Below are 113,482 nucleotides of genomic sequence, written 5' to 3' on the forward strand. Positions count from 1 at the left end.
CCTTGAGCTGCTGCCCCACGGCGGACGCGGTGATGCCCAGTCGCGCCGCGGCGGCGGCGTGGGTCCCCGCGCGGCTGACTTCCCACAGCGTCCAGAGGGCTTCACGATTGCCAAGCATTGCTTGAGCTTATGTGAAGAAGCCCTCGGTTTTCTGGGCGGACCTCCAGGCGTATCCCTTTCGCCGTGGGGCCCCTCCTCGTGGGCCCGCGAGGGAGCCGTGTCATGGAAGAGATGCTGACCGCCGTGAAGATTTTGCTGATTGTCACCAGCCACTCGCAGTTCGGGGACACGGGAGAGAAGACCGGCTTCTGGCTGGAGGAGCTGGCCGCGCCCTACGAGGCGCTCGTCGACGCGGGGGCGCAGGTGGACATCGCGTCCCCGGAGGGTGGCGCCGCGCCGGTGGACCCTCGCAGCGAGAAGGAGCAGACCGAGTCCACGAAGGCGTTCCTGTCGGACGCGCAGGCGAAGAAGAAGCTGGCGAACACGCTCAAGCTCGCGAAGGTGAAGGACTCGTACGACGCGTACTTCGTCGTGGGCGGGCACGGCGTGATGTGGGACCTGTCGAAGCACGCGCCCACGCACAAGCTGTTGTCCGCCGGGTACGCGCGGGGCGCGGTGGTGGCGGCGGTCTGCCACGGGCCCGCGGCGCTGGTGGGGGTGAAGGGGCCGGACGGGCAGCCGCTGGTGAAGGGCAAGCGCGTGGCGGGCTTCAGCAACGCGGAGGAGAAGGCGGCGAAGTTCGACGCCATCGTCCCGTTCGCGCTGGAGACGCGGCTGAAGGAGCTGGGAGCCCGCTACGAGTCGGGCCCGCTGTGGGAGAGCTTCGTCGTGGCCGACGGCCGGCTCGTCACCGGGCAGAACCCGGCGTCGTCCGCCGCCACCGCGCGCGAGGTGCTCCGCCAACTGCGCGAGAAGAAGCAGCCCTGACGGAGGCTCGAGGCGGCTCCACCTGAACGATGTGCCGTCATGGGGGCGGAGGTGCGCTCGTAACCTCCGGACCGAACGGGTGTTGAATGGGCGGACCTCGCCGCCTCGCGGGGCCGACCACCCTGGAGTCCCAGCCGCATGCCCCAGTCCCTCTCTCGACGCCGTCTGCTGCATGCGCTGGGTCTGTCCGGAGTGGGGCTCCTGTTCACGCCAGGTCTCCTGCGTGGCGTCCAGGCGGGCACACCTCCTTCACGGCGCACGTTGGTGACGGTGTTCCTCCGGGGCGGAGTGGACGGACTCTCGCTCGTCCCGCCTGTCGAGGACGCGGCCTACCACCGCGCGCGCCCCTCGCTCGCGCTGAAGTCCACGGGCGAGGGCGCCGCGCTGCCCCTGTCCTCACCCTTCGGCCTGCACCCACGTTTGGAGCCCCTGCTCCCGCTGTGGAAGGAAGGACAGCTCGCGGTGCTGCACGGCGTGGGACTGCCCACCCCGGTCCGCTCGCACTTCGATGCCCAGGACTTCGTGGAGTCCGGAACGCCGGGCCGCAAGTCGACGCCGGATGGTTGGCTCAACCGCGCGCTGGGCTCCGAGGCGCAGGTCCCCTCCGCGCCGCTGCGCGCCGTGGCGCTGCAGTCCACGCTGCCCCGAGCACTCTTTGGTGACGCGGGCGCGCTGGCCATGGGGCGACTGGAGGAGTTCCGGCTGCGCGTGGGCAACCGAGGAGCACGGGCCACTCGCGGCTTCGAGGCGCTCTATGCCGGCGCCGTGGACGACGCGCTGCGGACCACGGGGCAGGGCGCCTTCGAGGCCCTCTCGCACCTGGACGAAGAGCAGCTCGCCCGGCTGCCGCCCACCTCCGGCGCCGAGTACCCACGCGCGCCCCTGGGCCAGCGACTGGCGGACATCGCCCGGCTCATCAAGGGCGACGTGGGCCTGGAGGTCGCCGCCACGGAGATGGGCGGCTGGGACACCCACGCGGCGCAGGGCGCGGCCACGGGCACCTTCGCCAATCGCTGCGCGGAGCTGTCCGGCGCGCTGTCCGCCTTCGCGCGCGACCTGGGCCCACGGCTCGAGCACGTGACGGTGGTGGTCCTGACGGAGTTCGGCCGCACCGTGCGGGAGAACGGCAGTCGAGGCACGGACCACGGCGTCGGGAGCGCGATGCTCGTGCTCGGCGGCGGTGTGCGCGGAGGTCGGGTGTACGGGCGCTTCGAGCCCCTGACCGCGGACCGGCTCCAGGATGGCCGGGACGTGCCCGCGTGGACCGACGTGCGCGCCCCGCTGTCGGAGGCCCTGCGCGCCTGCCGCCCCGGCGTGGACCTGACCCGGGTGTTCCCGGGGTACACACCCGGCACCGCGCTGGGCCTGTTCACATAGCGCGGTCCGGAATCGGGCAGACTGGGCGGGGCCATGGTCCGCCTCCGCCGCATGCTCACCCTCCTCCTCTCCGTCTTCGCGGTCCTCTACGTCGCGCTGTGCGTCGCGGCCTTCGTCTTCCAGCGCTCGCTGCTCTTCCCCGCGCCGAAGGCCGCCACCCTGCTCCCCGCGGCGCACGGCTTCAGCCGTCTGCCGTTGGGCGCAGGGGCCTACGTGGACCTGCTCCAGTTGCCAGGGCCCGAGGGCGCGCCGACCGTGGTGCACTTCCACGGCAACGGGGAGCAGCTCCTCGACCAGCTCGACCTGGGCCTGTTCCTCCAGGCGAACGGCCTGGGCTTCCTGGCCGTCGAGTACCCGGGCTACGGCGCCTCCCCCGGAGCACCCTCCGAGCAGGGCATCTACGCGGCGGCGGAGGCCGCGCTCGCGCTGCTGCGCACCCAGGGGGTCCCGCCGGAGCGCACGGTGCTCAGCGGCCGCAGCCTGGGCACGGGCGTCGCGGTGGAGATGGCGCGCCGGGGCCATGGCGCGCGCATCATGCTGGTGGCGCCCTACACCTCCATCCCCGACATGGCGGCGACGATGCTGCCCTTCCTCCCCACCTCGCTGCTCGTGAGGGACCGCTTCGACACCCTGTCGAAGGCGCGGGGGCTCGACCTGCCGGTGCTCATCATCCACGGTGAGCAGGACACCCTCATCCCGGTGGAGATGGGGCGCCAGCTGGGCACCCGCTTCCCTCGCGCCACGGTGGTGACGGTGCCGGACGCGGGGCACAACGACGTGCTGGAGCGCTCGGGGCCGGACCGCGTGCAACGCATGGCCGCGTTCGCGCTCGGCGGCGACTGAGGCTCCAGCGCACGCCGTCGTCAGTGCACCTGCGACGCGGACTGCGTGTCGATGGAGACCTCGCGCATCAGCTCGGCGGTCTCCTCCGCGCCCAGACGCTTCACCAGGTCCGCCTGCGCCACCATGCCGCAGACGGTGTTGTCGTCGTCGAGCACCACCATTCGCCGCACCTGGTTCTGCTCCATCAACGCCAGGCAGTCCTCCAAGGGGGTGTCGCGGTACACGGTGGCCGCGGGCGCGCTCATCGCCGCCGTCACGTCCAGCATGTAGGGGTCCTTCCCCTTGGCGATGATGCGGCAGGTGATGTCCCGGTCCGTGATGATGCCCAGCGGCCGGTTGTCGGCGTCGATGACGGGCAGGGCCCCGCAGTCACACTCGACCATCCATCGCGCCGCCTGTTCGATGCCCGTGTCGGGCAGACAGGTGACGGGATTGGCGGTCATGGCTTCTCCGACCTTCATGGCGACCTCCCAGGGAGAATGAGTCTCCCCAGGAAGGTGCGCCTCGAGGTCCCAAGTCGCGGCGGGCAACAAGGCGAGGGCCCGTCACGCGCCGAGGACTTCAATCCCGAGGGAAGCGCTCCTCGTACTCGGCCTCCAGGCGTGCGTGGGTGGACCAGAAGCCGCGAGGCGTCTGTCCGCGCAGCTGGTCCTCGAGGATGCCCAGGTGGGTGTCCCAGCCGCTCGCGACGCTGACGCGGTCCTCGCGCGTGACGAGGCGCCGGTGCGTGACGACGAGCAGCACGTCCGAGCCCCGAGCGCTCAGCTCGAAGGTGACCTCGGAGGGGGCGCCCGTCTGCTCGGCCCAGGTGTAGCTCAGCACGTGTGGCGGCTCGCAGCGGAGCACGCGCCCCGTGTGGCGATGGCCATCGCGCATCACCTGATAGCGCTGGGGCACCGGCTCGTGGGAGAGGTGGGCGTGCTGGAAGCGCAGCTCGATGCTTCCACCTTCGCGCAGCTCCATGTCCCCGGCGGCGAGCCACTTCCCGCGCAGCTCCGGGTCCGTGAGGAACGCCCACACGCGCTCCAGCGGCCCCGGCAGCACGCGCTCCAGGCGCACCGTCTGGGGCTCGGTGACGACGCCGTGTTCAGCCATGGCGCGGGGTCTCCACGGCCAGCTCGCGCGCCAGGGTGGTGAGCATGGTGGCCCAGCCCGCCTGCGTGCGGTCCGCATACTCCGCCCACGTGTCCGACATGACGTGCGTCAACGTCAGCTCACAGCCCGCGTCCCTCGGCCGGAAGTCCAGGGTGACGCGGCTGATGTTCTCCTCGCTCATCGGCTCCTCGCGGATGGCCCACGTGAAGACCAGTCGCTGGGGACGGGCTATCTCCAGATAGGTCCCGATGTGGTCGATGTCCTGACCCTGCCTGCGCACGAGGAAGGAGAAGCCGCCGCCCACGCGCGCGTCGAGCCGCAGGTGCACCACCTCCTCGTCGCGCACACCCGGGCCCCACATCCACCGGCCGAGCGTCTCGGGGCTCAGCCACGCGTCGAAGACGCGCTCGGCGCTGGCGGGGAAGAAGCGGGTGAGCTGGACCTGGACCGTCTTCGAGGCATTCACCGGGTGCGTCCTTTCTTGGGGGAAGGGGGCGTGGGAGCCTCGCCGCGCAGCAGGCTCTCCAGCATGTCGAGCCGCTCGCTCCAGAAGCGCTCGTAGTAGCGAATCCAGTCCTGCGCGTCCGACAGCGGCCGGGCGTTGAGCCGGCAGACGTGCGTGCGGCCCTTCACCTCGCGGTGCACCAGCCCCGCACGCTCCAGCACCTTGATGTGCTTGGACGCAGCGGCCAGGGACATCTGGAAGGGCGCCGCCAGCTCTCCGACGCTGCGCTCGTGCACCGACAGGTTGCGCAGCATCGCCCGACGTGTCGGGTCGGACAGCGCATGGAACGTGTGGTCGAGCTGGCTCGTGTTTTGTTCAACCATGAGGTTGAATATAGAGTCGCGCGTGACGCTGTCAACCCACGTGGGCCGCGGGGAGGCTGGTACGCTGGTGGTGTCCCTCGACCCCGGAGAAGACCCATGTCCCGAGCCCCCGCGCCCGTCATCGGCATCATCGGTGGCAGTGGCCTGTACCAGATGGATGGCCTGAAGGACGTCGCGTGGAGGAAGGTGTCGTCGCCCTTCGGCGAGCCCTCCGACGAGCTGTGCTTCGGCACGCTCGAGGGCACGCAAGTGGTGTTCCTGCCCCGCCATGGCCGCGGGCACCGCATCGCCCCGAGCGACATCGACTTCCGGGCGAACATCGACGCGCTCAAGCGCAGCGGGGTGACGGACCTCTTGTCGCTGTCCGCGGTGGGCAGCCTGCGCGAGGACCTGCCGCCGGGCACCTTCGTGGTGGTGGACCAGTTCGTGGACCGCACCTTCGCGCGGGAGAAGAGCTTCTTCGGCACGGGGCTGGTGGCGCACGTGTCCATGGCGAAGCCCACGTGCTCGCGCTTGGGGGAGGCGGTGGTGGCCGCGTGCGAAGCGCTGGGCGTGGCCGCGCACCGGGGCGGCACCTATCTGGCGATGGAGGGGCCGCAGTTCTCCTCGCTCGCGGAGAGCCGGCTGTATCGGACGTGGGGCTGTGACGTCATCGGCATGACGAACATGCCGGAGGCCAAGCTCGCCCGAGAGGCGGAGCTCTGTTACGCGACGGTGGCCATGGTGACGGACTTCGACTGCTGGCACCCCGAGCACGACGCCGTCACGGTGGACCAGGTCGTCTCGGTGCTCGTGGGCAACGCGGGCAAGGCGCGCTCGCTGGTGAAGCAGGTGGTGCCGCTGCTCGGAGGACACGAGGGGCCCTGTCGGCAGGGGTGTCAGCGCGCGCTGGAGCACGCGCTCATCACCGCGCCGGACGCCCGCGACGCGGCGATGGTGGAGAAGCTGTCGTCGGTGGCCGGACGGGTGCTCGGGCGATGAAGGTCCACGGCAAGCCCACCCGCGCCGTCTGGCTGGAGCCGGATGCCCGCGCGGTGGGCATCATCGACCAGACGCGGCTGCCCCACGCCTTCGTCACCGCGCGACTGGAGACGCTGGACGAGGCCGCGCACGCCATCCGCGCGATGCGGGTGCGGGGCGCTCCGCTCATCGGCGCGACGGCCGCCTACGGGGTCTGGCTGGCCTTGCGCGCGGATGCCTCCGACGCGGCGCTGACGCGGGCCCTCGCGGTGCTGGGTGAGACGCGGCCCACCGCCGTGAACCTGCACTGGGCGCTGGAGGAGATGCGCCGTGTGCTGACCCCGCTGCCGCCCGCCGAGCGCGTGGAGGCGGCGAAGCGGCGCGCGGCCGAGCTGTGCGACGAGGACGTGGCCATCAACCGGGCGCTGGGCGAGCACGGCCTGAGGCTCCTGGAGGCCGCGTGGGAGAAGAAGGGGAGGAAGGGCCGGCTGGAGGTGCTCACCCACTGCAACGCGGGGTGGCTCGCGACGGTGGACTTCGGCACGGCGCTCTCGCCCATCTACCTGGCGCACGACGCGGGCCTGCCCGTGCATGTCTGGGTGGACGAGACGCGCCCGCGCAACCAGGGCTCGCAGCTGACGGCGTGGGAGCTGGGGCAGCATGGTGTCCCGCACACCGTCATCGCCGACAACGTGGGCGGCCACCTCATGCAGCACGGGCAGGTGGACCTGTGCATCGTCGGCACGGACCGCACCACGGCCCACGGTGATGTGGCGAACAAGATTGGCACCTACCTCAAGGCGCTCGCGGCGAAGGACAACGGCGTGCCTTTCTATGTGGCCCTGCCCTCGCCCACCATCGACTGGAGTCTGCGCGACGGCGTGCGGGAGATTCCCATCGAGCAGCGCGATGGCTCCGAATTGAGCGACGTCACGGGCCGGCTCGCCTCGGGGGAGGTGGCCACGGTGCGGGTGACACCGGAGGGCAGCCCCTCCGCCAACTACGCCTTCGACGTGACGCCCGCGCGATTGGTGACAGCGCTCATCACCGAGCGGGGCGTGTGTCCGGCGAGTGAGGCGGGCCTGCGCTCGCTGTTCCCGGAGCGCGCGGAGGTGGGCCCGTGAAGGACGAGCGCGTCGTGCGAGAGGCGATGATCGCCACCTGTCGCAAGATGAACGCGGCGGGGCTCAACCAGGGCACGAGCGGCAACTTGAGCGTGCGCGTGGACGGGGGCTTCCTGCTGACGCCCACCGGCATGGACTACGAAGTGCTGGTGCCCGAGGACATGGTCCTCATGCGCATGGATGGAAGCCACGAGGGCCCCCGGCGTCCGTCGTCCGAGTGGCAGCTCCACCGGGACATCCTGGAGGCCCGTCCGGAGGTGGGCGCGGTGCTGCACGCGCACTCCATGTTCAGCACCACGTTGGCGTGTCTGCGCCGGGGCATCCCGGCCTTCCACTACATGGTCTGCGCGGCGGGCGGCGTCGACGTGCGGTGCGCGCCGTACGCCACCTTCGGCACCGCGGAGCTGGCGCGAAACGTCCTGGACGCGCTGGAGGGCCGCAAGGCGTGCCTGATGGCGAACCACGGCATGCTGGCGCTGGGGCGGGACCTGCCCTCGGCCTTCAAGCTGGCGGTGGAGGTGGAGACGCTCGCGGCCATGTACTGGCGAGCGCTCCAGGTGGGCGAGCCCGTGCTGCTCGACGACGCGGAGATGGCGCGCGTGCTGGAGAAGTTCAAGACCTACGGCCAGCAGTCCGCGCCCACGCCGAGCGGAGCGTGAGCACCGTCACGCCTGGCGAGCTGTCCAGCCAGAAGGGCCGTCCATCATGGGTGCCGCCAGCCACGAAGGGCCGGCAGCCCGCGCCCATTCGCATGCAGCGCGGAGTGTGAGCACCGGGACCGCCCTGGTCAGGGCCGCGCGTAGCCGGTGCCGCGAGCCCCGAAGGGCCGACAGCCCGCACGCAGGCTCACGCCGAGCGGAGCGTGAGCACCGTCACCTCGGGCGGGACGCCCAGGCGGAAGGGCAGCCAGTGTCCGGTGCCGCCGGACACGTAGAGCTGGTGGTCGCCCCGGCGGTAGCGGCCGAGCATGTACTGGAAGGCGAAGAAGAAGAACGGCATCCCGAAGAAGGCCACCTGGCCACCGTGGGTGTGGCCCGCCAGCGTCAGCCGCGCCCCGCGCTCGGCGGCGTGGTCGAAGAAGTCCGGGTGGTGCGTGAGGCACAGCACCACCTCGTCGGGAGAGACGCCCTGGAAGGCCTGCTCGGCGGACTGCTTCATGCGCGCGGCCTTCACGCGGTGGCTGCGGCCGGACATGGGGTAGTCCACGCCCACCACGCGCACGCGCTGACCGCCGTGCTCGAAGGTGTGGGACTCGTCCACGAGCAGGCGCACCGGGCCGCCGCGTGACTGGGACTTCGCGTAGGCCCCGACGACCTCGTCCAGCCCGCGCCAGTGCTCGTGATTGCCGAGCACCGCGAGCATGCCGTGCGGCGCGCGGCACTCCTCCAGCGCGGCCATGGTGGCGTCGAGCTGGTCCAGGTCATCGATGAGGTCCCCCGTCATCACCTGGAGGTCCACCTTGGCCTCGTTCATCGCGGCCACCGTGTCGCGCAGGTACTGGGTGTCGATGAAGGTGCCCACATGCACGTCGGTAATCTGGCCGATGCGGAACCCATCCAGCGCGGCGGGCAGGCCCGGCAGGCGCACCTCCACCGACTCCACCTTGAAGCCCATGGAGCCGCTGGCCAGGCCCGCCGTGCTCGTCCCCACCGCGAGCAGCGGCACCGCGCGCCCCGCGTTCGTCAGGAGGTTGCGCCGGCTCATCCGCGCGGACGTCAGCGACTCCAGGGCGCTGGCCTGCGTGGAGTGGGTGGCGGGTGTTCCGCTGGGGACGGACTCGGGGGCCTCGGGGACCGGGGCCTGGGTCGTCATGACGTCAGGGGAGGCCTTCGCCCGGGCGCGGCGGTCCATCCACCGGCGCAGCAGGGCCAGGGGGCCACCGACGAGGAAGATGATGATGGCGGAGATGGACCAGCCCGTGGCGAGGATGCGCAGCAGGGCGGGGACCTCGGCGGTGCGTCCGGCGATGGCGGGCACCAGCCAGACGGCCAGGGACAGCGCCGAGCCGCCGAGCAGCACCCACCGGCGCCACCCTCGCGCCATCGCGGGCCAGAACGACTTCAGGACGGTCCAGGCGACCACGTAGACCAGGAGGAGAAGCAACGGCCTGACCATCAACACGCTCCCAAGCGCACGAGAACCGCAGTCATAGCGCCGGGCCGCATGCCCCGCCGCACGAAGTGGCTGAATGTAGGTGATTCCCCTGTCACCGAGGCTCGCCCGGGCGCCAGGGCGTCCTCCCTACGTCCGCGCGGCCCGGGACATTCCCCAGGGCGTGTGGGCGTCAGCCCCGGGCGCTGGGGCTGGCCATGCGCAGGTGCGCGTGCAGCGTCTCGGTGCGCAGGTAGAGGAACTGGGCATCGCCGAAACCCAGCGCGTCGCCATCCGTGAGCAGCACGTCCTGCTCGGGCGTCAGCGCGGCGGTGTTGACCCACGTCCCGTTCATCGAGCCCACGTCCCGGACCGAGCAGTCCCCCGCCGAGGCGTGCCACTTGAGCGTGGCGTGGTGCTTGGACACGGACGGGTCCGGGACGATGAGCGTGCAGCCCTCCATCCGTCCCACGGTGAGCTCCTGCCCGTCCGCGGCCGGACGCAGGAAGTGGACCTCCAGCGCGTCGAAGCCGCGCAGCATGACGAAGAGCCGGTCCACCAGCCGGGTGCGGTGCGCCATGCCCACCGTGCGCGCCTCGCCCAGCCGCATCGCCACCTGTTGGAAGACGGGCTCGGGCGGCTGTTGGACGAGGACCACGGGCCCGGAGGCGTCGAGGAAGGCTTCCAGGGTTGCCAGGGCGAACGGGCGCAGTTGCTTCACGGACGGCATGGTGGCCGCAACCTACCCCGAAGCCGCGGGCCCTGGCGCGCACCCGCACGCACCCGGCCGCCGCCGTCCACCAGCGAACGCTCCCACGTGAGCACATGGAGCGGGTTGGGTCCGGGTTCTTCGGAAGGTTTCATGGAGGCACGCGCGAGGCTCAATCCATGCGCAGTGATTGCGAGTGGCTGTAATCCCAGACCCGAGACGAGGCTGAAAACATTTCAGCTAGTGGCTATCAACGATGGAGAAGGCTCGACAATCATTGCATATCCCCCCACGGAGCTCGGGTCGGTGGGCTCCATCACCAGGAGAAGCGCATGAAGGCACTGTCATTCGTGATGGTCGCGGCTGTTTCCATGGGCGTGCTCGCCGGTTGTGGCGAGGGCACCACGCCGGAGGCGACAGTCGACGACAAGGGGCCCCGGTACGAGGCCACGCTGAACGATGGGAGGTCCGTGATCGTGCGGGACGCCTCGGGCGAGAGCAACGTGAGCGCCCAGGCCATCGAAGGTGAGCGCACCGTCACCCAGGCCGCGTGTTGGGTGACGTTGCAGTGGTGCAGCGAGCCGGGCACCGGCGACATCGTCTGCACCCAGAACGGCGGCTGCACGACGGCGCAGTTCATCGCCGCGTGCATCTCGCTCGCCGAGGATATCTGCGGAATCTGATACATCCGTGGAAGCTCAGCGTCAGCCCCAGGTGAGGGCTGACGCTGCATGGTGGTGCGTGGCGCGGTGTGTCGTGAGATGAGGCTTTGCGCTCGCGGCGTGTCCGGTGACACTCGTGTGACACAGACATTTGTGTTCGCGCGAGGAGCGTCCAAGCCATGTGGAAGCGGATGAGGAAGCACGGCGGCTGGGTGTTGGCGGCGTCGTTGTTGGCGTTGAGCGGGTGCTCGGACTCGGACGATGACCAGCCGACGCCGGACGCCGGGGCGCAGCCCGACTCGGGGACACCGGACGCGGGGGCCCCGGACTCGGGCTCGGAGCTGCCGCCGCTGCAGGTGCCGGAGGGCTGCAACCCGCTGGCGTCCGAGCATGACTGCCTGTTGCCGTATCCCTCGGACTACTTCCTGAAGGAGGACGCGGCGCTGCCGTCGGGGCATCGGGTGACGCTGAGCGCGGCCGCGAAGCTGAAGACGCGGGATGGGACGCCGTTCGACTTCACGGACCTGCATCCGGCGGATGGGTATTCGCATGGCACGCAGATGCTGGCGCTGTTCCCGGGCGGGGTGGATGACACGGGGCTGCCCCCGGTGACGCGGCCCACGGCGGCGACGTCGGGGAGCACGGTGTTGCTGGAGGCGGAAGCCGGCACGGGCGTGCTGCACTTCGCGGAGCTGGACCCTCGGGCGGCGGCGGACGCGCGGCGGGCGCTGCTGGTGCGGCCGGCGGTGCGGCTGAAGGGTGGGACGCGCTACATCGTGGCGCTGCGCGGGCTGAAGGCGAAGGACGGCGCGCCGGTGCCGGTGCCGGAGGGCTTCCGCCGCATCCGGGATGGACAGACGGCGGGGGATGCGCTGCTGGCGCCGCTGGCCCAGCGCTACGAGGCGGACATCTTCCCGGCGCTGGAGGCGGCGGGAGTGCCGCGCGCGGAGCTGCAGCTGGCGTGGGACTTCACGACGGAGACCGAGGAGAACGTCACGCGGGACATGTTGGACGTGCGTCGGCTGGCGATGGAGGCGATGGAGGCCACGCCGCCGGTGGTGACGGTGACGGAGGTGACGAACGACGTGGACGCGAACATCGCGCGTCGCATCAAGGGGACGCTGCGGGTGCCGCTGTTCATGGAGACGGCGCAGCCCGGAGTGCTGCTGGCGCGGGATGCGCAGGGGCGGGTGCGGCGCAATGGCGAGGCGGAGGTGCCCTTCACGCTGCAGATTCCCCGGAGTGTCTGGGGGCAGGGCGTGGCGCCGGTGCGGCTGCTCCAGTACGGGCACGGCTTCTTCGGCGGGCAGGGGGAGGCGGACGGTTCGTTCGTGCGGCCGTTCGTGCAGGCGACGCGGATGGTGGTGATGACGGTGGACTGGTGGGGCATGTCGCAGGCGGACGCGCCGGGGGTGGTGGGGGCGATGGCGCAGCAGCCGGGGCAGACGATGCGCTTCTCGGACCGGGTGCATCAGGGGATGGTGAACCAGATGGCGGTGACGTACGCGGCGCGCACGACGCTCCGGGACGTGCCGGAGCTGAGCGACAACGGGGTGCTCGTGTACGAGCCGGGGCAGACGTACTTCTACGGCATCAGCCAGGGGCACATCCTGGGCGGGACGTACGTGGCGCTCTCGCCGCATCTCGAGCGCGCGGTGTTCAGCGTGGGTGGGGCGGACTTCTCGCTGATGATGTTCCGGGCGAAGCCCTTCGCGCCGTTCCTGCAGGCGATCGCCGCGGCGGTGCCGGACGCGCTGGACCAGCAGAAGTTCGCTGCGATGACGCAGACGGGGTTCGACCGCATCGACCCGCTGACGTACGCGCCGCACGTGTTGAAGACGCCGTACGAAGGTGGCCCCGCGTCGCGCAAGGTGTTGGTGCAGTACGGCCTGGGCGATGCGCAGGTGCCCAACGTGGCGACGGAGCTGCATGCGCGGGCGATGGGGCTGACGCAGCAGCTGCCGGCGACGTGGCGCGTGCCGGAGCTGCCGGCGGTGGAGGGGGTCCTCGACGGCGCGGCGCTGGTGCAGTTCGACTTCGGGTTGCCCTCGCCGCTGCCGGGCACGGTGGCGAACCTGCCGGCGGACGACAACCCGGTGCATGAAGGGGTGCGTCGCAACACGAAGGGCCGTGAGCAGGTGGACCTGTTCCTCAGGCCCGACGGCAAGGTGGAGGCCACCTGCGGCGGCGTCTGCCTCGGCGCGAACTGACGCGGTGGGCTGAACGTGTAAGCCGTAGTTGCAAGTTCGTGGATGGCTCCGCGTTGGTTCGGAAATCGTGCGCCGTGAGGCGTGTGGCTTGCAGCGGAGACGGTCCGCGCTCGTGAAGGGGCGCGGACCGTCCAACCTGTGAGACTGCATGCATCGTCTGAGTGAATCGCCGGGCCATACGGCCCCTGTCGTGATGGGGCCGCGAAGGAGGGTAGGGAGTAGACAGCACGACCTGGGGGGTGAGACACCCGGGATGGACCTCGCGCCCCTTCGGGCCGAAGTCCGTCGAGGCGAGAGTGCTCGGGCTCGACAGGGAGGGCTCATGACGCGGTACTGGCTTTCGTTCGACTTGGGGCTCCGGGGCAACTACGACGACCTCTACCGGTGGTTGGCGAAGCTGGACGCGCGCGAGTGTGGTGACGGCATGGCGACGTTCACCACGGAGCAGACGCCCGTGCAGCTCAAGCGGGCCCTCAAGCCCTTCGTGGGCAAGAAGGGGCGGGCCTACCTGATTGGCTCCGACAAGGAAGGGAAGTGGAGCGGCAAGTGGCTCTTCGGCAACCGGCGTCCCGCCCCGTGGGTCGGCTACGTCGAGCTCGCCGGTGAGGAGCAGGACGACGCATGAAGGTCTGTGTCGATGTCTGCTTCCTGCTCGCGCTCTATGACCCGAGGGATGGTCTCCACGGCGTCGCCAAGGCGCTGTTCGAGAAGCTGTTCGACTCGACTGCCCACGAACTGGTGGTGCCCTGGCCCATCCTCTACGAGACGGTGTCGACGCGCATGGCTCGCAGGAGCGCGTCGATGGGGCTGCTGGAGCGGGACTTGAAGCGCCTGCGGCAGCGCAACCGGCTGTCGATGTTGTTCGACCGGAAGATGCGCGAGCAGGCGCTCGCGGAGTGCTTCGAGGAGCTGACGAAGGACGGTGGTTACCGCGCCCTGAGTCTGGTGGACCGGGTGGTGCGGCTGATGCTGCTCAGTCGGAGCCACCGGCTCCACGCCCTCGTCACCTTCAACCGGGGCGACTTCGAGGACGTGTGCCGGCAGCGGGAGATCCAGCTCATCGACCAGCAGGGCTGACGAGCTTGGGGCCCACCGTCCTTCCACGGACGGCGGGCCCACCGTGCCTCACCCCGCGGCGGTGCTCGGGTTCTTGATGAGGTGGTCGCCGTAGTCCTCACGGAGCTTCGTCTTGAGGAACTTCCCGGTGGACGTGCGCGGAATCTGCTCGATGAAGAGGTAGTCGTCCGGCAGCCAGAACTTGGCGAACTGCTTCGCCAGGTGCTCCGTCAGCGCCTCCTTGCTCACCGCCTGCCCCGGCTTGAGCACCACCGCCGCCAGCGGGCGCTCGTCCCACCGCGCATGCCGCCCGGCGAACACCGCCGCCTCCAGCACCGCCGGGTGGCTCATCAGCGCGTTCTCGAGCGCCACCGACGAAATCCACTCTCCGCCTGACTTGATGACGTCCTTGCTCCGGTCGCAGATGCGCACATACCCATCCGCGTCCAACGTGACGACATCCCCCGTCCTGAACCAGCCATCCGCCGTGAAGCGGTCCGCGCCCTCGCCGCCGTAGTAAGAGCCCGCCACCCACGGCCCGCGCACCTCCAGCTCGCCCATCGTCGCGCCGTCCCACGGCAACGCCTTCCCGTCCTCCCCCATCACCCGCGTCTCCACGAACGGCAGCGCGAAGCCCTGCGAGCTCTGCGCCCCCAGCTGCGCCTTCGCGTCCGCGTGGCGAAGCGCCTGCTTCACCTTCGCCATCGTCCCCACCGGGTTCATCTCCGTCATGCCCCAGGCGTGCGTCACCTCCAGCCCGTGCCGCTGCCGGAAGCCGTCAATCATCGCCGGCGGCGCCGCCGAGCCTCCAATCAACATCGTCCGCATCGCGCTCAGGTCCCACTTCTTCGGGTCCTGGTCCAACAACGCGAGGATGCCCAGCCAGATGGTCGGCACTCCGCCCGCCACCGTCACCTTCTCCGCCGACATCAACTCCAGGAGCGACGGCGGGTCCAGGTGCGGCCCCGGCATCACCATCCGCGCCCCCGTGAGCAGCGCGTCGAACGGCAACCCCCACGCCGCCGCGTGGAACATGGGCACCACCGGCAACACCGAGTCCGCCTCGCCGATGCCCGTCAAATCCTTCATGCAGCACACCAGCGTGTGCAACGTGATGGACCGATGGCTGAACAGCACCCCCTTGGGGTTGCCCGTCGTGCCCGACGTGTAGCAGAGCATCGCCGCGCTGTTCTCCTCCAGCGTGGGGAAGTCGAACGTCTCCGGCTCCGCCGCGAGCAGCTGCTCGTAGTCCAGCGTCCCCTCCGGCGCGGGCCCCGCGTCCGGGATGACGATGACATGGCGGATGCTCGGCACCTGCGCCGCGAACTTCTCGAACAGGGGCCACAGCGAGCGGTCCACCAGCACCACCGTGTCCTCCGCGTGCCGTGCGATGTAGGCCAAATCATTCGGATGCAGTCGCAGGTTGAGCGTGTGCACCACCGCGCCCATCGCCGGAATCCCGAAGTACGCCTCCAGGTGCCGGTAGTGGTTCCAGCTCAGCGTCGCCACCCTGTCGCCGGCCTTCACCCCCAGCCGCTTCAGCGCGTTCATCAGCCGGCACGTGCGCTTGTAGAAGTCCGCGTACGTGTAGCGGTGCATCGACTTGTCCGGATTGCGGCTGACGATTTCGGAGCGCGGGTAGTACGTCCGCGCGCGCTCCAGGAAGTGCGTCAACGTCAGCGGGAAGTCCATCATGCGGCCTGGCAGCATCGGCACGTCCCTTCGAGGCGAGGGTGGGGCGCCGATGCTACCGGATGCGCGCTCGGGCCAGCGTCCCGCGTCACTCGCGGCCCGAGTGTTGCTGCGTTGCGTCAGCCGAAGAACACCTGGGCGACCTCGAAGAACTCCGTCGGGACGCGCTTGAGCTCCTTGGTGGCGGCGGCCAGCTCCACGCTGACGATTTCGTTGCCCTTGAGCGCGGCCATCTTCCCGAACTCGCCCCGGGCGACCATGTCGCACGCGTGCACGCCGTAGCGCGTGGCCAGCACGCGGTCATGCGCGGTGGGCGCGCCGCCGCGCTGGATGTGGCCCAGCACGGACACGCGCGTCTCGAAGCCCGTGCGGCGCTCGATTTCCTGCGCGACGATGTTGCCCACGCCGCCCAGCCGGGGCCGTCCCGCCTCGTCCAGCGCGCCGCTCGTCACCAGCTGCTCGCCCTGGTCCGCGGACAGCTTGATGCGCGTGCCCTCGGCCACCACGACGATGGAGAAGCTGCGCCCGCCCGCGTGGCGGCTGCGGATGTGCTCGGCCACGCGCTCCAGGTCCGCGGGAATCTCCGGCACCAGGATGACGTCCGCGCCGCCGGCGATGCCCGCGTAGGTGGCAATCCAGCCCACGTGCCGGCCCATCACCTCGCAGACGATGACGCGCTTGTGCGACTCGGCCGTCGAGTGCAGCCGGTCCACCGCCTCCGTCGCAATCGCCACCGCGGTGTCGAAGCCGAAGGTGAAGTCGGTGCCGTTCAGGTCGTTGTCGATGGTCTTCGGCACGCCCACGATTCGCAGCCCCTCCTGGGACATGCGCGTGGCGGCGGACAGCGTGCCCTCGCCGCCGATGGCGATGACGGCGTGGATGCCGTTGCGCTCGATGGCGCGCTTCACCTTCTCCAGGCCGTTCTCCACCTTGAACGGGTTGACGCGCGAGGTGCCCAGGATGGTGCCGCCCCGGTGGAGGATGCCGGAGGTCGTCTCGCGGGTGAGGCGGAAGTGGTTGTCCTCGAGCAGGCCCTTCCACCCGTCGCGGAGGCCCATCATCTCGAAACCGTGGGCGGAGGCGCGGCGGACGAGGGCGCGGATGACGGCGTTCAGGCCGGGGCAGTCACCCCCGCCGGTAAGCACGGCGACTTTCATGAAGAATGTTTTATCGCGCCTTGCACCCGACGTGCTGATGAAGTTTGCCCGAGCGCCCTGCGACGGGAGGAGCGGCCCCTAGCCGAACACCGACGGCCGCCGGTGCGTCCACGGGTGCGCGGCCTCCAGCTGCGACGCCAGCCGCAAGAGCGTGGCTTCATCCCCGAAGCGGGCGATGAACTGCACGCCCACCGGCAGTCCCTCGGGACTCCAGTGGAGGGGCACGCTCATCGCCGGGTTGCCCGCCATGTTGGCCATGGGGCAGTAGGGCGTGAAGCCCGCCGCGCGGAACAGGGGAGCGAGCGGCGCGTCGGGCAGGGACGCGAACGTCCCCAGCACGGGCGCGGGCTCGGTGACGGTGGGCAAGAGCCACACGTCCACGTCCTCGAAGTGCCGGGCGAAGACGCGGCCGAAGCGCAGGATTTCCGTCTGCGCGTGCAGGTAGGCCGACAGGCCCTGGCTCAGCCCGTGTTGATACAGCGCCCAGGTGAAGGGCTCGAAGTCCTCGGCCGAGGGCGCGCGGCCCAGGCGGCGCGAGAGCCCCTCCACGGTGTTCACCACGCCACAGGCCCAGGCCGTCATGAAGTGCTGGCCGAGCGTGTCGTCGCCGGAAATCTGGAGGTTGCCCTCGAGGACGGAGTGGCCCAGGCCCTCGAGCCGCTTCGCGGTGGCGACGACGGCGCTGAGGCACTCGGGGTGGACGGGGGCGCCCACCGCGTTGCGCAGCGTCAGGCCGATGCGCAGCCGCCCCGGGGGTGCGCCGACCTCCAGGCCGTAGGGACGGGCCTTGGGCGGGGCGTGGTAGGGCGCGCCGAGGTCGGGCCCCTCGGTGGCGTCGAGCAGCGCCGCGCTGTCTCTCACCGTGCGGGTGAGGGCATGCTCGCCTATCAGCCAGTGGACACTGTCGGCCAGCTCCGGCCCGGTGGGGTTCCTGCCCCGGCTGGGCTTGAGGCCGAACAGGCCACACGCGGACGCGGGGATGCGGATGGAGCCGCCGCCGTCGGAGGCGTGCGCGAAGGGCACCATGCCGCTGGCCACCGCCGCCGCCGCGCCGCCGCTGGAGCCTCCCGGCGTGCGCGTCACGTCCCACGGGTTGCGACACGGTCCGTGCAGCGAGCCCTCCGTCGTGGGGAGCAGCCCCAGCTCCGACGTGTTGGTCTTTCCCAGGACCACGAGCCCCGCGCGCAGGTAGCGCTTCACCAGCTCGCTGTCATGGCCCGGCGCGAAGTCCTTCGCGAAGCGCGAGCCGAAGGTGAGCGGGTAGCCCTCCTGCGCGGCGAGCAAATCCTTGAGCAGGAAGGGCACGCCGGTGAAGGGGCCTTCGGGCAGCGGAGCCTTCGCCCTGAGGCGCGCGGTCTCGAACTGCGTCTGCACCACGGCGTTGAGCCGGGGGTTGCAGCGCTCGATGCGGGAGATGGCCGCGTCCACGAGCTCCAGCGGAGTCACCTCCCGGCGCCGCACGAGCTCGGCCTGGGCGGTGGCGTCGAGGCTGATGAAGGGGTCCATGGGCGGGCACTCTACCCGTGCGTGCGCCACGCGCGGTATGACGCGTCGCGTCCGCGCGGTGTCGGCGATGACAGCAGTTGCTGCAACAGTCACGGACATGCCTCTGGGTGAACGGCTTCGTGACTCCCGGGTGGTGTTGAGGGGGCAAAGAACATGTTCGTGTGCGCGGCTCTTTTCGAGCGAGGAGCCTCCATGAACATCCGGGTCTTCGAGTCCGAGCAGGAAGCGGCCGCCGCGTGCGCCGCGCGCATCGCCGAGGCGGTGACGGCGCACCCGTCGTTGGTGTTGGGGTTGCCCACGGGGCGCACGCCGCTGAATGTCTACCGGGAGCTGGTGTCGCTGCAGGCCCGGCGGCGGCTGGACTGGTCGATGGCGCGGACGTTCAACCTGGAGGAGTGGGTGGGGTTGTCGCCGGAGGAGGGCGGCAGCTTCCACGCGTACATGGAGCGGCACCTGTTCCGACATGTGAACCTGTCGAAGGAGCGCATCCACTTCCTCGACGGCGCGGCGCCGGACCTCGCCCAGGAGTGCGAGCGCTACGAGGCGGAGCTGATGGCGGAGGGAGGGCTGGGATTGGTGTTGGTGGGCGTGGGCGCGGACGGGCACCTGGCGTTCAACGCGCCGTCGGACAGCCTGCGCGCGCGCTGTCACCGGGCGAAGCTGAGCCGGGGGGCGCGCGAGGCGAACGCGATGTTCTTCGGGGATGACGCGAGCCGCGTGCCGCTGGAGGTGCTGACGCTGGGCATGGGCGCGCTCATCCAGTCGCGCCGGGCGATGCTGCTGGCGTTCGGCGCGCAGAAGGCGGAGGCGGTGAAGGCGCTGGTGGAGGGGCCGCTGACGCCTTCGTGTCCCGCGTCGTTCCTGCAACTGCACCGCGACGTGGAGGTGTGGCTGGACGTGCCCGCCGCGAGCGCGCTGGCGGGCCGCGTCCAGTAGGGCCTCAGCGCGAGCTGCTCGCCAGGCGCGGGGCGAGCAGCTGGCGCAGCTTGCCGAGCAGCGTGAGGAACTCCACGCGGTCCTCCTGCCCGTGGGTGGCGTCCGCCGCGAGCGAGTGGATGCGCGAGAAGTTGCGCTCGTCGGTGGTCAGGGTGCCGCGCAGCAGGTCCGCGGTGCTGGCGACGGCCGCGGCGAAGCGCAGGTCATCCGAGGCGCGGTCCAGCGACGCCTTCACCTGCTCGCGGTTCAGCACGAAGCGCTGCTCGGCGGCCTCGGAGTCACCCGGCTTCTTGGCGCGCACGCGCACGGTGGCCACCGTGTCCCCCTCGCCCGTCAAGTCCAGCTCGTAGAGCGCGGTGACGGTGTGGCCCGCGCCCACCTCGCCCGCGTCGACGTCGTCCTTGCGGAAGTCCGCGTCGGCGATGGCGCGGTTCTCGTAGCCGAGCAGCCGGTAGGCGCGCACCGCCGCGCGGTCGAACTCGACCTGGATCTTCACGTCCTGGGCGATGACCTCCAGCGTGCCACCCAGCTGGTCGCGGAACACGCGCTGCGCCTCGCGCTCCGAGTCGATGTAGTAGCAGTTGCCGTTGCCCTGGTTGGCCAGCTTCTCCATCAGCTCGTCACGATAGTTGCCCATGCCGAAGCCAATCGTGGACAGGGTGACGCCCTCCTTCACGTACTGACGGATGCTGCCGAGCATCGTCTCCACCGTCTGGTTGCGGCCCAGGTTGGTGTCGCCGTCCGTCAGCACGATGACGCGCGAGACGCGCTGTGAGCCCGCCATGCGCACCGCCTGACGGTAGGCGAGCTCCAGCCCGTCCCCCATGGCCGTGCCACCACCCGCGGAGAGCGAGTCGATGGCGGCGTTGATGCGCTGGCGCTGCCTTGCGGGCGTGGGCTCGAGCACGGTGGACACGCCGCCGGCGTAGGTGGTGATGGCCACGGTGTCGTGGGGGTTGAGCCCCTCCACCGCGAGCTTCACCGACTTCTGGACGAGCGCCAGCCGGTCGGGCCCCTGCATGGAGCCGCTGGTGTCCACCAGGAAGACCAGGTGCGTGGGCTTGCGCTCGGCCTTGGCGACGTGGCGTCCCTGGAGGCTCACCCTGAGCAGGTGCTGGCGCTCCGCGAAGGGCGACGGCGCGGCCTCGAGCGCGACGTGGAAGGGGCCCTGGCCCGGGGGCGGCGCGGGGATGGCGTAGCGGAAGTAGTTGACCCACTCCTCCACGCGAACGTTGGCGGGGTGGGGGAGCTGGTGCTCCGTCACGGAGCGGCGGAACTGGGTGTAGGAGGCGGTGTCCACGTCCACCGCGAAGGTGGAGAGGGCGTCCTCGCGCACGTCGGTGCGCGGATTGATGGCCTGGGGCGCGCCGCTGGGGGCCGGGGCCTGTGCGACGGGGACGCTGGCCCGCTGCTCGGTGTCGGAGTCGCCATAGGCGTCGTTGTTGCCGAAGCTCCTCATGCTCTTGCGCTGCAGGTGCTCCGAGCCCGAGGCGACGGCCTCGTGGTTCCCCGCGAGTGACGAGGCGCTGGCGCCGAAGATCTTGCGGATGTTGTCGCCGTACAGCGTGACGGCTCCGCCGAGCAGCGCGAGCGTGACGAACAGCGTGACGAGGATGCGGGTGAATCGCTTGCTCATGGGGCCTCGGGGCGTGGCGGAGGAAGTCATTGCGTGGAGGGACTCGTCTCATGGGGGCCCCACCGCGCGCGTCCGTCATCCGCCCGAGGTCGGTCATCGGGAGGAGGTCGGTCATCCGGCTGATGCCCTCATGCACGAGGACCCGGAGGTGTCGCGCCGGTCTGGACGTCTGGGATTGCCGCTCCGGCCCTGTCATCCAGTGAACAGCCTTGGAAAGAGGCTTGTTGACGGTCTGCCAATAAGAAGGCATCCTTTCTGGCGAAGCAGTCACGAGTGGCCCCCATGCGCTCCTTCCCCTGGTCCTCGATTGCCGAGCAGGTCTCGCTCCTCGCGCGCTCGAGTGGAGTGACGACCGTGCGTGGGACGAGGGCTGTCGGGTGCGCTCGGCGAGGCGCCCGACGATGTCCCTCCGCGCGCACTTCCGCCTCGCTGTCAGGGATGCCCGCCCTGGAGTCCGCCGTGGTGGCGGGGCTCCGGACGGGCCTGGCCTGCTTCCCTCCGTGTCTTGGCGGCCGGGAAGCGGGAACACGCAGCGAAGGAGCGTTTCATGCGCGTCGTCAGGAAGTCACTCACAGGAAGCAGTCACGCCGTGTCATTCATTCGCACGTGGGTTGCCGTGACGACGCTGGCGGTACCCGGCGTCGGCGCCGCGAATGACTTGTTGAAGAGCAGTCGAGGCGGTTCGGTGCAGTGGGACTTCTGCTACGGCAAGGCGGACAGCACGCTGTTGCCCGTGGACCCGCGCACGCTGGTGCAGCCGGGCATCAGCAACGGCAAGGCGGTGCACTTCAACGCCTATTGGAAGAACTGCCACGTCGACCCGGTGGCGGTGAAGGAGGTCGGCGCGGCGAAGACGTGCGGCGAGCTGCGCGCGCGCTTCGACCACGGCGAGGGCCTGTTGACCAACGGCCACCCCGGCGTGGGCGCGCTGTTCACCGGCACCGACTACACCGTGCCCGAGGCCGCGTTCGGCATCGCGACGTTCTCCGCCGCGCAGTACAACGAGCTGTGGCGGGTCTGGGGCTTTCCCTTCCGTCCCGACAACTTCGACACCCTGGTCTCGCAACGCTACGGCTCGGGGTTGAGTCCCAAGCGCAACCCCTATCCGCTGCCGGGGCAGTTCCCCAACCTCTCCAACGGTGGCAGCGGACAGCTGCCGGAGATGCTCACGCAGCTGCGCAATCCGGATGGCAGCTGGAGCGGACGCATCGGCGTGACCTGCCACGCCTGCCACAGCGGCATGGTGGGAAAGCCCTCGGATGGTCCGGGGATGGGCGTCCAGGTGGGCGGTGGCAGCAGCCTGGCGGACCTGGACCTGTTCCTGAGTGATTTGCTGCCGCTGGGGTATCCCGCGTCGCTGGCCACGTTCCTGAACCTCAACCGCACGCGCGGCACGAACAACGCCAGTGACATCAACCTGGCCTTCCTGTTCCCGGACGAGAAGCTGCTGCGCCCCTCGGAGGTGATTGGGCTCATCAACTCCGGCTCCACCGCCGGCATGGACACGCCGGCGTGGTGGAACATGGGGCACCGTCCGGTGAAGTTCGTCGACGGGGTGTTCCCGATGGATGCGCCGCGCGTGGACATGGTGTTCTACACGCCGTTCATCGGTCTGTTCGGAAGTGCCGGCGGGCCGCTGAGCGAGGCGGGACAGGACTGGATGCGGGAGAACGGCCCGTCGCTCAACACCTGGGTGGACGCGCTGAAGTCCCCGCCGTATCCGCTGCCCATCAACCCGACGTTGGCGGAGCAGGGGGCGGTGCTGTTCCACACGCTCGACATGTGGGCGCCCTCGCGCAACAACACGGTGCCCCGGCCGCAGGGCAACGGCTCGTGCGCGAGCTGCCACGGCGCGTACGCGCCCCGGTACGTCAACGACCCGTCCTTCCTCGCGTCCCCGACGCTGGAGGGCATGGCGAGCTACATCGTCCCGCTGAACATCATCGGCACGGACCCCGTGCGCGTGAACACGAACAACGCGGCGGTGCAGTCGGCGGGGGCGAAGAACTTCTTCGGCTATCCGACGACGGCGGGGACGGACCAGGACTGCGGTCCGCAGAACCAGCCGCACATCCGGGGCAACCGGCCGCTAGGCTATCTGGCGCCGCCGCTCTACGGCGTCTGGGCCACGGCGCCGTACTTCCACAACGGCTCGGTGCCGAACGTGTGGGAGGTGCTCAAGCCGTCGGACCGCAAGCCCATCTGGCGCCGGGTCTCCACGCCGCCGCGGTGGGACCAGCCGCTGGTGGTGATGGGGTTCGACACGGACCTGCAGCGCGCGTTCGACTCGACGAGGCTGGGGTGGAAGTACGACACGATTGCCTGCAAGTGGCGCGGGCCGTTGAACCCGGCGGTGTCGCCGTACATCAACTGCCAGCCGGGGGATGAGTTCACCACGCCGCTGGCTCAGGAGTTGATGAACGTGCTGTTCAGCAACCTGATTGTCTCCTGGAACATCCTCTTCCCGCCCACGCGCACGCGGCAGCAGTTGGAGGACCGGAAGATCTACAACACGAACGCCTTCGGCCAGGACAACGGCGGGCACGAGTTCAACTCCGTGCTCACCGACCCGGAGCGTCTGGCGCTCATCGAGTACATGAAGACGCTGTAGGCGGCAGGTCGAGCGCTGATGGCATGCGGGCCCGCTGCTTCCTCTCGGGAGGTGGCGGTGTCCCGCGTGCGCACCGAACGCCTCCTCCGGGTCCTCTGCAACTGAGGGCATCCACCCTCGCTGGATGACCTCCGCATGGGGGCCGCGGCGCTCAGTCGGAGTGTCGCGCTTCTCCGCGCGCCCGGCCCCTGTATGGCAGCACGAACAGGTACAGGCCGGTGAGCAGGAGCAGGAGGAGGGGAGGCAGTGCCAGATACGCGACCCAGACGGGCGGCGATTCCTGGCCCATGACGACGATGTTGGCGATGACCGCCACCGTGAAGGCCACGGACAGCCAACGGTGGGTCTGACGGATTCCTCGGCTCCAGCTCATGGGTTGCTCCTGGGATGAATCCCCACTGTGGAGTCGCGTGCGGGGGATTGCTTCTCGAAACCTGCTCGATCGGCCTGCGCTACGTGCCGGCGGACAGGGTGGAACCAAGGGCTACACGACCGTCAGCGGTGCGGTGTCCACGAAGACACAGGCCGCGAACACGGGGGCTCGCGGATCCGGTCCTCTTCCGAGAAGCCCTGCCTGGGACGTACTGTCTTCATCCCAGGCCTGGCGCACGGATAGGGTCGCGTCCGTGCCACGGGGCAGTCTGGGGTTGCGCCGTGTGCTAGCTTCGGGCCTCGACTCCAACGCCTGCTCAACGGAAGAGACGAGACCCTCATGTGCTACAGCGGCTGCCCGTTCGAACCCGGAGAGTTCGCCGAAGGCCTCATCCGGAATGAAGGCTATCCCGTGCTGGATTTGTGCGCGAAGTGCCGCAAGATGTTGCCCCAGGCGCGTGGATACTGTTCGGGCTGTGGTGAGACCATCGAGTCTTCCACGGAAGAGGGCGGGACGCTGGTGAAGTGTTGTAGCGCCGAGATGATGCGAAAGGTCCGCGAAGGGAACCTCTTCGCTCAGACGTGGAATGCCGAGCCGATGAAAGGCTCGACGCTCGGGGCGTATGTCAACATGAGCATCCAGTTGGCCAGGCTGTCGCACGAGCACGACATCGGCTTGATGTTGTACCTGGGCGAGAGCCTGACGCTGGTGAAGCGCTGCATGGGATGGTTCGTGAACGAGCGCCTGGAGGAGACGGGCGTCCTGCGCAAGCTGCCCGGCGTGAAGGTGACCGGCTCGCTCACGACCGGAGGGGAAAGCGCCATGCCCTCCTTGTCCTGGCAGGAGTACTTCGCCCAGAAGCTGGCGAAGGGCGTCGAGCTGGCCAGGACCTGGAACCCTTCCGGGCCGACGAACCTGACGGTAGGGATTGCGGACTATGGCGTCAGTGGCGGGAGCTTCAAGGCGCTCTGCAAGTACCTGAGCACCCGCACCTTCCCGGGCGTGGAGAAGTTCCAGGTCGTGATGTTCTGCTCCGAGTCCTCACGGGAGAAGCTCCTGACCGCCGTCCAGGCCTACAACAACCAGGGCAAGTTCGCCGAGGCCCTGGTCCTCCCCTTCGAGGCCTTCCTCCCGAACCCCAAGCTCGGAGGAGACACGCCGAAGAACTTCCAGGGGCGCGGCTCCATCAAGCGCGCCTGGGATGACTTTGGTGAGAAGCGCCGGTACCGCGACCTCGAGGACTCGGGAGTCGTCTCCGAGGAGGACGCCTACTTCGAGCGGATGAAGACGGAGATCCACGACCTGCTGAGGTCGGGCAACTTCGACCGCGGATGAGGGCCGTGGCGGACCGGCTCCCTCGGTTCGCGCGGCTCAGCCCTGGCGCGTGCCGGGCGTCACAGCGGGCTTCGCCTGGGTCGCGCGGGTCGGGGCCTTCGCGGGCGCGCTCTGTGACTTTGCCGGAGTCTTGGCCGAGGGCGTGGGCCTCGCCGCGACAGGCTTCGCGGCCTGCGGCTTCGGTCGAGGCGCCGTGGCTCCCGTCTTCACAGCCGTCGTCGAAGAGGGGCGCCTGGGTTCCGCCTTCGCCGCCGCGGGAGGCGAGGACGCCACCTTCGTCGTCTCGGGCTGGGGCCGAGCGGGGGCCACGGCCTTGCGCGCCCCCGTCTGCGCCGGCCTCATCGCCGGAGCCGGCTTCACCACCACCGCCGCGCGCACGGGCGTCTCCACGGCCACCACGGGCACGGGCCGCGCGCGCGCCGCCACCACGGGCCGCGCAGGCGGCTCCGGCCGCGTCCGAGCCCACGCCGTGAGCACCTTCGGCACGTAGTACTCCGTCTCCCCGTTCCTCGGCACGCGCCCGTTCACCGCGCCGGGCCCCGCGTTGTACGCGGCCACCGCGAGCCGCACGTCACGGAAGCGCCGCAGCTGCTCGGCCAGGTACCGCGCGCTCCCATCCAGCGCCGGCTCCGGGTCGAACGGGTCCTCCACGCCGAGCATCTTCGCCGTCGTCGGCATCAGCTGCCCCGGGCCCATCGCACCCGCCGGGGAGATGCGGTGCACCCGCCCCTCCGACTCCACCAGCACCAGCGCGTGCAGCAACCCCTCGGGCAGCCCGTGCCGCCGCTCCGCTCGCGTGATGAGCGGCTCCAGCGGCTCATGCCCATCCCACAGACACGAGGGCCGATGCGCCGCGTACGAGCGCAGCGCGTTCACCTTCATCTCCAGGAACGAGGGCGACAGGGGCGAGATGTGCGTGTCCCCCAGCCACGCGACGGCCGTGTTGATGAGCACCAGCGGCGCCACCGCCGCCAGCCCCACCCACGCCCACCACGGAATGCTGAAGCCACCCAGGGCCCGCTTGCGTCCCACCTCCCCACCCTTAAGGGCGCTTTCCCCCTCCGTCCAACTTCCGGCGCCCCCCAGGTCCACCCGGCGGCACCCTCAGTCCATCCAGCACCAACGTGGTGAGCGCGTCCGGCAGCTCCAGCGGGTTGCCGATGTCCTCCTCGCTCAACACCGCGAGCAACAGCCGCTCCACCGCCCCCACCACCGCGAGCCCGCTCACCGCCGGGCGGATGGGCCGCAAGAGCCCGTGCGTGTGCGCCTTCTGGGTGATGGCCACCGCGTGCCGGGACACCTCGCGCGACAGCTGCGCCACCTTCGTGCGCGCCCCCACCGCCGGCCCCCGGCTCTCCTGCAGGTACAGCCGCACCACGCCCGGGTACTGCAAGAGCGCGCTGGCGATGACCGCCGCCATCGCCCGGTACGCCTCGAACATCGCCTCCACGCCGCGCGCCCCCGCGAGCGCCCGGCCACACGCCTCCAGCCCCGACAACAGCTCCGCGCGCACGGGCGAAAGCAGCGCCTCCACCAGCGCCGGTTTGTCGGCGAAGTACCGGTAGAACGTCCCCTTGGCCACCCCCGCCGCCTGGGTGATGTCGTCGATGGTGACCGCGTCCAGCCCCCGCTCCACGAAGAGCGTCAGCGCCGCGTCCTCCAGCGCCTTCGTCCGCTCCCGCCGCGCCGTCTCCCGCACGCCCCCCGGACGCCCCGGACGCTTGTCCGCCTCCCTGGCCCCTCGCTTCGGACTCACCATCGTGCGCTCCGACGCATCGCGTGATACATAAAGAGTGACCAAATAGTCATGATATCGAGGGCGGGGCGTCGACCGGGCGCTCCGTGGGAGAGCGACGATGATTGGCATCCCTCTGGGCTGGGCGTACTCCAATTTCGGCGAATGGGCGCTGCACAAGTACGTGCTGCACGGCCTGGGGCGCCGCCGCGGGAGCTTCTGGGGCTTCCACTGGCACGAGCACCACCAGGCCTCGCGCCGGCACGACATGCTGGACGACCAGTACCTGCGCTCCTTGTGGACGTGGTCCGCGCAGACCAAGGAGCTCTTGGGGCTGGCGCTGCTGGCGCTCGCGCACGCTCCCCTGTTGCCGGTGGCGCCGTTCTTCGTGGGCACCGTCTGGGCCTGCGCGGCCAACTACTACCGCGTCCACCGCCGCGCCCACCTGGACCCGAAGTGGGCCCGGGAGCACCTGCCGTGGCACTGCGACCACCACCTGGGCACGGACCAGAACGCCAACTGGTGCGTCACCCATCCGTTCTTCGACAACGTCCTGGGCACCCGCCGCGAGTACCTGGGCGTGCAGCCCGTGCACGCGGGAGAGCGCCATTCCGTGGCCTCTCCCGCGCACCCGTGAGGCGGACCTAGAACACCAGGTCGAAGTAGTTCGCCTTGGCGCGCACGCCCGCGCACGCCTCCAGCCGGGCGCTCCAGTCGCGCGTGGGCAGCGAGCCGCGCGCGGTGAAGACCAGCTGCAGCGAGTCCTCGCGCGCCATGTCCAGCAGGTTCACGGCGCCGCTGCCCGTCAGCCGGATGGACTGGGTGGGCGTGGTGCTGGCGCGGCGGTACTCACCGATGAGGATGCTCTCGGAGGTGCCAGGCTTCACCACGGACACGCTGGCGCGCTCGATGCCGCTCAGGTCCGTGCTGGACGTCACCTCGAAGCCGCGGAGCCTGAGCTCCGTCTCCACGTCGGTGTCCTCGGGGAGCACGTCGTCGAAGTCGCCCAGCGGGAAGTCGAGCGCGTACTCGATGTCGGCGGAGCCGGGGAAGGCGGCGGGGAAGTCCACGTTCGGCTCGGCCTTGCAGATCTCCTCGGCCTCCGCCTCGATGAAGAACAATGAGTCGCAACCGGTGGCGACGAGCGCGCAGGTGGAGAGCACCAGGGCGCGGAAGGAAGTCGTTCGCATGGTGGGGGCTCCTGGCCTTAGAAGAAGTAGAAGAGGAACCCCACCTTGACGGAGGGGATGGTGGCGCGAACGGTGAGGTTGCGGGCGGTGATGTCCGACTCGTCGGTGGCGTCCTCGATGAGGGCGGTGGCGTCCTTCACCCCCATCCGCACGTAGCTCAGGCCCAGGTGCAGGAAGAAGTTGAAGCGGCTGGCCGCGCCAATCTCCAGGCCCACGCTGCCGGCCACGTAGTTGTAGCTGATGTCCTGGATGGCGGACGTCGCCCGCGAGGGCTCGGCGCCCAGCCAGTCCACCACGTCGTTGTAGTCCGAGCCGAAGTAGTACCCGGCCTCGGCGTTGATGGACGGCGCGATGAAGGTCTGCAGGGGCAGGATGCTCAACCCGCCGCGCAGGCCCAGGCTCAGCGTGTTGGTGGTGGGCCCCGCCTGCAGCCGCAGCCAGGGCACCGGCTTGAGCACCGCGGACAGGCCGATGCCGTGCGGCGCGCCCGCGTCCACCAGCAGGCCGAAGCGGTAGGGTGAGTCGCCTCCGCCCTCCTGGGCGTGGGCGGCGGCGCCAGTGGCCAGCGCCGTGAGGCAGGCCAGCGCCGTGCCGTGTCGTCGTAGGAATGCCGCGCGTCGTCTCGTCGAGGGTGTCGCCGTCGTCATGTGCTGTTCCACGAAGGGAAGTCCCGGCCCGGGCGAGCATCATTCGGCGCCACGCTCCGAAACGGAAGTCGCGCGCTCGAAAATGATGCCGGCGGCCGCTTCGAGGCACGGAAAGCCCCGGGTTCCCGGCGCCGGCCCCGAGGAGGGGAGGCTCCTCGCCCGGTGTACACCAGGCAACGAAACCTCCCACACGCCTCGGGCCCTGCAGGCGACGTCAGCCCTGGAGCGCCTCGGTGCGGCCCTGGCGCGCGTTGACGGCCTCGATGACCTGCGCGGGCGCAATCACGCCCTGGCGGCCGAGGATGACGGCGGTGGACTCACCCTCCGCCACCACCTTGCCGTTCGAGATGAACTGGTGCGTGGCGTAGAAGTACTTCTCGTCCCAGCGCGAAATCGTCATCGACACCGTGTACTTGCGGAACGGCGGCAGCGCCTTTTTGTAGTCCATGGTGTGGCGCACGATGATGGGCGCCCACTTGTTCTTCATCATCAGCGCCGCCAGCCCCGTGCGCACGAACAGGTCCACCCGGTTCAAGTCACACACCGTGAGGAACCGCCCGTTGTTCATGTGCAGGTTCAGGTCCAAATCATTGGGCAGCACGCGCTGCTGGAGGGTGCTGGTCAGCGCGTCCACCTTCATCTGCGGCTTCCACAGCGAGGACACGAGCACCCACAACATCCGGAGATAGAGATTCATGTGCTTCGCGCTGCTCCTGCAGGAAGAACGAGATGAGGCGGGACGGCGGATAGTAGCCAAAGCCGGAAGCGTGGCGGTACATGAAACCCAGATGGCCCCCGTGCGGTGTGAGCTCCAGTTGCACGTGGGAGCGCAGCTCGCCCGGTGAGGGCAGCGTGTCGGGCGCCACCAGCGGGTCGTCTCCGGCGTTGAGGATGAGGAAGGGCGTCTGGATGTCGCCCAGGAACTGCCGGCTGCTGCAGCGGCGGTAGTAGTCCTGGGCGTCGCTGAAGCCATGCAGCGGCGCGGTGAACACCTCGTCGAAGTCGCGGATGCCGCGCAGGCCCGACAGCGCGCCCAGCCGCGAGGCGTACTCGGGCAGGTGTGCCTTGAGCCGCGCCACGCGCTGGTAGGAGCGCAGCACGCGCAGCTGGTAGAGCTGGTTGATGCCCTCGTACGCGCGGGCGGCGGTGCTGGCCAGGTCGAACGTCAGCGACACGGCGGCCGCGGCGCGCAGGTGGCTGTGGTGGCCCGTCTGCGCGAGGTAGCGGATGACCATGCTGCCGCCCAGCGAGAAGCCCACCGCGTACAGCGGCGTGGTGGGCTCCTGCTCGCGCACGGTGGCGACGAGCCAGCCCAGGTGCTCGGTGAAGCCCGCGTGGTAGAAGGGCGCCAGCCGGTTGGGCACCGCGCCGCCCCGGTGGCAGAGCACCGCCGCGCGCAGGCCGCGCCGGGACAGCTCTCCCAACAGCGCGCGGATGTACGTGGAGTCGGGCGTGCCCTGCATCCCGGGCAGCAGGATGAACAGGGGCCCTGAGCCCTCGCGGTTCAGCCAGTGCACGTCCACGAAGTCGCCGTCGGGCAGCTCGTGCCGGCGCTGCTCGATGGCCACGTCGAAGCGCCGCGGGTCCAGGTGCGGCGCCACCGTCTGCACGTGCGAGTGCCTGAGCCACCACGGGGCCTGGAAGCCGGAGGCAAGCTCACCCACGGACGGCCTCGACGGGCGGCGTGGCCGTGTCCTCGGGCAGCGGCATGCCGATGCGCGCCATGACCTCCAAATCCTTGGGCGTGTAGGGCCGCGTGCGGCGGCGCACGTAGTCCGCGCCCAGCACCAGGTTGAAGTTGGACACGCCGCCGTAGCGGTGGTGCAGGAAGTGGTTGCGGTAGATGGCGCGGCCGTAGCGCGTGCGCAGGAACCACGCGAGCCACCGGGGCGCGGTGCGCTGCCCCTCCTCGAACGGGCGGTGCAGGTACGGGTGCACGAAGTGGCTCATGAACGGCGGCAGGAGCAGCGTCACGCACCCGGCCAGGAAGGCGATGGGCTTGAGCGTGAAGTAGAAGAGCGGGAAGAAGATGACCAGCGGCGAGACGAAGACGAACGCGCCCTCGCCGTGCAGCTTCGTGGCGAACGCGCCCTTGATGATGGTGACGCCGTGCTTGCCGCGCTGGAGCAGCTCCTCGGTGAGCTTCGTCTTCTCCTCCTCGTCGCGGAACTGGGTGACGTGGTCCCCGCGGAAGGTGCGCACGTGGTGGATGGTGTGGTGGGAGAAGTGCGTGTTGATGAGCGGCCGGAACAGCCACGGCGCGCGCTGCCAGAAGCGCACGGCCTTGGGGCGCGCGTCGGACACGTACTCGTGCATGAAGGACTCGATGTACGAGGCGATGACGTAGCCGAGCACGAGCCCGAGGAGGACATGGATGAGGTCGGACATGGGAGTCAGTGCTCCTCTCCGGAGAGGGTGAGCAGGCGGTCCAGCCGACCGGGTGAGGGGGCCGGAGCCGCCAGGAGCGCGGGTGCGCCCCGGGGTGGGGTGGGGGGAAAGCCCGTCATGCGGCCTTGCGACGCGTCGTAGACCTTGAGGCGGAAGGCCTTCAGCGACTCGAACAGGCCCAGGCGCACGCCGTGGCCCTCCAAGTCATGCTGCTGCATGTAGTCGCGCAGCAGGTAGCCAGGCACCTGCGGCTTGAGGTGGTGCACGTGGTGCAGGTTGATGGCGCCGAAGGTCCACTCGAGCACGCGCGGCAGCACCAGGAAGCTGCTGCCCTTGAGCGCGGAGTCCTTGAGCGTCCAGCGCGCGTGCGGCACCCAGTACGGCTCCTCCACCTGGTGCTGCACGAAGAACAGCCAGATGCCCAGGCCCGCGGCCACCTGGGTGATGAGCAGGTGCATCAGGAAGAAGCGCGGCCAGTCACCGAAGGCGAGGAAGGCCGCGTGGACCGCGACGAGCGCCAGGTTCGTCACCCAGATGGAGCGGCGCTCCGGCACGCGCGAGCGCGCCACCAGCGTGGGCAGGCGGAAGCGGAACATGAACTGGAACACCGGGCCGATGCCGAGCAGCACCGCGGGGTGGCGGTAGATCCGGTAGCGCAGCCGCTCGACGGGGCGGAGCGCCTGGTACTCGTCCGCCGTCATCGTCACGATGTCGCCCGTGCCCCGGCGCTCCAGGTCGCCGCTGGTGCTGTGATGCACCAGGTGCATGGCGCGCCAGTACGCGTGCGGCGCCAGCGTGAGCAGCCCGAGCCACGTGCCCACCCGGTCATTCATCGACGGGCGCGCGAAGAGCGAGCGGTGGGAGCAGTCGTGCTGGAGGATGAAGACCCGCACCAGGGTGATTCCCGCGAGCACCGCGAGCCCCAGGCCCAGGGCCATGGAGCGCGCGAGGGCCACGTAGCTGGCGGCGGTGAGCAGCAGATAGGCGCCCGCCGTGCCCACCACGTGGAGCAGGCTTCGGGTGGTGCGGGGTTGCCAGCGGGCTGTCGGTGCGGGGTGTGGGGTGTGGGGTGTGGGATGAGCTGTCATGGTTGTCTCGACGCTGCGGGCCGGCCCCCCGGAACCATTGATTTCTCCATCAATGGACATAACCGCCGTGACGCGTCGCGACAAGGGCTTCGCAGGTTTTGCGATGATTTGGTAGTTTTCTTGGTTGGTTGTGCGTCTGGGACTGTCAGGGGCGCAACAGTCGATGGAGGCTCACCTCGAGCTGGCTGCGGATGAGGGCCAGCAGGCTCTCCAGTTCGGACGGGGCCAGCTGGAGCCGGCGGACGAGCGCGTCGCGGGTGCGCTCGACGAGCTGCTCGCGGGCCTGGGCAATCCAGCGCGCGGCGGTGGAGCGGGAGGTCTGGTACATGAGGCCCACGGAGTCCACCGAGAGGTTGTCGACATGGTGCAGGCGCAGCAGGCCGCGCTCCCGGGGGGAGAGCGTGGCGAGGGCCTCCTGGAGACACTCCCGGAAGTCCTCCTGATGCCGCGCCCGGATGAAGCTCAGCTCCGCGTCCCCTCCCACCAGCGCGTCCGCGTCCGAGGGCAGCGCGTCCAGCGCCACGTGACGGGGCACCTCCGCGTGCAGGTCCGCGAGCAGCCGCGTGGCCACCGCGCGCACCCAGCGCTCCAGGGGGCCTCGGCCCGTGTACGTGGCGATGCGCGGCAGGGGCGCGCCCTCGGCGACGAGGAGCCGGTGGCGCAGGCGCTGCTTCAGCTCGGCGACGCGCTCGGCGTCCTCGGCGGGGAACCACGCGCCCACGCGGGCGAACACGCTCGCGTCCAGCAGGGCCAGGGCGGTGGTGTCCGCGTGCGCGCACGCGTAGGTCAAGAGCAGCTCGCCCGCGTGCACCTGCTCCAACAGCGCGCACGGGTCCTTCGACGCGGGCATGCGCGCGGCCAGGTGGCGCACGAAGTCCTCGGGCTGGAAGCACAGCGTGGGTTGCTCGTGTCGGGCGCGGGCGAGGAGGGCCTGCAGCCGCGCCTCCAGCGTTCCAAGGTCTTCTTCCGACGACGTCTTCACGGGTGTCACGGCGACGAAGGTCCGACTCAGCCCCAATGCATCCCCCATGGCGGGGGAGTCTATCCGGGGATGGGTGAAGGGGGGACGGCATGGGTGAGGGCACCTGTCCGGATGAGGCGGAGCTGGCCGACCTGGTGCAAGGGTTGGTGTCGGGGGACGCGCTGGCTTCGCTGGAGCGTCACCTGGATGGGTGCGGGCTGTGTCGGCGCGTGGTGGTGGTGCTCGCGGGAGGCGAGGCGCGCGCGGAGTCGGTGGCCGCCTCGGCGGATGCGGGCGTGCCCCGGTTGGAGCGCGGCGCCCGGGTGGGGCACTACGAGGTGCTGGAGCACGTGGGCCTGGGCGCCATGGGCGTGGTGTTCGCCGCGAACGACCCGAGGCTGCACCGCAAGGTGGCCCTGAAGTTGTTGCGCTCGGACTGGGTGAAGGAGGGCGGCGCGGAGGACGCGCGCGAGCGCTTGTGGCGCGAGGCGCGGGCGCTGGCCCGGCTGTCCCATCCGCACGTCGTCGCGGTGCATGACGTGGGGGTGCATGGGGAGAGCCTCTTCATCGCCATGGACTTCGTGGAGGGGACCACGCTGCGGCGCTGGCTGCGGGCGGAGCCTCGGCGGTGGACGGAGGTGCTGGGCCGCTTCCTCCAGGCGGGCGAGGGCCTGGCGGCGGCGCATGCGCGGGGGCTGGTGCACCGCGACTTCAAGCCGGACAACGTGCTGGTGGGCGTGGATGGGCGCGTGCGGGTGACGGACTTCGGGCTCGCCCGGCTGACGCAGACCTCGCTGCCGGGGGGCGTGGAGTCCGCCGTGCTCGACGGGGCCTCCTCCGGGGACGCGGGGACGGTGACGCAGCCGGGGGCGCTGCTGGGGACGCCCGCGTACATGGCGCCCGAGCAGTTGGAGGGACGGCCCGCGGACGCGCGCAGCGACCAGTTCAGCTTCTGCGTGGCGTTGCACGAGGGGCTGTATGGCCGGCGTCCGTTCGAGGCGAGCTCGCGCGCGGCGCTCGTGCAGGCCATCCGCGCGGGGCCTCCGGTGTCGTCGGGGGAGGCGCGGGTGCCGGCGAGGATTCGCCGCGCGGTGCTGCGGGGCTTGAGCGCGGACCCGACGGCGCGGCATCCCTCGATGGAGGCGTTGCTCGCGGCGCTCACGCATCGGCCCCGGTGGGAGCGCTGGCGGATGGCGGCGGTGTGGGCGGGGGCGGCGACGCTCGCGGGGGTGGGGGCGGGGTTCTGGCTCCGGGAGACCACGCGGTGCGCGGGCGCGGACGGGCACCTGGTGGGTGTCTGGGATTCGGCGCTGCGAGGCCAGCTGGAGGCGGTCTTCACCGCGTCGGGTCTGCCATTGGCCCAGGAGGGCTTCGGCGCGACGGCGCGGCGGCTGGATGCGTATGCGGAGGCGATTGCCCGGATGGAGCGGGACTCGTGCGAGGCCACTCACGTGCGCGGTGAGCAGTCCGGGCGGATGTTGGATTTGCGGGGCATGTGTCTGGACCGGCGGCGCGAGGCGCTGCGCGCGTCGGTGACGCTGATGCTGCAAGGGGACGCGGCGGTGCTGGAGCGCGCGCCCCAGGCGGCGCACGCGCTGCCGGACCTGCTGCCCTGCGCGGACCGGGAGGCGCTGGCCAGCGTGGTGCCGCTGCCCGAGGACCCGGTGGTACGTCAGCGATTGCAGGGTTTGCAGGCGCGGCTCGCGGAGGGCATGGCGTTGCAGGAGGCGGGGCAGCACGCGCGGGCGCGGCAGGTGGCGGAGGAGGTGCTCCAGGCCGTGCGGCAGACGGGGTATCGGCCGATGGAGGCGTCGGCGCTGTTCCTGCTGGGGTTGGTGGAGAAGGCGCATGCGCGCTTCACCGAGGCCGCGGGCGCTTTCGACGCGGCGCAGCTGGCGGCCCTGGCCGGACGGGATGATGACCTGCTGGTCCGCGCGCTCATGGGGCTGGCGGACTCGGAGCTCCAGGGGCATGCGCGCTACGCGGAGGCGGAGCGGGCCGTGCGGCTGGCGGAGGCGACGCTGGAGCGGCTGGACATCCGGCAGGCGCCCGGGGCGGCCGGAGAGCTGCATTTGTTCCGGGGGCACCTGTTCCATCGCAAGGGCGAGGCTGTCCGCGCCCAGGAGGACTTCCGCCGCGCGCTGGAGCTGTTCGAGCAGGCGCATGGGCCCGAGTCCCCGCGGCTGGACGCGCCGCTCACGGCGCTGGGGCTGATTCTCAACCTCCAGGGGCACTACGAGGAGGCGCGCGGTTACTACGAGCGCGCGCTGGAGCTGCAGCAGCGCGCGTATGGCCGCGAGCATCCGGTGTGTGTCAGCCACCTCAACAACGTGGCCACGGCGCTGCGGCTGCAGGGGCGGGTGGAGGAGGCGGTGGCGCGCTACGAGGAGGCGTTGTCGCTGGGGGAGCGGCGCCTGGGGGCGGCGCATTCGTCGACGAACATGGTGCGCGTCAACCTGGGGGACGCGCTCCAGCTCCAGGGCAAGCTCACGGAGGCGCTGGCGCGCTACGAGGAGGCGATGCCCGCGTTGCTGGCGGTGCACGGGGACACGCACCCGCGGGTGGCCTCGGTGCTCACGAGCATGGGCACGGCGTACGCGGACCTGGGCGAGTCGCGGCTGGCGCAGAAGTCCTATGGGGAGGCGCTGGCCGTGCAACGTCGGCTGCTGGGGTCGGAGCACCCCGACCTGGCGCTGACGTACAACAACCTGGCCTCGGTGATGTTGGACCTGGGGGAGCCTGGGAAGGCGCGGCCGCTGCTGCAGCTGGCGCGTGGGTTGTGGGAGAAGTCGCTGGGGCCGGAGCATCCGCGGGTCGCCTCGGTGTTGCAGAACCTGGCGAAGGCGGACCTGGCGGAGGGGCGGCTGGGCGCGGCGCACGCGGGGTTCGAGCGGGCGCTCGCGATGCGGCGCAAGGGCCTTGGGCCCGAGCACCCCAAGCTGGTGTCGACACTGACGCTGCTGGCGGAGGCGAAGCGCAGGCTGGAGGGGCCGCGCGCGGCGCTCGCGACGCTCCAGGAGGCGGTGCTCCTGGCGGGCAAGGCGCAGGTGACTCCGGCGGACCGGGCCAAGGCGCTGTTCTGGCTGGCCCGGGCGACGTGGGATTCGGACGGCTCGCGCGAGCAGGCGAGGACGCTCGCGAGGCAGGCCGAGGAGGCGCTGCGCAAGGCGCCCCGGACGACGGAGGCGCTGGCGCGCGAGGTGCGGCAGTGGCGGGCGCGGCATGACGCGTCGACGTCCCAGCGGGCCACGGGAGAGGCGAGGCGGCCGTGAGCCCCCGAGGGCTCAGGGCGCGGGCTGCCTCCACACGGGCAGGGTGAGCCGGCTCCCGGGCAGCCAGGTGATTTCGAGGGGCGTCTTCGCGTCCGCGAGGCGCTCGTCGCTGACGTCCTTGCCCGTGCCCAGGTTGAGCTGGGATTGCGCGTGCTTGTTGATGGCGACCACCGCGACCACCTGGCTCCCCACCTCGAGCCTGCGGCTGGTCATCCGTCCGCTCTGGAAGGTCAGGCGCTGGCGCTTGCCCGGAACGAGCAGCCGCCGCTGCTCGCGCTCCGCCACGTGGCTGGCGCGCTGGAGCACGTAGGACAGGTACACGTACTCCCCCTTCGCCGTGCGCTCGTAGAGCACCACGTAGAAGTCGAAGTCCTTCTTGTTGGTGATGAAGTCGAGCCGCCCGGCGAACAGCCCGCTCACCTCCAGGGCTTGCGTGAGCGGCTCGCCGACGTAGACGAAGCCGTCGCGCGGCGCCTCGAGCGTCGTGGACACGATGTCCGACGGCTCGTAGTGCGGCCCAGGCGAGCGGTCCTTGAAGTCCACGCGCAGCCGCTGCCGGGTCCCCGCCACGGGCGCCACTGTCGTCAGCCGGTGCGGAGCGCCCGTGGCCGAGGGCGCGAGGAACAGCTCCACCGCGCCGTTGCTCACACGCGCCAGGTCCGGCGCGTGCTTCCACGTGTTCGCCCCCATCACCTGGTAGTTGACGCGGTCCTTCAGCAACGCGGGCAGCGGCCCCTGTCGCAGCACGTGCTCCAGCCATTGGTAGCGCAGCGCATGCACGTCCAGTCGGGCCACGGGGTCGATGCGATAGCCCATCAGCTCGTCGCTCGACGCGTGCTGCCCGCCCATGTGGTCATACGGCCCGATGACGAAGTAGTGACGGGCGTCCGGCGCGTGCCTCAGGTGCTCGGTGAGGTAGTACATCGCGCTCAACGAACAGCCGTCGTAGTAGCCCGTCGTGGTGAGCACGGGGATGCGGATGCGCGCGAACTCCTGACGGTACGGAATCATCTTCCGCCAGTACGCGTCGTACGTCGGGTGCTCCAGCCAGCGCTGGAAGAAGGGATTGGGACGCCCGTCCAGCCGCTCCAGCGCGCGATAGGGCTCGCCGCTCGTGTACCAGCGCTCGTGGAGCGCATCCCACCGCGCCAGGTCGAAGTAGTCCGCGTCCGCCAGGCCCTTGTCGAGCGTGACGTAGCGCGGCCAGCGGTAGAAGAATCCCTGGAAGACGTTGCCCTGCATCGGCACGTCGATGCCCGGCGCCACCGGCACCGACGGCATGATGGCCTTGAGCGCCGGGTGCCCTCGCTTCGCCGCGGACCACTGCGTGAAGCCCTCGTAGCTCCCCCCGAACATCCCCACCTGCCCATCGCTCCACGGCTGGCGGCTCACCCAGTCGATGACGGCGATGGCGTCGTCCCCGTCATGCTCGAAGGGCACCGGCGCATCGGGGCTGTTGCGCTTGCCTCGCGTGAGCGCCGTCACCCCCGCGAAGCCATGCGCCGCCGAGCGCACCGCCTCCTGCTTGTTGAAGCCGTTGGCGTAGATGGTGAACGACATCGCCGTGGACAGCGGCGCCTGGGTCTTCCGGGGACGCGCGACGGTCACGGACACCCGTGCCCCGTCGGGCGTGGGCACCAGGACGTCCTCCTCGATGACGTAGCGGCGCGCCTCGTCCCGGACCCACAGGGGCTCGCTCGCGGGCAAGAGCTCCTGGAACACCTGATGGACCTGGTAGTGACGCACCAGCTCCACCGCCTGGGCTCGTGTCAGCCGCCCCGCCTTGCGCGCCTCGGCGAGTCGGGTGTCCAGCTCCCGTCGCGCCCGCTCCAGGTCGAAGCGGAACATCCCCCGCGCATCGAGCGCGACCCGGTCCTCCAGCGCGCCGAAGGTCCGGTCGAACGCCCCGCGCAGCGCGTCGGCGTACGGCGTCCCGCGCTCGGCCTGGGCCTGCTTCGCCAGCGCGTGGGCCTCGTACTGCAGGAAGGTGATGCCCTGCGTCGCTGGGTTCGCCTCCAACAGTGGCCGGAGCTCGCGGATGGACGCGACCGCGCCCGCGAAGTCACCTGACACCAGCTGGAACCGGAAGCGCTGGCCCAGTCGGGTGGCCAGGTCCTCGTCCGGAGGGTCCTTCAGCAGGGCCCTCGCGAGCACGGGCATCGCCTTCGCGAGCGCCTCGGGGGATTCGGACGTGGGGGACGCGAAATCGGCGGGTGTGGCTTTCGCGAGCGTGGCGAGCAGCAGGGTCAGCAGGAGGGCGCGCGGCATGAGTTCTTTCGAGGAGGTCCACGATAGGACGCGATGCCCGCGCATCCATGGACACCTGGTGCGGCCCAGGCGTCGAAGGTGCGCCCCGGGCCTACTTGTCGTGGGTTCATTCGTGTGCATCGCGCGTGTGCTCCGCCGGACGAAGCGGGTGTCGTGGCTGGGTGCCTGTTGGGCTCGCGACGTCGGCGCTGTCCCCGGGAGCACTTCCGGTGCCCCTCGGTCGGTGCGACCTTGCGAGCCCGGATATCACGGAGCTCACAGGCTCCGTGGAGGCCGGCCCAGGACCTGGGGGGACCGGATGATCGACGAAGTCGATCAACGCTTGAAGGCATGGGTGAGCCGCGTCGCCGGCGAAGCGCCCGTGTACCTCGGCGTCCCGGACCGGGAGGCCATCGAGCGCGGAGTGTGTCTGTACCTGCTGGAGCTGGGGCCCGCGCCTCCCGCGCGAGGTGGACGCCGGGGGCCGCTGCAGTTCTCGGTCTGCTACCTGGTCACCGCCGGCGCGGAGGCTCCCGAACAGGCGCACCGGCTGCTCGGCGAGCTGGTCTTCTCCGCGATGGAGGAGGCGGAGTTCGAGGTGGACCTGACGCCCGTGCCCGCCACGCTCTGGGCGGGGCTGCGCGTGCCGCCGCGCCCCGGCTTCCGGCTGCGCCTGCCGGTCCGACGCGAACGGCCCGCGTCCGTGGTGCACCGCGTGCGCTTCCCGGTCATCACCCAGCTGGTGCCCGCGGAGGCGCCGGCCGCCGAGCCCCAACCGCTGCCCATCCACTTGCCGCTGAAGGAGGACTGACGTGCCGAGCTCCCTCGCCGAAGTGGAGGAGGTGACCCATGACTGACGCCAAGGCGCCCGAGGTGGCCCCATCGCAGCAGGGGATGGGCGCGCGCGTGGACCCCTTCCGCGCGTACAACTTCAAGCTGCTCATCGACGGGGTGAGCGAGGGGCACTTCACCCAGTGCACCGACCTGGAGGTGGAGGTCATCACGCCGCATCCCCGTGAGCGGCTCGCGGGGCCCGTGATGCACGGGGATTTGACGCTGCGCTACGGCGTCACGCAGTCCCCGGAGCTGTGGAACTGGTTCCTCGCGTCGATGAACGGGGGACCGTCGCGCAAGAACGTCTCCGTGCTGTTGTTTGACGGGGATGGGATGACGCAGAAGCTGCGGTGGGACCTCAACGAGGCCTGGCCGAAGAAGTGGCGGGCGGCTCCGCTGGACGTGCTCGGACAGCAGATCGCCGTCGACTCACTCACCCTCGTCTTCGAGTCCATCACCCGTGGTTGAGCGCGCGAGAGGACAGGTGTCCGGTGGGTGGCTGCGCTCCGTCGCCCGGCGGATGAAGGACTGGGCGCGGGCGGTGCTCTCCGAGGAGGAGGCGGACTTCGCCGCGGCGCTCTCCCAGGCGCGGTTGACTCCGGAGCGCGCGTGTCCCACGACCCGCGGGCCGCCCATCACCGCGCCCCGGGGGCCACCGATGCCCCTGGCTTCCATCACGATGGTGACGGCGCCCGCGGTGAGCGTGGGGCCGCCGGAGCACTGGGTGCGGGACGTCCAGGCTCGGCGCGCCATGGGGCCTCCGGCGGACTGGGTGGCGCGGGTGCGCAAGGTCGCGCCCCATCTGGTCGAGGGGATGACGGACGAGGTGCCCACGCCGCCCTTGAGTGACGCGCATCTGTCCGCTCGCGCGCGCATGATGCTCTCGGGCAACGCGACGGACCCGGAGCCTCGGCGTCCCCTTCCACCTCCCGCGATGTCGCCCTCCATCCGCACGCGGCCTCCTGCTCCGCGTCTGTCCCGTCGGGTCGAGTCCCTCGCCACGACAGAGAACCCCGCGCCGATGTGGCGTGAGGGAGGGGCTTCTCCGCCGCCCGTGAGTACCTCGCCCACGCGGGACTCCACCGAGGTGGCGGCTCCGGGAGGGGCCGGGGCGCAAGGGGCCTGGGCTCATCCCTTCGCGTCGCCGCCGCACGCGCCCATTGAAGCGGAGCCCGCGCCGCTGCCCGTGGAGGGGCCCACGACGCCTGTCCCGCTGATGCTGCGGGGCGCGCCGTTCCCCAATCCGGTGCGCGTCGAGTCCACGCCGGTGTCTCCCTCGGAGGTGTGTGTGCCGCCGCTGGGGGAGCTGGACAACGATGATGGGCTCAGCTCGTCGGGACTGCCGCAGGGCATCTCCGCGTCCCAGGCCTCCGGTGTCCAGGGCCCCGTGGCCGTGCCTCGTGCCCGCTCCACCGCGGAGCTGTGGATTCCGCGCCGGCCCGGTGCCGAGGCCGCGCCCGTGCACGAGGAGCCGGCGCCTCGCGAGCCGCACGTCGCGAGCGGGCCTCGGACGACTCCCGGGAGGACGGAGACGTGGCCGGACGAGAGCGGTCAGGAAGAGCCGAGGCAGGCGGCGCATCCCGTCCAGGAAGAAGCGGGGTACCCCACCGCTTCGTCGCGGGACACCGACGACGAGGACGCCGCGCGCGAGCTGCGGCTGTGGGCGCAGATGCGCCGGCTCGAGCGGGAGCAGCGAGGTGAGTGATGGCCCGAGGGGCCTGCCCCATTTCGCATGAGGGTGCGCGAAGCGGTTGAGCGTTCGATGCCCGAGCCGTGCGTCGTGGGGGGGCGCCTCGGGCCCGGCGTGCACCGGGTGGTCCGCCGCTCCAGGGGATTCGTGCCGTCACGAACCCGCGTCATCTCCTGGCTCGGCGGGCAGGGTGTCCCACCAGCGTGGCTCGTCCGGACTCTCCTCGAGCGCAGGGAAGTAGAAGAGGCTGCCCCAGCGCTCCTGGGCCCGCTGGCCCACCTCGATGGCGAGCACACGCGCGTCGCCCATCGTCTGGCCACTGGGGCGCATCGTCACCAGCGGGACGCAGGTGAAGCGAGGATGCGCGGTGGATGCACCCGGCAGGATGGCGAAGACATCGAGAGACCATCCGAACGAGTCGCCATCCCATTGCACCTCGATGGCCACGGGAGGATGGGGGAGCGCATCGAGCGCTTCACGTGCCCGCGCTCGCCACGCCTCGGGAGCGCTCTCCCTCCACCGGCGCGCCGCCTCCGCCTCGCCGAACGCGGGATGGAGCGTCTCCAGCTCCTGGGAGCGCCAGGTGAGCTGCTCGACCGCCGTGGCGAGCGGACAGCTCGTCCGCTTCCGCAGCATGGAGATGGCCGCGAAGAGCTCACGGGAGAGCAGGAGCGGGTCGACCTCGACGAGGACCTCGGGTGGGATGGACGGGCTCATGTTCCTGGGTGGGTCGCCGGGGAAGCGCTGCACGCGCCGGGACGCGGCGCGCAAGGACGAAGTGCTGCGCGGCCCCTGACCTGGGCGCTGCTCCCGTCCCCCTGCCTCGCCGGCTATGCTGTGCGCGCAATGTCCGAACGCACCCGAACCGGCGCCGCCCTGTCGGAGTCACGGGCGTCGGAGGGGGACCTGCGCCGCCGCCTGGAAGGGCGGGTGGAGCTCATCGAGTCAGCCCTCCGACGCTACCGCCTGCTCGCCGAGCAGCTCGAGTCCCGTCGCTGGCGACGCAAGGTGTGCGCCGCGCCGAGCCTGCTTCGTGAGGTCAGGGAGCTGGAGGGCTCGCTGACCGAGGCCCTGGAGCGCACGGAGCGCCGATGCGAGCTGGAGGGCTGTCCCGCCGACGCCCGGATTCCCACGTCGGCGCGGCGCATGCGCGACCTCCAGGCGCGAGTCTCCACCCTGGTCGACCGGCGGCTGGATGAGCTGCTCCGCCGCCCCGAGTCGCTGCCGCTGCGGGATGCCCTCGTGAAGCTCGAGGAGGTTTGTCTCCAGGATGTCTCGCTCGTGCGGACACCGGGGGAGCCCTTCTCGCTGCGCATCGGCTCGGCGGGAGGAGGGATGCAGTACGTGCTCGCAGCGCAGTTCGTCCTGGGCTTGTTCCTGGGCACGGTGCTGTTCGATGGACTGGGCAATTCGTTCAATTGGGGGATGGCGCTCGTGGTCACCGCGGTCGCGCTGTGGCTGCTGCTCCTCCTCACCGCGAGCCTGTTGCGACGTCGTACACCCGGCGTCCTCTGGCTGACGCCAGAGCGGCTGGTGTGGCTGGCGCCGGGAGGCGATCCGCCGGTGGTCGTGCGGTTGGACTCACTGGGGGACGGCGCCGTCGAACCAGAGGGGCCTTGGGGCACGTTGGCGGTGCGCGGTGACCGGTATCTCCACCTGCCTCGCTTCGGTCGCGAGAAGGTGGAGCGGCTGCGCGTGTTTCTCGAGTTGTTCCGCGTGCCCCAGGTCCGTGCCAACGCCTCGCGCGCCGAGCGGCCCGTGACGCTCGTGAGCTATCCCGCGCAGCTTCGTCGCAACAACCTCTGGACGCCGGGGCAGCTCGTGCTGTCGCACCGGGGCGTCTACTTCATTCCGGGCCTGGACTCGGACCCAGGTGCGGCCTTGTTGAAGGCCGCGACGGGGCGGAGGCTCGACTCACGCGTCGAGCTGACGTGGGTGCTGGAGGCGCTTCGCTGGCAGCCCGAGTCGGAGCTGGATGCGTTGCTGGCGCGGGCCATCGCGCAGACCCAGGGCGCCGCCTGGGCCTCCGTGGACGTGCGCGTGTCTCCCGACGTGGAGGAGGAGCAGGACGTCCACTTGTCGCGAGGGAAGGAAGTCCTCGTGGGCAAGCCGGCCTCGGACGACCGAGGCACGGTCCTCCAACTGCTCCACGGCTGGGGTGTCGGAGGGTAACGGTCGCTCCCAACCCGAGCGCCTGGCTGTCTATCCTGTGAGCGCGATGTCCGAACGCGTCCGAGCCGCCAGCGCCGTCCTGTCCGAGCCGCCAGCGTCGGAAGAGGACCTGCGTCTCCGCCTGGAAGGCCGGGTGGAGTTCATCGAGGTGGCCCTCTATCGCTACACGCCGCTCGTGGATGCGCTCGCATCACGCCACTGGCTGCGCCACCTGCGCGAGAAGCCGGACCTGTTGCGCAAGGTCCGCGAGCTGGAGGGTTTGTTGCCCGAGGTGATGGAGCACCTGGAGCGCCGGGGCAAGGTGGAGGGCTGGCCCCGGGGCTCACGGATTCCGCGCAGGTTGCGTCGGCTGCGCGTGGTCCGGGAGTGGGTCTTCAAGCTGCTCCATCGCAAGGTAGGCCTGCTGTTGCTGCTGACGGAGGACACGCCCCCGCGTGAGGTACTCGCGAGGCTGGAGGACTACTGTCTCGAGGACGCCCCCGTCGCGCCGACACCGGACACCGCCTTCGCGATGCACGTCGGCACCACGTCCCAGGTGATGCGCTACCTCAGGCCCTTGCTCATCCTCGCGGGGGGCTTGCTGGGGGCGGTGATGCTCCTGGGGCTGGCGCTCTCGTTCGACGCGTTCCTGGTGTTTGGCTTCGTCCTGTCCTGCCTGTGGCCCATCGCCGCCATCGCCATGGCCCTGCTGACCCTCCAGACCCCCGGCTCCGCCTGGCTGACGCCGGAGCGACTCGTGTGGCTGGCCCCGAGTGGGGAGCCGTCCGTGTCCGTGCGACTGGACTCGCTGGGTGATGGCGGCGTCCAACTGGAGCACGCTCGAAGGGGCACGCTGCGGCTGCGAGGCAATCGCGGTGTCCGCCTGCCCCGGCTCGGTCGCGAGAAGGCCGCGAGGCTGCGCGTGCTGCTCGAGTTGTTCCGCGCGCCCCAGGTCCGGGCCAACGCCGAGCGGCCGGTGGAACTGGTGACCTGGCCCGCGCGGCTTCGTCGCGGCGGGGTGTGGACCTCGGGCCAGCTCGTGATGTCGCCTGGGGGCGTGTCCTTGCTTCCCGACCCCGAGGTCGGCGCCGCGCTGTTGAAGGCCGCGACGGGGCGCACGCTGGACGGGCGCGTGGAGCTGGCCTGGGTGCTGGAGGGGCTTCGCTGGCAGCCCGAGTCGGAGTTGGAGGCCGTGCTGTCACGCGCGGTCGCGGCGACCGGTGGCACGGCCTGGTCTTCCGCGGACGTGCGGGTGGCTCCAGGCCTCGAAGGCGCACGGGAAGTCCACCTGGTGCGTGGCGAAGAGGCGCTCGTGGGCACGCCCGGCGCGAAGGAGCGGAGCGCCGTCCTCGCGCGCCTCCACGCCTGGGCATCCCGCGGGCCGACCCGGTAACCTCCCCCGAAGCCATGTCCCGACAAGACCTCGCCAAGCGGGCGCCTCGCGAAGGCCCCTCCTCCGAGGACGTGCGCCTCCAACTGGAGGGCCGCGCCGAGGTGCTGGAGTCCGCGCACGCGCACATCGCCGCGCTGGAGTCCGCGCTGCGCAGCCGCGCCTGGAAGCGCAAGCTGCGCGCGAAGCCCACGCTCGTCGAGGAGTGGCTGGAGCAGCAACCCCGCGTCGCGGAGGCCCTGGAGCACGCGAAGCGCCGCGCCGAGCGCGAGGCCTGGCCCGAGTCGCTTCCCCTGATGCGCGTGCTGCGCGAGCTGGACGCGCGCTCGAGGCGGCTGGCACCGCTGGTGCGTCGGCGGCTGTCCCGCCACGCGTTCGTGTCCGGCCCCATCGCGCTGGCAACGGAGCTGCGCCGGCTGGACACGCTGGCGAAGCAGCAGGTGTCCCAGAACCTCCAGGAGGGCGAGGTGCTGCTCTTCCAGACGCAGCGCTCCGGCTCCGTGCCTGTCCGTCAGACACCGCTGCGCTGGTCCTCACTGGCGCTGGCGCTGCTGGGCGTGTCCGCGCTCATCTTCTTCCTGCCGGTAGATGGGCGCCCGGTGGGAGGCTGGTTGTTGATGGCGCTCCTCGTCGTCCCGATGGTCATGATGCTGCTGCGCTCCGGCTGGCTCACGATGACGAACGAGCGGCTCATGTGGACGCCGGTGTTCGGCGAGGCCGTGTCGGTGCCCCTGTCCTCCATCGCGCCGGGCGGAATCCAGGTGGGCAGGTTGTTCTCCTTGAAGGTGGATGGGACGCCGGGCGTCACGGTGCCCTACCTGATGGAGGCGAATCTGGTCGCCACGCTGCTCGAACTGCACACGCAGGCTCCGCTGCGAGGGCTGGCGCGCTCCGGAGTGCGGCTGGAGAACGCGGTCCTCTATCCGGCGACGCTGCGAGAGGATGGGCAGGGGCGCTCGGGCTGGGCGGTGCTGCGGCCGAGCGGCGTGTCCTTCGTCCCCAATGGCCAGGGCCCCCAGGCGCTCGCCACGGTGCTGGGGCGGCCGAGCGCCATCCAGGCCGAGGTGAACTGGGTGTTGGACTCACTGCGCTGGCTGCCCGACTCGGAGCTCGACGGGGTGCTGGCGCGCGTGGTGGAGGCCACCGGGGGCGTGAGCTGGTCGGCCTGGGAGACCTCTCGACGCGGCGATGTGCCGCTGTGGAAGCGACTGACGCTCTCCCACGGACATCGAGTGCTCAGCGGGCAGGTGGAGTGGTCCTCGCTGGGCGCGACGGAGAAGGTGCTGGGCTTCTGGCCGGAGGGCGGAGGCCACCCGAAGTGAGCATGCCCACCTCGGGTGCCTCCCGTGGGTCACTCGCTCAGCGCTGGACGTCGTACCGCAGCAGCACCACGCCGTTCTGGTAGACCTTGGTCGAGCGCAGCGCCAGCTCGAGGTGCCTGTCCAGCCTGGACACCAGCGGGATGCCCGAGCCGAGCAGCCGCGGGTTGAGCTTGACGAGCACCTCGTCCACCAGGCCCGCGGCGAAGAGCTGCGCGGCCAGGGCGCCACCGCCGGACAGGTAGATGCCCTTGCCCTCCTTCGCCTTCAGCGCGCGCACCGCGCCGACGACGTCGTCCGAGATGAGCTTCACCCGGGGATTCGGCGCCTCCTTCATGCTGCGCGAGACGACGAACGTCTCCAGGTACGGGTAGGGGTCGGTGACCTTGAACTTCAGGCCGACGTCATACGTCCGGCGGCCCATCAGCACCGTGTCGTAGTCGTGCCGCAGCGTGGCCATGTACTCGGTGGCGTGGTCGCCTTCGAAGACGAAGCAGTCGAAGGAGTCGTCCTCGCGGGCGATGTAGCCGTCGAGGGTGGTGGCGACGTGGTACGTGAGCTTGCGCGTCTGGGATTGCATACGGAGACCTCGGGAGTGGCTGGGTCCCGCCGCGCGCACGGGTGGCGCTCCGCGCCGGAAGGCCGCGGTGGGACAGGGAAGGGACGCGTCACGGGCCGCGAGGGCTCGTGGCGCACGCTCTGGATGCCTGGGGAACAACTCCGCTGTCCGCGTGGACTCACGCCGAGCACGTTCGACGCCCGCACGGACTCAAGACAGAGCCGAGGGCGAGGTGCGCTTCGAGGAGCGGAGGTGTCAGTTGGAGGAGGTCATGGACAGCGCGGTTGCCCGCGCCGTCAAACACAATGGACCCGCCCTCGCATGAATGCAAGGGCTTGATTGTCGCTGTGTCCCGCTCCAGCACCGGACGAGCGTTCGTCCGATGTCACGCGAGGGAATGTTCTTCAGAAGTCGAGGATGAAGGTCTCGAGCGCCTCGTGCTCGGGGTCCGTCATCGTCGACGGGTCATGGTCGTTCGGGTCGTCGCCGAAGATGGACAGGCCCGGAGGCACGGTGGTGCCGATGCACAGGATGCGGCGGGGCTCGGTGCCCACGCCGTCGCCGTCGTTGTCCGGGTACAGCACGGCCCAGCGGATGAGCGCCGCGTTCGCGTCATCGCAGTCATTGCCCGTGGCCTGGATGAAGTAGGGCGCGGGGAGCGTGGCGGCGGCGCAGCGCGTGCCGGACTCGGGCGTGGTGAAGCCGTCCCCGTCGCGGTCCACGTGCCGATACGAATGGCTCATCCAGCGACTTGAGTCGTCGTCCGCGCAGTCGCTCCCCAGCAGCGACCTGTTCGCGGGCGTCTGCCCGTTCGTGCACTGGTCCTCCGCGACGCCCGCGCCCACGCCGTCCCCATCCAGGTCCGGCCACGTGCGCAGCGTCTTGTGCACCGACGCGTTCATGTCGTCGCAGTCCGGGCCCACGGAGAGGTTGAGGTGGCCGGCGGGCAGCGCCTCGCCCGCGCAGAGCTGGCCCGGGGCGGCCACGGTGTACCTGTCACCATCCACGTCCCGATAGGCATAGGACAGCCATTGCCACCGCGCGGCGTCGTCGTCCGCGCAGTCCTCGCCCGTCGTCGCGTAGCCCGAGGGCCGTGTGGTGCCCGCGCACACGGGGACCCTGGGGCCCACGCCCACGCCGTCTCCATCCGCGTCCCGGTAGAGGTCCCAGCGCACGCGCACCGTGGCATCCCGGTCGTCGCAGTCGTCGCCCTTCCCGGTGGTGAGGTAGCCCGGCGGAAGCTCCGTGCCGGCGCAGACGTTGCCGGGCGACCACACCGTGTCTCCGTCGCCATCCGCGTCGCGGTAGGAGTAGTCGAGCAGCCGCCAGCGGGTGGCGTCCTCCGGCGCGCAGTCTCCACCAAAATAGACGTAGCCCGCGGGCGGCGTGTCGCCGATGCACAGGGCCAGCATGTCGCCGTCGCCAGCCCCGTCCCCGTCCTTGTCCGTGTAGACGCCGCGTACCTGGAACCGCGTCGCATCCGCTTCGTCGCAGTCCTTCGACAGCCAGTGGTCGACGTACCCCGGTGGCAGGGGCGCGCCCTGGGGCAGGCAGAGGCTGCCGGGCGACTCCCGGCCATACCCGTCCAGGTCCTCATCCCGGTACAGGTAGACGCGAGTCTGGCTGCGCGTCGGGTCTGTGGGGTCGCAATCGCCTGAGTGGGCCGCGTAGCCCGCGGGGAGGGGGTCCTGGGCGCAGATGGAGAAGGTTTCGATGCCATCTCCCACGCCATCCCCGTCCGCGTCGGGGTAGACCCAGGTGGACGCCTGGTAGCGCCTGTCCTCGTCATCGCAGTCCAGCGGTCCCGGCTGCTCGCGGTAGGGAAGCACGTGCTCTCCCACGCAGGCCCTCACGAGGTTGGGACCCGTGGCCCCGTCCCCGTCGCGGTCCGGATACAGCCCTGGGACTTCCCGCCAGGTGCCAGGGTCCGTCGGGTTGCAGTCTCCCTCCACGGCGGACCAGCCCGGGGGCAGGTCGTGGGCGCCACACACCTTCTCCCGGAGGCCATGCCCCCGGCCGTCCCCATCGGTGTCCGCGTACCCCCAAAGCTCGCGCCAGCGCTGGCCGTCCGTCGGAGCGCAGTCCTGCGCGTCCAGGACGCCATCGCCGTCCGAGTCCGGTCGTGTCTCCTCGCCGCCCTTCTCGAGCCCGCTGCCACAGCCGACCTGGAGTGTCGTCAGGGCCAGCGCGAGCGGCAGCCAACTGCCTCGCATCGTGCGCATGGATGTGCCCCTCATCCTTGCCGTCAGGGCGCGGGCTGCGCCGTACGACGCGTGAGGCGACAGGACGGCTGTCCGCCAATCCATCGCTGGACCTTCAGCTCGAGCAGGTAGCGCCCCGGACGCGTCATGGCCAACAGCGCCATCCGGTCGCACCGCGAGCCATGCTGGCTGGCGTCGTAGTACGCGGGGTTCGAGTAGAACTCGAACTCGAAGGTCCGCGGGGCGCTCTCGCCCTGGAGCACGCCCCGTATCTCGATGACGTTGGCCTCCGTGATGGCGTAGCTGTCCACCGTCTCGAAGACGTAGGGCACGTCCACCTGGGGCGTCTCGCTCCAGGCCAGCGTCGAGGGCAGCAGCGCGGCCGCGGTCGACAGCACGAGGTTTCGGAGGACTCGACTCGGGGACATGTGGGGCAACCTGGGACGGGGGTGGGCAGGGCGCACGAAGCCCCGCCGCATATACACCTCGAGGGGATTTTCCTGGCCTTTCCCCGGGATTTCCCGCCGGTCATCCAGGCGACCGGCGGCCCACGGCGCGCCTTGTCATACGCGGGCGCCTGCAATACGCCTGAGGCCCATGTCCTCCGACGCCGCGCTCCCCGCCGACTTCCTCGCCGCCCTCGCCGAGGGCTTCCCCCAGGACTTCCTCACCCGGGAGCCCGAGGAGCTGAAGGAGTACGGCCGCGACTGGACGCGCGTGTACACCCCGGCCCCCAGCGCGGTGGCGCTGCCCCGCACCACGGACGAGGTCGCCCGGCTGCTCGCCCTCTGCCACCGGCACGGCGTGGCGGTGGTGCCCTCCGGTGGGCGCACGGGCCTGGCCGGCGGCGCGGTGGCGGCCAGGGGGGAGCTGGTGCTGTCCCTGCGGCGCATGGCGCACATGGGGCCGGTGGACCTGCTCGGCAACACGGTGCGCGTGCAGGCGGGCGCGGTGACGGAGGCGGTGCACCGCCACTGCGCCGAGCACGGCCTGACGTGGCCGGTGGACTTCGCCTCCAAGGGCTCCAGCACCGTGGGCGGCAACATCGCCACCAACGCGGGCGGGGTGAAGGTCATCCGCTACGGCCTCACCCGCAACTGGGTGCTGGGGCTGCAGGTCGTGACGGCGGAGGGCCGCGTGCTGGAGCTCAACGGCGCGCTGGAGAAGAACAACACCGGCCTGGACTTGCGCCAGCTCTTCATCGGCAGCGAGGGCACGCTGGGCGTCATCACCGAGGCCACGCTCAAGCTGACGCAGGTCCCCGGCAAGCAGGACGTCTTCCTCTTCGCCGTGCCGGACGTGGCCGCGGTGCTGCGGCTGTTCCGCGACGCGCGCGAGCAGACGGCCTTCGTCATCTCCGCCTACGAGTTCTTCACGGACCGCTGCCTTTCCCGCGTGCAGCGCCACCGCAAGCTGCGCTCACCGTTCGAGGCCGACAGCGGCTGCTACGTGCTGCTGGAGGCCGAGTCGCGTGACGCCTCCGCGGTGGAGGCCTGGCTGGGCTCGCTGTTCGAGCGGGGGCTGGTGACGGACGGCACCCAGGCGCAGGGCGCCGCGCAGGCCCAGGAGCTGTGGGCGCTGCGCGAGGGCATCAGCGAGAGCCTGTCCGCCACGGGCCTGCCCCACAAGAACGACATCTCGCTGCCCGTGGCCGGCCTGGAGGCCTTCTGCGCGGAGCTGGAGGCCGTGTTCCAGGCGCGCTACCCGGGGTGGGAGATCTGCCTCTTCGGCCACATCGGCGACGGCAACCTTCACGTCAACGTGATGAAGCCGGACGCCATGGACAAGGCGGAGTTCCTCGCCCACACGAAGCAGGCGGACCCCACCATGTTCGAGCTGGTGAGGAAGCACGCGGGCAGCATCTCCGCGGAGCACGGCATCGGCCTGTTGAAGAAGGACTACCTGGGCTACTCGCGCTCGGAGGAGGAGCTGGTGCTCTTGCGCGCGCTCAAGCGGACCCTGGACCCCCGGGGACTGCTCAACCCGGGGAAGGTGCTGGACGCCTGAGCGCGGCGCGGCGCGCGGTCAGGAGACGATGCGCGTCTTGATGTCGGTGGTGAGGCCCGCGATGGCGTCACACACCGGGCGCGACACGTCCTGGTCCAGGTCCATCACCAGGTAGCCGATGTTGGCGTCGGTGCTGAGGACCTGGGCGTGGATGTTGGCGTTCAGGTCGGAGACGATGCGGTTGATGTCGCGCAGCACGCCCGGGATGTTGCGGTGCACGTTGAGGATGCGGTGCGTGCCGGGGATGAGCGGCGCCTCCACCATGGGGAAGTTCACCGCGCCCGTCGTCGCGCCCGTGCGGAAGAACTTGGAGAGGCTGACGGCCACCTCCTTGCCGATGGACGCCTGCGCCTCCTCGGTGGAGCCGCCGATGTGCGGCGTGAGCACCACGTTGGGCAGGTTCTGCAGCTCCGTCACGAAGCCGTCCGAGTTGCCCTCCGGCTCCTCCGGGTACACGTCCACCGCGGCGCCGCCCAGGTGCTTGGACTTGAGCGCCGCCGCCAGCGCGGCGATGTCCACCACCGTGCCCCGGCTGGCGTTGATGAGGCTCGCGCCCCGCTTCATCTTCGCGAACTGCTCGGCGCCCATCATCATGTGCGTGGACGTCAGCGCGGGCACGTGCAGCGTCACGAAGTCCGACTCGGCGAGCAGCTCGTCCAGCGTCGCCACCGAGCGCGAGTTGCCCAACGGCAGCTTCGTCATCACGTCGAAGTACACCACCCGCATGCCCAGGGACTCGGCGAGCACGCCCAGCTGCGAGCCGATGTGGCCGTAGCCGACGATGCCCAGCGTCTTGCCGCGCACCTCGTGGCTGCCGGTGGCCACCTTGCGCCACTGGCCGGTGTGCACCTCGCGGCTGCGGTCGAAGAGCTGGCGGGTGAGGACGATGATTTCCGCGATGACCATCTCCGCCACGCTGCGCGTGTTGCTGAAGGGCGCGTTGAAGACGGGGATGCCGTGCGTGTTGGCGGACGTCAGGTCCACCTGGTTGGTGCCGATGCAGAAGGCGCCGATGGCGAGCAGCTCCTCCGCGTGCACCAGCGCCTCGGAGGGCACCGTGGTCTTGCTGCGGATGCCCAGCAGGTGCACGCCCTTGAGCCGCTCGGCCAGCTCCGGCGGCTTGAGCGCGGAGCTGACGCGCTCCACCTGGAAGCCCTCGGCGGCCAGCAGCTCCTCCGCGGACGGGTGGATGTTCTCCAGCAGCAGGGCGCGGAACGGACCCTCGTTGAGAATCGGGCGCGTCGGGGACGGCGGGAACCGGGCAGTGCTCATGTCGCCGTGCGTTATTCCCGGGCCCCCGGTGTGTCAAGCGCGGCTTGAGCAGGCGGGAGAGGCCGGTGTCTCGGGCAGGCAGGCCGCTGGCCCGGCGTGCGTGGAGGAAGTGGCCCCGAAGACAGAAGCGGGCGGCCCGTCTTCCACGGACCGCCCGCCCCGGTGAGTCAGGTGACGTGTGTCAGCGGGGACTACCGGAGCGTCCAGGCCACCGTGCCGGAGCAGGTGGTGGCGCCGTAGCAGCCAGCGCGAATCTGGTACGTCCCGCCCGCGCCCGCGGGCACGGTGTAGGTGGCGTGGGACAGCGAGCCGCAGGCGTCGTCGTTGCTCGTCACCTGCTGGCCCGCGCTGTTGTACAGGCGCAGGAAGGTGTCGCCGGTGCCGGAGGCGCCCGTCATCGAGCAGGTGCCGAAGGACAGCGACTGGCCGGCGGTGAGGGTGACGTCCTGGTTCGTGGTGCCCGTGCGCGCGCTGTTGGTGGCGGTGGCGGAGAAGTCGAACGTGCCGCTGGTGGGCGCGGGGGTGGAGCCGCCGCCCTCGAGCTTCCAGGCCACGGTGCCCGAGCAGGTGGTGGTGTCGTAGCAGCCGGCGCGGACCTCGTAGGTGCCCGCCGCCGTCGCGGTGAAGCTCAGCTGGGAGCCCCGGCCGTTGCACGCGTCGTCGTTCTCCGCGACCTGCAGGCCACTCGGGCCGAACAGGCGCAGGTACGAGTCACCGACGACGGCCGCGTCCGGCACGCCGCAGGTGCCCACGGTGATTTTCTGCCCCGCCGTCAGCGCCACCGTCTTGTTGGTGGTGTTGACCGTGGCGCTGTAGGTGTTCTGGGCGGAGAAGGTGAAGGTGGTGCCGCCCGTCGGAGGCTGCGTGGTGCCGCACAGGCGCTGGCTGGTGGCCACCTTGCAGAACGCGGTGATGGCGGGCTGGACGTAGGTGATCTCCTCGCCCCCGCAGCCCGTCTCCGGGCAGTTGTTGACGACGTAGCAGCTCCCGCTGCGCACGTAGTCCTCGTCGCCGCGGACCAGGATGCCCGCCAGCGTGTGGTTGGCGGTCTCGTAGACGCCCGAGCCGGAGTTGCCCGCGAAGGTGTCCGTGGTGGCGATGAAGTAGTCCAGGGTGCTGGCGCGCGCGGTGCGCACCTTGCCGCCCGAATCAATCTTGAAGGGGATGCCGCTGCCCGAGCCGATGACGGCCACGCCCTCGCCCGCCGTCAGCGCGGTGTTGCCCGAGCGCACGGGCGCGGGGGTGAAGCGCGGCGCGGCGGAGCGGTCCAGCCGGATGATGGCGTAGTCGAGGTTCGTGCTGCCGCTGCCGGAGTCCAGCCGCCGCGTGACGATGGCCTTGCAGGAGAAGATGTCCGCCGTCGTCACCTTCTGCAGGGTGTCGGCGCCCGTGTTGTAGTAGTTGAAGACGAAGCGCGTGTCGGCGCAGTCGGCCGCGTTCTCCACGCAGTGGCCCGCCGTCAGCACCAGGTCATCGTCGATGAGCGTGCCCGAGCACCACGCGGCCGCCGGGTCGTTCCAGAAGCGCTGGTTGGTGCACAGGTTCTCGTACTCGCCCAGCGTGTAGGCGTAGAAGCCGACGTCGTCCGGGTTGGACGTGTCGAGCATGTCCGGGGACATCAGCGCCACGGTGGACTGCTCGGCGCGCTGGCGCAGCGTGGCGTTGGCGTGCGCGTACACGTCGAAGCGGTCATCCGTGCCGTACACCACGGGGCTCTCGCCGGAGCCCGTCTCCTCCGGCACCTCCGGCTCACCCGTGGGGGACTCGGGGCCCGGCTGACAGGCGGTGACGGCGACAGAACACAGGAGCGCGCCCAAGAGCTGCCGGGCGGCGCCATTCCGGATGTGGTGCATGAAGAGACGACTCCTGAAGTGGAACGGGCCCGCCCGCAAGGCCGGGCGGGGCTCACATTATAGGAGCCCCCCTGGCGCGAAGGCAGAGGGCCCAGAGAATCTGGATGAAAATGCCAGCGCTACCTCTGGGGCGCGCTGGTTTGGGAGGAGTTCGCGCTTTACGGTGGAATTCCAGAAATTCGCTTCGTCCCTGCGTGGGAGGACGTTCTGAGGAGGGCAATGGCTCTCTGGTTGGGCTCAGCGATGCGCTTGCCGAGGCAGGCGCATCACCGGAGGCATTCCACGTCGCTGGCTCCGGCCCTGTCGCCTGCGGAGGTCGAGCCCTCCCACCTTGTCGCTTTCGTGGCCCTGCCTCGTCTTGTAGCGCCTCATGAGCCGAATCGCCCGTCCTTCAATCCCGTGATTTCCGGGGAGCCCTTCTCGCCAAGTGCACTTGGAGGACGCGGTCCGCGAGAGAATGAGCCATCGGCGTGGGGCCGAGGTGGGCCGTGCGCTTCTCCGACCACGGGCATGAGACCGACATGACCCGGACGACAGGCGTCATGAAGGTCTCTAGCGCGGGATGGCAGTCCACGTCCTGAGACCCTGGCGTGGTTTCGCTTCGCTGCGCGGTACTGGAAGCAACCTGCGCTGCTGGCAATTCAGAGGAAGGGTGGAGAGCCCCATTTCCTGGAAGGCCAATTGCAGAGGCGACGTTAGGCTGATGCGTGTTGCGCTTCATTGATGTGTCGTTGGTCCGAGGATGCTTGCGCCGTGCATGTTTGTGTGGGGCGCGCAGGTTTGAATTGACTCTGGGTGATGGGTTGGGGCATTGGCTGTGATAGTCAGACAGGGCCGGAACATGCAGAGGGGGACTCGATGATGTCGAGCCGATGGGTATTCGTGTGTCTGGTGGTGCTTGGTGCGGTGACGGCACGTGCGGATGGAGGGATTGCGAATTGGTTGGAATTGTCCGCCCGCCAGGAATCGGTCGGAGGCGAGGCGCCTTCCAGTCCAATGTCGCGGCGAGAGATTGACTTCGAGGAGAATGGTCAGACGCAAGCCTATGAGCTCGCGCGGGCCGACTGGGAAGCCCGTCGCGATGTTGCCCAACTCCAACTCTCCGAGGCCCTGACACGGGCGAGGCTCGCGCTTGGGCATCCACCGCCGTGGTGGAGGAGGTTCTGGCATTTGCCTGGGCCCTCTGATGCCGAGCGAGCCACCCTGGAGCAGTCACGTGATGCGCTTTTGAGTGCCATTGCGCCCTTGAAAGCCCTCCGGCTGGAGGATGAGGCCGCGAAGGCGCGTCACCAGCAGGTCCTGGTGGAACTGGAGCGTCAGCTCGAAGGGCTCGAGGTCGAGATGAGGGGCGGTTACGCCCGTGCCTGGCGCATGGCGTGGGGTGAAGGCCCTCACGTGGGTATCTCGCGGCTGAAGTCAAAGGCCTCGGCCTGGGAGGGCGGGCTCATGGTGGACGATGTGAGTCAGGTGGCTCGCATCGAGAAGGTCGTCGCCACGGACCTTCAGGAAGGCGTCGTCGGACAACCGCTCCCTCAGCCGGTGACGGTGCGCGTGACAACCGTGGATGGTGACCCCGTGTCAGGGGCGACGGTCACGTTCAAGAGGCATGCTTTGGCTGAACCCACGTTCCTTCCCGTGACAGGGGGAACGACGCCCCAGGTGCAATTGGAGGCGCTTACGGATGAGAACGGGCTCGCCTCGGTCCGAGTCCTGCCTGGTACGAACATCCTCCGGTATTTCTTCGAGCGACAGGCCACTCCGTACGCGATTCGCCTGGGATACAACGCGGTGACTGCGGAGACCTCCAACGGTGTCCAGAGCTTCAAGCTGGCGTCGCCGTTCGTCCATGTGGGCCATCCCGACATCCCCTATCAAATTGAACGTCTGGCCAACGTGACGGCCGCCCAGGAGCCAGGGGTGCAGCTGTTCTCACCTTTGTTCGGGCGGGTCCTGGATCGGTACGGAAACGCTTGCCCCAACAAGCAGGTGGTCTGGACCCAGACCACGGCGACGGGTCGGTTCTTCCGCTACCAGGACGTGACGACTCCGCAGGTGCTGGACACTGCCAGCCCGATGCAGCTCGCGACGCTTCAGGAGTGGTCGGACACGAGCGGATGGATTGGTCCTGGCTACATTCCTGGCCCCAGCACGGGCTACTACTATGTGACGGCCACGGTGGGGGCGCTGAGCAGGACTATCTGGGCAAACGTCACTTCGACCGTGCGGTACACCTTCCGGACGACGAGCAACGACGATTTCAACGGAGCCTTCCAGACGTCCAGCCCCAAGCTCAAGGCCGTCCAGATCCTGAGATGGCCCCAGGGGGCCCCGGGTTGGGTGCACGTGACGGGGCAGGAGGCGGACTTGGCCAACGTCGCGGTGGGTATCTGGACCCGGGTGCAGTCAGGGACGGTCCTGGATTTCATCCAGGCGACTCCCAGCACCGTGGGGAGTGCCCCCGGAGATGACGACAAGACGGTCATCTTCCGGCAGCGGTTCCTCGCAAGGAATGAGTCGCAGCAGGTCTATCTGCAAGCGGCAGCCTACGAGCGCCGTGCCAACAATCAGCTCGTCCAGGTGTGCTGTGTACGCGACCTGTTTGGGTGGAACACCTCGACGATTCCCACGCTCCGGCTCGAGCGCAGGTTGTCTGGCGGGGTGAGCATTCCGCCTCAAGGACTGGCGCTGACATCGGACTCGGCTCTGGCCTTTTGGTCGGGGAATCAAACGTCGGACCAAATCTACGCCCGAGTCGCCGTCCAGTCCCAGGTTCCAGGTGACGCGGTCCTCAACCTCTCGGCGCACCAGCGCGACGCCGACAACGACCTTATCCTGCCCGCGGCGGCGAACGCCGAGCGCATCCTGCCGATGCTGGCGGGGACCCAGGGTGGTCGCGTGCGTATCGAACTCTACGCGAAGGACTACGCGACGACCCCCCCGACCAAGGTGCTGCAGGCCGCGGAGGACGTCGAGGTGCTTCATCCTGGTTCGGACATCCTGTTGTCGGGCCTTCCGCTCGGGGCTCGGTGGATGCTGCCGGCGTGGGATTTCGCCTCCGCGCAGAAGCCGGCTCCTGGGCAGCCTCCGCATGACGATGCACAGGCACCGGTGGCCTACCCGGCGCGGCTGGGTGTGAAGGTCTTCACCCAGGGGCGGCTTGTCGTCAGCCGGGGCGCGACGGAGCTGGCCTCCGCCAACGTGCGGACGGGGGGCGTGGGCATCACGGAGGTCGTTGCCTTGAGTGGCTCGGTCAGCCTGGGGCTGGACGGCTTCGCGCTGGTCGAGGTGCCGCCCGGGACGATGGGGACGGAAGACATCCGGGTCTCCCTGGTGCCGGAGAATCCCGCCCAGCAGACCTTCCACGAGGATGTGCCCCTCACGACCCGGGTGGGGAGCGTGGGTAAGCTCCCAGTGGCCCACACCTTCGTCAAGGGCGTCAGCGTGGTGGATGGGCATCTGGTGAAGCAGGCCTCGGATGTCGAGTCCGCCAGTCGAGGTGTGGGGCTTGCCTGGACACGGACATACTCCTCTGGGGCGAGCGAGGAGGGGCTGCTCGGCGCGGGGTGGTCGCATGGCTACGAGGGCGCGGTGTTGTCCGCCGGCGGCGGGTTCCGCTACGTGGTCGTGGGCGGCGAGGGGAGTGGGCAGACCTTCCAGTGCACGGAGGAGGGCGTCGGGTGCGTGCCCCAGCGAGGCTTCCACGGAACGTTGCGCGCGTCTGGGGTCGGGGCTGGACGTGAACTCATCTACCGCGCGAAGAGCGGCGCGGAGTATCGGCATGGATACCTGGACACCTCCGTGTATCCGGCCAGATATCGGCTCACCGCTGTCGTTGCGCCGACGGGACACACGCTGTCGCTGCGCTATGGCGATGCCTCGGTGGACAGGGCACTGACGCGCGTCCGTGACGACTCGAGCGGCAGGCTGCTCCAGCTGAGCTACCAGCGCTTGGCGGGCCGGCTGCGCCTCCATCGCGCGGAGTTGCACCACGCCACCAGCGTGGATGCCACGGCCCTGACGCCGCTGAACGTCTGCGTCCAGTATGGCTATGACAGCCAGCAGCGGTTGTCCTCGGTCGCGCGTTACGACGGAGCTTGTGGGAACGGCGCTCCGGTCAGGACGGAGTCGTATTCCTATGAGACGGGGGCCGCTGAGGTGGGGCGCACTCGGATGTCCCAGCACATCGGGCCTGATGGCCAGGTGATTCGCTACACCTACCACAGCGCCTCGGAGGCGATGCCTGGCGAGGACGACTACCTGCTCCTGATGAACAAGGACGAGCGGGTGAAGTCGGTGGTGGAGACACTCTCCCTGCAACCGCTTCGCGAGGCCACGACGACGTTCGCGTATAGCATTGCACCGGAGTCGCGCACGGTGCTGGGGCAGTCGCTCGCCACCTTTGCCACGGAAGTGAAGGGGCCCAGGCTCGAGGTACCCGCGACCCGCTATCGCATGCTCGCGACGGGCGCGGTGGCGGAGCTGGAGCGGCCGTTGTCCATCGGGGTGGTGGCGCGCACGGGAGCGCTCTGGGACTCGGTCCATCGCACGCGGGATGCCGAGCACGATGCCCGCGGGAGGGTGACGCGCTTTTCCTATGACGCGAAGGGCAACCTGATTGCCCGTCGCATCGAGGGCGGTGCGCTGCCCGCATCGGGAACGGCTGCGGCCACGGTGGCCGTCACGGACGCACAGGGCCAGCCCGTGGCGGAGGTGGTGGAGAAGTGGGGCTATGACGCGGGCTTCAACACCCAGGTGTGTCATGTGGACACGGAAGGATATGCGACGGTGTCCCGGGTGGACTCCACGGGCGACGCGCCCGAAGTCCTGCTGCCATTGGGTACGGGGCGGTTGTTGGAGACGCGCCACTATGCGAACCGCGTGCCGCGTCAGGTACTGACGTCGACGGGGACGTGCGAGCAGGCGGTGGCCTCGCTGACGACGTCGCCCCAGGACGTCGTGCTCCAGTGGAGGTATTGCGGCGTGGAAAGCACGCCGTGCCCGACGGGTGCGCTCACCGGTGACTGGGTGGAGACGGTGGGGGCGGACGGCCACGTGGAGACGGCCACCGCCTATGACGTCTACGGCCACCTGCAGTCCAAGACGCTTCAGGTGCAGGGTGCGTCGACAGTCGCGGTGCAATACACGTACGACGCGCGAGGCCGGCTGTTGACCGAGCTGGACGGCCTGGGCCGTCATCGCGTCCAGGAATGGGATGCGCTGGACCGTGTGAAGAAGGAGGTGCGCAACACCACTCAGGGCCTCGGGGTGACGCGCTCGCTGGAGTACTCCGCGAGCGGTCAGCTCAAGAAGGAAGTCGTGGGTGAGGACTTCCTGCGCGAGCACATGCTGGATGCGGCAGGGCGCCGCGTGCGCACGGTGGAGTCGGGAGGGCGTCTCGTGGGGCCGCTGGAGACCCATTACGCCTACGATGAGGCGGGAAACCAGACGGCCGTCACGGATCGTCGTGGTGTGCGTACGTCCACGACGTATGACTTCGCGGACCGGCCAGTGGAAGTCTCGGTCTCCGTGGCGGATGGGGCGCGCTTCACCGCACAGGGAGGCAGCACCGATGAGGTGAGTCTCGTCCGGACGGTGTCTCGCCTCGGTTACGACGCGGTTGGCAACAAGGTGTGGGAGTCGGACCTGTCCGGGTTCGACCGGACGTACCGACTGGATTCTCTCTACCGGGTGGTGGAGGAGCAGGGCCCCGAGGTGCCAGGCGCGACGGATTCGTCGTCGGCCGTGCGGTATGCGCAGACGTTTGCGTATGACATGAGGGGCCTGCGGGTGCGTCAGGTGGATGGCAACGGCCATCCGAGCACGGTGGAGTACGACTTCCTGGGCCGCGCCGTCGTCCTGACGGATGCGAACGGTGGGGTGGAGCGTCGCCAGCACGACGGCCGTGGCGACGTCACGCGGACTCGCTGGGAGGCAGAGGGTGTCCAGCACCGGATGCGTGATGCGACGTATGACGGCCTGCGCCGTGTGCTCTCCACGACGGAGACGGTGGCGAAGGCGTCTGGCCAGCACGTCTACACGACGCAGACGGTGCATGACGATGTGGCGCACGTCGAGTGGACGCGGGATGCGCGTGGTTTCCTCCACGCCCGGCACTTCGATGGACTGGGCCGCGCGTTCAAGGTCGTGGTGGACGCGGCGTCTGGGCCGCTGACCCGTCAGCCGGACGTGGCGGGCGCAGGTGCGGCGCTCGCGCTGACGAGCACTGTCGAGTACGACAAGTACGGCCAGGTGGCGGCCAATGTCGACGCGCTCGGGCGGCGCACGGGGACGGTGCACGATGCCCTGGGGCGTCCGAAGACCGTGAATCGTCCGATGGGCGTAAGCGAGAGCCTGACCCACGATGGTGAGGGGCGCGTCACCAGGTCCGTGGATGGGCGCGGTGTGGAGCGGCGCTACACGTTCGATGCCCTGGGACGGCCTCGTGACGAGGTGCTGGTGGAGAGCCTCTCGCGGTCTGGGCAGGTCCTGCCAATGCGCCAGCGCACGTACGTGGATGAACCAGACTCCGAAGGTCTGACTCGCGAGGAGCTGCGGGATGCGCGGGGGAACCTCGCGGTGGTCTTCCGGGATGGGCTCCGGCGAGAGGTCCGTCGCGTGGATGCGCTGGGGCATGCCTGGGAGGCCCGGTTCGACGCGCACTTCAAGCGACAGGAGAAGAACGCGAAGGGCCATGTCACCCGGTTCACCCAGGACGCCGTGGGCCGGCCGCTGAGTCAGACGGAATACCTGTCGGCGGGGGGCGCGGCTGCGTACACCCAGAGCTGGGAGTACGACGACGAGCGCCGTGAGCAGACGCATGTGGACCGACGCGGTGTGCCGAGCGTGCTCCAGTCGGATGGCCTGGGGCGAAAGGTGCGCTTGGTGCGTGGCCAGGGACAGGACGTGGCGGAGGAGTCCTGGGAGCACGACGCCGCGGGACAGGTGGTGCGCGCGGAGGATGCGAACGGCCATGCGACGGTGCGGGTGTATGACGGCGCGGGGCGGATGTTGGCGCAGACGCTGGGGGAGGGGACAGCGGAAGCTGCCACGACCACCTTCCAGTACGACGCCGCGGGGCAACTGACGCAGCAGAAGGGACCCCGCGTGACGGGGAGCGCCTTCGATGTCCGCTTTACCTACGACGACCTGGGGCGGCGAGTGCGTGAGGAGAACGCGCTCGACCAAGCCTCCGTCCGGGCCTACGACGCCGTGGGCAACAAGGTGTGCGAGAAGCGGCCCTTGGGGCACCCGACGCTGGCGCACGGCGGCGCGGTGGGGCTGACGTTGGCGCAGATGCAGTCGCACGCATGCTCCGGCACTCACGTGACGGAGTATGCGTACGACGAGCTTGGGACGCTGCTGAGCGTCACGGACGCGGCGGGCGGGCTCTACTCTTATGTCTACGACGCCACGCGGAACCTCGTGGCGAAGCAGGACGCGAATGCGAGCCTCACCACGTACGAGTACGACGCGCGCAACTTGCGTACGGCCGAGCACCAGCACCTGGATGCCCACTCGCGGCTGACGCCCGCGCAGCGGAGCAGCGTGCCGCTGTTCGAGAGTGGCGCGACTCCCTCGGGCAGCATCGGGACGCTGACGTCGCGGTACACGTATGACGCGAATGGTAACCGGGAGTCGCTGGTCGACCCCAAGGGGCAGCGCACGACGTATGTGCATGGCCTCTTCGACTTGCTGGCCTCGCGAACCTATTCGCAGCATGCGTTGCCACGAGCGCTCCCCTCGGTGAATGCGGAGGAGTTCACGCACGACGGCAATGGCAACCTCACGCGCGAGACCCAGGTCAAGCTGACCAGTTCGGGAACCGTCAGCGAGGTCACGTCCTACACCTACGACGTACTCGACCGGGCGAAGACGCGCCTGCGCGAGTTCGACGGGAAGCAGGTGTCCTACGGGTACGACGCGATGGGGAATCGCACGCGTGTGACGGACCCGGATGGTGTCCAGACGACGTACACCTATGACGCGCTGGGGCGGGTGAAGACCGCGACGCTGCAGGCGGGTGTGGTGCAGTACTCCTATTGGCCCGATTCGTTGGAAAAGGGGGTGACATGGCCGAATGGTGCTTCGGAAGGTCGCTGCTTCGACGCGGCCGGGCGCCTCACGAAGCTGGTGGTGGCTCGGGGGACAGTGTCCTCCACGTGCCAGCCGAGCGAGGGGACGCTCAGCCAGTACTCGTACACATATGACGCGAACGGGAACCGACTGACGCAACTGGAGGCGCGTACGTCCCCCCAGACGCAGGTGCTGAGCGCGGACGAGCTTACGTCCTATGGGTACGATGTCCTGGGACGGCTCACGGGGGTGTCGAGTCCGGACGGAGTCACTTCGCTGTATCGAATGGATGCGGTGGGCAACCGCACGGGCGAGCGCCAAGCGCCGACGACGGGGGTGAACCCCATGCTCGGGCCGGATGCCTATGACTGGGTAGACCCATCGATGCTCACGCGGGATGTGACGGCAACGTTCAACCGGGTGGACTGGCTGCAGGGGCTCGTGGATGACAAGGACGCTTCGCGTAACGCGACGTTCGCCTACGACCTGGCTGGAAACCTGGTCCTGCAGATGACGCAGAGCGGGACGCGCACGTTGACCTGGGACATTCGCCAGACGCTGACGGTGGTGGCCCGGGATGGGGTCGAGGCGGGGCGGTACGACTATGACGCCAATCTCCAACGCCTGCGGCGGAGTACTCCCTCCGAGAACGTCGTGTATGTGCTGGATGGAGCCTTCGTGTTGCAGGAGGCGGATGGCAGCAAGTCGCATCGTCCGACGACGCGCCGATACCATTACGGAGACAGGCCCCTGGCGGTCAGTGATCTTGCGAACCCCGCTACGACGAGCTTCCTGATGACGGATGCGCTGGGCAGCGTGGCGGACGCCATGTCCAGCAGCGTGGGAGGTTTCATCACGGCGGCGCGTCAGTACGACGCGTGGGGCAATCACCGAGCGGGCTCGGCGCCCACGGCTAACGAGTTCAAGCTGGGCTTCACGGGCCACCAGTTCGATGTGGAGACGGGGCTCACCTATGCGCGAGCAAGGTATTACGACGCTGAATTGGGCGTCTTCATCAGTAGCGATTCGTATCAAGGTGCGCTGGATGACGCTCCGAGTTTGCATCGATATGTGTATGCGTTTTCAAATCCGCTAAAATGGAGAGACGTTAATGGGCACGACCCATGGAGTGGCGACGCACTTATCGAATCGCGGCTGAATGCTGAGGGACAGCTTTCCGAGGAAGACTGGAGCACGATGCAGCAGGGGCGTGGGCTCGGTGTCGTTGCTGGCTTTGCGATGTTGAGTGGATGGGGGGTGGTCAAGGCTGCATATGACGCCGCGCTCGTGAAGCTAGGATTGGCGGGTGGCGCGGCTGTTGTCGCCGAAGGCTTGGCTGACACGGTGGGTGTTGCGACTGGCGGATATGGGTGCGGAGTGGTGCAAGATCCGTCGGCCTGCCGTGACGCACTGCTTTCAGCCACAGACCTGGTCACAGGTCCCTTCACTCCATTTGCGGAAGAGAGCTTGGCTCGACGCATGAAGTCGGGCTTCAGCAGTCCCCACAGGCGTGGGCCTCATGCCGAGGTCATAAAAAATGCTGGGAGTGCTCGCTCCACTGTCGTGGAGGCTCCTGGTGGGGGCGTGATTCGGGTTCCGTTCTCCGAGACCAAGACAACACGGGCCGCCGACGACGATCTGGTGCGTGCAACAAAGCAGGCTGTTGCAAAAGAGTTGCGTGGGAAGACGATAGAGGCTGACCAAGTGGCAGACTTGTTGGAAGGTAAATCTGCTCCAGGGGAGAAGGTGAAATTCCGATTCGAACCCCAAAAGAAGCTCGATGATAAATCTCGCGAAATCGGTGGAACAGTGGGGACTCGTGCGTTCATGTATGCGGATACCGTCTACGCTGCAACTGAGCAGGCCGAGAATGGACCTGCGCTCGTTCGGCTCGGTGACGTACTCCATGAAGGTGTGCATCAGATTGACTACTTAAGGAATCTTCATTTGCCGGGAATGAGATTCGAGTCCGGACATCAGTTGAAAGTGGATGGACAGATGACGCCAGTCGGGGGGCAGGTTCGGGTACGGGCGCTCGAACTTCGCGCGTTTCGTGCCGAAGAGGCCCTTCGTAGCTCTCTGGGCCTACCGAAGCTCTTCAGTTCGGACATGGCTTTGCGTAGATTCATCGTCCAGAATTATGAGCAGGTTTACCTGGAGCCATGACTGATTCCATGAAGGGACTTGAGGGGCGATGACACTTCGACGCACAGCGACTGGTAGCTTGTCCGAAGGGCTCGGTATGGCTCGATGGGGCGATGATGAAGCAACCCTTCGGTCGGTCTATCCCGAGGCCTTTGTTCGGCACATGCCAGTAGTTGGTGCGCCGCTCGTTGTCCCCAGCCTGTTCAAGGGGCCTTCTTCTCACGGAGTAAAGGGTTATTTTTTTCTCGGTCCGCGAGGGGTCGAGTACATCGTTCTCAGTGAGGGCTCTGAAGCAGGGGAGGTGGATGTTCTCCCTTGCGTGCATTCTCTCGCCCATCGCTTCGGTTTTGGCCCCATCACCGAACTGAAGCGGGATGTATGGGACGTTAACGGAGTGCAGGTATTGCTTCAGCTTTGCGAACCACAGGAGGAAGGTGGCCCGGTTTCCGAGTTCTACTTGCGAGTGAATCACCCAGGATTGACTTGTCCCGAGTTTCGGATCTTTGAAGGTCGACCATTGTTGCCGAAGCGTAAGGCTCGGGCTCAGTCCGCTTGGGACCACGCGGTGGTGTCGGCCTCGGTTCGGGCAGACTCGTTCGTGGAGTGTCCTTTCTGTGGAAGGGCATTCAGTCTGGCCGATTCAGCGAGATGGAATGGCTTACGCCACCTCACATGTGGTCAGCGTATCCAGCTAGACCGAATGCCGAACACTTGAGGAAAAGACGGCTCATGTTGTCTCGACCGCGAACAAGGAGGCGGGTGGATTCAAGAGGTGAGAGGGCAAGGGCCGCAGTACCTGGGCGGACTGGTGGAAGAGGTCGGTCCGCGTGCTGCGGTTCACGGGGACACCGCCACGCTCCATCTGCTGGGCCAGGTGGTGCCGGGGCATCGCGTCCGCGCACTTGGAGACGACCACGTGCGCCGGGCGCGTGGGGCGAGCAGATGGGGCAGGCGCTCCGCGAAGGTGCGACGCGCGCACTTCGAGTTTCGACAGCGAAAGCGGCGCACCTGCAAATGAAGCTCAATACGGCGCCCGGTGGCAGGTAGGTCGGCCTGACGACGGACGTAGGTGCTGTGCAGCGCATCACTGAAAGTGAGTGAGTGCCAGAGGCCCGGGGTAGCCTCGCCTCCTGGCAAAGTCAAGCGCAGGCGTGCTTGGGGTGGCCTCTGCGGACCCTCTTCGTCCCCGGAAGGGACCTCACTCCGCCTCGGGGTTGCGCAGCCACTCCAGGGCTTCCGGCTTCGTCTCGAACGTGCGCGTGGGGATGGTGAGCATGGCCCGCTTCGTCATCCGCCACGCCTGCAGGCCGGAGGGGGCGTCACTGACGACCCGCGCCGAGCGCTTCATCCCGTGCAACTGCGCGTACGCGTTGAGCGCCGCCATGGAGGCCACCACGTCGGTGGGCATCACCCGCAGCTGGGACTGGTCCACCAGCGCGGACCACTCCCCCGCGAAGCCGACAATCGCCTTCTTCACCTCCGTGAGGTACTCGGTGAGGTCCGCCGAGGTGACCTGCGGGGGATAGACGACCTCGAGGATTCGGTCCTGCGCGTGAACGGTGATCTGGAATGGCATGGGCGGTGACGGCTCCGAAGGCGCGCCATCCTAGCCTCAGCCGGTGACACTCCGATACCCGACGCTTCACCTGCCCCCGAAGACGGGTGGCAAAGGCCACCCTGTCCAGAAGCGCCGGGAATGTCAGACCCCCCGGCTAGTGACGTCCCTGCCGCCGAACCGGTACTGGCCTGCGTCGTAGGGCGTGGCCGGCGGTTCGAGCCGGCAAGGGGGTTACATGAACAGGAAGCTGTATGTCCTGGGCGCGGTGCTGGGCACCGTGCCGGGGCTGCTGCCGGGAGCCTGTCCGCCGGGGGATTTGCCCGCCGGAGAGGCACGACGGGAAGCCCAGGCGCCGGTGTCGGCGCATGGCAAGGGCAGGACGGAGCGCCGGGCCGTGGTGGCTCCGCCCGAGGCTCCCAAGGCCGTCCGGAGCGAGGACGCACGGGCGATAGGCGCGCGGGAGACGGAAGCACCCCGTCACCCGTGCGAGCTGATGACGGTGGTGAAGGTCCCCTGCGATGAGCGCCTGGAGACCTGTGAGTACACGTATTGGGAGTGCCCGGCGGCGGTGAACCCGCTCCGGGCCTGAAGCAAGTCGAAGAGCGAGGCCCCTCATGATGCGCACCGACCGACAGGCAAGCCCCAGCACCCCCACGGCCTGGGGCGCGGACCCGCTCGTCGGGCAGGTGTTGCAGGGCCGTTTCCAGGTGGTGGCGCCGCTGGAGGGTCCGGGCACGCAGCGGGTGTACCGGGCCCTCCAGCTCCCGCTGGAGCGCACCGTGGCGCTGCGCGTGCTGGGCGCGCCCTTCGAGGACCTGGAGGCCCCGCGCCGCTTCTTCCAGGAGGCCCGCGCCGCGGCCAGGCTCGCCCATCCCCACACCGTCACCGTGCTGGACGCGGGGCGGCTGGAGGACGGGACGCTGTTCGTGGCCACGGAGTGGCTGGAGGGGCGCACGCTGCAGGAGGTGCTCGCCTCGGGGCCGCTGCCGTGGGCGCGGGCGGTGGCGTGGGCCCGGGCGCTGGGGCGCTCCCTGCGTCAGGCGCACCAGCGGGGCGTGGTGCACGGGGACGTGTCCCCGGGCAACGTCGTGCTGGTGGAGGAGGCGGGGGCGCACGTGAAGCTGCGCGGCTTCGGGCGCACGCGGCCCGTGATGTCGGAGTCGGCCCGGCTGTCGGTGCGGGAGCTGACCGAGGGCGACGCGGGGCTCGGCGCGCCCGCGTACATGGCGCCGGAGCGGGCGCGGCACGTGGCGGACGCGCGCGGGGACATCTACTCGCTGGGCGGGGTGCTCTTCCACATGCTGATGGGGCGGGTGCCGTTCGAGTCGGATGACCTGCTCGAACTCGTCTTCGCCCACCACAAGGAAATGCCTCCGCGCTTCTCGGAGCTGCGGCCCGACCTGGCCGTGCCGGAAGCGGTGGAGGCGGTGGTGCGGCGGTGTCTGGAGAAGCGCCCCGAGCAGCGCTTCGCGTCCATGGAGGCCCTGCTGGAGGCGCTCGGGGACGCAGCGTCGCGCGAGGTGGAGCCCGAGCAGGCGCCGGTGCGCGCGGCTTCGGACGCGCACCGGACGCGGGGGCCTAGTTGGTGGGGCCGTTGGCGGGCTTCTTGAGGTACTGGTCGAGGAACGCGCGGGTGCGGGAGTAGGCCTCCTCCTCGTTCTTCTTCTTGGTGAAGCCGTGGCCCTCGTCGGGGAAGAGCACGTACTCGACGGGGACCTTGCTCTTGCGCACCGCCTGGACGATTTCGTCCGACTCCGCCTGCAGCACGCGCGGGTCATTGGCGCCCTGGATGACGAGCAGCGGCTGGCGAATCTTCTCCGCGTGGAACAGGGGGGAGATTTCGCGCAGCATCGCCTCCTGCGTCTCGGGGTTGCCCACCTCCTGGTAGAGCGCCTGGCGCCGTGACTCCCAGTGGGCGGGCATGCTCTTGAGGGTGCGCAGCCAGTTGGACACGCCGAAGATGTCCACGCCCACGTTGAAGACGCCCGGGTGGTACGTCAGCGCGGCCAGCGTCATGTAGCCGCCGTAGCTGCCGCCGATGATGCCCACGCGCTCGCCGTCCACGTACGGCAGGCTGGCCAGGTACTTCTTCGCCTCCACGCAGTCGAGCAGCGGCTCCTTGCCGTGCTTCTGGTCATCCGCCGTGTAGAACGTCTTGCCATAGCCGGAGCTGCCCCGGTTGTTGATGGCCAGCACCACGTAGCCGTGGTTGACCAGGTACTGAATCATCGGGCTGTAGCCCTTGCGGGACTGGCCACCGGGGCCGCCGTGCACCCAGATGAGCGCGGGCGCCCGCGTCTGGGCGGTGGCCTGGTGCGGCTTGAAGAGGATGTTGGGAATCACCATCCCGTCGAACGACTTGAAGCGCACCACCTCCGCGTCGACCAGGTCCTTGGCGTCGATTTCGGTGGTGAGGTTGTCCGTCAGGCGCGTGGCCTTCTTCGTCGTGAGGTCGAAGACGTAGAGGTTGTTGGGCGAGCGGTCCCCGCGGTGGTGGAAGGCCAGGCGCTTCTCACCGCGGCCGATGGACACGCTGGTGATGTCACCCTCGGGCAGCCGGGGCAGCTCCAACTGCTTGCCCGTCTTCGTGTCCTGCACGCGGATGACGGTGCTGGCGTCCGCGTTGATGCCGGTGACGCGCAGCGCGCCGTTGCGGGAGAAGTACGTGTACATCACGTCCCAGTCCGTCTTCTCCACCTCCTCCATCTTCCCGGTGGCGAGCACGTAGCGCACCACGCGGGTGAACTCGGAGCCCTCGTCGGTGATGAGGTAGAGCGCGGTGGAGGTGGTGTCGAACTCGGCGGGGCTCCAGGTGGCGGTGCCCTGGTGCTGGCTGATGTGCTTGCGCTCCTTCGTGGCGAGGTTCAGCAGGTACACGTCGCTGTCGGCCGTGGTGTTGGTCTTCTCCAGGGCGAGCCACTGCTCGTCCGCGGACACGGCGCCCACGTCCAGGCCGTCCTCGTTCTGGTACAGCCGCGTGCGCTCGAACGTCTTCGCGTCGTAGCGGTACAGGTCCATGAAGCGCTCGTCGCGCTCGTTGGTGAGGACGTAGAAGCCCGCCTCGTCCTGGCTCCAGCCGAAGAAGACGGCGCGGTGCTTGTCGCCCGGGGTGAGGTCCTTCTCCTTCCCGTCGGGCGTGCGCACGTAGAGGTGGTGCTGCTCGTTGCCGCCCTGGTCGCGCGTGAAGAGGATGCGGTCGTCCTTCGGGAAGTAGCTCACCGCGAAGGTGCTGTCCGTGGTGGAGCGGGTGAGCTGGGTGGGCTTGCCGCCCTTCACCGGCGCGGAGAAGACGTTGTAGATGCCCGTCTGGTTCGACGAGTACAGCACCCGCTGCTCGTCGGAGGAGAAGGACGCGCCCCGAATCAGGGTCGTCTTCATGAACTGCTCGATGGTGTAGTGCTTCGAGGGGCGCGTGGACGCGCGCTCGACCTTGGCCTTGCCGGGCGCGGCGGCCTTGGGCGCGGCGGGGTTGGCCAGCGCGAGGGTGGGGACGAGGGTCGCGAGGGCCATGGCCCGCGAGACGGTGAACCAGGACGGCATGGTGGACTCCAGTGGGGGTGTGGAACCCGGAAGCGGCGTCGCCGCCCGGTGTCCCGCCTTGTACACGAACGACGTCGGGCGGGATTGCATGCGCTCGCGAGCCCGCTTCAAGGAGCGAGCGGGCGAGGGTTTTTCGCGGGAAGAGGAGCCGGGGCCCTCCGGGGTTGTGTTGGACGATGCAAGACCCCCAGAGGCCCCTGGTCCGACGCGCGCTCGAGCCTGTCCGTCACCGCGAGCGCAACCAACTCGTCCTGCCCGTCCCGGAGCGTCCAGCCGAGGAGGCTCTCGCGGAGGCTCGCGTGTGGCTCGACGGCATCCACGCGCGGATGCTGGAGGCCGACGATGACGTGCTGCACCAGGACATGCACTCGCTGCACCTGGGGCTGCTCACGCTGCGGCGCCGCTGGAGCCCGGAGGACTGGAAGGCCTTCTGTCAGGACACCGCGCGCAAGCACCCGCTGCGCTCGTTCCTGCACCAGTGTCCCTTCACCCGCCGCGCCTTCGAGCGGCCCCGGGGGTACGCGGGCGACGCGGCGCTCATCGACTACCTCTACCTGGACCACGCCGCGGATGAGCTCCACGCGGGCCGGGAAATCTATCGGTACATGCACCAGCAGCCCAGCGCGGTGAGCGTGCGCGAGCGGCGGGACCTGCTCGCGCGCGAGCTGGACGCCACGGCCGAGCGGGTGCCAGGCGAGGCGCGCATCCTCTCCGTGGCGTGTGGCCACCTGCGCGAGGCGGAGGCCTCGGCGGCGGTGCGGGAGCGGCGCGTGCGGGAGCTCATCGCGTTCGACCAGGATGCGCTGAGCCTGGCGGAGATCTCCCACCACCAGCCGCTCGACGTGGTGAAGCCTCACTGCGGCTCGGTGCGCGCGCTGCTCGCGGGCAAGGAGTCCTTCGCGGACCTGGATTTCATCTACTCCGCGGGCCTGTACGACTACCTGTCCGACTCCGTCGCCACGCGGCTGACGGGGCTGCTCTTCAACATGCTGCGCGCGCGGGGGCGGCTGTTGGTGGCCAACTTCGCGCGCTTCCCGCCGGAGACCGGCTACATGGAGGCCTTCATGGACTGGTGGCTCCTGTACCGCGAGGAGGATGAGCTGCGCGGCTTCCTCGGCGAGGTGCCGCTGGAGCGGCTCGCCTCCGTGCGGCTGTTCCGTGACGGCCAGGACAACGTCATCTACCTGGAGCTCGTGCGCCGCTGACGAACTCAGTGCACCGGAGGGCCCGGGGACTCCTGCGGTGAGGAGGCAGGCCCGGCGCGGGGCAGGGTGACGGTGAAGGTGGAGCCCTCACCCGGCGTGCTCTCCACGGCGATGGCGCCGCCCAGGGCCTGGACGATTTCGCGGACAATCCACAGGCCCAGCCCGAAGCCGCCGTAGTGGCGCACCGACACCGCGCGCTCGAAGCGGCCGAAGATGCGCGCGCGGTCCTCGTCGGCGATGCCGATGCCGGAGTCGCGCACCCGCAGCAGCGCCTGTCCGCCCTTCTCCTCGCCCAGGGTGATTTCAATCGGCTTGCCGGCGCCGTACTTCATCGCGTTGGAGAGGAGGTTGCCCACCACCTGCTCCAGCCGCATCGCGTCCCAGGAGCCGGTGAGCCGGGGGACGCGCGCGTCGAGCCGCACCGGGCACTCCGCGCGCACGAGCGCCTCGCGGCTGCGCTCCAGCTGCCCCTGGACGAGCGCCACCAGGTCCACCTCCGAGAGCTTGATGTGCAGCTGCCCCTGGGCGAGCCGGGAGATGTCCAGCAGGTCGCTCACCAGCCGCCCCAACCGCTGCGTCTGGGCGGAGGCGGACTCCAGCTTGGTGGAGAGCTTGCGGGGGGACAGCCCCGCGTCTCCGCTGGCGCGGACCTGGGCCTGGAGCCCCTGGATGTGGAGCTGCAGCGAGGTGAGCGGCGTCTTCAGCTCGTGGGCGGCGATGGAGAGGAAGTCGTCGCGGCGGCGCACCGCCTCCTGCTCGGCCTCGAAGTTCTCCGCGTTCTCCAGGGCGGTGCCCGCGAGCACGGTGACGAACTCCGCCAGGTGCTCCTCCACCTCGCCGAACAGCGCGCCCACCTGACGGTGCGTGGCCAGGACGCACGCCACCGTCTTGCCCCGGACCTGGAGCGGCGCGCACAAGAGCGAGCGCACCCCGGCGAGCTCCATGCTCTCGCTCGCCCCGCCCGGAAGGCCCTGGCCCATCACGGTGATGCGGCCCGTCTCCATCGCGCGGGCGATGGCGGTGCGGCTGGGGCCCTCGGTGTCCTCGTCCTCGGTGAGCTCGCGCGGGTCCACGATGGCGCAGTGCTCGGCGCGCAGCAGCTCCAGCATGGACTGGCGCACGGCCTCGAACACCGCCTCGCGCGACAGGGCCGAAGCAAGCCGCCTCCCCGCCTCCAGCACGCGCGGGAAGCGGTCCACCAGCGAGAGCGCGCGGGTGCCACCCGGCTCCGTGACCTCGGGCGAGAGGCGCTCCTCCATCTCCGCCAGCTCGCGCGTGGCCACGGACAGGTCCGCCTCCGCGTCGGGCCAGCCGAGGGCGCGGCCCAGCTCTCCTCGCGCCTTCAGGCTCCGGGCGTGCTCGTGGCGCATCTTCAGGTCGCGCGCGGCCTGGAGGGACTGCTCGAGCCATTGACGGGCCCGGCGCTCCTGGCCCCGCAGCGCGGCGACCAGGGCCCGCTCCCGCAGGGCGTGAGGCAGGTTGTTGCGGTAGGTGCGCGCCAGGGCATGCGCGGCCTTCGCCGTCTTCTCGGCGCGCTCCAGCAGGGCGCGGCGCCTTCCGGCGGCCAGGGGTGAGGTGGCCTCCGCGAGCTGGCGCAGCGCGGTGGCGAGCAGCGGGGTGATGGGGGCCACGTACTCCTGACGCAGGTGGGCCTCGTCGACGAGCCGCGCGGCGCGCTCCAGCACCGCCACCGCGCCCGCCGCGTCGCCCTGGCGCATCCGGTGGAGGGCGTCCGCCTGGAGCACGCCCGCGAAGCTCTGCGGGTCCGGCTGGTCCGGGTTGGTCAGCTCTCCTTCCAGCAGCGCGCCCGGCAGCCTCCCGTCGGACGCCTTCGCCCAGGCCTCCAGGCCCAGCCGCACCGAGTAGCGGTCCCCCAGCGCGAGCGCGGCCGCGTGCAGCCGCTGGCTCGTCTCCAGCGACTCGCGCAGCCGGCCCAGGCGGTAGAGGGCCATGGCCACCTGGAACGTGGCGTTGTTCACCTCCCACGGGTCTCCGGTGCGCTCGAGCAGCCGGATGGCCTGGGTGCACTTCTCGATGCAGTCCTCGAAGCGCGAGGACGCGTAGCAGGCGAGCCCGTAGAAGTGCAGCGTCTGGCCCTGGCCCCAGACGTCGTTCTGCTCCTGGCGCAGGGACAGCGACTTCTCCGCGTACGCGTAGGCCCGCTCGAACCAGGGCAGGGTGGTCAGCGCGGGCGAGTGCTCCGAGTACGCCTGCGCCAGCTCGGGCGTGGGAGGATAGCGCTCCGCGAGGTTCAGGTCCCTCAGGTGCGCCCACAGCACCGCCGCGCGGCCACGTCGGTACCAGTAGCCGTACGCGAGCCGGCTGTAGAGCCGCACGGCCTGGAGGTCCTCGGTGCCGCCCTCGATGGGACGCCGCGCGAGGAACCAGCGCGGCGCCGCCGTGTGCGCGGCCTGCGCGAGGATCTCCCACGCCGCGCTCGCGCCGGTGAGCACGCCCCGGGGCGGCACCCAGCGTCCCATCAGCTTCAGGCCCTGCTCCAGCGCGACCGTGGCCTCGCCGAAGTCGCCGCGCTTGAAGGCGAGCTCACCCAGCTGGCCGAGGATGCGCGCCTGCTCCTGCTTCTCCCGCGCCAGCGACTGCGCGCGCTCCAGCTGCTGACGGGACTCCTCGTAGCGGCCGCGCAGCATGAGGACGTTGCCCAGGCCCGCCGCCACGCGGAAGCGGGTGCCCGCGTCCGCGCCCGCCGCGCCGCGCTCGGCGATGCGGTAGTTGAGCTCCGCGGACTCCAGCGCGAACCGCCCGCGCGCCAGCTCCGCCGCGACGAGCGCGTGGGGCAGCGCCTGCGTGTACTCACCCGCGGCGTCGAAGTGGTAGGCCAGCTCGAACGAGTCCTTCGTCGGCTGGGCCGCCGCCGAGCGCGCCGCCTGCCGGTGCAGCTCCCGCCGTCGCTGCGGCGTCAGCATGTCCAGCAGCACCTCGCGCAGCTTGTCGTGCACGAAGGTGTAGCGCGTGCCCTCCTCCCACAGCATGTGACGGCGACGCGGCTCCTCCAGCGCGGCGCTCAGGTCCTCGCGGGACACGCCCGACAGCGCCTCCAGGCGCGACAGCTCGAAGGACTTGCCCAGCACCGCGCCCACCGACAAGAGGCGCCGCGAGGCCAGGGGCAACAGACGCAGACGCCGCACCAGGAACCCCGCGGCCTGTCGGGACGAGCGCGCGTGCGCCATCGCCGCCGGCTCCACGCTCCAGCCGGAGGGCCCCGGCACCAGCACGCCGTCCTCCACCAGCCCGTGCAGCACCGCGCTCGCCATGAAGGGGTTGCCCTCGGACAGCCGCGTCACCAGCTCCGTGGCCTCGCGGGGCAGCGTGCCCGCCATGGACTCCGTCAGGCGCGTCACCTCCGCCGCGCCCAGCGCGGACAAGCGCAGGTGCACCGTGGGCGCCAGCTTGCGCAGCACGTGCGTGGGGCCGATGTCCTCGCCACGGAAGGCGACGATGACGAGCACCCGTCCCTGTCCTTGTCGCCTCGCCTGGGACCAACCCTCCAGGGCCCGCAGGGTCAGCTCATCCGCCCACTGACAGTCGTCGAGCACCACCACGGCGGGCTCGTCCCGCGTGCCCAGCGCGCCGAGCAGCGCGGTGAGTGCCTGGATGCCACGGCTCTCACCCAGGGACTCGGGCCCCAGCGCCCGCGCGGAGGCGTGCGGCGCGGGACACAGGAGCGGCTCCAACTGCGGCAGCACCATGCACAGCCCCGCCTCCTGTCCGACGAGCCGCCCCCGCAGCGCCTCGGCCAGCGCGGGCCGCGCCGCGAGCGCCTGGGTGATGGCCGAGGCCACGCCGGTGAACAGCTGGAAGGGCCGCCGCGCCGCCTGGTCCTGCGCCTGTCCTTGCAGCACCCACGCGTGGTGTCTCGGAGCGCGGGCGGAGAGCTCCTCGAGCAGCCGGCTCTTGCCGCCGCCGGACTCGGCCTCCACCACCACCAGTCGCCCCGGGTCCGTCAGTGTGTGCGCGAGCTCGCGCTCCAGTGTCGCGACCTCCTCGTGGCGGCCGACGAAGGAGGGCTCGGTGAGGCTGCGCCGGGCGTCCCTCGCGCCGATGATGAGCTCCGGCTCCGCGTGGCCCTGGGAGAGCGCGTCCTCCAGCTCCAGCAGGTCCGCCAGCGCGGAGGCGGCCGACTGGTAGCGGTCCGAGGGGTCCGTCTGCAGCAGGCGCGAGACCAGCTCCTCCAAGGCGCGCGGCGCGTCCACGCCCACCGCGCGCAGCCGGGGCCGCGCGGACAGGTGCTGCCGGAGGACCTCGCCCACCGAGTCGCCCGTGAAGACGGGCACCCCGGCCAGCGACTCGAAGAGGACGACGCCCGTGGAGTACAGGTCCGACGTGGCCTCCACGGGGCGATGCAGCAGGCCCGCCTGCTCCGGGGAGAGGTAGCGCGCGGTGCCCACCGGCAAATCCCGCAGGGACGCATCCAGGCGCTCGCTGCGGGCGAGCCCGAAATCAATCAGCGTGGCGCGCGACAGCGGCTCGCCGGACACGATGAGGTTGGCGGGCTTCACGTCGCGGTGCAACACGCCGTGGTGGTGGGCCTCGGCCAGCGCGGACAACAGGCCCCGGCCCAGCGCGAGCGCCTCCGGGACGCTCAGCACGCCGCGCTCCAGGCGCGCCTCCAGGGACTCTCCCGGCAGCCAGGGGGTGACCAGGTACAGCCAGTCCTCCGAGGTGCCGATGTGGCGCACGGAGACGATGAAGGGGCTGTCGAGCCGCGCGAGCGTGGCGGCCTCGTGCTCCATGCGGTGACGCGCGGCGGGGACGAGCGCCGTGGTGGAGGTCACCTTGATGGCCACGCGCTCCCCGGTGCGCACGTCCACACCGGCCCACGTGGAGATTCCCCGGCCGACCTTCAGGCGCTGGACGAGCTCGAACCGGTGGCCCAGTCGGCGGCCCGGCCGCGGCTCTCCTGGAACGGCGCTGGCGGATTGGATGCCTTCAGCCATTCAGTGCCCTCACGCTCCACTCCATGACGCAAAGGCGCCGTGGTTGGCCGCGCGTCCCGTCCTTCCCGGCAACGTTGGGTGTCGGACGGGCGCCGCCAAGGGAGTGGCCGGAGCACGCTTCCCGTGCGCCGACTCAGCCTTCAACAGCCGCACGCGCTCCGCTTCCCTCCTGCTTCTCGGCCATGCGGGCAGGCTGCTCGGACAGCGGGGGGGCGGGCGTGTCTGACTCGGGTGTACCCGCACGTCGTCCGGCGGGCGACGGGGCAGGGGGCCGACCTTCCGGCAGGCGGGTGGCACATGCTACGCCGGTGCGTGAAGTCGCCGCTCCTTCCCTCCCCCTGAGGACCTGCTCCATGACGAAGTTCTCGCAGACGTTGCTGGCCGCGCTCGCGCTGTCCCTGCTGCTCCCCTTCGCCTCCGCGCGCGCCTCTGACTATCCACCCGACTACCCCATCTGCAGCGTCTACGACTCCGTGACGACGGGGCCCTTCGAGGTCATCCGCCACACGCGCCGGCTGCCCGGCCGGCTGGCCACGCTCACCGTCAGCTACCGGGGCTTCCTGCGGGGCCTGTACCCGGACCATCAGATCTCCATCTACGTCAGCCTCAACGGCCGTCAGCAGACGCTGGCCGCGAGCGCGGGCGCGAACAACGACGCCTATGTCTTCCTGAACGCGGGGCCGCGCGCGTGCACCAAGTGCATGCGGTACATGAACACGCCGCTGTGCAACGCGCACTTCGCGGCCGGAGGCCAGGAGGGCGTCTGGGTGTGCGAGCAGCCCTCGGCGGTGGAGAACGACTTGTTCTTCTATGCCTTCGACCAGAACGGCAACCAGAACGCGTGGGACATCCACGTGGCCGCGACGGCCGGCGGCCAGTGGGACAGCAATCTGGGCAACAACTACTTCGCGCGACTGCCCGCGCGGTCGAGCTGCTGGTAGTTTTCCGTCGAGAGCGTTCGCGGCCTGCACCCGAAGCTTGACTCCCCGAGAGCCCCGGCGGAAAAGCCGGGCTCATGAGGCGGCCCCCGCTGTATCCACCGGGCCGCGGGGAGCCCGGGATTGAAGCTCGCGACGCTCAAGGATGGAACCCGTGACGGGCGGCTCATCGTCGTCAAGCGGGACAACTCGGCCTATGCGCTGGCCACCAACGTGGCGCTGACGCTGCAAGCGGCGCTGGATGACTGGGACACGAAGGAGCCGCAGCTGCGCGCGCTCGCCCAGCAGCTGGAGACGGACAGTGTGCAGAGCCGTCCGCTGGACGTGAAGGCGCTGCATGCGCCGCTGCCGCGCGCGTACGAGTGGATTGACGGCAGCGCGTACATCAACCACGTCATCCTGGTGCGCAAGGCGCGCAACGCCGAGCCGCCGGCCACGCTGAAGACGGACCCGCTGGTGTACCAGGGCGGCTCCGGTGACTTCCTGGCGCCCACCGCGGACATCCCGCTGGCGGACGAGGCGTGGGGCATGGACTTCGAGAGCGAGGTCTGCGTCATCCTCGGCGACACGCCGCAGGGGACGAAGGCGGAGGACGCGGCCAAGCACGTCAAGCTGCTGATGCTGGCCAACGACGTGTCGCTGCGCAACCTCATCCCGGAGGAGCTGGCGAAGGGCTTCGGCTTCTTCCAGAGCAAGCCGGCGACGGCGTTCAGCCCGTTCGCGGTGACGCCGGACGAGCTGGGCTCGGCGTGGCGCGAGGGCCGGGTGCACCTGCGCATGCGCTCGGTGCTCAACGGCGTGCAGGTGGGCGACACGGACGCGGGGCCGGAGATGCACTTCTCCTTCTTCGACCTCATCCAGCACCTGTGCAAGACGCGCAGCTACACGGCGGGCACCATCCTGGGCAGCGGCACGGTGTCCAACGCGGACCGCGCGCGGGGCATCTCTTGCCTGGCCGAGCAGCGGATGATTGAGACGATTGAAGAGGGCAAGCCGAGGACGCCCTTCATGAAGCCCGGGGACACCATCGACATCGAGATGTCGGGTGAGGACGGGCAGAGCGTGTTCGGGCGAATCTCCCAGAAGGTGGTGAAGGTCCCATGAAGGGCCTTCGGCTGCACAACTACTGGCGCAGCTCCGCGTCGTGGCGGGTGCGCCTGACGTTGCACCTCAAGGGCCTGCCCTTCGAGTACGTGGCGGTGCACCTGCTGAAGGACGGTGGGCAGCAGAACTCGGACGCGTACCGGGCGGTCAATCCGATGCGCACGGTGCCCACGCTGGAGTGGACGGAGGCGGACGGCACGGAGCGCAGGTTGTCGCAGTCGCTCGCCATCGTGGAGCTGCTGCAGGAGCGCTTCCCCACGCCGTCGCTGTTCCCGGAGGACAGCTACCTGCGGGCGCGGACGAGGATGATGGCGGAGTACGTGAACTCCGGCATGCAGCCGTTGCAGAACCTGGCGGTGTTGCAGCGCATCAAGAGCGAGCTGAAGGGCGACGACAAGGCGTGGGGCGCGTATTGGAACGCCCGGGGCCTGGAGGCGCTGGAGACGATGGTGCAGCCCACGGCGGGACGCTTCTGCGTGGGGGACACCGTGTCGCTGGCGGACGTGTGCCTGGTGCCGCAGCTGTATGGCGCGCGTCGGTTCGCGTTGGACTTGTCTCCGTACCCGACGCTGCTGCGCATCGAGGCCGCGTGCGCGGAGCATCCCGCCTTCCAGGCGGCGCACCCGGACCGTCAGCCGGACGCGGCGCCGGCCTGAGGCGTGGTCGAGGAGCGCCCCGTCGTGGATGGGGCGCTCCGAGCATTCAGGGTGTCGGCGCGAAGGTCGTGTCGATGCGCAGCGCCCGAGAGAGCGTGAGCGTCACGGGCGTCTTCGCGGCGATTTCGAGCAGGCGCGCCTTCTGCTCCTCGGTGACGGCGGGGCCGACCGACAGCACTCGCTCCACGCGCTCCACATCGTTCTCGCGCAGCAGCTTGAGCTTCACGGTGAAGGGGCTCAGCTCCCAGCCCTTGCGCGACGCGTACATCTTCAACGTGATGGCGGTGCACGCGCCCAGGGAGCCCACCAGCAACTGGTAGGGCGCGGGGCCCTGGTCCGCGCCGCCGAGCGCCGCGGGCTCGTCCGCCTGGAAGTGGTGCTTGCCGGTGCGAATCGACTGCGTGTAGCCGGCCTGGCTCTCGACGACGGCCGCCGCGAGCAGCGTGGAGTCATGGGTGGTCATGAGGGCCATGAATCCAGGGCGCGGCCCGGGTGACAAGCGTCCACCCGTCCCACATGCGTCGAGCCACACGGATGTTTCGAGCCACCCTCCCTCTTCCGGGGGTAGCGTCCTCGGTGGATGTCACCCCTGGAGCCCCAGAGCCCCTCCGTGCCGGACCGCGCCGCCGCGCTGCGCGAGCTGGCGTTGCTCTTCCTTCGCCTGGGCACCACGGCCTTCGGCGGCCCCGCCGCGCACATCGCCCTGATGGAGGATGAAGTCGTCCGCCGTCGGCGCTGGCTCACGCGCGAGGAGTTCGTGGACCTGCTCGGCGCGGCCAACCTCATCCCCGGCCCCAACTCCACCGAGCTGGCCATCCACATCGGCCACCGTCGCGCCGGCTGGCCCGGCCTGCTGGTCGCGGGCACGTGCTTCATCCTCCCCGCGTTCCTCATCGTCCTCGGCATCGCCTGGGGCTACTCGCGCTTCGGCGCACTGCCAGACGTGAGCGCGCTGCTCTACGGCGTCAAGGCGGTCATCATCGCCGTGGTCGCTCAGGCCCTGTGGGGACTCATGCGCACCGTGGTGAAGGGGCCACTGGCGGCCGTCGTGGGAATCGCCGCCGCCACCGCGGCCTTCCTCGGCGTCGATGAGCTGCTGCTGTTGTTGCTGTCGGGACTCGCCGTGTTCGGCTGGCGCGCGGCGACACGTCACGGAGGAGCCTCGGGGCCTTCGGCTGGAATGCTCGTCACGCCGTGGAGCACGCTGCTCCCGCTGGGCGCCGCGTCGGCCGCCGTGCCCTTCACGCAGCAGGGCCTGTTCCTCTTCTTCCTGAAGGTCGGCTCGGTGCTCTACGGCAGCGGCTATGTGCTGCTGGCGTTCCTGCGCTCGGACCTGGTGCAACGGCTGGGCTGGCTGACCGAGGCGCAGTTGCTCGACGCGGTGGCGGTGGGACAGGTGACGCCCGGCCCCGTGTTCACCACGGCCACGTTCATCGGCTACGTGCTCGGCGGGCCCGTGGGCGCCACCGTGGCCACGGTGGGCATCTTCCTGCCCGCCTTCGTCTTCGTCGCGCTCAGCGGCCCGCTGGTGCCCCGACTGCGCGCGTCCTGGGTGGCGGGGGCCTTCCTGGACGGCGTCAACGTCGCGTCCCTCGCGCTGATGGCCGTGGTGACGTGGCAGCTCGGCCGCGCAGCCCTGGTCGACGTGTGGACCGTGGGGCTCGCCGTCGTGTCGGCCGTGCTGCTCATCCGCTTCCGCGTCAACTCCGCCTGGCTGGTGCTCGGCGGAGGCGCGGTGGGGTGGCTCGTCCGAAGTGCTAGCGGGGCGTGAGCTTCGCCTCGCAGCGGAAGACCTCGACACCGGACAGGTCCGAGCGCCGGTCGATGCACGTCAGCCTCAGGTGCTCTGCCTCGCGCGTCGCCTCGCAGTGACGGTTGCCGTCCACCGCCGTCCCACCCGCGTCGGGCCGCACCACGCCGCCATCCGCGTCCACGTGGAGGGTGTGCGCCCGGTCATGCAACGACCAGTCACCCCGCTTCAAATCCACCTTGGCGCTGGCGCCGCCGTACTCGGGGAAGCCCAAAGGCTCGTTTCCCACGGCCGTCAGGTCGCACGAATCCTCGGGGACCCTCAATTGAAAGGAACCGTTGCCACCGCAGGTGTTCTCGGTCACGTCGAAGGTGACCTCCTGCGCGTCCTTCTCACAGTCGGGCGCGGAGTCCGCGACGAGCAGGACACCGGTGGCGGCGAGCACGGCGACGGAGGCGAGGTTCCTCAGCAACGGCATCATGATGGAACTCCTGGGGATGCGAGGGGCACGGCCCGCGCCTGGGACAGCAGCGAGGCGCGGCCGTACAGCACGGCGAGGACGACGAAGGGCAGGGTGAGCAGGTCCGAGACATCCGCCACCGCGCGGAAGCCACTGAGCCCCAACGGCGCGCCGATGGGACGCAGCCACTCACAGAACAAGTCCGCGAACGGCTGGGACACCTTGAGCGCGGTGAACAGCCCCGTCGTCATCAGGGCACCCACGCCCAACCTCACGCGGAGACTCCAGCGCGTGACGAGCGCCAGCAGCGCGGACACATAGAGCGGCAGGAAGAAGCAGATGGCCACATCCGACAGCTTCCCGGTGAGCGTGTTGTGGAAGGTCGGCTTGAGGACGCGGTCATTCACCGCCATCAGCACCACGGCCGCCAGCGGCACGGGCGCGAGGAACTCCGACATCGACGGCAGGGGCCTGGTCCCCCACGCGCGCCAGCTCACTTCAGCGCCTCCGAGCCCATCAGCGCCTTGAGGAGGATGGCATCCGTCAACATCTCCACGGGCGCCCGGTCATCCGTGAGCGGCTGCGCCGAGGCCACCGGCTGCAGCTCCCCCACCACGCGTGTCGCCAGGGGCCGCAGCGACAGCGGCAGCGAGGACGTCCGCGCGCTCAACCGCTCCCCCATCCCCTCCGGGCCCGCGTAGAGCAGCGTGTTGCTCTGGTTGCGCGCATCCGCCGCCAGCACCTGCGGGAACACCGTCGCCAGCGTCCCACCCACCGCGCGCACCACCGCGCGCTCATCCCGGAAGCGGCCCACGTTGAAGCACGCCACGCCGCCCGGCTCCAGGTGCGCGGCCACTTCTTGAGCGAACTCGCGAGTCGTCAGGTGGAAGGGCACGTACGGGAAGCGGAACGCGTCCACGATGATGGCGTCGTAGCGCCGCGTGTCCCGGCGCAGGAACGTGCGCGCGTCCGCGATGTGCACCTCCACCTCCGTCCCCAGGCCGAAGTGCTGGCGCGCCAGCTTCACCACCATCGCGTCCAGTTCCACGCCCACCACGTAGGCCCCCGGGTACGTCTCCCGCAGCCCGCGCGCGCTCGTGCCCGCGCCCAGCCCCAACACCAGCACGCGCGGCGTCCGAGGCTCCGCGCGCGCCATCGCCGGCGTCAGCAGGTAGTGCGCGAACACCTCGTCTCTCACCGGCTGGCCCGGCACCCACGTGCTCTGCACCGCGAAGCCCTCGTCGAAGACCAGGCTGCGCGTGCCGCTCGGTGACTCCAGCACCTGGAGGAAGGCGTGTGGCGACTCGGCCACCTCGAGCGCCTGCGGATGTCGGGGCAGCGCGTGTGTCCCCAACACCAGCGCCGCCGCGGGCACCCCCACCGCCACCGCGCGCCACCGCCACCCAAGCCCCCACGTCGCCGTCAGCCCGAGCATCCCCGCGAAGCACGCCATGGCCCGCGCCGTGCCCAGCCACGGCAGCACCACGAAGGCCGCGAGCAACGTCCCGACGATGCTCCCCAGCGTGGACGCCGACGACAGCCTTCCTGCGTGCGCCCCCGCCGATGTCACGCCCCCCAGCCCCACGCGCACCAGGAACGGCCCCACCGCGCCCAGCGCGAGCAGCGGCGGAATCGCCACCAGCACCACCAGCGCCACCCGCCCCATGGCCTCCATCGGCCTGCCCGTCATCACCGCCGTCGTGGCCCCCGGCAGCAGCACCCTCGCGAGGAAGGGCAGCGCCGTGAGCAGCAGCGCCGCCACGCCGAGCGCCACCCGGAGTGGCTCCAGCCTCGCGGCCCGGTCCGCCACCCTGCCGCCCAGGTGCGCCCCCAGCGCCAGCCCGCCCAGCACCAGGGAGATGAGCGCCGCCCACACCGGGGTGCTGCTCCCGAAGTAGGGCGCCACCAGTCGCGAGGCCGCCATCTCTGACGCCATCACCGTGGCGCCAGAGAGGAAGGACAACCACGTCAGCGAGGAGGGCTTCATGGGCGGGGGCGCCAACAGCAAGCCCCGTTCCATATTCAACAGCCCGTAAGTCCGGGCCCCACGGGCAGACACACCGCGAGGCCCGCGACACCCCCGTCAGCGAGCCGTGGCCCGACTGACAGGATTGTCGTGCTCACCCCTTGAAGGGCAGGGCGGCCACCTTCACCGTCTCGGGGCCCTGAGCCAGGGTCAGCTCGGTGCCGGGCTCCAGCGAGTCGCGGTGCACGTACCCCAGGGCCACCCGCTGTCCACCCTGCGCCGGCGAGCGCACCACGCTGGTGAGCCAGCCCACCTTCTTCTCACCCCGACGCAGCTCCGTGCCCGGCGCCGCCTCCACGTCGCCCAGCAAGAGCCCCGTCAGCTTGCGGTTCATGTGCCCGCGGAAGGTGGCCCGGGCGATGACCTCCTGCCCGATGTAGCACCCCTTGTTGTACGAGATGGCGCTCGGGCCCAGGTCCGCCTCCAGGGGGATGGTGGTGTCCACCATGTCCTGCCCGTAGCGGGGCACCCCGGCCTCCACCCTCAAGAGCTCCAGCGTCTCGAAGCCCAGGGGCTTGAGGCCCAGGTCGGCGCCCGCCTGGCTCAGGGCCCGCCACACCGCCTCCAGGCCCGCGCGCGGCACCCACACGTCCACCCCGTGCGGCTCCAGCCGGGTGTTGCCCACGAACAGGACGTCCTGGCCGGCCAGCGTCCCCGGACGGGTGGCGTGGTGGGGCAGCGGGGCGAAGTCGGTGCCCAGTACGGCCGTGAGGAGCGCGCCCGTCCGGGGCCCGAGCAGCCGCAGGAGCCCGTGGTCGGCCGTGGCCTCATGCAGCTCGGCGTCCTCGGAGATGAGGTATTTCTCCAGGAACTCCCGGACCTTGGCGCCGGTGCCGGGCTCCACGTCCACGAGCAGGTCCGCCTCCCGCTTGAGGATGCGGGCGTCCGCCACCATGGCCCCCTTCACGTTCACCAGGGCGGCGTAGGCTGCGGTCCCGACGGGGAGGTTGTTCACCTCCTGTGTCACCATTCCATGTAGGAAGGTGACCCGGTCCTCCCCGGTGATTCGGAGGACCTCACGATAGGAGGCATCGTGCAGGGCCACGGCCTCACGAGCGGCCTGGTAGGCGTCCTCGGCGTTCCCGTAGTCGGCCACGACCTCCCGGCCGCCGACCTCGATGAAGCGGCCCCGCGCTTCTTCGTGAAGAAAATGCAGCGACAGCGGTTCCATGTCCGTCGCTATATAGAGGCGAAGGAGCGAATGCCACGATGGATGTGAAGCACCTGTCGTCCTTCCAGGACTTCTCCCCGGAGAAGCTCCGGAAGCACAACGTCTTTCAATCCGAGCGCTTCTTCCTGGATGTCTACTGCCTGGCGCCCGGGCAGGCCCAGAAGCCGCACCACCATGTGACCTCCGACAAGGTCTACGTCGTCCTCGAGGGCACCTGCCGCTTCCGCGTGGGTGCCGAGGAGGAGGTCCACACCGTGGGCGCGGCCGTGTTCGCCCCCGCGGGCGCCGAGCATGGGGTCACCAACGAAGGCCCCGCTCCCGCCCGACTGCTCGTCCTGATGACCCCGCCCCCGGAGCATGCATGAGTTCGAAGTCCTCCTCCAAGGCCGCCGTGGCGCTGCTGGTGCTGGGCGTGGCCGCGAGTGCCCTGTCCATCTTCCAGTGGAGCCAGCTGCTCACGCTGCGCGCCGGCGGCGCCACCGTGTGCGGCGTGTCCGACACGGTGAACTGCGAGACGGTGTGGAACTCGCCTTTCGCCACCCGGTTGCATGAGCTGTTCGGCATCCCCGTCGCCGGCCTGGGGCTGGTGTGGGGGCTGACGGTGGTGGCGCTGTCGGCGGTGTACCTGGCGCGCGAGCGCTCGGGCAAGTCGGTGGCCCCGGCGTCGCAGGGGCTGAAGCTGACGGCGCTGGCGGGCGTGGCGTCGGTGTTCGTGTTCGCCTTCGCCAGCTACCAGACGGGCGTGGTGTGCCCCACGTGCCTGGGCACGTACGCGCTGGTGGCGCTCATCGCGGGCGTGGCCTTCAAGGGCCTGCCGAGCGTGGCAGGCGAGTGGGGCCCGGCGCTGGGCTGGACGGTGGGCGCCACGGTGCTGGTGTTCGTGGCGGTGGCCCTGCCGGGTCGCTCGCTGTCGACGCCCGCGCCCAAGGCGGGGGCGCTGTTGCCTCCCGCGCCCACGGAGGCGTCGGCGAACGCCACGACGGGGGCGGCGAGCGCGAACAGCTCGCCCGCGTCGCTGGAGGCGTACCTGAAGGGGCTGCCGATGGACCAGCAGCAGTTCATCTCCAACGCGCTGGCGATGTACCGCCGGGACACGCCGAAGCCCGCCGCGGCGCCGGCGCGGCGCCTGTATGGCCCGGCCACCGCGCCGGTGAAGATCGTCGAGTGGACCGACAGCAAGTGCCCCCACTGCAAGTCGTTGGTGGAGGAGCTGGCGGTGCTCAAGAAGCGCGTGCCGGAGGGCAAGCTGTCCCTGGAGGCGCGGCAGTTCCCGCTGGACGGCGCGTGCAACCCGGCGATGCAGCGGCGCGGGCCGGACGCCCCCACGGTGCGGTGCGTGGCGGCGAAGGCGCAGATCTGCCTGGAGGGCGCGTCGGATTTCTGGGAGCTGCGCGAGAAGCTCTTCGCGGCGCAGGCGATGCTGGACACGGAGCGGGTGATGGAGATCGCCTCGTCCGGCTCGATGTCCCGCTCTCAGCTGGAGTCGTGCCTGGCGAGCGCGGACACGGCGGCGAAGCTGCAGGAGGACACGTCGTACGCGCTGCGCTACCACTTCACCGGCACGCCGCTGGTGGTGGTGAACGGCCGTCAGGCGCTGCCGTCGGCGCCGTTCCTGTACGCGCTGGTGATGGCGGAGGGCAACCCGAGCGCGCCCGCGTTCGACGTGCTGCCGCCGCCGCGCGCCATGCCGATGGACGACCACGCGGGCCACAACCACTGAGTCCCGGACGCCATGGGCAAGCGTGACAAGAAGGCCGCGCCCGCCGCGCCCCCGGCTCCGTTCCACAACCCCTTCGCCGCGCTGGCGGCGAAGCGGGAGGAGCTGCCGGTGGGGACGGTGGCGCCCGTGGCCGCGCCCCCGAGCAAGTCCGAGCCGAAGGGCCCGGCGCGCGCGGTGGTGCGCATGGAGCGCAAGGGCCGCGGTGGGAAGGAGGTCACCGTGGTGGAGCACCTGGAGCTGCCCGCGCCCCAGCGCGAGGTGTGGCTCAAGGCGCTGAAGAACTCGCTGGGCTGCGGCGGCGTGGTGGAGGACGACACGCTGGTGCTCCAGGGCGACCAGCGCGAGCGGCTCCCCGCGCTGCTCGAGGCGCGCGGCGTGCGCAAGGTGACGGTGGGCTGACGGGGCGGGCCCTTCGCTTCGCGGCCCGGTGGACGTCGTCCCCTGGCCACGAAAAAGCCCGGGCGCCTTCGACAGGCGGCCCGGGCTCGGGGTGCCACGGCTTCGTGACGACTACAGCGCGGCGATGATGGCGTCGGTGAACTCGCGCGTGGTGGCGCCGCCGCCCAAATCACCCGTGCGGACCTTGGCCTCGGTGTAGACCTTGTGGATGGCGTTCTCCATCCGGCGGGCCTCGTCGCGCATGTCCAGGTAGTCCAGCATCATCACGGCGGACATCATCAGCGCCGTGGGGTTCGCGATGCCCTTGCCCGCGATGTCCGGGGCCGTGCCGTGCACCGCCTCGAAGACCGCCGTGCGCTCGCCGATGTTCGCGCCGGGCACCACGCCCAGGCCGCCCACCAGACCCGCGCACAGGTCGCTCACGATGTCGCCGTACAGGTTCTCCAGCACCATCACGTCGAAGCGCGTCGGGTCCTTCACCAACTGCATGCAGAGGTTGTCGATGATGACTTCCTCGTAGTGGATCTCCGGGAACTCACGGCCCACCTTGCGGCAGCAGTCCAGGAACAGGCCGTCCGACAGCTTCATGATGTTGGCCTTGTGGACGGCCGTCACCTTCTTGCGGCCGTGCTTGCGCGCGTACTCGAACGCGAACTTCGCGATGCGCGTGGAGGCCTTCTCGGTGATGATCTTCAGCGCCTCGACGACGCCCGGGACGATGATGTGCTCCAGGCCCGAGTAGAGGCTCTCCGTGTTCTCGCGCACCACCACCAGGTCCACGTTCTCGTAGCGCGTCTTCACGTTCGGCACGCTCTTGACGGGCCGCAGCGACGAGTACAGGTCCAGGCGCTTGCGCAGGCCGACGTTCGCGGAGGGAAGTCCGCCGCCCACCACCGTGCCCGTGGGGCCCTTGAGCGCCACGCCGCTGCGCAGCACCGCCTCCACCGACTCGTGGGGCAGGTTGGTGCCGTACTTCGCCACCACCTCCGTGCCCGCGTCCTTGTACTCGAACTCGAGGGGAACCTTGAGCGCCTCGAGGACGCGAATGGTGGCCGCCATCACCTCGGGGCCGATGCCGTCGCCATTGAGGACCGTAACAGTGCGCGTGTTCGCCATGGGTGCGGATTCACAGCACAAATCCCCCGCTCCCGGAAGAACGAAAACTTCCAGCCGGACAGGTCGGCACATGGGGGCCATGAGCACGCCGAACCCTCCGGGGCCACCCGGCCTGCGAGCGAGGGCCGGGGCCTCAGTGCTCGGACGCCGCGTCCGGGCGACGGGGGGCCCTGCGGGTCGGCCGGTGCCTGCGGCGGATGGCGTAGGGCCGGTAGAAGGACTCCCACAGCGCGGCGCGTCGTCCTCGGGGCCGGGTGCGCAGCTCGCCCAGGGGCGCCCGGATGAAGAACGAGGAGATGAACAGGTAGGCGGCGCCGATGGTGATGAGCGCCAGCACCGCCATGACCAGGAACCCGGGTATCCACGCCACGTGGGCCCGGGCGACGAACTCGCCGAAGTCCTCGGGCGGCTTCGGGTGGCTGTAGACCTTGAAGAACCAGGTCATGAGCAGGACCAGCAGGATGGGCCCGTAGGTGCGGTTGAGCCGCGTGGAGATGGCCGACATCAGCGACAGCTGGATTTGCGGCCGGGACATCTCCACCGCCAGCTCGCGCAGGGCGTCGGGGTCCACCGGCTCGCGGCGCAGCATGGGGGCCCACCAGCCGTCCTCCAACAGGCGCACCCGCCGGTTCCACAGGTCGTAGTAGCGGTAGCGGCGCGCCTCGACGAGCAGGAAGGACACCACCATCCAGATGCCGACGAGGAAGGTAACGTGGGAGCTCTGCGGCGTGGCGAAGCCGAGCGAGATGACGGCGGCCGTCGTCGTCAGCGCCCAGTTGGTGGTGGTGTCCAGGCGCGTGCGCCAGGTGTCGGAGCGGCTCAGCTCGCCCCGGAAGAGCTGCGCCATGGCCTGCTGCGACAGCCATGGCGACTCCAGGAGGTCGTTCTTGATGGGCTCGTTGAGGGGCATCCGTTCCTGGAAGGTGGGCTGACGCGCGAGCGGGTGCAACGGCTCGCCCGGACGCCAGGGGGCGATCCGCGCGCCTTCCGCGAACGGCCTGTCGAGGGGCAGCCGACCGGGCGTGTCTGGACGGCGTCGGGGACGGGCAGGCGGGCGGGCGCCTGGGTGGCCATGGCGGGCGGCCATGCACACCTTGGCTTTTCAACGTGGCCCGTCTCGACCCCATCGAAGCCTTGTCGGAGCTGCTCCAGGGAGAGCAGGAGCGTGTGACGCGCCTGTGGGCGAAGCGTCTGCGCGCGGAGGTGTACGAGGTGGAGATTCCGGGCCGCGACTTGCGCGCTCCCCTGCGGCGACTGGTGGGGGAGATGGCGCGGCTGCTCAAGGACCGGGGCGAGGACGCGGTGCGGCTGTGGCCGGAGGTGGCGCGCTCGCACGGCGCGGACCGGTACACGCAGAACTTCGAGTCCGAGGACCTCACCCGCGAGTTCAAGTCGCTGGAGGAGGTGCTGCTGCACGTCTACGCGCGCCACCACGGTGGGCTGATTGAGCCCGAGGTGGCGGGCCTCATCGCGGAGCTGGTGTGGGAGGGGGACGCGGCGGCGCAGGCGTCGTACGCGCGGATTCTAAAGACGGAGGAGGTGCGCTTCCGGGAAGCGGCGGTGATGGAGTCGGTGCTCAACCACGTGGACGTGGGCATCCTCCTGGCGGAGGTGGACGGCACGGTGTCCTTCGCCACGCCTCCGGTGAGCCGGCTGATGGGCGTGCCGATGCGCGCGGTGGTGGGCGGGCGCGCGGTGAACACGCTCGCGCCGGTGCTGACGCAGGTGAACGCGCGGCACGCCTCGGGTGAGCCCTTCAAGGTCGCGGACATGCCCTTCGTGCGCGCGCTGAAGGAGCAGGGCCCGGTGCGCGGGGTGATGATGGTGGTGGAGCGCCCCGGCGGCGGCGAGGTGACGCTGGAGATGAGCGCCACGCCCGTGTGGGAGGAGGAGGGCGAACTCGCGGGCGCCATCCAGACCTTCACGGACCGCACGGAGTCGGCGAACAAGACCAAGGCGCTGGAGAGCGCGTACGGGGAGCTGCGCCGGCTGCAGGGGCGGCTGTTGCAGCGCACGCGTCAGCAGGCGCTGGGGCAGCTGGCGGGTGGCGCGGCGCACGCGCTCAACAACTTCCTCAACGTGCTGCGGCTGCGAATCACGCTGTTGCAGCGCGAGTACAAGCCCGAGCACCTGGACGCGCTCGACAAGACGGTGCAGCAGATTGGCGAGCTGGTGGCGCGGCTGCAGGAGTTCAACGTCCAGCGCACCGAGGAGCGGCCCGTCGACGTGAAGGTGGACCAGACGGTGCGCGAGTCGCTGGAGCTGGCGCGCGGCGAGCTGGAGCAGCGCGAGCACCCGGTGTACGTGGAGCTGGACCTTCACGACCCGGGGGCGGTGCGCGCGGACGCGGCCTTCTTCCGCGAGCTGGTGGTGAACCTGCTGCTCGCGGCGCGGGACAGGATGGAGGAGGGCGGGCACCTGAAGGTGACGACGCGCGAGGAGGGCCCCGCGTGGCTCTCGCTGCGCATCCAGGACCAGGGCCCGTCGTATGCGTCGGAGGAGCTGTCGCACCTGTTCGACCCGCTGCGCAGGGACCCGGGGGCGCCGCAGCTGTCCTTGTACCTGGCCGTGGCGCGCGCGCAGGTGCAGCGCTGGGGCGGCGAGCTGACGGCGGAGAACGTGTCTTCGGGGAGCGGCGCGACGTTCGTGGTGCGGCTGCCCCGGGTGCGCGTGCCGTCGCCGAACGAGCCCACGCCGCCTCCGGAGAGCGTGACGCGGCCCCCGGTGTCGGCGCCCCGGCGCTTCCAGCAGACGCGCCGCGTGCTGGTGGTGGACGATGATTTGGACAACGCGCGGATGATGGCCGAGGTGCTGGGGGAGGAGGGCTACGAGGTGCAGGTGGCCCACGACCCCACCGTGGCGTTGGGCATGTGGGACCGGCGCCGCTACGACGCGGCCCTGCTGGACGCGGTGATGCCGGAGATGAGCGGCTGGGAGCTGGCGCGCGAGCTGCGCGAGAAGTCGCCCCAGGCGCTGCTCGCCATCGTCACGGGCATGGATGTGCGCGGACAGAACCGGGCGAATCTGGCCCTGGTGGACGCGGTGTTCCGCAAGCCCATCGACGTGGGCGCGTTGGATGACTTCCTCGCGCAGACGGACGGTGGGGAGGATGAGGAGACGTCGTCGGACGAGGAGGCTCCCGCCAGTCCGGGGCCGGATTCACAGCACTAGCGTGCTGCTGGGACTGTTCCGCGGTGGAGCACCGACAGGGGCCGCCGCCGGCCCTCCACCGCGGCCTTCACATCGCGCCGTCACGCGCCAAGCCAGGACGGGCATGGTGCCCGCAGGACCCTCTACCCACCATCCAACATCAGGGCATGTGAGTGTTTCCTGTTGGGTTGTTTGTCCATTCCGTCGGTGGGTATTCCCTGACGCCGTGGGGTGGTTGTCTGGCGTTGGGTTTGCGGGCGCGGTGCGGGGTGGTTCTTGAATCGGGCCTGGGCGTCTAGAGTCGCGGGCGTGAGCTTCTTGCTGGAAGTGGAGCGCATCCGCCGCAAGGTGGAGGCGGGTGAGGTCCTGAGTGACGCGGAGCTGGAGGTGCTGCGCGCGCGGGTGAGGGACGAGGACGGGCCGACGCCGCGCCTGGCGGTGGCGCACGCCCTCATCAACGCGGGCGCGGAGCGTGAGGCCCTGCCGCTCCTGGAGGCCTTGCGGCGGGACTTTCCCCAGCACGTCCCGGTGCAGTTGGGGCTCGCCCGGGCGCTCCTGGGGTTGGAGCGGCACGGAGACGCGGAGGCGCTGCTGCGACAGGTGCGCGCGCGGGAGCCGGACGACCCGGAGGTCCTCAAGGTGCTGGCCGTGCTGGCCCTGCGCCGGGGCGAGATGGACAAGGTCCAGGCCTACGTGAAGGACGCGCTGGCGAGGGATCCGTTCGACGCGGAGGCGCGGCTGTTGAAGGAGGAACTGGAGGCCGCGGACCTGCCTCCGCCGCCGGTGCCTCAGGAGCAGGTGCTCCGGCCGGAGTTCACCGCCGCGCTGGCGGGGGCGCTCACCCGGGCGCGCGTGGCGTTCCGTCGACAGGGCAAGGACCTGCTGGTGAAGCTGGCCTCGGGCGGAGTGGGGCGCGTGGACCTGGGCTCGCTGTACGCGGCCTATCAGGAGGCGCCGGGCACGCAGGGGCTGGCGGCCTATGTCGAGGCGCTGGCGGTACGGCTGGACGGACTGGACTCAGGGCTCGGGGCGTCGGATGCGGCGTCGCTGGAGGCGAGGCTTCGGCCCGTGCTGCGGCCGGCGGACTTCGCGGCGAAGGCGGTGGGGGCGCTGCACCGGGAGGGGCCCGCGGGGCTCTCGGTTTTCTATGTGCTGGAGGACGCGGACTTCGTGCGCTACCTGCCGGAGTCGGCGCTGAAGGACTCGGGCCTGACGGTGGAGGCGGTGGACGCGGCGGCGTGGAGGAACCTGGAGCCCGCGCCCGTGAAGCCCGTCATCATCGACCGGGGCGAGGTGCGGCTGGCGGAGGGCTTCTCGGGCCTGTGGGCGGTGGCGGGCGGGGATGGGCTGGACGGCGCGCGGATGCTCACGGCAGGGCAGCGACGGCTGCTCACGGAGCAGGTGGGCGAAGGCGCGCTGTACGTGTCCCTGGTGCGGCGCGAGATGACGCTCGTCGCCAGGGCCTCAGATGCCTCGGCCCGAGCCGTGCTCACGGAACTCTTGCCGACCTCGGAGGGAATCGCGGGGCTATTCCTGCTGACCGAGGATGGTTTCGCCCGTGCCCCTGGACTCGAGGAGGGGCGTTGATGAGTGCTCCCTCCTCGGAGTGGGGCTCCGCCCTGCGGACGATGCGGAGGCTGTTCGAGCATGAGCCCACGGACAAGGAAAGTCTCAAGGAGTGGCAGAAGGAGGCCATGGCTTTGCTTCTACGGTTGGACACCATCCCTGAGAGCAATGACATGGAGGAAATCGCCTGGCACTTCCTCGACGATGCGGACATCCGTGTGAAGGACGAAGGGTACGCGCGAGTTCAACGAGAAGGGTTCGAGAGCTGGCTGAAGGACGCTGAGCGCGCCCTGCCGCCAGAGTGACCCGAGCGCGAAGCCTCAAGGCTCTGAAGTCCGTCGTTCGGTGAATGGCGTGGGTGGGGCGAAGTGCCAGCCTCACCCCGCGGTGGCGGACATCGGCAACCGCTCCACGAACAACACCTCGCGATAGCCCACGGTGACGAGCAGCGCGCGCAGGGCCCGCTCGGCGGAGTCCCGCGCCCGCTGCTGCAGTCGCGTGTCCGCGCGCACCTCCCGCTCGAACGCGAGCCGCGCCTTCTCCAGCAGCTGCGCCGTCTGCTCGCTGTCCAGGTTGGAGTCGATGACCTCCGTCTCCCCGGGGCGCAGCGCCACGCGCACGTCGATGGGCGGCATCACCACGTACACCTTCGTCCCCGCCACGTGCAGGTTCGACGGACCGAACCGCTGGAAGTCGAACCCCAGGTACGCATCCGCGAACACGATGGCGCGGCCATGTGGGTTCTGGATGGCGTGCCGCGCCCAGTTCATCACGTCCTTCCACAAGGCATCCGTCACCTGAGGCTCGGGCGTGAAGGACACCTTCTTGTAGAGCGCGACCTCCAGCGTCTCCAGCCGCGCCACCTCGCGCATCTGGCTCACCACGGACGCGGTGTCCGGCGGGGCGGGGATGCGCGGCCTGAGCAGCCAGCCGGCCCCCAGGGCTCCGGCCGCGATGCCCAGCAGGACGGCGAGGATTCGCGTGAGGTGCGTCATCATGGCCCCCGAGTTTATCCCCTTCCGCGCCGCCCGCGTCTGGGGCACGGTGCGCTCAGGTGGAGTCGGCACGCTGCTGGAAGGAGCACGTGTGGAGTTGTCGGTCCAGGAAGTGGAGGCGCTGGGCGCGCGGGGGTATTTCACGCGCCCGGCTTTCCTCGGGGATGCAGCAGCCCTCGCGGCGCGGGCAGAAGCGCTGGCGAGGGCGGAGTCTGGAGTACTTCATGCCGCGGGCATCCGGAGAGGCGCGGACCGGACGCTCGACACCCGCGTGAGGGGAGACCTCATCGGCTGGGTGACGCCTGAGCCCGACACGGCGCTCGGCGCCCTCTGGCGACAGTTCGAGCAGCTCGGCCAGGCGCTCTCGGCGGGCGCGTACCTGGGCCTGGGACGCTTCGACCTCCAGCTCGCCTGCTATCCCGGCGGCGGAGCGCACTACTCACGCCACTTCGACGCCTTCCCCGGCAAGTCCAACCGCAGGGCCACGGCCATCTGGTACGCCAACCCGGACTGGCGCGCCGAGCACGGTGGTCTGCTCCGCCTGCACCCCGAGGGAGAGTCCCCCGTGGACGTGCCGCCGAGGCTCGACACCCTGGTGGTCTTCCTGAGCGAGCGCATCGAGCACGAGGTGCTGCCCACCCACGCCCACCGCCTGGCGCTCACCGCCTGGTTCTACGGCCGCGACGCGGGCTGACTCACAGCGGCGGCGCGAGCAGCACGACGGAGTAGCCCACCGCCGTGCGTGTGCCCGGGTTCTCGTACGAGTGCTTCTGGTCTCCCCGGAAGACGACCACGTCCCCGGGCTTGAGCAGGAAGCGCTCGCCGCTGGCCACCAGCACCAGCTCGCCCGACTCACAGGCCAGGTACTCCCGGGTGCCCGGCGTGTGGGGCACGCCCGTGATTCGCACGCCTGAGGGCAGCTCCACCCGGTCGAACTCCATGCCCGGCAGCGGGTCCGGGAGCAGCTTGCGCAACTGCCCCGCGCCCCGCACACGCGTCGTCAGGCTGTCACGCGGGTAGTGCCGAGCGCTGGCCCGAGGCTTCGCCACCAGCTCCTCCAGGGACACCTGGAGCGCGGAGGCCACGCGGTGCAGCACGGACAGGGTGGGGTTGGACGTCCCCGATTCCAGATTCGCCCACGTGGCCCGGGGCACTCCGGCGAGCTTCGACAGCTGGGCCTGCGTGGCGCCTCGCGTCTCGCGCAGCGTCCGGATGTTGCGGGCGAGCCGGCTCGGCAGGTCCTCTTCTTCCAGGGGCATGGGATGGCAATCTGCCAAAGGATTGGCGTGGACGCCATTTCATCAACGCCCCCCGGCTATCCCTCCCGGCAAGGAGGACATCCGAATGGACTTGAAGGGAAAGGCAGTCCTGGTGACGGGCGCGAGCCAGGGGCTGGGCAAGGCCCTGATGGGCCACTTCGCGCGTCGGGGCGCGCGGGTGGTGGGCGTGGCCCGGCACGCGCAACCGATGGAGGCCGTGGCCGAGTCCCTGCGCGCCGAGGGCCTGGAGGCGCACGGGCTCGCCTACGACGTGGGCGACAAGGAGTCCATCTACCGGCTGGTCGGCGTGGCCGCGTCGCTGGTGGGGCCCGTGGACGTGCTGGTGCACAACGCGAGCACCCTGGGGCCCACGCCGCTGCCGCTGCTGCTCGACACCGCGTGCGAGGACCTGCAGCGCGTGCTCGAGGTCAACCTGGTGGGCCCCTTCCGGCTCTCCAAGGCGGTGGTGGGCAACATGGTGGTGCGAGGGGGAGGGCTGGTGGTGACCATCACCTCCGACGCGGCGGTGGCGTCCTATCCGCGCTGGGGCGCCTACAGCGTGTCCAAGAGCGCGCTGGAGCACCTGGGCCGCATCTGGGCCGCGGAGCTGGAGGGCACCGGGGTGCACTTCCTCAGCGTGGACCCGGGGGAGATGGACACGCGCATGCACGCCGACGCGATACCGGACGCGGACCGCGCCACGCTGGCCCGGCCCGAGGACGTGGCCGCCCGAATCGTCACGCTGGTGGAGCGCCCGCTTCCGCCCAGCGGCTCCCGCCTGGAGGCCTCGCGCCTGGAGGCCGCATGAAGCCCGCGCGCTGGCCCGGAGACCATCCGGAGGAAGGGCGGCTGTTGCACGTGGAGCCTCGCGCGGGCCGCTTCAAGGATGCCCATCTGGCGGACCTGCCCTCGCTCCTGCGCGAGAAGGACCTGTTGGTGGTGAACGACGCGGCCACGTTCCCCGCCTCGCTGCAGGGTCGCACGGCGGCCGCGGAGCGCATCGAGCTGCGCCTGCTGTCGCACGAGCCGGACGGCACGTGGCTCGCCGTGCTCTTCGGCGCGGGGGACTGGCGCAAGCGCACCGAGGACCGTCCCTCGCCGCCCGTGCTCGAAGCCGGGGCCCGCTTCACCGTCGTGGGCCTGTCGGCGCGGGTGGTGGAGGTGCTGCCGCCCTCCCCGCGCCTGCTGCGCGTGGCCTTCGAGGACGACGGCGCCGAGCTCTGGTCCGCGCTCTACCAGGGGGGCCGTCCCGTGCAGTACGCGCACACCCTGGCGCCCCTGTCCCTGTGGCACGTGCAGACGGGCTACGGCGCCAGGCCCTGGGCCGTGGAGTCGCCCTCGGCGGGATTGCCCCTCACCTGGAACCTGCTGCTCGCCCTGCGCCGTCGCGGCGTGCGGCTCGCGTCACTCACCCACGCGGCGGGCCTGTCCTCCACCGGGGACGCGGTGCTGGACGCGGCGCTGCCCCGGCCCGAGCGCTCGGACATCCCCGCCGTCACCGTGGCCCAGGTCGAGGCCACGCGCGCGGAGGGAGGCCGTGTCGTCGCGGTGGGCACCACGGTGGTGCGCGCGCTGGAGGGCAGGGCGGCGATGAATGGCGGAGGGCTGGTGGCGGGAGAGTCGGTGACGGACCTCCTCCTGGGGCCGGGCTTCGTGCCGCGCGTGGTGGACGGCCTGCTCACCGGCATGCACGAGCCGGGCACCAGCCACCACGCGCTGCTCCAGGCCTTCGCTCCACTGTCCCTGCTCGGAGACGTGGCCGCGCACGCGGAGGCGAAGGGCTACCTGGGGCACGAGTTCGGGGACTCGTGCCTCATCCTGGACACGTGAGGGCCCACGGCTCACTGGAGCTGCGAGGGCTCCAGCTCCACCTTCACCCAGCCGGGCTTGCGCAGGTCGAAGTTGCGGTAGGCGTCCAGCGCGCTGGCCATGGGCTCCACGTGCGAGAGGATGGCCGTGGGGTCCACCTCGCCGGTGCGCACCAGCTCCAGCAGCCGGGGGATGTACTTGCGGTGGTTGCAGTTGCCCATGCGCAGCGTGAGGTTCTTGTTCATCGCCGCGCCGATGGGGAACGTGCGCACCTGCTGCGGGTAGACGCCGATGATGGACAGGGTGCCCGCCTTGGCCAGGCCCTCCACTGCCCACTGGAGCACCTGCGCGGGTGCGTCGCCGGGCACCCAGTTGTTGCCGTCCGGGTTCGTCTTGGGCGCGGCCTCCTTCACCTCGCGCTTGTGCTCCGCCTTCTGCGCGTGGGCCTCCTTCGCGGCAGGGCCCGCGTGTGCGTGCACCGCGTCCACGCCCACCGCGTCGATGGCCCGGTCCACGCCGATGCCGTTCGTCAGGCGCAAGAGCGTCGCCACCGGCTCCTCTTCATCGAAGTTGATGACCTCCGCGCCCTGCGCCCGCGCCAGGTCCAGCCGGTCCTCGTGGCAGTCGATGGCGAAGACGCGGCCGGCGCCGAGGAGCTTCGCGCTGACGATGGCGAACAACCCCACCGGGCCGCAGCCGAACACCGCCACGGTGTCGCCCGGTTTGATCTCCGCCAGCTCCGCGCCGAAGTAGCCCGTCGGGAAGATGTCGGAGACGAGGATGGCCTGCTCGTCGGTGACGCCGTCCGGAATGCGCACCAGCCCCGCGTTGGCGAAGGGCACGCGCACCTTCTCCGCCTGCATGCCGTGGAAGGGGCCCGTCGGCGCGGGGCCTCCGAAGAAGGCCGTGCCCGCGGCGGCGCCGTTGGGGTTCGCGTCGTTGCACTGCGAATGGTAGCCCGCGCGGCAGTACACGCAGTTGCCGCAGGCGATGGTGGACGGGATGACCACGCGGTCGCCCACGTTGAAGTTGCGCACGTCGTCGCCGAGCGCCTCGATATAGCCCACGCCCTCGTGGCCCAGGATGGTGCCCGGCTTCATCCCCGGCATCGTCCCGCGAATCATGTGCAGGTCCGTGCCACAGATGGCGCTCGCCGACAGCTTGACGATGGCGTCCGTGGGCTTCTCCAGCCGGGGCTCCTCCACGTCGTCGAGTCGGATGTCCCCAATCCCATGGAATACGATGGCCTTCATCGGACTGCTCCTTCCCCCGCCGGGGGCCCGTGTCTGGAAAGACGAAAGGGCCCGCCCGCGGACGGACCCACACGCCTTGCAGCGTGGGCATCCGTCCGGGTGGGAGCAAAGTGCGCACAGCCTCCTCTTCCGGCCAGCAGCCGGGGAGCCGTGCGTCAGCGCCCCGCGGTGTGGTGCACGTGGAAGGTGAGCTTGCGGCCGAAGACGCGGCGGAAGGGCACCACCTCGCGCTCGGCGTTCCACAGCTCCAGGTCCACCGGCTGACGCGCGTGCAGGTGCAGCGCCACGCCGTCACGGCCGTTGGTGGCGCGGAAGTCCTTGATGGGCTGGTGGTGGCTGTGGTCCAGCGAGTTGGCCACGCGCAGCAGGGTGGCGAGCTTGCGCACGGTACGGGCCTCGGTGGGCGTCAGCCCCGCCATGCCCGAGTGCGCCAGCTCCGGAGGGCTCCTGCGGTGGTAGCGCGCCACGCGGGCCACCAGCTCCCGCTCGCGGTCCGACAGGCCCGGGATGTCCGCGTGCCGGATGAGGTAGTACGTGTGCTTGTGGTGCCGCTCGTAGTTCACCGCGTGGCCGATGTCGTGCAACAGCGCGGCCGTCTCCAGATACGGGCGCACCGACAGCGGCAGCTGGTGCAGGGCGGCCAGGTCATCGAAGAGCCGCAGCGCCAGCCGCGTCACCTGCTTGGCGTGCTTCTCGTCGAAGAAGAAGCGCTGGCCCATGGCGATGGCCGCGTCGGACAGGCTGTGGTCGTCCGGCGGGTGGTGCGCCTCCTGGCGGTAGAGCAGGTCCACCAGGATGCCGTCGCGCAGGCCGCGGTTGACGACGCTGACGGACTCCACGCCCAGGTACTTCGCCACGCCCTCGAGGATGACGGCGCCGGAGACGATGATGTCCGCGCGCTTGGGGTCGAAGCGCTTCCTGCGCCGCTCCACCGGCATCTGCGCCAGCGCCTCCACCGTCTGCGTGAGCTGGCGCACGGTGGCGTTGCCGCTGTTCTCCGCCGCGGCGAAGGACACCACCGCGTTGATGGTGCCCGACGAGCCGAGCGCCACCCGGGGCAGGTGCGGCAGCTTGGGCGGCAGCGTCTTGCCCAGCACCTCCGACACGAAGCCGCGCATCAGCCGCAGCTGCTTCGTCGTCACCGTGCGTGACGCGTCGAACACCTCCGTGAGCCGCACCGAGCCCAGCCCCAGGCTCCACAGGTTGTCGGGCCGCTCGCCCACGGCGGTGGCCACCTCCGTGCTGCCCCCGCCGATGTCGATGAGCAGCGAGCGGGTGCCCGGCGGCTTGCGGTGCAGCACGCCCAGGCAGATGAGGCGCGCCTCCTCCTTGCCGCTGACGACCTCCAGGTTGAGGCCCGACTCCTCGCGCACGCGGCGGACGATGTCCGGGGCGTTGCGCGCCTCGCGCAGGGCGCTGGTGGCCACCGCGCGCACCTGCGCCTTGTGGCGGCGGCACAGCGCCGAGTACCGGCGCAGCGTGGACAAGAGCCGCTGGGCCGTGGCCTCCGGCATGGTGCCCGTGGCGAAGACGCCCTCACCGGGACGGATGGGGTCTCGCTCCTGGTGCAGCGTCTCGAGCGCCCCGTCGGCATCCGGCCGGGCGAGCTCCAAGCGGACGGCGTTCGTCCCCACGTCGATGGCGGCGAGTACGGGCTGGAGGGGGTGGCGTCTTGGCATGGTCGGGCGTCAGGGCAGTGTAGAGCCCCCGGACGCTCGGCGCAGCACGTCATCGACGGGAGCAGCCACCCGGCGGAGCGCTCCCCCACGGCCCGTGTGACGTCCTCGTGACGCCCGGGGGCCTTCAGCGCTTGCGACGCCGGCCGATGAAGCTGGCGAAGCGCTCCGCGAAGCGCGCCACCGCCAGGCCCACGACGTCCAGCAGCCACCGCTGCAGCCCCGAGCGGCCGCACTGGTCGAGCAGCACGTGCCGGGACATCGCCACGTGCTTCTCCAGCCACAGCGCCGCCTGCGCCGCCACGCCGGGCTCCTCGGCCTCCACCAGCGTCTCCAGATTCACGAGCGAGAGCGGGTCCAGGTTGAAGCTGCCCACGAGCAGCGTCTGCCCATCCACCACCGCCGCCTTGGCGTGCAGCGTGGACGCGGTCCACTCGTGGATGCTCACGCCCGCGCGCAGGAAGGTGCCGTACAGCCGCATGGTGGCGGCCCTGGCGAAGATGACGTCGCTGCGGCCCGCGAGCAGCAGCGACACCCGCACGCCCCGGCGCGCCGCGCGCGTCAGCGCCCGCACGAAGGCCGCGTCGGGCAGGAAGTACGCGTGGGCGAGCAGCACCTCGTGCTTCGCGCCGTCGATGGCGGACAGGTAGCGCTTCCTCAGCCGGTGGCCTCCCGCGAAGCCGGACAGGAACAGGCGCACCGCCCCGGACGACAGCGCCGCCGCGCCCGCCGTGAGCTTCTCGCCGAGCTGCCGGCAGATGTCGCCTCGCAGCTCCACCGCCAGGTCCGCCCACCCGGGCACGTCCCCCTTCGCCGCATACGCATCTCCGATGTTGATGCCACCCAGGAACGCCACCGTGTCGTCGACGAGCAATATCTTGCGGTGGTTTCGCCACGAGCGCCCCAGGCACAGCGACGTGAGCGGGTTGTACACCCGCACCTTCGCGCCCGCGGCCCGCAGCGTCTGGGTGAGGTACGTGCTGTTGCCGATGCTGCCCCAGCCGTCCACCACCACCTTCACCGACACGCCCCGCTTCGCCGCGGCGACGAGCGCGTCCACGAAGAGCGCGCCCACGCCCTCGCGCTCGAAGGTGTAGACCTCCAGGTGGATGCGATGCCGGGCGAAGGAGATGGCCTCCAGCATCCGGGGGTACGCCTCCGTCCCGCCATCCAGCAGCGTGCACCGCTCATCCTCCCGCTCCGGAGCGAGCGCTCCGGGGACGAGGGCGGGGATGGGCGACGGGCGGACGGCGGCTTCGGGACGCATCACCTGGCCACCCTACAACTCTCCCGGGCCCAGGGGGACGGGCCCCGGGGGGAGCCAGGGGACTTCACCCGTCGTGCTTGCGTGCTCCCTTGCCCTTCCCCTTGTGACGGCACTCGTCGCCGTCCCAGTACTGGCTCGGGTGGCATTGCTTGCTGTTGTGTTTGGACTTCTTCGACTTGGACGGACGGTGGTCGTGGTGCACGTCCCGGTGGACGATGCAGCCGCCGAACATGCAGAGGGCGAGGAGGGGGGCGAGCAGACGCAGTGTCATGGTGTCGAGGGGGAATGCGGGGGCCTGTGGTCTCGGACCCGGCGGGTGTCGAAGCGGCCACGTGAGACATCGACGGTGCGCGTCCACTTCTGTACCCTTCGCACGTGCCTGCCGCGGAAAGAAGCGTGCGTCATCGCAAGATTGGCGCGTATCGAGTGCTCGGAGAGCTGGGCCGAGGTGGGATGGCCGTCGTGTATCGCGGCCTCCACGAGATGATTCAGCGCGAGGTGGCCATCAAGGAATTGCTGCCCGAGGGCAAGCGAGACCGCGAGACCTTGTCCCGCTTCCGTCGGGAGTCGCTCGCGCTGGCCGCCTTCCGCCACCAGAACATCGTCACGCTCTACGACCTGGTGGAGAAGAACGACAGCCTGTTCATGGTGATGGAGCTGGTGGACGGGCCCACCCTGCACACGCTCATCAAGGAAGGGCCGCTGCCCCCGGACGTCACGGGCGTCATCGCCGCGCGCATCGCCAGCGCGCTGGACCACGCGCACTTCCGGCACATCATCCACCGCGACCTGAAGCCCGCCAACGTCATGCTCACCAAGTCCGGTGACGTGAAGTTGATGGACTTCGGCATCGCCAAGGACGTGGGCCTGGAGGCCCTCACCCAGGCGGGCATGGCCGTGGGCACCCCGTCGTACATGTCCCCGGAGCAGGTGACGGGCGCGCCGCTGGATGGCCGCACCGACCTCTTCTCGTTGGGCGTGCTGCTCTACGAAGCCCTCTCCGGCGCCCGGCCCTTCCACGGCAAGACGGCGGGCGAGGTCTTCGCGCGCATCCGCGACGGCAAGTACACGCCGCTGAACAAGGTGGCCCCCAACGTGCCCACGCCCCTGGTGCGCATCATCCAGCGCGCCATGGAGGTGAAGCCCGAGGACCGCTTCCCGGACGCCGCCGCCATGCGCCGCGAGCTGGACGTGTTCCTCGCCCAGGAGGTCCAGGTGTCGCACGCGGGGCTCCTGGTCGCCTTCCTGCGCCACCGCCAGAAGCTCACCGAGACGGAGGCGCAGCAGCTCTTGCGGCCCCAGGAGCTGGACGCGGCGGCGGAGGTCTTCGACACCTCACGCACTCGCTCCGGCGGCAAGCTCAAGTGGGCGCTGGCCGCGCTGGCGCTGGCGTCCGCCGCGGGCACCGGGCTCTACTTCACCCAGGCGCAGTGGGCGCCGCTCGTCCAGCAGCTCACGCGCTGACGAGGACAGGAGGCAGTCATGGGACGCATCGTCACCTTCGTGCTGGGCTTTGGAGTCCTCGTCGCCGCCGCGTGGTACGTCCTGCAGCGGCCGGCCAGGACGGACCCCAAGGCCGCCGCCGCGCGGCGCCTGGAGAACGTGCACAAGGCCGCTGATCGCGTGGAGACGGACCTCAACAAGAAGGCCGACGCCATCTTCGACAAGGTGGAGTAGGCCCCACGCGTCCGGAGGGACGGCGCCTCGGGGCGACCGTCCACCCCGCCGGGTGCTTACGCCTTCTTCTTCTCGTGCGTGACGGTGACGATGGTGCCGATGCCACCGCGCACGAACCAGTCACCGACCACCGTCAGCTTGCGCGGCTGGATGGCCTTGATGATGTCCTCGGCGATGGTGTTGGTGACCTTCTCGTGGAAGGCCCCCTCGTTGCGGTACGCCCACATGTAGAGCTTCAGGCTCTTGAGCTCGATGCAGCTCTGGTCGGGGACGTACGTGATCTTGAACCGGGCGAAGTCCGGCTGCCCCGTGAGCGGGCAGAGGCAGGTGAACTCCGGGACGTCGAACGCGATTTCGTAGTCGCGCTCGGGCGCCGGGTTGGGGAAGGTCTGGAGGTCCTTGGTCGGCTGCGAAGGCATGGCGCTGTCGTCTAGCACACCATCGCTACGTGTCATCCACGACGTGGAGTGGGGCCTTTCGGGAGGCCCGCCGGGGGTTCTGTCGAGCCCTCAACGCGGCACCCGTCCACCAGCGGGGAAAGCGGGGGGGCCCTCGGTTGCGCCTTCGCCGCGGGGTTCATAATCCCGGGAAGGCCCCCGCCACCTTCCCGAGCACATGACGCTTCCCCCTGACGTCGAAGAAGCCTTCTCGTGTCTCCCCCAGGCCCTGGTGCGCGTCGGTCCCGACCTGTGCGTCCAGTGGTGTGAGGCGAGCTTCGCCCGCAAGACGGGCATGGCGCTGAGTCCCGGCCACAGCCTCCTGTCCGCGCTGGAGCAGGGCCGGAGCCTGGAGGCCATCGAGCTGGCCGTGCGCGAGGGCCGCGCCCACACCGGCCACGTCATCACCCGCGAGCTGCACCAGGTGCGCGTGCAGGTGAAGCCGGGCCGCGAGGAGGAGGTGCCCGGCGCCTGGCTGGTGGTGGAGCCCTCCGGCGTGGATGACGACGGGGCCTTCTCGCTGGCGGTGCGCGAGATTGCCCGCGCCGTGGGCGAGTCGCTGGAGGTGGACAGCGTCTGCGCGGCCGCGGTGGTGGCGCTGGTGAGGTGTGCCCAGGTGCGCCGCGCGGAGGTGTACCTCTGCGAGGAGGACGGCACGGAGCTGCGCCGCTCGGCGGTGTCGGACCTGGCGGGGACGGAGTCGCCGGAGGACTCGTTCGACCCGTCGGAGGACCCGTTCCACCAGGCGCTGACCCTGCGCCAGGCGCAGCTGGGCATCCAGCGCGGGTATGGGGACTCCTTGGGCTCCATCTTCGCGGCGGTGCCGCTGTGCGCGCCGCGTCGGACGGTGGGGCTCCTGCTGCTCTACAAGGAGCAGGGCACGTCCTTCTCCGCGAGGGAGCTGGAGCTGTGGACGGCGGCGGCCAACCAGCTCGCGGTGGCGGTGGAGAACGCGCGGCTCCTGAGGGAGGCGAAGGCGGCGCTCCAGGTGCGCGAGGAGTTCATGTCCATCGCGAGCCACGAGCTGAAGACGCCGCTCACGCCGCTGAAGCTGGGCCTGTACACGATGGAGCGCCGGCTCACGCTGGGGCAGCCGTTGGAGCTGTCCACGGTGCTGAAGTCCAAGCGCCAGGTCGAGCGGCTGGTGGGCCTGGTGGACGACCTGCTGGACGCGTCGAGGCTGGACGCGGGTCGGCTGGCCCTGGATTTGGCCCCGCTGGAGCTGGGGCAGCTGGTGGCGGAGGTGGTGGACCACTTCCGCGCGGCCTTCGAGCGCCCGTTCGCCGTGGAGGTGCCTCGCGAGCGGGTGTGGGTGCGAGGCGACAGGGACAGGCTGGAGCAGGTGTTGGTGAACCTGCTGGAGAACGCGCACAAGTACAGCCCGCCCGGGGAGCCGATTGTGGTGCGGGTGGAGAAGCTGGCGAGCGAGTCGCGCATCCACGTGCAGGACCACGGCATCGGGATTCCGGGCGCGGACCAGTCACAGGTGTTCCAGCGCTTCTACCGGGCGCGCAACGTGTCGCACCGCAACTTCGGAGGCCTGGGGCTGGGGCTGTTCATCAGCCACTCCATCGCGAGGCTGCACGGGGGCGGGCTGACGCTGGCGAGCGCCGAGGGGCATGGGAGCACCTTCACCGTGAGCCTGCCGCGCATGCCGGCGCACGAGGTGAAGATGTTGCCCCGGCGGGTGCTGCTCCTGGACGAGGACTCGGCGCAGGAGGCGATGGCCGAGCGCGTGCTGTGCGCGGAGGGCTTCGAGGTGCTCACGGCGAGGGACGGGGCGGAGGCGCTCCGGCGGGCCACGCACCTGCCGGTGGACCTCATCGTGCTGTCCACCTCCGCGACGCATGGACAGGCGGGGGTGTTCCTGGAGACGTTCGCCACGCTGCCGCGCGCGCGTCCGGTGCCGATTCTGCTGGCCGGGGATGCCCGGCCGTGGTGGGCGCAGGAGGAGACGTCCCTGTGCACGCGGCCGTACGTCGCGGACGAGCTGGTGGCGCGCGTGCGCAACGTGCTGACGCAGGAGCGGCGCAGGACGGCGACCGCGCCCCACGTCGTCGAGGAAGTGGCCCAGGTGGGCCTGCTGACCCGGGCCTGAGCCCGCTGAGGGGCCGCGTGGCCTCGCGGCACCCGCGCGCCGGAGCTCTATCTCGCGGCCCCAGCGCTCGAGTGGCGAGGGGGCCGCCCCCGCAAGGCCTCAGTTCGCGGGAGCGAGCACGCCGAAGTCCACCGGCGTGAGCCCCAGCCGCGACAGGGCCTCCTTCGCCTTCGGGTCCACGAACGTGGCCAGCTCCACCTCGCGCTGCGCGGCGTAGCTGCTCTTCACCTTCTCGGGGCGGTAGCCCGGGTGGCACATCAGCTCGATGACGCCCTCGGAGGGGAGCGCCACCAGCTCCGCCTCCAGCCGCTCCAGCGTCCAGTACGGGTCATCGCTCGTGTCCCCGACGAAGTGCGTGTTCGTGGGCACGCCCAGCTTCTTCAGCGCGTGGCGCATGATGGAGTCGAGCGCGCGCACCGGCACCTTCGCGTCCCTGGCGGCCTTGGCCACGCCCTCCAGCACATTGGCGTGCAGGTGCAGGTGCCGGTGCACGTCGATGTGCTTCGGCGCGCGTCCGGTGAGCTGGGTGAAGCGCTCCAACTGGGCGCGGGTCTCCGCCTCCACCACCTCCGCGGACAGCCCGGCGGCGCGGCCCTCGGTGAACTGCCCCTGGGCGCCCAGCGACTCGCGGGGGAACTCGCTCCACACGGGCTGGCCCCGGGCCAGGTCCAGGTGCAGCCCCAGTGACAGGCCCCCCGACTCCTGGGCCGCGGCCTCGGAGTAGGGCGTGTTCACCATGAGGGAGGCCGAGGAGACGACCCCCTCTCGCATGGCCTTGAGGATGCCTCGGGTGATGGCGGGGTCGTGCCCCAGGTCGTCGGCGTTGATGACGAGCGTGCGTGTGCTCACGAAGAAGTCTCCTGTGCGTCAGGGGCGCGGCCGGCCCTGGAAGAAGCGCCAGGCCTCGAGCGAGGCGTCCAGGTCGCGTGTGGGGTTGCCCGAGCTGACGGGGCTGCCGGGCCACGTGTGGTTTCCACCCTGCACGGTGCACAGCGACGCGGTGGCGCTCTCCGGAGCACATCCGGTGAACGCCACGCAGGTGCTGTTGCCCCGCTGATACGTCTGCTGCTCCGGCCCACCGCAGCCGTTGCGCTCCGCCTGGCTGCGCACCGAGTCCCGCGCGGAGGGGTAGGGGCGACCGAAGGGGATGTTGCTGCCCCCCTCGTAGAGGATGACGGTGTCCTCCGTGCCGTGGATGTGCAGCACCGGCACGGGCCGGGACGGCGCGCACCCGCTCGAGGGCGCCATGCCGGACACGGGGGCGACGGCGGCGAAGCGTCCCGCGCGCTCACAGGCCAGCCGGTACGAGAAGAAGCCCCCGTTGGAGAAACCCGTGGCGAACGTGCGCCGGGGGTCCACGCACACGTGCGTGTCCAGGTCCGCCATCATCGCGTCCACGAAGCCCACGTCGTCCACCTGGGATAGCTGGGACGAGCCGCAGCACGCGCCCCCGTTCCAACCCCGGGTGTTGTCCTGCGGCGGAGGCGGCGGGCCGCCGTTGAGCTCCTGGGCGCTGAGCCCGCGCGGGTACACGACGAGGAAGCCCTCGGTGTCGGCGAGCGTGGACAGCCCCGTCTGCCGCTCCAGCTGCTCCGGGTGGGAGCCATAGCCGTGGAAGGCGACCACGGTGGGCGTGGGGCGGGTGGCGTCGTAACCCGGGGGCACGTGCACCCGATAGGCGCGCTCCCGTCCGTCGTGGGTCACTGTCCAGTCGTGGGTACCGGGGCCTGCGGACAGTCCCTGGCAGGCTGCGCGGTCCGGCACCTGGGGCTCCGGCATGGGCGTGCCCGCGTCCGGCGGCGCCTGGGGCTCCGGCAAGGTGTCGGGGGACGAGGAACAGCCGGGAGCCGTCAGGAAGAGCAGTGCCAGGAAGGGGCCGCGGTGCATGGAGGGGAAGCTAATTCCCCGCCTGGCACTCCGCCGCGAGCCGCGTCGCGCGGTCGGGGAATCGTTCCTCCAGCGTACGCTTCACCTCGGCCACCGCCACCGCGTTGCCACCGTGAGCGTGGAGCTGACAACGTGCGGCCAGGGCCCGAGGGTCCTCCGGCGCCAGCTTGTCCGCCTCCCGATAGGCGCGCTCGGCCCCCGCGCTGTCGCCCTGTCGGAAGAGGACGGCCCCCAGGTAGTAGTGCGCTACGGCCAGCCGGCCGTCCTTGCGCAGCGCGCGCCTGAGCAGCGCCGCGGCCTCGTCCACGCGCTCCTGCCGGAAGCGCACGAAGCCCAGCTCCGCCAGGCTGACCGCGTCGTCCCGCTCGCGGGTCCAGGCCGACAGCACCGAGGCCGCCTCGTCCAGCCGTCCGCTCTGCGACAGCATCCGCCCGAAGCGGGGCGCGACCTTCGGCGAGCCCGGCTTCAGCACGTACGCCTTCGCCAGCGCCGCCACCGCGCCCGGCAGGTCGCCCTGTCGCTCGCGCAGGTCCGCCAGCATCAGCGCGGGGCGCAAATCCTTGGGCGCCAGCGCGAGCGCCTCATCCAACGCGCGCTCGGCCCGCTTGCCGCGGTTGAGCTCCGTCGCCGCGCGGGCCGCGAGCAGGTGCGCCTCCAGCTCCTTGGGAAAGCGCGTGGTGAAGGACTCCGCCAGCTCGGCCACCTCGGGGAAGGCCCCCGCGTCGACGAGCAGCGCGCCCGCCTGGGCCAGCTCCTCTGCCGTGGCGCGCACGTCGGTGCCCAGCCCGGAGAGCAGCGCCTTCTTCTCGGCCGCCGTGTCCGCGGCCGTCGCCTTCGCCAGCCGCTCCTGGGGCGCCGCCTCCGCGCGCTTCAGGTACCAGACACCTCCGCCCCCGAGCGCCGCCAGCCCGAGCGCCCCGGCCAGGATGGCCGCCACGCGCGAGCCCCCACGGCGCGAGGGTCCGCCCTCGCCGATGCCGGAAGGCGTGCCGCGCGTGGGCGGCGTCGAGTCCGTCGGAGAGGGGACGCGCGCGGGCTTCACGACCTGCGGAGCGACGGGCTCGACGGTCGCCGTGCGCGCGGGCTCGGGGAAGGTCTCGTCGTGGACCGTGGCGCCCACATCCGGCAGCACGGGCCATCCCGTGGGCACCGTCATGGCGGCGTGGGGAGCCACGTGGGGCTCGTAGCGGCGCGGGCCCGGCGGCGTGCCGCCATGGGATGGGTCCGCCATGCGCGCGCGTCGGAGGGCCTGGCGCTTGGGGTCCTTCTCCGGCGGGAAGAGGGTGTCGACGTAGGCGGCGACCTCCTCCGCGGAGGCGACCTCGGCGGGGCCGCCGATGGCCTCGATGGCGTCGATGAAGGACTCGAGGCTGTCGAACCGCGCGGCCGGGTCCCTCTGGAGCGCGGTGAGGCACACCAGCTCCAGCGCGCCGGGGACGGACGGGTCGAAGCCGGTGGGCGGACGGACGCGGCCCTCGGCGATGCGGCCCAGGACCTCCTCGGCCGTCATGCCGGTGAAGGGCCTGCGGCCACACAGCTGCTCGTACAACATGACGCCCGCGGCGAAGAGGTCCGCGCGGTGGTCCACGGGCTTGCCGGAAATCATCTCCGGCGACATGTAGAAGAACTTGCCCTTGAGCACGCCGGGCTCGGTGCCCGCGCCGAGCGCGTCCGCCTTGGCGATGCCGAAGTCGATGACCTTCACCGCGCCGTTGACGCCGACGTGGATGTTGTCCGGCGTGAAGTCGCGGTGGACGATGCGCAGGGGCCGGCCCGCCTCGTCCACGGCCCGGTGCGCGGCGTCCAGGCCGCGGCAGGCCTCCACGAGCACGCGCAGGGTGATGCCCAGGGGGACGCGCTGGCCGCGCTCGGCGGCCTCCTGGCGCAGCTCCGCGAACGAGCGTCCCTCGAGCAGCTCCATCGCGATGAAGGGCTCGGTGCCCTCCATGCCCAATTCGAGGATGGCGACGACGTTGGGGTGGCGCACCTGCGCGGTGATGCGCGCCTCGTTGAGGAACATCTGCACCACACGCCGGTCCGAGGCGAGGTGGGGCATCAGCCGCTTCACCGCGACGGCGGGCCCGCGCTGCCCGTCATCCTCGAAGCGCCGCCCCAGGTAGACCTCCGCCATGCCGCCCGTCGCGATGCGCGCGGACAGACGGTAGCGACCGACCCAATAGGTGTTCGGACCCGACTCCAAGATGGCGCCAGTCTATGTGGAGAGCCTGTCTTCGTGCCCCCTCAGAAGTTCGAGGGGGCATGCCCGCTCGGTCTCGTCCGGGCCCGCTCGCCCGGCGCTCCCGTCCTGGAGGCTGACGCGGTCCGCGTGGGAGCACGGGGTTTCCACGTGGCGAGGGCCTCGCGGGACACGTCCTCTCCACGACGTTCGTGCGCGTCGGCAAAGTGTCCATCGGTGACCTGGGCTCGGGCCTCGTGGGCGCCTGGGCGGCGATCTGCCGACACGTGCCAGTCCAGGGCCCCGCCTCGTCGCATGGGAGCGCTCGTTCTTCCGGGCGAGGCTGGCCCGCAGGGCCTGGGCGGAGCTCGCTGTCGGAGGAGGCGCTCCGCGGGGGCCCACCTCGTCGGAGAGGCATGCCCCGCCGAGAAGCGCTCATCACTTGGGGGCTCGCCACCGGAGCGCCGATGGGTGGGTGAGGCTCGAACGAGGTGGGCGATGCGACGCTCGACAGGGGGCCCCGTCTCGTCAGGACGAAGCTCGACCAAGCCTGGAGGGCGCGATGCCCGGCGGCGCGAACCATGTGCCCTGGTGTGTTCGTGCGACGCGCCTCCATCACCACTCCCACCTCGAGGTGTGCGCCGGGGTGTGACGGACCCCGCGCCCGAGCTCAATGAGGGCCACCACGTCCGACGTCGCGGGTGGTGCGGTGTGCCTTACGCGGGGTGTGGGCGCCCCATCTGCTCGCTCGCGCGATGAGGGAGTGAGAGTGCTAACGTCCGGGCCCGCTGCCGCGCTTCGTTCTTCGTTCGGAGGGATGTTGGGAACCGTCCTCAAGGGTGGTTACGTCGTCGAGTTGGAGCCCGCGGTGGTGGAGCGCGTGGACCTGCGCATCGAGGGCGAGCGCATCGTCGCGCGAGGGCCGGACCTGGCGCCCCAGCCGGACGACGAGGTGGTGGCCCTCTCCGGCAAGCTCGTCTTCCCGGGCCTGGTGAGCGCGCACCACCGGCTGCACGCCGTGCTCGGACGGGGCATGCCGCGCAAGGCGATGGAGACGTACCAGGACAGCCTGGAGAAGGTGCTCTGGCCCTACGAGGACGCGCTGGACCTGGACGCCGTCCAGGTCGCCGCCTGCGCGGGCGGCCTGGAGGCGCTCCAGTGCGGCACCACCACGGTGGTCAACCTCCACTCCTCCCCGAGCGCGGTCTCCGGCTCGCTGGTGCGCCTGGCGCGCGGACTCCACGAGGTCGGCGTGCGCGGCGTGCTGGCCTACGCCGTGTCGGACCGCAACGGCGCGGTGGGCCGCGAGGAGGGCCTGGAGGAGACGGTGGGCTTCGCGCAGAAGGCGCAGGGGCGCTTTCGCGGACAGGTGGGCGCGGGCCCCTGCTTCACGCTGGGCCCCGACGCGCTCCAGGGACTGACCGAGGCTGTGAAGACCGCCAACACCGGCCTGCACCTCCCCCTGGCCGAGGACCCGCTCGACGAGCGACTGTCCAACGAGCGACACGGTGACTCGCCGGTGCCCCGGCTCCTGGCCGCGGGGCTGTTGTCGCCGCGCAGCCAGCTGGCGCACGTGGGGCACCTGGCGTGGGCGGACCTGGCGCAGGTGATTGCGACGGGCGCGTGGATGGTGCACACGCCGCGCGCCAACCAGGGCCTGGAGGTGGGCTACGCGCCGGCGCTGAAGTTCGGCGCGCGCGCCACGCTGGGCGCGGATGGCGTGTCCGCGGACCTCTTCGCGGAGGCCCAGGCGGCGTACCTGCGCTCGCGCGAGGCGGGGCAGGTCATCGACGTGCTGCGCTACCTGGCCAACGGCCACCGGCTGGCGTCCGCGCACTTCGGCGTGCCCATGGGCTCCATGCGCGAGGGCGCGCTCGCGGACCTGCTGGTGCTCGACTACCTGCCCGCCACGCCGCTGACGGCGGAGAACCTGGCGTGGCACGTGGTGTTCGGCCTGGGCAGCCGCCACGTGGAGGCGGTGATGGTGGACGGGGTGTGGCGCATGTGGGCGCGCCGGCCCTTGTCGGTGAACCCCTCGGTGGTGGCGGAGCAGGCGCGCGAGGCCGCGGCGGCGGTGTGGGCGCGGATGGGTGAGACGACGTAGGCCCTCGGGGTCGCTTGCCCGGGAGTGACGGGTCCGCTCTTATCCGAGGCATGCTCGCTCCCGTACTGCTCGCAGGCCTGCTCAGCGCCGCCATCCCCGCCGTGGGGGACACCGCCCCGGACTTCACGGTGAAGGACACCGACGGCAAGGTCTACATCCTGTCGGAGATGGTGAAGCAGGGCCCCGTCATCGTCGCCTTCTTCCCCAAGGCCTTCACGGGCGGGTGCACCAAACAGCTCAAGGCCTTCACCGCCCGGCACGCCGAAATCGAGAAGCTGCAGGGGCGCGTGCTCGCCTTCAGCACGGACGACGCGGAGACGCTCAAGCGCTTCAAGGCGGAGCTCGCGGCGCCGTTCCCCTTCATCCCCGACCCGGAGGGCAAGGTCGTCGAGTCCTACGACGTGAAGATGCCCCTGGTGACGGTGTCCAAGCGCTACACCTTCGTCGTGGGCGAGGGGCGCAAGGTGCTCAAGGTGGACGCGGGGGGCGACGCCATCGACCCGTCGGGCGCCATCACCTCCTGCTCCCAGGCCCAGCCCGCCGCGAAGGAGCCCGCTCCCGCCACGCCGGCGCCCGAGGCGAAGCCCAAGCCGTAGCGCCCGCGCTTCAGCGTCCGGAGCGCGGCGGCAGCTCGCGGTTGTCGAACATCTGCGCGGGCGAGTCGTCCACGAAGGTGTCCTCGAACCGCCCCTGCGTGTACTCGCGGATGACCTTGCGCCAGAAGGACGTGGCCGCGTGGTTGGCGGGCAGCTGGGACACCTCCCACAGCCCGCGGAAGCGCTCGAACACGGCGACGGCGGCGCGCCGGCCCAGGCCGTAGCCCCGCTCGCCGCGCAGGATGAAGAACTCGCTCATCCGGAAGTCGCGCCCCGGCGTCATGTACGGGAAGGGCGCCTGGGCCACGAAGGCGAAGCCCACCGTGCGGCCCTCCCAGCGCAGGAGCAGCGGGTGGACCTCCGACGACGGCGCCAGCCACGTCGGCAGGTAGTTGGGTGCCCAGTGGCCCTGCTCGTCCAGGCGGTAGCCGACCCCGAACTCGCTCAAGTCGTGCAGATAGAGCGGGTACAGGTTGCGCAGCAGCGGATGCTCGGCTGGGGTCGCGCGGCGTAGCTCCAAGGACGCCTCCGGAAGGGGCGCAGCATGTCCCATCCCCCGCGTGGCGACCACCCTCGCCACGCGGGCTCTTTCGTGGGGTGACACTGACCCCCGGCTCGGGGTCAGCGTCAGTGCGTGACTTCGGACGCGCCGACGGGCGCGTCACCGCGCGCGTGGTGCCGGGCGTGCTGGGCGAAGAGGAAGCGACGCACCGCCGCGCGGGTGAGCAGCCCCCGGGTGGCGATGCCCGTGGGCGCCGCGACGGGCAGCGCGTCCACGTCCTCCTGGTCCATCAGCCGCAGCGCTTGCGCCAGGTCCGTCTCCGGCGTGAGCACCGGCAGCTTGCGCGACAAGTCACTGGCCACCAGCAGCGGGTAGACGGACTCGTCGCGCCACACCTCGCGCAGCTGCTCCACCTGGACGATGCCGTACACCTCGCCCGCCGTGTCCAACACCGGCAGCGCGCCCGTCTCGGACGTGAGCAGCAGGTCCGCCAGCGGACGCACCGGCAGCCCCGCGGGCACGGGGGCCACGTGCTCCATCAGCGTCTGCACGTGGGTGCTCTCCAAGAGGTCCGCGTCGCTCAGGACCTTCGCCGCCTTGCGCTCGATGAGGTAGTGGCACAGCGCGGAGGCGATGGTGCACGTCACCATCAGCGGGAGGATGATGTCGTGGTTCCCGCTCAGCTCGTACAGCATCATCATCCCGGTGAGCGGGCCGCGGTTGAGCGCCGCCACCGCGCCGCCCATGCCCACCAGCGCGTACGCCCCGCTGGGGCCGGTGCTGGCCGGGAAGAAGTAGTGCACCAGCGTGCCGAAGGCCCCGCCCGCCATGGCGCCGATGACGGCCGCCGGGAAGAAGGTGCCGCCCGAGCCGCCCGAGCCGATGGTGACCGCGGTGGCCACGAGCTTGAGCAGGCACGCCGTCACGAGGAAGAAGAAGGGCAGCTTCCCCACCGCCGCCAGGTTGATGTAGTCGTGCCCGCTGCCCCACACCGTGGGGCTGATGAACGCGAGCACGCCCGCGCACAGCCCGCCCAGGCCCGCGCGGAACGGCAGCGACTTGCGGCCCAGCCACGGCGACAGGGTGCCCGGCATCCGTCCGTGGAAGAAGTGCTCCACCCCGTGCAGGAGCCGCACGAAGGCGAAGGCCAACAGGCCACAGCCGATGCCCAGCGCCGCGTACGCCAGCACCTCCGAGCCGCTCACCAGCTCGTACGGCACCTGCCGCAGCATGGGCGCCTCGCCCAGCACGCCCTGGCTCACCAGGGTGCCCGCCACGCTGGCCAGGATGATGGGGGAGAAGACGCGCAGCTCGAACTCGCGGAGGATGATCTCCATCGCGAACACCGCGCCGGCGATGGGCGCGTTGAAGGACGCGGAGATGCCCGCGCCCGCGCCGCACGCCAGGAGGATGGACAACTCCCGCCGGCTGAAGCCCAGGACGCGCCCCACGCTGGAGGCGAACGCCGCGCCGCCGTACACGATGGGCCCCTCGCGTCCGGCCGAGCCACCCGAGCCGATGGTGATGGCGGACGCCACCAGCTTCAACAGGCCCCGGTCCGCCGGCACCACGTTGGCGCCGCTCTTCACCGCGCGCACCACCTCCGGCACGCCGTGGCCATGCGTCTCCGGCCTGTCGCGCAGCAGCCGCCCCACCGCCATGCCGCCCAGCGTGGGCGCCAGCAGCATCAGCCACCAGGGCAGGTGCGGAATCGCGTCCGCCAGCGAGTGCGAGTGGCCGAAGACGCTGTTGAGCGCGGCCAGCGCCACCAGCGGGTAGTAGAGCGACAGCGCGCCCAACGTCAGCAGGGCGAGCAGCCGCAGCCGTCGCTTCACCTCGTCGCGAGGGCCCCCCGGCTCGATGACCCGCGCGAGCAGCAGCCCGCCCAGCGCCAGCGGCGCTCCGACGATGGCGTACTCCGGATGCCACCGCGCGGAGGCGAACGCCTCCCACAGCGTCAAGAGCTGGCTGCGGCGCAGCGTGTGCGCCAGCTCGGCCGTGCCGAACGTCAGGCCCGTCACCAGGCCGATGAGGTTGGCGAAGATTCCAGCGGCCAGTCCGCTGTAGAGGCCCACCACCGCGCCCGCCACCGGCAGCACCGAGGGGCCGGGCAGGCGCAGGCGGTTGGAGGCCTGCAAGGTCGCGTGTATCAGACGGCTCAGGTGTGCTCGCGCCCGCGCCCACAACGCGCGCTGGGAGGACGTCCCGGGCGGAGGTTCATCGGCATTCATTGGTCCTCCCACTAACCCATCGCGAACGCGGATGCTTCAACGTTCGTGAAG

The 113,482-nt window shown here is 70.4% G+C and carries 95 protein-coding genes (1 of these 95 running past the window's edge); 44 read left to right on the forward strand and 51 right to left on the reverse strand.

The features are described 5' to 3' along the window. Window positions 1-118 carry the 5' end (the start) of a LysR family transcriptional regulator gene (locus OWM54_RS27600; RefSeq protein WP_267699434.1) on the reverse strand. Its footprint begins 803 nt before the window's first position, so the window shows 118 of its 921 coding nt (coding positions 1-118); the start codon lies at window positions 116-118; its stop codon lies beyond the left edge, outside the window. Window positions 119-222: 104 nt separating this feature from the next. Between OWM54_RS27600 and OWM54_RS27605 the strand changes: the two genes are divergently transcribed. The 3 genes from OWM54_RS27605 (at window position 223) to OWM54_RS27615 (ending at window position 3,147) form a co-directional block, all read left to right on the forward strand. After that, the gene (locus OWM54_RS27605) at window positions 223-927 is read left to right on the forward strand and encodes a type 1 glutamine amidotransferase domain-containing protein (protein WP_267699435.1); all 705 of its coding nucleotides are present in this window, start codon (window positions 223-225) and stop codon (window positions 925-927) included. Between the two features lie 138 nt (window positions 928-1,065). Continuing rightward, entirely contained in the window at window positions 1,066-2,304 is a 1,239-nt protein-coding gene (locus tag OWM54_RS27610; protein WP_267699436.1) for a DUF1501 domain-containing protein, read from the forward strand. A gap of 51 nt (window positions 2,305-2,355) precedes the next feature. Next, window positions 2,356-3,147 (forward strand): alpha/beta hydrolase, encoded by a 792-nt coding sequence (locus OWM54_RS27615; protein WP_267699438.1) that lies wholly within the window; start codon window positions 2,356-2,358, stop codon window positions 3,145-3,147. Between the two features lie 20 nt (window positions 3,148-3,167). Here the strand turns inward: OWM54_RS27615 and OWM54_RS27620 are convergent, their stop codons facing one another. From OWM54_RS27620 to OWM54_RS27635, 4 genes are all read right to left on the reverse strand, one after another. Then, window positions 3,168-3,608 (reverse strand): CBS domain-containing protein, encoded by a 441-nt coding sequence (locus tag OWM54_RS27620; protein WP_223747111.1) that lies wholly within the window; start codon window positions 3,606-3,608, stop codon window positions 3,168-3,170. A gap of 100 nt (window positions 3,609-3,708) precedes the next feature. After that, on the reverse strand, window positions 3,709-4,242 hold the full coding sequence (locus tag OWM54_RS27625; RefSeq protein WP_267699440.1) for an SRPBCC family protein: 534 nt from the start codon (window positions 4,240-4,242) through the stop codon (window positions 3,709-3,711). After that, complete coding sequence (locus tag OWM54_RS27630; protein ID WP_267699441.1) at window positions 4,235-4,708, reverse strand: SRPBCC family protein; 474 nt, start codon at window positions 4,706-4,708, stop codon at window positions 4,235-4,237. The genes OWM54_RS27625 and OWM54_RS27630 overlap by 8 nt, the downstream gene beginning before the upstream one ends. Next, a complete protein-coding gene (locus tag OWM54_RS27635) occupies window positions 4,705-5,070 on the reverse strand; it encodes an ArsR/SmtB family transcription factor (protein ID WP_267699442.1) in 366 nt (121 codons plus the stop codon). The genes OWM54_RS27630 and OWM54_RS27635 overlap by 4 nt, the downstream gene beginning before the upstream one ends. A gap of 96 nt (window positions 5,071-5,166) precedes the next feature. Between OWM54_RS27635 and OWM54_RS27640 the strand changes: the two genes are divergently transcribed. Genes OWM54_RS27640 through OWM54_RS27650 form a run of 3 tightly spaced genes read left to right on the forward strand, consistent with a single transcriptional unit; the run spans window position 5,167 to window position 7,813 of the window. Continuing rightward, window positions 5,167-6,051: an S-methyl-5'-thioadenosine phosphorylase gene (locus tag OWM54_RS27640; RefSeq protein WP_267699443.1), complete on the forward strand. Its 885-nt coding sequence runs from the start codon at window positions 5,167-5,169 to the stop codon at window positions 6,049-6,051. After that, window positions 6,048-7,154, forward strand: a complete 1,107-nt coding sequence (gene mtnA, locus OWM54_RS27645; RefSeq protein WP_267699444.1) for an S-methyl-5-thioribose-1-phosphate isomerase — start codon at window positions 6,048-6,050, stop codon at window positions 7,152-7,154. The genes OWM54_RS27640 and mtnA overlap by 4 nt, the downstream gene beginning before the upstream one ends. A 26-nt stretch (window positions 7,155-7,180) precedes the next feature. Further along, complete coding sequence (locus OWM54_RS27650) at window positions 7,181-7,813, forward strand: class II aldolase/adducin family protein (protein WP_267701172.1); 633 nt, start codon at window positions 7,181-7,183, stop codon at window positions 7,811-7,813. Window positions 7,814-8,000: 187 nt separating this feature from the next. On the opposite strand, the gene OWM54_RS27655 is transcribed toward OWM54_RS27650, so the two are convergent. Together OWM54_RS27655 and OWM54_RS27660 are read right to left on the reverse strand one after the other, a co-directional pair. Further along, window positions 8,001-9,269, reverse strand: a complete 1,269-nt coding sequence (locus OWM54_RS27655) for a metallophosphoesterase (protein ID WP_267699445.1) — start codon at window positions 9,267-9,269, stop codon at window positions 8,001-8,003. A 169-nt stretch (window positions 9,270-9,438) separates the two neighbouring features. Further along, the gene (locus OWM54_RS27660; protein WP_267699446.1) at window positions 9,439-9,975 is read right to left on the reverse strand and encodes an FHA domain-containing protein; all 537 of its coding nucleotides are present in this window, start codon (window positions 9,973-9,975) and stop codon (window positions 9,439-9,441) included. A gap of 311 nt (window positions 9,976-10,286) precedes the next feature. On the opposite strand from OWM54_RS27660, the gene OWM54_RS27665 reads away from it, so the two are divergent. The 4 genes from OWM54_RS27665 (at window position 10,287) to OWM54_RS27680 (ending at window position 13,903) form a co-directional block, all read left to right on the forward strand. Beyond that, a complete protein-coding gene (locus OWM54_RS27665; protein ID WP_223782556.1) occupies window positions 10,287-10,637 on the forward strand; it encodes a hypothetical protein in 351 nt (116 codons plus the stop codon). 158 nt (window positions 10,638-10,795) lie between these two features. Further along, complete coding sequence (locus tag OWM54_RS27670; protein ID WP_267699447.1) at window positions 10,796-12,826, forward strand: hypothetical protein; 2,031 nt, start codon at window positions 10,796-10,798, stop codon at window positions 12,824-12,826. A 322-nt stretch (window positions 12,827-13,148) separates the two neighbouring features. Next, window positions 13,149-13,451 carry a hypothetical protein gene (locus OWM54_RS27675; RefSeq protein ID WP_267699448.1) on the forward strand — a complete coding sequence of 101 codons (303 nt, stop codon included), beginning with the start codon at window positions 13,149-13,151 and terminating at the stop codon, window positions 13,449-13,451. Then, complete coding sequence (locus OWM54_RS27680) at window positions 13,448-13,903, forward strand: hypothetical protein (protein WP_267699449.1); 456 nt, start codon at window positions 13,448-13,450, stop codon at window positions 13,901-13,903. Before OWM54_RS27675 ends, OWM54_RS27680 begins: the two co-directional genes overlap by 4 nt. Before the next feature lie 48 nt (window positions 13,904-13,951). On the opposite strand, the gene OWM54_RS27685 is transcribed toward OWM54_RS27680, so the two are convergent. The 3 genes from OWM54_RS27685 to OWM54_RS27695 all read right to left on the reverse strand — a co-directional run bounded on the left by OWM54_RS27685 (window position 13,952) and on the right by OWM54_RS27695 (window position 18,237). Next, window positions 13,952-15,592: a long-chain fatty acid--CoA ligase gene (locus OWM54_RS27685; protein ID WP_223747123.1), complete on the reverse strand. Its 1,641-nt coding sequence runs from the start codon at window positions 15,590-15,592 to the stop codon at window positions 13,952-13,954. 101 nt (window positions 15,593-15,693) lie between these two features. Then, the gene (locus tag OWM54_RS27690) at window positions 15,694-16,731 is read right to left on the reverse strand and encodes a 6-phosphofructokinase (protein WP_141332983.1); all 1,038 of its coding nucleotides are present in this window, start codon (window positions 16,729-16,731) and stop codon (window positions 15,694-15,696) included. A gap of 78 nt (window positions 16,732-16,809) precedes the next feature. After that, on the reverse strand, window positions 16,810-18,237 hold the full coding sequence (locus OWM54_RS27695) for an amidase (protein ID WP_267699450.1): 1,428 nt from the start codon (window positions 18,235-18,237) through the stop codon (window positions 16,810-16,812). A 192-nt stretch (window positions 18,238-18,429) separates the two neighbouring features. Between OWM54_RS27695 and OWM54_RS27700 the strand changes: the two genes are divergently transcribed. Then, a complete protein-coding gene (locus OWM54_RS27700; protein WP_267699451.1) occupies window positions 18,430-19,173 on the forward strand; it encodes a glucosamine-6-phosphate deaminase in 744 nt (247 codons plus the stop codon). Between the two features lie 4 nt (window positions 19,174-19,177). On the opposite strand, the gene OWM54_RS27705 is transcribed toward OWM54_RS27700, so the two are convergent. Then, complete coding sequence (locus tag OWM54_RS27705) at window positions 19,178-20,809, reverse strand: vWA domain-containing protein (RefSeq protein ID WP_267699452.1); 1,632 nt, start codon at window positions 20,807-20,809, stop codon at window positions 19,178-19,180. Between the two features lie 589 nt (window positions 20,810-21,398). Here OWM54_RS27705 and OWM54_RS27710 point away from each other — a divergent pair. Further along, entirely contained in the window at window positions 21,399-23,420 is a 2,022-nt protein-coding gene (locus OWM54_RS27710; RefSeq protein ID WP_267699453.1) for a hypothetical protein, read from the forward strand. A 151-nt stretch (window positions 23,421-23,571) separates the two neighbouring features. Here the strand turns inward: OWM54_RS27710 and OWM54_RS27715 are convergent, their stop codons facing one another. Further along, window positions 23,572-23,793 (reverse strand): hypothetical protein, encoded by a 222-nt coding sequence (locus tag OWM54_RS27715; RefSeq protein WP_223747128.1) that lies wholly within the window; start codon window positions 23,791-23,793, stop codon window positions 23,572-23,574. A 339-nt stretch (window positions 23,794-24,132) separates the two neighbouring features. On the opposite strand from OWM54_RS27715, the gene OWM54_RS27720 reads away from it, so the two are divergent. After that, window positions 24,133-25,128: a hypothetical protein gene (locus OWM54_RS27720; RefSeq protein WP_223782550.1), complete on the forward strand. Its 996-nt coding sequence runs from the start codon at window positions 24,133-24,135 to the stop codon at window positions 25,126-25,128. A 36-nt stretch (window positions 25,129-25,164) separates the two neighbouring features. On the opposite strand, the gene OWM54_RS27725 is transcribed toward OWM54_RS27720, so the two are convergent. Both OWM54_RS27725 and OWM54_RS27730 read right to left on the reverse strand, forming a co-directional pair. Next, window positions 25,165-26,160, reverse strand: a complete 996-nt coding sequence (locus OWM54_RS27725; protein ID WP_267699454.1) for a lytic transglycosylase domain-containing protein — start codon at window positions 26,158-26,160, stop codon at window positions 25,165-25,167. Window positions 26,161-26,170: 10 nt separating this feature from the next. Beyond that, on the reverse strand, window positions 26,171-26,887 hold the full coding sequence (locus OWM54_RS27730) for a TetR/AcrR family transcriptional regulator (RefSeq protein WP_267699455.1): 717 nt from the start codon (window positions 26,885-26,887) through the stop codon (window positions 26,171-26,173). A gap of 97 nt (window positions 26,888-26,984) precedes the next feature. Between OWM54_RS27730 and OWM54_RS27735 the strand changes: the two genes are divergently transcribed. Continuing rightward, window positions 26,985-27,500 carry a hypothetical protein gene (locus OWM54_RS27735; protein WP_267699457.1) on the forward strand — a complete coding sequence of 172 codons (516 nt, stop codon included), beginning with the start codon at window positions 26,985-26,987 and terminating at the stop codon, window positions 27,498-27,500. Window positions 27,501-27,507: 7 nt separating this feature from the next. On the opposite strand, the gene OWM54_RS27740 is transcribed toward OWM54_RS27735, so the two are convergent. The 7 genes from OWM54_RS27740 to OWM54_RS27770 all read right to left on the reverse strand — a co-directional run bounded on the left by OWM54_RS27740 (window position 27,508) and on the right by OWM54_RS27770 (window position 33,206). Further along, a complete protein-coding gene (locus OWM54_RS27740) occupies window positions 27,508-28,053 on the reverse strand; it encodes a hypothetical protein (RefSeq protein ID WP_223747133.1) in 546 nt (181 codons plus the stop codon). A 17-nt stretch (window positions 28,054-28,070) separates the two neighbouring features. Next, the gene (locus OWM54_RS27745; RefSeq protein ID WP_223747134.1) at window positions 28,071-28,700 is read right to left on the reverse strand and encodes a hypothetical protein; all 630 of its coding nucleotides are present in this window, start codon (window positions 28,698-28,700) and stop codon (window positions 28,071-28,073) included. A gap of 214 nt (window positions 28,701-28,914) precedes the next feature. Beyond that, window positions 28,915-29,397 (reverse strand): acyl-CoA thioesterase, encoded by a 483-nt coding sequence (locus OWM54_RS27750; RefSeq protein WP_223747135.1) that lies wholly within the window; start codon window positions 29,395-29,397, stop codon window positions 28,915-28,917. Then, window positions 29,288-30,364, reverse strand: a complete 1,077-nt coding sequence (locus tag OWM54_RS27755; RefSeq protein ID WP_223747136.1) for a YheT family hydrolase — start codon at window positions 30,362-30,364, stop codon at window positions 29,288-29,290. The genes OWM54_RS27750 and OWM54_RS27755 overlap by 110 nt, the downstream gene beginning before the upstream one ends. Further along, window positions 30,357-31,088, reverse strand: coding sequence for a hypothetical protein (locus tag OWM54_RS27760; RefSeq protein WP_141332770.1), 732 nt, complete (start codon window positions 31,086-31,088; stop codon window positions 30,357-30,359). Before OWM54_RS27760 ends, OWM54_RS27755 begins: the two co-directional genes overlap by 8 nt. A 5-nt stretch (window positions 31,089-31,093) precedes the next feature. Continuing rightward, complete coding sequence (locus OWM54_RS27765; protein WP_267699460.1) at window positions 31,094-32,176, reverse strand: fatty acid desaturase family protein; 1,083 nt, start codon at window positions 32,174-32,176, stop codon at window positions 31,094-31,096. Window positions 32,177-32,321: 145 nt separating this feature from the next. Then, a complete protein-coding gene (locus OWM54_RS27770; protein WP_267699461.1) occupies window positions 32,322-33,206 on the reverse strand; it encodes a sigma factor-like helix-turn-helix DNA-binding protein in 885 nt (294 codons plus the stop codon). A 41-nt stretch (window positions 33,207-33,247) separates the two neighbouring features. Between OWM54_RS27770 and OWM54_RS27775 the strand changes: the two genes are divergently transcribed. Beyond that, on the forward strand, window positions 33,248-36,409 hold the full coding sequence (locus OWM54_RS27775) for a serine/threonine-protein kinase (RefSeq protein WP_267699462.1): 3,162 nt from the start codon (window positions 33,248-33,250) through the stop codon (window positions 36,407-36,409). 12 nt (window positions 36,410-36,421) lie between these two features. Here OWM54_RS27775 and OWM54_RS27780 read toward each other — a convergent pair whose 3' ends face one another. Next, on the reverse strand, window positions 36,422-38,677 hold the full coding sequence (locus OWM54_RS27780) for a CocE/NonD family hydrolase (RefSeq protein ID WP_267699463.1): 2,256 nt from the start codon (window positions 38,675-38,677) through the stop codon (window positions 36,422-36,424). Window positions 38,678-39,011: 334 nt separating this feature from the next. On the opposite strand from OWM54_RS27780, the gene OWM54_RS27785 reads away from it, so the two are divergent. Genes OWM54_RS27785 through OWM54_RS27795 form a run of 3 tightly spaced genes read left to right on the forward strand, consistent with a single transcriptional unit; the run spans window position 39,012 to window position 41,195 of the window. After that, a complete protein-coding gene (locus tag OWM54_RS27785) occupies window positions 39,012-39,467 on the forward strand; it encodes a hypothetical protein (protein ID WP_223747141.1) in 456 nt (151 codons plus the stop codon). Between the two features lie 38 nt (window positions 39,468-39,505). After that, window positions 39,506-39,958 (forward strand): phage tail protein, encoded by a 453-nt coding sequence (locus tag OWM54_RS27790; RefSeq protein ID WP_267699464.1) that lies wholly within the window; start codon window positions 39,506-39,508, stop codon window positions 39,956-39,958. Continuing rightward, the gene (locus tag OWM54_RS27795) at window positions 39,951-41,195 is read left to right on the forward strand and encodes a hypothetical protein (protein ID WP_267699465.1); all 1,245 of its coding nucleotides are present in this window, start codon (window positions 39,951-39,953) and stop codon (window positions 41,193-41,195) included. The genes OWM54_RS27790 and OWM54_RS27795 overlap by 8 nt, the downstream gene beginning before the upstream one ends. A 138-nt stretch (window positions 41,196-41,333) precedes the next feature. On the opposite strand, the gene OWM54_RS27800 is transcribed toward OWM54_RS27795, so the two are convergent. Continuing rightward, entirely contained in the window at window positions 41,334-41,897 is a 564-nt protein-coding gene (locus OWM54_RS27800) for a hypothetical protein (RefSeq protein WP_267699466.1), read from the reverse strand. A 129-nt stretch (window positions 41,898-42,026) separates the two neighbouring features. On the opposite strand from OWM54_RS27800, the gene OWM54_RS27805 reads away from it, so the two are divergent. From OWM54_RS27805 to OWM54_RS27815, 3 genes are read left to right on the forward strand one after another with little or no spacing between them, the layout of a single operon-like run. Next, window positions 42,027-43,352, forward strand: a complete 1,326-nt coding sequence (locus tag OWM54_RS27805) for a hypothetical protein (protein ID WP_267699467.1) — start codon at window positions 42,027-42,029, stop codon at window positions 43,350-43,352. A 46-nt stretch (window positions 43,353-43,398) separates the two neighbouring features. Continuing rightward, a complete protein-coding gene (locus tag OWM54_RS27810) occupies window positions 43,399-44,724 on the forward strand; it encodes a hypothetical protein (RefSeq protein WP_267699468.1) in 1,326 nt (441 codons plus the stop codon). Window positions 44,725-44,738: 14 nt separating this feature from the next. Next, window positions 44,739-46,043, forward strand: coding sequence for a hypothetical protein (locus OWM54_RS27815; protein WP_267699469.1), 1,305 nt, complete (start codon window positions 44,739-44,741; stop codon window positions 46,041-46,043). Between the two features lie 37 nt (window positions 46,044-46,080). Here OWM54_RS27815 and OWM54_RS27820 read toward each other — a convergent pair whose 3' ends face one another. From OWM54_RS27820 to OWM54_RS27830, 3 genes are all read right to left on the reverse strand, one after another. Beyond that, window positions 46,081-46,620 carry a dihydrofolate reductase family protein gene (locus OWM54_RS27820; RefSeq protein WP_248542839.1) on the reverse strand — a complete coding sequence of 180 codons (540 nt, stop codon included), beginning with the start codon at window positions 46,618-46,620 and terminating at the stop codon, window positions 46,081-46,083. A gap of 383 nt (window positions 46,621-47,003) precedes the next feature. Continuing rightward, window positions 47,004-48,821 (reverse strand): hypothetical protein, encoded by a 1,818-nt coding sequence (locus OWM54_RS27825; protein WP_267699470.1) that lies wholly within the window; start codon window positions 48,819-48,821, stop codon window positions 47,004-47,006. Between the two features lie 23 nt (window positions 48,822-48,844). Beyond that, window positions 48,845-49,228 (reverse strand): hypothetical protein, encoded by a 384-nt coding sequence (locus tag OWM54_RS27830; RefSeq protein WP_223747150.1) that lies wholly within the window; start codon window positions 49,226-49,228, stop codon window positions 48,845-48,847. A 169-nt stretch (window positions 49,229-49,397) separates the two neighbouring features. On the opposite strand from OWM54_RS27830, the gene OWM54_RS27835 reads away from it, so the two are divergent. Next, a complete protein-coding gene (locus OWM54_RS27835; protein WP_267699471.1) occupies window positions 49,398-50,807 on the forward strand; it encodes an FAD-binding oxidoreductase in 1,410 nt (469 codons plus the stop codon). A gap of 18 nt (window positions 50,808-50,825) precedes the next feature. Here OWM54_RS27835 and serA read toward each other — a convergent pair whose 3' ends face one another. Together serA and OWM54_RS27845 are read right to left on the reverse strand one after the other, a co-directional pair. Then, window positions 50,826-52,079, reverse strand: a complete 1,254-nt coding sequence (serA, locus tag OWM54_RS27840; protein ID WP_267699472.1) for a phosphoglycerate dehydrogenase — start codon at window positions 52,077-52,079, stop codon at window positions 50,826-50,828. 191 nt (window positions 52,080-52,270) lie between these two features. Continuing rightward, the gene (locus OWM54_RS27845) at window positions 52,271-53,932 is read right to left on the reverse strand and encodes a serine protease (RefSeq protein ID WP_267699473.1); all 1,662 of its coding nucleotides are present in this window, start codon (window positions 53,930-53,932) and stop codon (window positions 52,271-52,273) included. 858 nt (window positions 53,933-54,790) lie between these two features. On the opposite strand from OWM54_RS27845, the gene OWM54_RS27850 reads away from it, so the two are divergent. Next, on the forward strand, window positions 54,791-64,171 hold the full coding sequence (locus OWM54_RS27850) for an RHS repeat-associated core domain-containing protein (protein ID WP_267699474.1): 9,381 nt from the start codon (window positions 54,791-54,793) through the stop codon (window positions 64,169-64,171). 706 nt (window positions 64,172-64,877) lie between these two features. Here the strand turns inward: OWM54_RS27850 and OWM54_RS43430 are convergent. Next, entirely contained in the window at window positions 64,878-65,129 is a 252-nt protein-coding gene (locus tag OWM54_RS43430; RefSeq protein WP_420715351.1) for an IS66 family transposase, read from the reverse strand. 219 nt (window positions 65,130-65,348) lie between these two features. After that, entirely contained in the window at window positions 65,349-65,726 is a 378-nt protein-coding gene (locus OWM54_RS27860; RefSeq protein WP_254038463.1) for an STAS/SEC14 domain-containing protein, read from the reverse strand. A gap of 217 nt (window positions 65,727-65,943) precedes the next feature. Here OWM54_RS27860 and OWM54_RS27865 point away from each other — a divergent pair, with 217 nt between their 5' ends. Further along, window positions 65,944-66,297 carry a hypothetical protein gene (locus OWM54_RS27865; RefSeq protein ID WP_141326168.1) on the forward strand — a complete coding sequence of 118 codons (354 nt, stop codon included), beginning with the start codon at window positions 65,944-65,946 and terminating at the stop codon, window positions 66,295-66,297. 25 nt (window positions 66,298-66,322) lie between these two features. Further along, entirely contained in the window at window positions 66,323-67,318 is a 996-nt protein-coding gene (locus tag OWM54_RS27870; RefSeq protein WP_223782534.1) for a serine/threonine-protein kinase, read from the forward strand. Here OWM54_RS27870 and OWM54_RS27875 read toward each other — a convergent pair. Continuing rightward, a complete protein-coding gene (locus OWM54_RS27875; RefSeq protein ID WP_267699475.1) occupies window positions 67,287-69,248 on the reverse strand; it encodes an alpha/beta fold hydrolase in 1,962 nt (653 codons plus the stop codon). The genes OWM54_RS27870 and OWM54_RS27875 overlap by 32 nt on opposite strands. Before the next feature lie 176 nt (window positions 69,249-69,424). Between OWM54_RS27875 and OWM54_RS27880 the strand changes: the two genes are divergently transcribed. Further along, window positions 69,425-70,453 (forward strand): class I SAM-dependent methyltransferase, encoded by a 1,029-nt coding sequence (locus tag OWM54_RS27880; RefSeq protein ID WP_267699476.1) that lies wholly within the window; start codon window positions 69,425-69,427, stop codon window positions 70,451-70,453. 5 nt (window positions 70,454-70,458) lie between these two features. Here the strand turns inward: OWM54_RS27880 and OWM54_RS27885 are convergent, their stop codons facing one another. Next, the gene (locus tag OWM54_RS27885; protein ID WP_267699477.1) at window positions 70,459-75,408 is read right to left on the reverse strand and encodes a protein kinase domain-containing protein; all 4,950 of its coding nucleotides are present in this window, start codon (window positions 75,406-75,408) and stop codon (window positions 70,459-70,461) included. 353 nt (window positions 75,409-75,761) lie between these two features. On the opposite strand from OWM54_RS27885, the gene OWM54_RS27890 reads away from it, so the two are divergent. The 3 genes from OWM54_RS27890 to maiA all read left to right on the forward strand — a co-directional run bounded on the left by OWM54_RS27890 (window position 75,762) and on the right by maiA (window position 78,106). Beyond that, window positions 75,762-76,349, forward strand: coding sequence for a hypothetical protein (locus tag OWM54_RS27890; RefSeq protein WP_141326173.1), 588 nt, complete (start codon window positions 75,762-75,764; stop codon window positions 76,347-76,349). Window positions 76,350-76,469: 120 nt separating this feature from the next. Next, window positions 76,470-77,450, forward strand: a complete 981-nt coding sequence (locus OWM54_RS27895; RefSeq protein WP_267699478.1) for a fumarylacetoacetate hydrolase family protein — start codon at window positions 76,470-76,472, stop codon at window positions 77,448-77,450. Then, on the forward strand, window positions 77,447-78,106 hold the full coding sequence (maiA, locus tag OWM54_RS27900) for a maleylacetoacetate isomerase (RefSeq protein ID WP_223782530.1): 660 nt from the start codon (window positions 77,447-77,449) through the stop codon (window positions 78,104-78,106). The genes OWM54_RS27895 and maiA overlap by 4 nt, the downstream gene beginning before the upstream one ends. A 46-nt stretch (window positions 78,107-78,152) precedes the next feature. On the opposite strand, the gene OWM54_RS27905 is transcribed toward maiA, so the two are convergent. Beyond that, window positions 78,153-78,569 (reverse strand): OsmC family protein, encoded by a 417-nt coding sequence (locus tag OWM54_RS27905; RefSeq protein WP_267699479.1) that lies wholly within the window; start codon window positions 78,567-78,569, stop codon window positions 78,153-78,155. Window positions 78,570-78,686: 117 nt separating this feature from the next. On the opposite strand from OWM54_RS27905, the gene chrA reads away from it, so the two are divergent. Next, on the forward strand, window positions 78,687-79,877 hold the full coding sequence (gene chrA / locus OWM54_RS27910) for a chromate efflux transporter (protein WP_267699480.1): 1,191 nt from the start codon (window positions 78,687-78,689) through the stop codon (window positions 79,875-79,877). Here the strand turns inward: chrA and OWM54_RS27915 are convergent. From OWM54_RS27915 to OWM54_RS27930, 4 genes are all read right to left on the reverse strand, one after another. Continuing rightward, the gene (locus OWM54_RS27915; RefSeq protein ID WP_267699481.1) at window positions 79,864-80,337 is read right to left on the reverse strand and encodes a hypothetical protein; all 474 of its coding nucleotides are present in this window, start codon (window positions 80,335-80,337) and stop codon (window positions 79,864-79,866) included. The two genes, chrA and OWM54_RS27915, sit on opposite strands and share 14 nt — an antisense overlap. Further along, window positions 80,334-80,813 carry a hypothetical protein gene (locus OWM54_RS27920; RefSeq protein WP_267699482.1) on the reverse strand — a complete coding sequence of 160 codons (480 nt, stop codon included), beginning with the start codon at window positions 80,811-80,813 and terminating at the stop codon, window positions 80,334-80,336. The genes OWM54_RS27915 and OWM54_RS27920 overlap by 4 nt, the downstream gene beginning before the upstream one ends. Beyond that, on the reverse strand, window positions 80,810-82,303 hold the full coding sequence (locus OWM54_RS27925; protein ID WP_267699483.1) for a fused MFS/spermidine synthase: 1,494 nt from the start codon (window positions 82,301-82,303) through the stop codon (window positions 80,810-80,812). Before OWM54_RS27925 ends, OWM54_RS27920 begins: the two co-directional genes overlap by 4 nt. 133 nt (window positions 82,304-82,436) lie before the next feature. Further along, window positions 82,437-83,513, reverse strand: a complete 1,077-nt coding sequence (locus OWM54_RS27930) for a YgfZ/GcvT domain-containing protein (protein ID WP_267699484.1) — start codon at window positions 83,511-83,513, stop codon at window positions 82,437-82,439. A gap of 38 nt (window positions 83,514-83,551) precedes the next feature. Here OWM54_RS27930 and OWM54_RS27935 point away from each other — a divergent pair, with 38 nt between their 5' ends. From OWM54_RS27935 to OWM54_RS27945, 3 genes are read left to right on the forward strand one after another with little or no spacing between them, the layout of a single operon-like run. After that, the gene (locus OWM54_RS27935; RefSeq protein WP_223747165.1) at window positions 83,552-83,878 is read left to right on the forward strand and encodes a cupin domain-containing protein; all 327 of its coding nucleotides are present in this window, start codon (window positions 83,552-83,554) and stop codon (window positions 83,876-83,878) included. Beyond that, window positions 83,875-85,233 (forward strand): thioredoxin domain-containing protein, encoded by a 1,359-nt coding sequence (locus OWM54_RS27940; protein ID WP_267699485.1) that lies wholly within the window; start codon window positions 83,875-83,877, stop codon window positions 85,231-85,233. Before OWM54_RS27935 ends, OWM54_RS27940 begins: the two co-directional genes overlap by 4 nt. Before the next feature lie 12 nt (window positions 85,234-85,245). Next, window positions 85,246-85,632 carry a translation initiation factor gene (locus tag OWM54_RS27945; protein WP_267699486.1) on the forward strand — a complete coding sequence of 129 codons (387 nt, stop codon included), beginning with the start codon at window positions 85,246-85,248 and terminating at the stop codon, window positions 85,630-85,632. Window positions 85,633-85,743: 111 nt separating this feature from the next. On the opposite strand, the gene OWM54_RS27950 is transcribed toward OWM54_RS27945, so the two are convergent. Both OWM54_RS27950 and OWM54_RS27955 read right to left on the reverse strand, forming a co-directional pair. Continuing rightward, entirely contained in the window at window positions 85,744-86,748 is a 1,005-nt protein-coding gene (locus OWM54_RS27950; RefSeq protein ID WP_223747167.1) for an isocitrate dehydrogenase (NAD(+)), read from the reverse strand. A gap of 133 nt (window positions 86,749-86,881) precedes the next feature. Next, window positions 86,882-87,658, reverse strand: coding sequence for a DUF2270 domain-containing protein (locus OWM54_RS27955; protein ID WP_223747168.1), 777 nt, complete (start codon window positions 87,656-87,658; stop codon window positions 86,882-86,884). Window positions 87,659-87,855: 197 nt separating this feature from the next. Here OWM54_RS27955 and OWM54_RS27960 point away from each other — a divergent pair, with 197 nt between their 5' ends. The 3 genes from OWM54_RS27960 to OWM54_RS27970 all read left to right on the forward strand — a co-directional run bounded on the left by OWM54_RS27960 (window position 87,856) and on the right by OWM54_RS27970 (window position 91,769). Beyond that, window positions 87,856-89,919: a response regulator gene (locus OWM54_RS27960; protein ID WP_267699487.1), complete on the forward strand. Its 2,064-nt coding sequence runs from the start codon at window positions 87,856-87,858 to the stop codon at window positions 89,917-89,919. A 288-nt stretch (window positions 89,920-90,207) separates the two neighbouring features. Beyond that, complete coding sequence (locus OWM54_RS27965) at window positions 90,208-91,485, forward strand: tetratricopeptide repeat protein (RefSeq protein WP_267699488.1); 1,278 nt, start codon at window positions 90,208-90,210, stop codon at window positions 91,483-91,485. Then, entirely contained in the window at window positions 91,485-91,769 is a 285-nt protein-coding gene (locus OWM54_RS27970; RefSeq protein ID WP_267699489.1) for a hypothetical protein, read from the forward strand. The genes OWM54_RS27965 and OWM54_RS27970 overlap by 1 nt, the downstream gene beginning before the upstream one ends. 72 nt (window positions 91,770-91,841) lie before the next feature. Here OWM54_RS27970 and OWM54_RS27975 read toward each other — a convergent pair whose 3' ends face one another. After that, entirely contained in the window at window positions 91,842-92,459 is a 618-nt protein-coding gene (locus OWM54_RS27975) for a DUF4230 domain-containing protein (protein WP_267701173.1), read from the reverse strand. Between the two features lies 1 nt (window position 92,460). Between OWM54_RS27975 and OWM54_RS27980 the strand changes: the two genes are divergently transcribed. Further along, the gene (locus OWM54_RS27980; protein WP_267699490.1) at window positions 92,461-93,153 is read left to right on the forward strand and encodes a 2OG-Fe(II) oxygenase; all 693 of its coding nucleotides are present in this window, start codon (window positions 92,461-92,463) and stop codon (window positions 93,151-93,153) included. Window position 93,154: 1 nt separating this feature from the next. Here OWM54_RS27980 and OWM54_RS27985 read toward each other — a convergent pair whose 3' ends face one another. Next, entirely contained in the window at window positions 93,155-93,712 is a 558-nt protein-coding gene (locus OWM54_RS27985; protein WP_046718499.1) for a helix-turn-helix domain-containing protein, read from the reverse strand. A 91-nt stretch (window positions 93,713-93,803) separates the two neighbouring features. On the opposite strand from OWM54_RS27985, the gene OWM54_RS27990 reads away from it, so the two are divergent. Together OWM54_RS27990 and OWM54_RS27995 are read left to right on the forward strand one after the other, a co-directional pair. Further along, window positions 93,804-94,526 (forward strand): SDR family NAD(P)-dependent oxidoreductase, encoded by a 723-nt coding sequence (locus tag OWM54_RS27990; protein ID WP_267699492.1) that lies wholly within the window; start codon window positions 93,804-93,806, stop codon window positions 94,524-94,526. Next, window positions 94,523-95,548, forward strand: coding sequence for an S-adenosylmethionine:tRNA ribosyltransferase-isomerase (locus OWM54_RS27995; RefSeq protein WP_267699493.1), 1,026 nt, complete (start codon window positions 94,523-94,525; stop codon window positions 95,546-95,548). The genes OWM54_RS27990 and OWM54_RS27995 overlap by 4 nt, the downstream gene beginning before the upstream one ends. 11 nt (window positions 95,549-95,559) lie before the next feature. Here the strand turns inward: OWM54_RS27995 and OWM54_RS28000 are convergent, their stop codons facing one another. The 4 genes from OWM54_RS28000 to OWM54_RS28015 all read right to left on the reverse strand — a co-directional run bounded on the left by OWM54_RS28000 (window position 95,560) and on the right by OWM54_RS28015 (window position 99,994). Next, on the reverse strand, window positions 95,560-96,780 hold the full coding sequence (locus OWM54_RS28000; protein ID WP_267699494.1) for a zinc-dependent alcohol dehydrogenase: 1,221 nt from the start codon (window positions 96,778-96,780) through the stop codon (window positions 95,560-95,562). Window positions 96,781-96,935: 155 nt separating this feature from the next. Then, entirely contained in the window at window positions 96,936-98,459 is a 1,524-nt protein-coding gene (locus OWM54_RS28005) for a Ppx/GppA phosphatase family protein (RefSeq protein WP_267699495.1), read from the reverse strand. 124 nt (window positions 98,460-98,583) lie between these two features. Then, window positions 98,584-99,723, reverse strand: coding sequence for a phospholipase D-like domain-containing protein (locus OWM54_RS28010; protein ID WP_267699496.1), 1,140 nt, complete (start codon window positions 99,721-99,723; stop codon window positions 98,584-98,586). 64 nt (window positions 99,724-99,787) lie between these two features. Further along, window positions 99,788-99,994: a hypothetical protein gene (locus OWM54_RS28015; RefSeq protein WP_223747179.1), complete on the reverse strand. Its 207-nt coding sequence runs from the start codon at window positions 99,992-99,994 to the stop codon at window positions 99,788-99,790. Between the two features lie 182 nt (window positions 99,995-100,176). Between OWM54_RS28015 and OWM54_RS28020 the strand changes: the two genes are divergently transcribed. Together OWM54_RS28020 and OWM54_RS28025 are read left to right on the forward strand one after the other, a co-directional pair. Beyond that, complete coding sequence (locus OWM54_RS28020; RefSeq protein ID WP_248543090.1) at window positions 100,177-101,187, forward strand: serine/threonine-protein kinase; 1,011 nt, start codon at window positions 100,177-100,179, stop codon at window positions 101,185-101,187. 18 nt (window positions 101,188-101,205) lie between these two features. Next, window positions 101,206-101,400 (forward strand): hypothetical protein, encoded by a 195-nt coding sequence (locus OWM54_RS28025; protein WP_267699497.1) that lies wholly within the window; start codon window positions 101,206-101,208, stop codon window positions 101,398-101,400. Window positions 101,401-101,456: 56 nt separating this feature from the next. Here the strand turns inward: OWM54_RS28025 and queF are convergent, their stop codons facing one another. Beyond that, on the reverse strand, window positions 101,457-101,819 hold the full coding sequence (queF, locus tag OWM54_RS28030; protein WP_141325292.1) for a preQ(1) synthase: 363 nt from the start codon (window positions 101,817-101,819) through the stop codon (window positions 101,457-101,459). Window positions 101,820-102,015: 196 nt separating this feature from the next. Between queF and OWM54_RS28035 the strand changes: the two genes are divergently transcribed. After that, complete coding sequence (locus OWM54_RS28035) at window positions 102,016-103,935, forward strand: hybrid sensor histidine kinase/response regulator (protein ID WP_267699498.1); 1,920 nt, start codon at window positions 102,016-102,018, stop codon at window positions 103,933-103,935. 99 nt (window positions 103,936-104,034) lie between these two features. Here the strand turns inward: OWM54_RS28035 and OWM54_RS28040 are convergent, their stop codons facing one another. From OWM54_RS28040 to OWM54_RS28050, 3 genes are read right to left on the reverse strand one after another with little or no spacing between them, the layout of a single operon-like run. Continuing rightward, window positions 104,035-104,784, reverse strand: a complete 750-nt coding sequence (locus OWM54_RS28040; protein ID WP_223747182.1) for a carbohydrate deacetylase — start codon at window positions 104,782-104,784, stop codon at window positions 104,035-104,037. Window positions 104,785-104,802: 18 nt separating this feature from the next. Beyond that, complete coding sequence (locus OWM54_RS28045; protein ID WP_267699499.1) at window positions 104,803-105,822, reverse strand: alpha/beta hydrolase family esterase; 1,020 nt, start codon at window positions 105,820-105,822, stop codon at window positions 104,803-104,805. Between the two features lie 10 nt (window positions 105,823-105,832). Beyond that, window positions 105,833-107,953 (reverse strand): protein kinase domain-containing protein, encoded by a 2,121-nt coding sequence (locus OWM54_RS28050; RefSeq protein WP_420715386.1) that lies wholly within the window; start codon window positions 107,951-107,953, stop codon window positions 105,833-105,835. 865 nt (window positions 107,954-108,818) lie between these two features. On the opposite strand from OWM54_RS28050, the gene OWM54_RS28055 reads away from it, so the two are divergent. Continuing rightward, window positions 108,819-110,102, forward strand: coding sequence for an amidohydrolase family protein (locus OWM54_RS28055; RefSeq protein ID WP_223747250.1), 1,284 nt, complete (start codon window positions 108,819-108,821; stop codon window positions 110,100-110,102). A gap of 50 nt (window positions 110,103-110,152) precedes the next feature. Beyond that, the gene (locus tag OWM54_RS28060) at window positions 110,153-110,698 is read left to right on the forward strand and encodes a peroxiredoxin (RefSeq protein WP_267699501.1); all 546 of its coding nucleotides are present in this window, start codon (window positions 110,153-110,155) and stop codon (window positions 110,696-110,698) included. A gap of 10 nt (window positions 110,699-110,708) precedes the next feature. Here the strand turns inward: OWM54_RS28060 and OWM54_RS28065 are convergent, their stop codons facing one another. Both OWM54_RS28065 and OWM54_RS28070 read right to left on the reverse strand, forming a co-directional pair. After that, window positions 110,709-111,218, reverse strand: coding sequence for a GNAT family N-acetyltransferase (locus OWM54_RS28065; protein ID WP_046716146.1), 510 nt, complete (start codon window positions 111,216-111,218; stop codon window positions 110,709-110,711). A gap of 107 nt (window positions 111,219-111,325) precedes the next feature. Further along, window positions 111,326-113,431 (reverse strand): chloride channel protein, encoded by a 2,106-nt coding sequence (locus OWM54_RS28070; protein WP_223747186.1) that lies wholly within the window; start codon window positions 113,429-113,431, stop codon window positions 111,326-111,328. Window positions 113,432-113,482 lie beyond the last annotated feature (51 nt).

Source organism: Myxococcus sp. MISCRS1 (genome assembly GCF_026626605.1).
Taxonomy (GTDB): Bacteria; Myxococcota; Myxococcia; order Myxococcales; family Myxococcaceae; genus Myxococcus; species Myxococcus fulvus.

Coding starts and splice junctions, on each gene's coding strand:
- OWM54_RS27605 (WP_267699435.1), top strand. CDS start 223: ATGGAAGAGATGCTGACCGCCGTGAAGATTTTGCTGATTGTCACCAGC.
- OWM54_RS27610 (WP_267699436.1), top strand. CDS start 1,066: ATGCCCCAGTCCCTCTCTCGACGCCGTCTGCTGCATGCGCTGGGTCTG.
- OWM54_RS27615 (WP_267699438.1), top strand. CDS start 2,356: ATGCTCACCCTCCTCCTCTCCGTCTTCGCGGTCCTCTACGTCGCGCTG.
- OWM54_RS27620 (WP_223747111.1), bottom strand. CDS start 3,608: ATGAAGGTCGGAGAAGCCATGACCGCCAATCCCGTCACCTGTCTGCCC.
- OWM54_RS27625 (WP_267699440.1), bottom strand. CDS start 4,242: ATGGCTGAACACGGCGTCGTCACCGAGCCCCAGACGGTGCGCCTGGAG.
- OWM54_RS27635 (WP_267699442.1), bottom strand. CDS start 5,070: ATGGTTGAACAAAACACGAGCCAGCTCGACCACACGTTCCATGCGCTG.
- OWM54_RS27640 (WP_267699443.1), top strand. CDS start 5,167: ATGTCCCGAGCCCCCGCGCCCGTCATCGGCATCATCGGTGGCAGTGGC.
- mtnA (WP_267699444.1), top strand. CDS start 6,048: ATGAAGGTCCACGGCAAGCCCACCCGCGCCGTCTGGCTGGAGCCGGAT.
- OWM54_RS27650 (WP_267701172.1), top strand. CDS start 7,181: ATGATCGCCACCTGTCGCAAGATGAACGCGGCGGGGCTCAACCAGGGC.
- OWM54_RS27655 (WP_267699445.1), bottom strand. CDS start 9,269: ATGGTCAGGCCGTTGCTTCTCCTCCTGGTCTACGTGGTCGCCTGGACC.
- OWM54_RS27660 (WP_267699446.1), bottom strand. CDS start 9,975: ATGCCGTCCGTGAAGCAACTGCGCCCGTTCGCCCTGGCAACCCTGGAA.
- OWM54_RS27665 (WP_223782556.1), top strand. CDS start 10,287: ATGAAGGCACTGTCATTCGTGATGGTCGCGGCTGTTTCCATGGGCGTG.
- OWM54_RS27670 (WP_267699447.1), top strand. CDS start 10,796: ATGTGGAAGCGGATGAGGAAGCACGGCGGCTGGGTGTTGGCGGCGTCG.
- OWM54_RS27675 (WP_267699448.1), top strand. CDS start 13,149: ATGACGCGGTACTGGCTTTCGTTCGACTTGGGGCTCCGGGGCAACTAC.
- OWM54_RS27680 (WP_267699449.1), top strand. CDS start 13,448: ATGAAGGTCTGTGTCGATGTCTGCTTCCTGCTCGCGCTCTATGACCCG.
- OWM54_RS27685 (WP_223747123.1), bottom strand. CDS start 15,592: ATGCTGCCAGGCCGCATGATGGACTTCCCGCTGACGTTGACGCACTTC.
- OWM54_RS27690 (WP_141332983.1), bottom strand. CDS start 16,731: ATGAAAGTCGCCGTGCTTACCGGCGGGGGTGACTGCCCCGGCCTGAAC.
- OWM54_RS27695 (WP_267699450.1), bottom strand. CDS start 18,237: ATGGACCCCTTCATCAGCCTCGACGCCACCGCCCAGGCCGAGCTCGTG.
- OWM54_RS27700 (WP_267699451.1), top strand. CDS start 18,430: ATGAACATCCGGGTCTTCGAGTCCGAGCAGGAAGCGGCCGCCGCGTGC.
- OWM54_RS27705 (WP_267699452.1), bottom strand. CDS start 20,809: ATGAGCAAGCGATTCACCCGCATCCTCGTCACGCTGTTCGTCACGCTC.
- OWM54_RS27715 (WP_223747128.1), bottom strand. CDS start 23,793: ATGAGCTGGAGCCGAGGAATCCGTCAGACCCACCGTTGGCTGTCCGTG.
- OWM54_RS27720 (WP_223782550.1), top strand. CDS start 24,133: ATGTGCTACAGCGGCTGCCCGTTCGAACCCGGAGAGTTCGCCGAAGGC.
- OWM54_RS27730 (WP_267699455.1), bottom strand. CDS start 26,887: ATGGTGAGTCCGAAGCGAGGGGCCAGGGAGGCGGACAAGCGTCCGGGG.
- OWM54_RS27735 (WP_267699457.1), top strand. CDS start 26,985: ATGATTGGCATCCCTCTGGGCTGGGCGTACTCCAATTTCGGCGAATGG.
- OWM54_RS27740 (WP_223747133.1), bottom strand. CDS start 28,053: ATGCGAACGACTTCCTTCCGCGCCCTGGTGCTCTCCACCTGCGCGCTC.
- OWM54_RS27745 (WP_223747134.1), bottom strand. CDS start 28,700: ATGACGACGGCGACACCCTCGACGAGACGACGCGCGGCATTCCTACGA.
- OWM54_RS27750 (WP_223747135.1), bottom strand. CDS start 29,397: ATGAATCTCTATCTCCGGATGTTGTGGGTGCTCGTGTCCTCGCTGTGG.
- OWM54_RS27760 (WP_141332770.1), bottom strand. CDS start 31,088: ATGTCCGACCTCATCCATGTCCTCCTCGGGCTCGTGCTCGGCTACGTC.
- OWM54_RS27765 (WP_267699460.1), bottom strand. CDS start 32,176: ATGACAGCTCATCCCACACCCCACACCCCACACCCCGCACCGACAGCC.
- OWM54_RS27770 (WP_267699461.1), bottom strand. CDS start 33,206: ATGGGGGATGCATTGGGGCTGAGTCGGACCTTCGTCGCCGTGACACCC.
- OWM54_RS27775 (WP_267699462.1), top strand. CDS start 33,248: ATGGGTGAGGGCACCTGTCCGGATGAGGCGGAGCTGGCCGACCTGGTG.
- OWM54_RS27780 (WP_267699463.1), bottom strand. CDS start 38,677: ATGCCGCGCGCCCTCCTGCTGACCCTGCTGCTCGCCACGCTCGCGAAA.
- OWM54_RS27790 (WP_267699464.1), top strand. CDS start 39,506: ATGACTGACGCCAAGGCGCCCGAGGTGGCCCCATCGCAGCAGGGGATG.
- OWM54_RS27800 (WP_267699466.1), bottom strand. CDS start 41,897: ATGAGCCCGTCCATCCCACCCGAGGTCCTCGTCGAGGTCGACCCGCTC.
- OWM54_RS27805 (WP_267699467.1), top strand. CDS start 42,027: ATGTCCGAACGCACCCGAACCGGCGCCGCCCTGTCGGAGTCACGGGCG.
- OWM54_RS27810 (WP_267699468.1), top strand. CDS start 43,399: ATGTCCGAACGCGTCCGAGCCGCCAGCGCCGTCCTGTCCGAGCCGCCA.
- OWM54_RS27815 (WP_267699469.1), top strand. CDS start 44,739: ATGTCCCGACAAGACCTCGCCAAGCGGGCGCCTCGCGAAGGCCCCTCC.
- OWM54_RS27820 (WP_248542839.1), bottom strand. CDS start 46,620: ATGCAATCCCAGACGCGCAAGCTCACGTACCACGTCGCCACCACCCTC.
- OWM54_RS27825 (WP_267699470.1), bottom strand. CDS start 48,821: ATGCGCACGATGCGAGGCAGTTGGCTGCCGCTCGCGCTGGCCCTGACG.
- OWM54_RS27830 (WP_223747150.1), bottom strand. CDS start 49,228: ATGTCCCCGAGTCGAGTCCTCCGAAACCTCGTGCTGTCGACCGCGGCC.
- OWM54_RS27835 (WP_267699471.1), top strand. CDS start 49,398: ATGTCCTCCGACGCCGCGCTCCCCGCCGACTTCCTCGCCGCCCTCGCC.
- serA (WP_267699472.1), bottom strand. CDS start 52,079: ATGAGCACTGCCCGGTTCCCGCCGTCCCCGACGCGCCCGATTCTCAAC.
- OWM54_RS27845 (WP_267699473.1), bottom strand. CDS start 53,932: ATGCACCACATCCGGAATGGCGCCGCCCGGCAGCTCTTGGGCGCGCTC.
- OWM54_RS27850 (WP_267699474.1), top strand. CDS start 54,791: ATGATGTCGAGCCGATGGGTATTCGTGTGTCTGGTGGTGCTTGGTGCG.
- OWM54_RS27860 (WP_254038463.1), bottom strand. CDS start 65,726: ATGCCATTCCAGATCACCGTTCACGCGCAGGACCGAATCCTCGAGGTC.
- OWM54_RS27865 (WP_141326168.1), top strand. CDS start 65,944: ATGAACAGGAAGCTGTATGTCCTGGGCGCGGTGCTGGGCACCGTGCCG.
- OWM54_RS27870 (WP_223782534.1), top strand. CDS start 66,323: ATGATGCGCACCGACCGACAGGCAAGCCCCAGCACCCCCACGGCCTGG.
- OWM54_RS27875 (WP_267699475.1), bottom strand. CDS start 69,248: ATGCCGTCCTGGTTCACCGTCTCGCGGGCCATGGCCCTCGCGACCCTC.
- OWM54_RS27880 (WP_267699476.1), top strand. CDS start 69,425: ATGCAAGACCCCCAGAGGCCCCTGGTCCGACGCGCGCTCGAGCCTGTC.
- OWM54_RS27885 (WP_267699477.1), bottom strand. CDS start 75,408: ATGGCTGAAGGCATCCAATCCGCCAGCGCCGTTCCAGGAGAGCCGCGG.
- OWM54_RS27890 (WP_141326173.1), top strand. CDS start 75,762: ATGACGAAGTTCTCGCAGACGTTGCTGGCCGCGCTCGCGCTGTCCCTG.
- maiA (WP_223782530.1), top strand. CDS start 77,447: ATGAAGGGCCTTCGGCTGCACAACTACTGGCGCAGCTCCGCGTCGTGG.
- OWM54_RS27905 (WP_267699479.1), bottom strand. CDS start 78,569: ATGACCACCCATGACTCCACGCTGCTCGCGGCGGCCGTCGTCGAGAGC.
- chrA (WP_267699480.1), top strand. CDS start 78,687: ATGTCACCCCTGGAGCCCCAGAGCCCCTCCGTGCCGGACCGCGCCGCC.
- OWM54_RS27915 (WP_267699481.1), bottom strand. CDS start 80,337: ATGATGCCGTTGCTGAGGAACCTCGCCTCCGTCGCCGTGCTCGCCGCC.
- OWM54_RS27925 (WP_267699483.1), bottom strand. CDS start 82,303: ATGAAGCCCTCCTCGCTGACGTGGTTGTCCTTCCTCTCTGGCGCCACG.
- OWM54_RS27930 (WP_267699484.1), bottom strand. CDS start 83,513: ATGGAACCGCTGTCGCTGCATTTTCTTCACGAAGAAGCGCGGGGCCGC.
- OWM54_RS27935 (WP_223747165.1), top strand. CDS start 83,552: ATGGATGTGAAGCACCTGTCGTCCTTCCAGGACTTCTCCCCGGAGAAG.
- OWM54_RS27940 (WP_267699485.1), top strand. CDS start 83,875: ATGAGTTCGAAGTCCTCCTCCAAGGCCGCCGTGGCGCTGCTGGTGCTG.
- OWM54_RS27945 (WP_267699486.1), top strand. CDS start 85,246: ATGGGCAAGCGTGACAAGAAGGCCGCGCCCGCCGCGCCCCCGGCTCCG.
- OWM54_RS27950 (WP_223747167.1), bottom strand. CDS start 86,748: ATGGCGAACACGCGCACTGTTACGGTCCTCAATGGCGACGGCATCGGC.
- OWM54_RS27955 (WP_223747168.1), bottom strand. CDS start 87,658: ATGCCCCTCAACGAGCCCATCAAGAACGACCTCCTGGAGTCGCCATGG.
- OWM54_RS27970 (WP_267699489.1), top strand. CDS start 91,485: ATGAGTGCTCCCTCCTCGGAGTGGGGCTCCGCCCTGCGGACGATGCGG.
- OWM54_RS27975 (WP_267701173.1), bottom strand. CDS start 92,459: ATGACGCACCTCACGCGAATCCTCGCCGTCCTGCTGGGCATCGCGGCC.
- OWM54_RS27980 (WP_267699490.1), top strand. CDS start 92,461: ATGGCCCCCGAGTTTATCCCCTTCCGCGCCGCCCGCGTCTGGGGCACG.
- OWM54_RS27990 (WP_267699492.1), top strand. CDS start 93,804: ATGGACTTGAAGGGAAAGGCAGTCCTGGTGACGGGCGCGAGCCAGGGG.
- OWM54_RS27995 (WP_267699493.1), top strand. CDS start 94,523: ATGAAGCCCGCGCGCTGGCCCGGAGACCATCCGGAGGAAGGGCGGCTG.
- OWM54_RS28000 (WP_267699494.1), bottom strand. CDS start 96,780: ATGAAGGCCATCGTATTCCATGGGATTGGGGACATCCGACTCGACGAC.
- OWM54_RS28005 (WP_267699495.1), bottom strand. CDS start 98,459: ATGCCAAGACGCCACCCCCTCCAGCCCGTACTCGCCGCCATCGACGTG.
- OWM54_RS28010 (WP_267699496.1), bottom strand. CDS start 99,723: ATGCGTCCCGAAGCCGCCGTCCGCCCGTCGCCCATCCCCGCCCTCGTC.
- OWM54_RS28015 (WP_223747179.1), bottom strand. CDS start 99,994: ATGACACTGCGTCTGCTCGCCCCCCTCCTCGCCCTCTGCATGTTCGGC.
- OWM54_RS28020 (WP_248543090.1), top strand. CDS start 100,177: ATGGCCGTCGTGTATCGCGGCCTCCACGAGATGATTCAGCGCGAGGTG.
- OWM54_RS28025 (WP_267699497.1), top strand. CDS start 101,206: ATGGGACGCATCGTCACCTTCGTGCTGGGCTTTGGAGTCCTCGTCGCC.
- queF (WP_141325292.1), bottom strand. CDS start 101,819: ATGCCTTCGCAGCCGACCAAGGACCTCCAGACCTTCCCCAACCCGGCG.
- OWM54_RS28035 (WP_267699498.1), top strand. CDS start 102,016: ATGACGCTTCCCCCTGACGTCGAAGAAGCCTTCTCGTGTCTCCCCCAG.
- OWM54_RS28045 (WP_267699499.1), bottom strand. CDS start 105,822: ATGCACCGCGGCCCCTTCCTGGCACTGCTCTTCCTGACGGCTCCCGGC.
- OWM54_RS28050 (WP_420715386.1), bottom strand. CDS start 107,953: ATGGCGGAGGTCTACCTGGGGCGGCGCTTCGAGGATGACGGGCAGCGC.
- OWM54_RS28060 (WP_267699501.1), top strand. CDS start 110,153: ATGCTCGCTCCCGTACTGCTCGCAGGCCTGCTCAGCGCCGCCATCCCC.
- OWM54_RS28070 (WP_223747186.1), bottom strand. CDS start 113,431: ATGAATGCCGATGAACCTCCGCCCGGGACGTCCTCCCAGCGCGCGTTG.